General features: G+C 33.2%; 81 protein-coding genes, 1 tRNA gene and 1 pseudogene. 39 read left to right on the top strand and 44 right to left on the bottom strand.

What is annotated here, in order from left to right; translation table 11 throughout:
* From CHB81_RS20455 to htpG, 6 genes are all read right to left on the bottom strand, one after another.
* The coding region (locus CHB81_RS20455; RefSeq protein WP_141130432.1) for a transposase at positions 1-400 on the bottom strand (400 nt) is incomplete at its 3' end.
* 145 nt (positions 401-545) lie between these two features.
* Entirely contained in the window at positions 546-893 is a 348-nt protein-coding gene (locus tag CHB81_RS20450; RefSeq protein ID WP_089353693.1) for a transposase, read from the bottom strand.
* Between the two features lie 97 nt (positions 894-990).
* Entirely contained in the window at positions 991-1707 is a 717-nt protein-coding gene (locus tag CHB81_RS20445; RefSeq protein WP_089353699.1) for a DUF4369 domain-containing protein, read from the bottom strand.
* A 133-nt stretch (positions 1708-1840) separates the two neighbouring features.
* On the bottom strand, positions 1841-2668 hold the full coding sequence (locus CHB81_RS20440; protein WP_089353692.1) for a hypothetical protein: 828 nt from the start codon (positions 2666-2668) through the stop codon (positions 1841-1843).
* Positions 2669-2812: 144 nt separating this feature from the next.
* The gene (locus CHB81_RS20435; RefSeq protein WP_089353691.1) at positions 2813-4078 is read right to left on the bottom strand and encodes a patatin-like phospholipase family protein; all 1266 of its coding nucleotides are present in this window, start codon (positions 4076-4078) and stop codon (positions 2813-2815) included.
* A gap of 199 nt (positions 4079-4277) precedes the next feature.
* The gene (gene htpG / locus CHB81_RS20430) at positions 4278-6161 is read right to left on the bottom strand and encodes a molecular chaperone HtpG (protein ID WP_089353690.1); all 1884 of its coding nucleotides are present in this window, start codon (positions 6159-6161) and stop codon (positions 4278-4280) included.
* Positions 6162-6365: 204 nt separating this feature from the next.
* Here htpG and CHB81_RS20425 point away from each other — a divergent pair, with 204 nt between their 5' ends.
* The 3 genes from CHB81_RS20425 (at position 6366) to CHB81_RS20415 (ending at position 8640) form a co-directional block, all read left to right on the top strand.
* The gene (locus CHB81_RS20425; RefSeq protein ID WP_165902251.1) at positions 6366-6869 is read left to right on the top strand and encodes a lipocalin family protein; all 504 of its coding nucleotides are present in this window, start codon (positions 6366-6368) and stop codon (positions 6867-6869) included.
* Between the two features lie 18 nt (positions 6870-6887).
* Positions 6888-7583 (top strand): OmpA family protein, encoded by a 696-nt coding sequence (locus tag CHB81_RS20420; protein WP_089353688.1) that lies wholly within the window; start codon positions 6888-6890, stop codon positions 7581-7583.
* A 106-nt stretch (positions 7584-7689) separates the two neighbouring features.
* Complete coding sequence (locus CHB81_RS20415) at positions 7690-8640, top strand: ABC transporter ATP-binding protein (RefSeq protein ID WP_089353687.1); 951 nt, start codon at positions 7690-7692, stop codon at positions 8638-8640.
* 156 nt (positions 8641-8796) lie between these two features.
* Here the strand turns inward: CHB81_RS20415 and CHB81_RS20410 are convergent, their stop codons facing one another.
* Positions 8797-11208, bottom strand: coding sequence for a prolyl oligopeptidase family serine peptidase (locus CHB81_RS20410; protein ID WP_089353686.1), 2412 nt, complete (start codon positions 11206-11208; stop codon positions 8797-8799).
* Positions 11209-11473: 265 nt separating this feature from the next.
* Between CHB81_RS20410 and CHB81_RS20405 the strand changes: the two genes are divergently transcribed.
* Both CHB81_RS20405 and CHB81_RS20400 read left to right on the top strand, forming a co-directional pair.
* A complete protein-coding gene (locus CHB81_RS20405; protein WP_089353685.1) occupies positions 11474-12481 on the top strand; it encodes a 3-oxoacyl-ACP synthase III family protein in 1008 nt (335 codons plus the stop codon).
* Between the two features lie 263 nt (positions 12482-12744).
* Positions 12745-13416: a copper homeostasis protein CutC gene (locus tag CHB81_RS20400; RefSeq protein ID WP_089353684.1), complete on the top strand. Its 672-nt coding sequence runs from the start codon at positions 12745-12747 to the stop codon at positions 13414-13416.
* Between the two features lie 99 nt (positions 13417-13515).
* Here the strand turns inward: CHB81_RS20400 and CHB81_RS20395 are convergent, their stop codons facing one another.
* Entirely contained in the window at positions 13516-15936 is a 2421-nt protein-coding gene (locus CHB81_RS20395) for a TonB-dependent receptor (protein WP_089353683.1), read from the bottom strand.
* Positions 15937-16256: 320 nt separating this feature from the next.
* Between CHB81_RS20395 and argS the strand changes: the two genes are divergently transcribed.
* The 3 genes from argS to CHB81_RS20380 all read left to right on the top strand — a co-directional run bounded on the left by argS (position 16257) and on the right by CHB81_RS20380 (position 23326).
* Positions 16257-18035 carry an arginine--tRNA ligase gene (gene argS / locus CHB81_RS20390; protein ID WP_089353682.1) on the top strand — a complete coding sequence of 593 codons (1779 nt, stop codon included), beginning with the start codon at positions 16257-16259 and terminating at the stop codon, positions 18033-18035.
* 545 nt (positions 18036-18580) lie between these two features.
* Positions 18581-21805 carry a SusC/RagA family TonB-linked outer membrane protein gene (locus CHB81_RS20385; RefSeq protein ID WP_089353681.1) on the top strand — a complete coding sequence of 1075 codons (3225 nt, stop codon included), beginning with the start codon at positions 18581-18583 and terminating at the stop codon, positions 21803-21805.
* A gap of 12 nt (positions 21806-21817) precedes the next feature.
* Positions 21818-23326, top strand: a complete 1509-nt coding sequence (locus CHB81_RS20380; protein ID WP_089353680.1) for a SusD/RagB family nutrient-binding outer membrane lipoprotein — start codon at positions 21818-21820, stop codon at positions 23324-23326.
* A 192-nt stretch (positions 23327-23518) separates the two neighbouring features.
* Here CHB81_RS20380 and CHB81_RS20375 read toward each other — a convergent pair whose 3' ends face one another.
* On the bottom strand, positions 23519-24421 hold the full coding sequence (locus CHB81_RS20375; RefSeq protein ID WP_089353698.1) for a DUF6607 family protein: 903 nt from the start codon (positions 24419-24421) through the stop codon (positions 23519-23521).
* A gap of 106 nt (positions 24422-24527) precedes the next feature.
* Here CHB81_RS20375 and CHB81_RS20370 point away from each other — a divergent pair, with 106 nt between their 5' ends.
* The 11 genes from CHB81_RS20370 to CHB81_RS20320 all read left to right on the top strand — a co-directional run bounded on the left by CHB81_RS20370 (position 24528) and on the right by CHB81_RS20320 (position 39321).
* Entirely contained in the window at positions 24528-26642 is a 2115-nt protein-coding gene (locus CHB81_RS20370) for a TonB-dependent siderophore receptor (protein ID WP_089353679.1), read from the top strand.
* A 17-nt stretch (positions 26643-26659) separates the two neighbouring features.
* The gene (locus CHB81_RS20365; protein WP_089353678.1) at positions 26660-27742 is read left to right on the top strand and encodes an HmuY family protein; all 1083 of its coding nucleotides are present in this window, start codon (positions 26660-26662) and stop codon (positions 27740-27742) included.
* Positions 27743-28021: 279 nt separating this feature from the next.
* Positions 28022-29506 (top strand): SGNH/GDSL hydrolase family protein, encoded by a 1485-nt coding sequence (locus tag CHB81_RS20360; RefSeq protein ID WP_089353677.1) that lies wholly within the window; start codon positions 28022-28024, stop codon positions 29504-29506.
* An 82-nt stretch (positions 29507-29588) separates the two neighbouring features.
* Positions 29589-30920 carry a GDSL-type esterase/lipase family protein gene (locus tag CHB81_RS20355; RefSeq protein ID WP_254921195.1) on the top strand — a complete coding sequence of 444 codons (1332 nt, stop codon included), beginning with the start codon at positions 29589-29591 and terminating at the stop codon, positions 30918-30920.
* A gap of 1 nt (position 30921) precedes the next feature.
* Positions 30922-32607 carry an MBOAT family protein gene (locus CHB81_RS20350; protein ID WP_089353675.1) on the top strand — a complete coding sequence of 562 codons (1686 nt, stop codon included), beginning with the start codon at positions 30922-30924 and terminating at the stop codon, positions 32605-32607.
* A 324-nt stretch (positions 32608-32931) separates the two neighbouring features.
* Positions 32932-34284, top strand: coding sequence for a signal recognition particle protein (gene ffh, locus CHB81_RS20345; protein ID WP_089353674.1), 1353 nt, complete (start codon positions 32932-32934; stop codon positions 34282-34284).
* Between the two features lie 138 nt (positions 34285-34422).
* The gene (locus CHB81_RS20340; protein WP_089353673.1) at positions 34423-35307 is read left to right on the top strand and encodes a bifunctional 5,10-methylenetetrahydrofolate dehydrogenase/5,10-methenyltetrahydrofolate cyclohydrolase; all 885 of its coding nucleotides are present in this window, start codon (positions 34423-34425) and stop codon (positions 35305-35307) included.
* A 431-nt stretch (positions 35308-35738) separates the two neighbouring features.
* Positions 35739-36353: a hypothetical protein gene (locus CHB81_RS20335; RefSeq protein WP_089353672.1), complete on the top strand. Its 615-nt coding sequence runs from the start codon at positions 35739-35741 to the stop codon at positions 36351-36353.
* 8 nt (positions 36354-36361) lie between these two features.
* Positions 36362-36652 carry a transcriptional regulator gene (locus tag CHB81_RS20330; protein WP_065450961.1) on the top strand — a complete coding sequence of 97 codons (291 nt, stop codon included), beginning with the start codon at positions 36362-36364 and terminating at the stop codon, positions 36650-36652.
* A 140-nt stretch (positions 36653-36792) separates the two neighbouring features.
* The gene (locus tag CHB81_RS20325; RefSeq protein ID WP_089353671.1) at positions 36793-38187 is read left to right on the top strand and encodes a DUF4173 domain-containing protein; all 1395 of its coding nucleotides are present in this window, start codon (positions 36793-36795) and stop codon (positions 38185-38187) included.
* Between the two features lie 207 nt (positions 38188-38394).
* Complete coding sequence (locus CHB81_RS20320) at positions 38395-39321, top strand: magnesium transporter CorA family protein (protein WP_089353670.1); 927 nt, start codon at positions 38395-38397, stop codon at positions 39319-39321.
* 350 nt (positions 39322-39671) lie between these two features.
* Here the strand turns inward: CHB81_RS20320 and rluF are convergent, their stop codons facing one another.
* From rluF to CHB81_RS20305, 3 genes are all read right to left on the bottom strand, one after another.
* Complete coding sequence (rluF, locus tag CHB81_RS20315; protein WP_089353669.1) at positions 39672-40499, bottom strand: 23S rRNA pseudouridine(2604) synthase RluF; 828 nt, start codon at positions 40497-40499, stop codon at positions 39672-39674.
* Positions 40500-40728: 229 nt separating this feature from the next.
* On the bottom strand, positions 40729-41073 hold the full coding sequence (locus tag CHB81_RS20310; RefSeq protein WP_089353697.1) for an antibiotic biosynthesis monooxygenase: 345 nt from the start codon (positions 41071-41073) through the stop codon (positions 40729-40731).
* 16 nt (positions 41074-41089) lie between these two features.
* Positions 41090-42253, bottom strand: coding sequence for a cytochrome P450 (locus CHB81_RS20305; RefSeq protein WP_089353668.1), 1164 nt, complete (start codon positions 42251-42253; stop codon positions 41090-41092).
* A 74-nt stretch (positions 42254-42327) separates the two neighbouring features.
* Here CHB81_RS20305 and CHB81_RS20300 point away from each other — a divergent pair, with 74 nt between their 5' ends.
* The gene (locus CHB81_RS20300) at positions 42328-43008 is read left to right on the top strand and encodes a helix-turn-helix transcriptional regulator (protein ID WP_089353667.1); all 681 of its coding nucleotides are present in this window, start codon (positions 42328-42330) and stop codon (positions 43006-43008) included.
* A gap of 41 nt (positions 43009-43049) precedes the next feature.
* Here the strand turns inward: CHB81_RS20300 and CHB81_RS20295 are convergent, their stop codons facing one another.
* The 3 genes from CHB81_RS20295 to CHB81_RS20285 form a co-directional block, all read right to left on the bottom strand.
* Positions 43050-43901 carry an alpha/beta fold hydrolase gene (locus CHB81_RS20295; RefSeq protein ID WP_089353666.1) on the bottom strand — a complete coding sequence of 284 codons (852 nt, stop codon included), beginning with the start codon at positions 43899-43901 and terminating at the stop codon, positions 43050-43052.
* A 182-nt stretch (positions 43902-44083) separates the two neighbouring features.
* The gene (locus CHB81_RS20290; protein WP_089353665.1) at positions 44084-44863 is read right to left on the bottom strand and encodes a zinc ribbon domain-containing protein; all 780 of its coding nucleotides are present in this window, start codon (positions 44861-44863) and stop codon (positions 44084-44086) included.
* A gap of 3 nt (positions 44864-44866) precedes the next feature.
* Positions 44867-45961 carry a Nif3-like dinuclear metal center hexameric protein gene (locus CHB81_RS20285; protein ID WP_089353664.1) on the bottom strand — a complete coding sequence of 365 codons (1095 nt, stop codon included), beginning with the start codon at positions 45959-45961 and terminating at the stop codon, positions 44867-44869.
* A 110-nt stretch (positions 45962-46071) separates the two neighbouring features.
* Here CHB81_RS20285 and lpxK point away from each other — a divergent pair, with 110 nt between their 5' ends.
* Positions 46072-47094, top strand: coding sequence for a tetraacyldisaccharide 4'-kinase (gene lpxK / locus CHB81_RS20280; protein ID WP_089353663.1), 1023 nt, complete (start codon positions 46072-46074; stop codon positions 47092-47094).
* Between the two features lie 4 nt (positions 47095-47098).
* On the opposite strand, the gene CHB81_RS20275 is transcribed toward lpxK, so the two are convergent.
* The 3 genes from CHB81_RS20275 to lipA all read right to left on the bottom strand — a co-directional run bounded on the left by CHB81_RS20275 (position 47099) and on the right by lipA (position 51228).
* Positions 47099-49270 (bottom strand): ATP-binding protein, encoded by a 2172-nt coding sequence (locus CHB81_RS20275; RefSeq protein ID WP_089353662.1) that lies wholly within the window; start codon positions 49268-49270, stop codon positions 47099-47101.
* Positions 49271-49296: 26 nt separating this feature from the next.
* A complete protein-coding gene (gene gap, locus CHB81_RS20270) occupies positions 49297-50295 on the bottom strand; it encodes a type I glyceraldehyde-3-phosphate dehydrogenase (protein ID WP_089353661.1) in 999 nt (332 codons plus the stop codon).
* 66 nt (positions 50296-50361) lie between these two features.
* Complete coding sequence (gene lipA, locus CHB81_RS20265) at positions 50362-51228, bottom strand: lipoyl synthase (protein WP_089353660.1); 867 nt, start codon at positions 51226-51228, stop codon at positions 50362-50364.
* A 330-nt stretch (positions 51229-51558) separates the two neighbouring features.
* On the opposite strand from lipA, the gene CHB81_RS20260 reads away from it, so the two are divergent.
* The gene (locus tag CHB81_RS20260) at positions 51559-52434 is read left to right on the top strand and encodes a M48 family metalloprotease (protein ID WP_089353659.1); all 876 of its coding nucleotides are present in this window, start codon (positions 51559-51561) and stop codon (positions 52432-52434) included.
* A gap of 64 nt (positions 52435-52498) precedes the next feature.
* On the opposite strand, the gene CHB81_RS20255 is transcribed toward CHB81_RS20260, so the two are convergent.
* From CHB81_RS20255 to murB, 9 genes and pseudogenes are all read right to left on the bottom strand, one after another.
* Positions 52499-52879 (bottom strand): PH domain-containing protein, encoded by a 381-nt coding sequence (locus CHB81_RS20255; protein WP_089353658.1) that lies wholly within the window; start codon positions 52877-52879, stop codon positions 52499-52501.
* Between the two features lie 65 nt (positions 52880-52944).
* Positions 52945-53682: pseudogene (locus CHB81_RS20250) on the bottom strand (DUF4184 family protein).
* 136 nt (positions 53683-53818) lie between these two features.
* Positions 53819-54652 (bottom strand): energy transducer TonB, encoded by an 834-nt coding sequence (locus tag CHB81_RS20245; RefSeq protein WP_089353657.1) that lies wholly within the window; start codon positions 54650-54652, stop codon positions 53819-53821.
* A 155-nt stretch (positions 54653-54807) separates the two neighbouring features.
* Positions 54808-55359 carry an RNA polymerase sigma factor gene (locus CHB81_RS20240; RefSeq protein ID WP_089353656.1) on the bottom strand — a complete coding sequence of 184 codons (552 nt, stop codon included), beginning with the start codon at positions 55357-55359 and terminating at the stop codon, positions 54808-54810.
* Positions 55350-56456: a glycosyltransferase gene (locus CHB81_RS20235; RefSeq protein WP_089353655.1), complete on the bottom strand. Its 1107-nt coding sequence runs from the start codon at positions 56454-56456 to the stop codon at positions 55350-55352. Before CHB81_RS20235 ends, CHB81_RS20240 begins: the two co-directional genes overlap by 10 nt.
* Positions 56457-56539: 83 nt before the next feature.
* Positions 56540-57154: an FMN-binding negative transcriptional regulator gene (locus tag CHB81_RS20230; RefSeq protein WP_089353654.1), complete on the bottom strand. Its 615-nt coding sequence runs from the start codon at positions 57152-57154 to the stop codon at positions 56540-56542.
* 11 nt (positions 57155-57165) lie between these two features.
* Complete coding sequence (locus CHB81_RS20225) at positions 57166-57624, bottom strand: GNAT family N-acetyltransferase (RefSeq protein ID WP_089353653.1); 459 nt, start codon at positions 57622-57624, stop codon at positions 57166-57168.
* A gap of 3 nt (positions 57625-57627) precedes the next feature.
* Positions 57628-58137 (bottom strand): hypothetical protein, encoded by a 510-nt coding sequence (locus CHB81_RS20220; RefSeq protein WP_089353652.1) that lies wholly within the window; start codon positions 58135-58137, stop codon positions 57628-57630.
* Between the two features lie 29 nt (positions 58138-58166).
* The gene (gene murB / locus CHB81_RS20215; protein ID WP_089353651.1) at positions 58167-59180 is read right to left on the bottom strand and encodes a UDP-N-acetylmuramate dehydrogenase; all 1014 of its coding nucleotides are present in this window, start codon (positions 59178-59180) and stop codon (positions 58167-58169) included.
* A gap of 247 nt (positions 59181-59427) precedes the next feature.
* Here murB and CHB81_RS20210 point away from each other — a divergent pair, with 247 nt between their 5' ends.
* Positions 59428-60258, top strand: a complete 831-nt coding sequence (locus CHB81_RS20210) for a hypothetical protein (RefSeq protein WP_089353650.1) — start codon at positions 59428-59430, stop codon at positions 60256-60258.
* A 183-nt stretch (positions 60259-60441) separates the two neighbouring features.
* Here CHB81_RS20210 and CHB81_RS27275 read toward each other — a convergent pair whose 3' ends face one another.
* From CHB81_RS27275 to CHB81_RS20185, 5 genes are all read right to left on the bottom strand, one after another.
* Positions 60442-62067 (bottom strand): glycosyltransferase, encoded by a 1626-nt coding sequence (locus CHB81_RS27275; protein WP_369597383.1) that lies wholly within the window; start codon positions 62065-62067, stop codon positions 60442-60444.
* A 132-nt stretch (positions 62068-62199) separates the two neighbouring features.
* On the bottom strand, positions 62200-62877 hold the full coding sequence (locus tag CHB81_RS20200) for a DUF2461 domain-containing protein (RefSeq protein ID WP_089353649.1): 678 nt from the start codon (positions 62875-62877) through the stop codon (positions 62200-62202).
* 10 nt (positions 62878-62887) lie between these two features.
* Positions 62888-63586 carry a thioredoxin domain-containing protein gene (locus tag CHB81_RS20195; RefSeq protein WP_089353648.1) on the bottom strand — a complete coding sequence of 233 codons (699 nt, stop codon included), beginning with the start codon at positions 63584-63586 and terminating at the stop codon, positions 62888-62890.
* A gap of 380 nt (positions 63587-63966) precedes the next feature.
* Positions 63967-65046 (bottom strand): DNA replication/repair protein RecF, encoded by a 1080-nt coding sequence (locus CHB81_RS20190; protein WP_089353647.1) that lies wholly within the window; start codon positions 65044-65046, stop codon positions 63967-63969.
* A 64-nt stretch (positions 65047-65110) separates the two neighbouring features.
* Positions 65111-65668 (bottom strand): hypothetical protein, encoded by a 558-nt coding sequence (locus CHB81_RS20185; protein WP_089353646.1) that lies wholly within the window; start codon positions 65666-65668, stop codon positions 65111-65113.
* Positions 65669-65895: 227 nt separating this feature from the next.
* Between CHB81_RS20185 and CHB81_RS20180 the strand changes: the two genes are divergently transcribed.
* From CHB81_RS20180 to CHB81_RS20155, 6 genes are all read left to right on the top strand, one after another.
* Positions 65896-66678, top strand: coding sequence for a tetratricopeptide repeat protein (locus CHB81_RS20180; RefSeq protein ID WP_089353645.1), 783 nt, complete (start codon positions 65896-65898; stop codon positions 66676-66678).
* Between the two features lie 96 nt (positions 66679-66774).
* Positions 66775-67347 carry a 6,7-dimethyl-8-ribityllumazine synthase gene (ribH, locus tag CHB81_RS20175; RefSeq protein WP_089353644.1) on the top strand — a complete coding sequence of 191 codons (573 nt, stop codon included), beginning with the start codon at positions 66775-66777 and terminating at the stop codon, positions 67345-67347.
* A 220-nt stretch (positions 67348-67567) separates the two neighbouring features.
* Positions 67568-69481, top strand: coding sequence for a DNA mismatch repair endonuclease MutL (gene mutL, locus CHB81_RS20170; RefSeq protein WP_089353643.1), 1914 nt, complete (start codon positions 67568-67570; stop codon positions 69479-69481).
* Positions 69478-70227: a rhomboid family intramembrane serine protease gene (locus CHB81_RS20165; RefSeq protein ID WP_089353642.1), complete on the top strand. Its 750-nt coding sequence runs from the start codon at positions 69478-69480 to the stop codon at positions 70225-70227. Before mutL ends, CHB81_RS20165 begins: the two co-directional genes overlap by 4 nt.
* 45 nt (positions 70228-70272) lie before the next feature.
* The gene (locus CHB81_RS20160) at positions 70273-71136 is read left to right on the top strand and encodes a rhomboid family intramembrane serine protease (RefSeq protein WP_089353641.1); all 864 of its coding nucleotides are present in this window, start codon (positions 70273-70275) and stop codon (positions 71134-71136) included.
* A gap of 18 nt (positions 71137-71154) precedes the next feature.
* Entirely contained in the window at positions 71155-72201 is a 1047-nt protein-coding gene (locus CHB81_RS20155; RefSeq protein ID WP_165902249.1) for an endonuclease/exonuclease/phosphatase family protein, read from the top strand.
* Between the two features lie 193 nt (positions 72202-72394).
* Here CHB81_RS20155 and CHB81_RS20150 read toward each other — a convergent pair whose 3' ends face one another.
* On the bottom strand, positions 72395-73240 hold the full coding sequence (locus CHB81_RS20150) for an AraC family transcriptional regulator (RefSeq protein ID WP_089353640.1): 846 nt from the start codon (positions 73238-73240) through the stop codon (positions 72395-72397).
* Between the two features lie 176 nt (positions 73241-73416).
* Between CHB81_RS20150 and CHB81_RS20145 the strand changes: the two genes are divergently transcribed.
* The 9 genes from CHB81_RS20145 to CHB81_RS20105 all read left to right on the top strand — a co-directional run bounded on the left by CHB81_RS20145 (position 73417) and on the right by CHB81_RS20105 (position 91079).
* The gene (locus CHB81_RS20145) at positions 73417-74331 is read left to right on the top strand and encodes a dihydrodipicolinate synthase family protein (protein ID WP_089353639.1); all 915 of its coding nucleotides are present in this window, start codon (positions 73417-73419) and stop codon (positions 74329-74331) included.
* Positions 74332-74410: 79 nt separating this feature from the next.
* The gene (locus CHB81_RS20140) at positions 74411-75994 is read left to right on the top strand and encodes an aldehyde dehydrogenase (NADP(+)) (protein WP_089353695.1); all 1584 of its coding nucleotides are present in this window, start codon (positions 74411-74413) and stop codon (positions 75992-75994) included.
* A 2-nt stretch (positions 75995-75996) separates the two neighbouring features.
* A complete protein-coding gene (locus tag CHB81_RS20135; protein WP_089353638.1) occupies positions 75997-77007 on the top strand; it encodes a 4-hydroxyproline epimerase in 1011 nt (336 codons plus the stop codon).
* Positions 77008-77233: 226 nt separating this feature from the next.
* On the top strand, positions 77234-78469 hold the full coding sequence (locus CHB81_RS20130) for an FAD-binding oxidoreductase (protein WP_089353637.1): 1236 nt from the start codon (positions 77234-77236) through the stop codon (positions 78467-78469).
* A gap of 3 nt (positions 78470-78472) precedes the next feature.
* The gene (locus CHB81_RS20125; RefSeq protein ID WP_089353636.1) at positions 78473-79768 is read left to right on the top strand and encodes an aminopeptidase P family protein; all 1296 of its coding nucleotides are present in this window, start codon (positions 78473-78475) and stop codon (positions 79766-79768) included.
* Positions 79769-79770: 2 nt separating this feature from the next.
* Positions 79771-81933, top strand: coding sequence for a DPP IV N-terminal domain-containing protein (locus CHB81_RS20120; RefSeq protein ID WP_089353635.1), 2163 nt, complete (start codon positions 79771-79773; stop codon positions 81931-81933).
* Positions 81934-82183: 250 nt separating this feature from the next.
* Entirely contained in the window at positions 82184-85390 is a 3207-nt protein-coding gene (locus tag CHB81_RS20115) for a SusC/RagA family TonB-linked outer membrane protein (RefSeq protein WP_089353634.1), read from the top strand.
* Positions 85391-85401: 11 nt separating this feature from the next.
* Complete coding sequence (locus tag CHB81_RS20110; RefSeq protein WP_089353633.1) at positions 85402-86859, top strand: SusD/RagB family nutrient-binding outer membrane lipoprotein; 1458 nt, start codon at positions 85402-85404, stop codon at positions 86857-86859.
* 368 nt (positions 86860-87227) lie between these two features.
* On the top strand, positions 87228-91079 hold the full coding sequence (locus CHB81_RS20105; RefSeq protein WP_089353632.1) for a M43 family zinc metalloprotease: 3852 nt from the start codon (positions 87228-87230) through the stop codon (positions 91077-91079).
* 73 nt (positions 91080-91152) lie between these two features.
* Here the strand turns inward: CHB81_RS20105 and CHB81_RS20100 are convergent, their stop codons facing one another.
* Entirely contained in the window at positions 91153-92373 is a 1221-nt protein-coding gene (locus tag CHB81_RS20100) for a Xaa-Pro peptidase family protein (RefSeq protein ID WP_089353631.1), read from the bottom strand.
* A 171-nt stretch (positions 92374-92544) separates the two neighbouring features.
* Here CHB81_RS20100 and CHB81_RS20095 point away from each other — a divergent pair, with 171 nt between their 5' ends.
* Positions 92545-93843, top strand: a complete 1299-nt coding sequence (locus CHB81_RS20095) for a S28 family serine protease (RefSeq protein WP_089353630.1) — start codon at positions 92545-92547, stop codon at positions 93841-93843.
* 189 nt (positions 93844-94032) lie between these two features.
* Here the strand turns inward: CHB81_RS20095 and CHB81_RS20090 are convergent, their stop codons facing one another.
* The 10 genes from CHB81_RS20090 to CHB81_RS20045 all read right to left on the bottom strand — a co-directional run bounded on the left by CHB81_RS20090 (position 94033) and on the right by CHB81_RS20045 (position 104589).
* Positions 94033-94650, bottom strand: coding sequence for a WbqC family protein (locus tag CHB81_RS20090; RefSeq protein ID WP_089353629.1), 618 nt, complete (start codon positions 94648-94650; stop codon positions 94033-94035).
* A gap of 90 nt (positions 94651-94740) precedes the next feature.
* Complete coding sequence (lepB, locus tag CHB81_RS20085) at positions 94741-96297, bottom strand: signal peptidase I (protein ID WP_089353628.1); 1557 nt, start codon at positions 96295-96297, stop codon at positions 94741-94743.
* A 69-nt stretch (positions 96298-96366) separates the two neighbouring features.
* The gene (gene dapB, locus CHB81_RS20080; protein ID WP_089353627.1) at positions 96367-97068 is read right to left on the bottom strand and encodes a 4-hydroxy-tetrahydrodipicolinate reductase; all 702 of its coding nucleotides are present in this window, start codon (positions 97066-97068) and stop codon (positions 96367-96369) included.
* A 37-nt stretch (positions 97069-97105) separates the two neighbouring features.
* Entirely contained in the window at positions 97106-97666 is a 561-nt protein-coding gene (locus CHB81_RS20075) for a DUF5683 domain-containing protein (RefSeq protein WP_089353626.1), read from the bottom strand.
* Entirely contained in the window at positions 97666-98568 is a 903-nt protein-coding gene (locus tag CHB81_RS20070) for a ParB/RepB/Spo0J family partition protein (RefSeq protein ID WP_089353625.1), read from the bottom strand. Before CHB81_RS20070 ends, CHB81_RS20075 begins: the two co-directional genes overlap by 1 nt.
* Before the next feature lie 5 nt (positions 98569-98573).
* Positions 98574-99341 (bottom strand): ParA family protein, encoded by a 768-nt coding sequence (locus CHB81_RS20065; protein ID WP_089353624.1) that lies wholly within the window; start codon positions 99339-99341, stop codon positions 98574-98576.
* Between the two features lie 243 nt (positions 99342-99584).
* Positions 99585-100811 (bottom strand): DUF3999 domain-containing protein, encoded by a 1227-nt coding sequence (locus CHB81_RS20060; RefSeq protein WP_141130431.1) that lies wholly within the window; start codon positions 100809-100811, stop codon positions 99585-99587.
* Positions 100798-103281: a DUF2339 domain-containing protein gene (locus CHB81_RS20055; RefSeq protein ID WP_089353622.1), complete on the bottom strand. Its 2484-nt coding sequence runs from the start codon at positions 103279-103281 to the stop codon at positions 100798-100800. Before CHB81_RS20055 ends, CHB81_RS20060 begins: the two co-directional genes overlap by 14 nt.
* 249 nt (positions 103282-103530) lie before the next feature.
* Positions 103531-103938 carry a septal ring lytic transglycosylase RlpA family protein gene (locus CHB81_RS20050; protein ID WP_089353621.1) on the bottom strand — a complete coding sequence of 136 codons (408 nt, stop codon included), beginning with the start codon at positions 103936-103938 and terminating at the stop codon, positions 103531-103533.
* A 576-nt stretch (positions 103939-104514) separates the two neighbouring features.
* A tRNA-Leu gene (locus CHB81_RS20045) sits at positions 104515-104589 on the bottom strand.
* Positions 104590-104635 lie beyond the last annotated feature (46 nt).

The raw sequence follows: 104635 nt of genomic DNA, 5'->3' as shown, positions 1-104635 counted from the left end.
GCAACAGCTCTGGGATGTATGGTTTGTTTTCTGATTTTGCTTGTAGTATTAATTGATTCTCAGAATCCATCGCTTCCCATCGATGCTTAATTCTAATTTCTTGTAATGCTTCCAAAGCTAATTTTTGGACATGGAATCTGTCAGTGACCTGTATTGCTTTAGGGAAGCATCTCTTTGAGATTAATTTCATAGAATTTGCCATGTCAAGTGTTATTTCTTTGACAAAAGACCTCTTCCTGTAATCGATCTTACAGAGGTGCTCTATTACCTGATCAGCTTTGGTTCCGGCAACAATAGCTACCAAAGATCCTTTTTTACCTTTGAATTTCTTATTGGTTAAAATAGTATAAAGTTCACCCTGGGACAATGCTACTTCGTCAATAGATAAATGGGTACCCATATTTTCAGGGTAAATAATCCATTGGTGTGCATGTTCGCGTGGAGCCCAGCTTATAAAGGAACTCAGGTATTTTTTGTACTGTCTTTGGAGTTTTTTACCGTTGACTCCAAAGAATCCTCCAATGGTATGACAATCTGTAGCGCTGTTATCGATTAATTTCTTTTAAAAAAGCCGCAAACTCTTGGGTCATGCGTGTTCCTTTAGCTACTAAAGTCCAGTCTCTTTTGATAATTTCTCCGGTGCTTTTATTAGTCCAACGACGCCTTTTGATATGTAAATACACAAATTTACCTCTTAGGGGAAAATCCTGAATAGTAATCTCATCCACAAAGCCCTTAGAAACAAGTTCGAAGGCATTAAACTCTTGTGGAGGTTTTATTTTTTCTTCAAAATAAAGATGTAATACTTCCTCTGTGTTAGTGGTAGAAACTACTTCAAAGTGTTCTACTAAAAAATCAGGAAGCATAAATTTTAAAAGATCTATAGGAGTCATATCAAATTCTTAGATTGCAAATTTCTAATTTTATTTCGACATTCCTCCCCAGGTTTTGTTCTTGATCCTTTTTTTGTTTTATCGTAATTATAAAAAATTATTTTTGCTCCTTTTTTATATCAGCAATATATTTGGTTAACTTTTTTCCGTAAAGTGATTGCGCTACTTTTGGAGTCATCGATTTTTGAATGGTATCAAGGAATTTGATATTGATATCATAAATCTCTGCTAAAGCAATATAAGGTGCAATTTCGTGATCTTTGTTGTTAATGGCAAAGTTTGTAGCGTATAGATATTTTCTTTTGATATTTGATTCTTGTTTAGCATTAAGACTATCAATCGCTTTTTGATCTTGTCTTTTTATTGCTTTAAATCTGGCTTCAACCATTGAGAGATTTTCATCAATAAAACGAGAATTTATTTTTTGATATTGCTCGTATAATTCCTGATTTTTAGATCCGGTGATTTTAGCATTATAGATAAAATTATCCAGATTGGTATCGATATTGATATTTCCAGGTTCTGCAAAAAATAAAATGTTATTGTCTAATGAATTGGTTACTCCGCGATCTAGAAACAAATACAACATCTCTGGAGATTCTAATTTAATGTTGCTTTCAAATGCTGAGTTTCCGTCTATTTTGATGCTGTCAATAGCAACAAGCGAAGTGTCAACAATTCTTTGAATATATAAAGTTCCGTTTTTTAATCCTTTAATATTTCCGGTAATATGTAAGTTGTCAGTAGTTGATTCTTTTTTGTTACAAGATGCTAATACTGCGAGCGTAACAAAGGCAATAATTGATTTTTTCATTGGGTTTTTAGATTTTGCTGCAAAATAAAGAAAATAGTTTGAATGTATAGAAGTAGTTGTTAAATTTTGCAAAAAAATAAATCCCAATCTAGAAATAGATTGGGATTTATGTTATTTATAGAAGAAAATTCTTTTACATTCCTAAATTAAATACGGTTCCATTTTCGTGAGTATAGGTGTATTTGCTGTCACAATCATTGTTTCCAAAATCAATAACTCCATTTAAGGCACCTCCCTGGACTTTTAGTTTTCCTTTAGAAACAAACGTACAAGAATATTTTTTTATCAATGTTTCCAGAACAGTCAAAGTTAATGTTCCTCCTTTTTCAGAAGTTACGGTGTGATTTCCATCGATCATTTCATATACATTATCGTCTAATAAAAAAGGAGTGTCAGCACCTGCGGTTTGTTTTACAGTATGTATACCTGAGTTTGTAAAAACTCTTCCTTGTGTATCAGTCAATTTTCCGTTTGTTACTTTTCTAGTCCATTGTGGTACTGTTGGAACTGTTGTAGTGTTTGTGTATTCTATAGTTCCTTCAAGTTTTAATCCATTGATAGAATAATCGATTCTTTCAATAGTCATTTTGCTTCCCGTGGTAGTTACAGGACCAGAAAGTGTAATTTTTAATTTTCCTTTTCGTGTAAGTTGGTTTGTCGTGCAACCAGTGGATCCAAAATCAACAATAAATACTTTTGGGTAAGTATCTGTAGTTGGTGTAACCGTAATAGTGGCGCAAATTCCTGATGTTGGAGTTTCAGTTGTTTTTCCTGTTGAAGCAGTTGGCTTTGTTACGAGCAACCCTGTATTAACGTCCATTTCGTTTGCTGCATCAATTGCAACAGATGCTCCTACTGTAGTTACATCAGTTTGTTCGGTAATATTGTCATTGTTAGAACATGAAATATGAGTTAGTGCTGTTGCACAAACAGTTAGAAATAATAACATTGTTTTTTTCATAGTAGTATTTGTTTAAGTTAGATAAAAGGCATTCAAATGTAGCAAAAAAAATGAATTGCAATAAAAAAATCCTATAAGCTAGACTTATAGGATTTTACAAACGTATTTTTATTGAAGGCTATTTTTTCGAGGTGACCTGTTTCTTTAAACAGACTTGTAGTATTGGCTTTTGGCTCTTCTGATTTCTTTATATTTCTCCCAGTCAAATTTATTTAAAAACTCTGCAGCTTTTTGGGCACCACGAATAAAGAGATCAATTTTTGCATCATCAGTAAGATTGAAGTTTAGCCAGTTGTGACTTCCTGTATCTATGTATCCAATCAGGTTTTTAAAATCCGGATTCTTTCTCAAAAATTCTGAATCATAACCGTATCTCGCTGTGTCAAACATGGAACTTACGACATTGGTTATTTTTTCATTTTTATTGATTTCGTTTTTATCATATCCCAGTTTAATACCAAAAGTAGGAGAGGCAGGAACGTTTAGGTTTTCGTGAAAAATATCAATGGGAAAATTTGAAATTATACCTCCATCCATAAACATTACTTCTGAAGGGACTGAGGTTCGTAATCCTGTAGCGTCATTCCATTTTTCCCAGGCATCAATTCCTCCTGGAATATTCTGGATTTTAAAAGGGGTAAAGAAAAGTGGGATTGACATCGAAGCGCGAACAAAATCAGCAGGATTTTGAACATCAGGATTGGAATAAAATAAGTCGATCATTTTAGGAAAAACAATTTTACTTTCGGTTGTAATATCTGCCGCTATTATTGCCATCTCGCTCCAATGATCAGGTCTGTCGTATGGCTCTTTGTCTCCTTGTTTTACTTTGTTGACTCTAAATAATTGATTTTGATCTGAAACCCCTTTTGCTCTCAATGCTTTAAGGTCTGCATAATTTTTTATTCCTTTTTGCGAAAGAAGATTTGACATCCATTGGTGAAAATTTCTTCCGGGATTTAAACCAAGATCGTCTTTAAAATTATCAACTACCTGAGATCCCTTTAATATTAATTTCAAATTACTGGAATCACTTAGCAGAGCATCGATAAATTCACGGGCATCATGATCTCCATCTACAAAATCATATAAGTTTTTGTTGCAAAGGCAATCTAATATCCATTCAGATTTTTCAATATCACAAGTACCGGCCGCAGCCATTAGCATGGTGTTGATACTTCCTGCTGAAGTTCCTGCCAGACTTAAAAACCGAATCCCCATTTGTTCCAGAACATAAACATAGCCAACTAATGCAATGCCTAAAACGCCACCGCCTTCTTGTACTAAATCCACATATTGACAATTATAAGCGTCTGTAATATCTGAGAATTTTTTATCCTTAATTTCTTCTTTTAATTCTTTTAGAATGGTTAAGATTTCTCCGTTTTCAGTAAATTTTCTTTTGTCCATGATTTTTAGAATTAAATATTGATAATCAGTTTATTATGTTTTATGGGGAATTAAAATTAGAGAAAGAATATTGGTTGTGAAAGGGGATAATCCCCCATTTTTTGAAGGGGTTTATTTAGATTTAATGCTTTTAGGTATAAGTATAAAAAAACCTACAAGTATAACTTGCAGGTTTTTAGAGATAGACTTTTATAAAATCTTATTTAATCATTTCAAAACTTCTTTTTACAAAAGCAGTTAAAGCTTCTCCTTTTAATAGGTTTTGCGATAATTTAGCTAAGTCTAAAGCTTGTTTTACTAAATGTTCCTGATGTGTTTTGTCTTCAGTATTCAAAATACTTGTAGCTAAATCAGAATTTGTATTTACAACCAAATTGTACATTTCCGGCATATTTCCCATTCCGAACATTCCACCACCACCAGACTGACTCATTTCTTTCATTCTACGCATAAATTCAGGTTGCGTAATAATGAATGGAGCAGCTTGACTGTCCATAGCTTCCAATTGTACAGAATATGCTTTTGGAATATATGCTTCTAATGAAGTTTTTAGTGTTTCTTTTTCTTCATCAGATAACTTAGAAATCGTGTTTTCGTCTTTTTTGATTAAGTTATCAATATGGTCAGAATCTACACGAACAAAAGTTACATCTTTATTGTCTCCTTCAATTTTTTGAATCAAGTGTGAGATAATTGGAGAGTCTAAAAGTAATACTTCGTATCCTTTTTCTTTTGCTGTTTCAATATAAGAGTGTTGAGCATCTTTATTTCCTGCATAAAGAACAACCAATTTACCGTCTTTATCCGTTTGGTTTTCTTTTAAATTCTCTTTTAATTCTTCAAGAGTAAAATATTTATCGTCAACTGTTGGATATAATACAAATGCACCAGCTTTTTCGTAGAATTTATCTTCTGATAACATTCCGTATTCTAAAACGATTTTAATATCGTTCCATTTTGCTTCAAAATCAGCACGGTTTTCGTTGAATAAAGCTTTCAGTTTATCAGCAACTTTACGAGTAATGTAGTTCGAAATTTTCTTAACTGCACCATCAGCTTGTAAGCCAGAACGAGAAACGTTCAAAGGAATATCCGGTGAATCAATAACACCTTTTAACATTGTCAAAAATTCAGGTACAATTCCTTCTACGTTATCTGTAACGTAAACTTGGTTTTGGTACAATTGAATTTTATCTTTTTGAATTTGCATGTCTGAGCCTAACTTAGGGAAATACAAAATTCCGGTTAAGTTAAACGGGTAATCCACATTTAAATGAATGTTGAACAACGGATCCTCAAATTGCATTGGATACAATTCTCTGTAGAAGTTTTTGTAATCTTCATCAGATAATTCGCTTGGTTGTTTAGTCCATGCCGGGTTTGGATTGTTGATGATATTATCAACTTCAATAGTCTCGTTGATATAATCTTCTGGAGCATCTTCCGGTTTTGGAAGTGTTTCTGTTCTTGTTCCAAATTTAATTGGAATAGGCATAAACTTGTTATACTTATTCAATAATCCGCTGATTTTAGAATCTTCTAAAAATTCTAAAGAATCCTCAGCAATGTGCAGGATGATTTCTGTACCACGTGAAGTTTTGTCAGCCGGCTCTAAAGTAAATTCAGGGCTTCCGTCACAAGTCCAGTGTGCAGCAGGTTCATCTTTGTATGATTTTGTAATAATTTCTACTTTCTCTGCAACCATAAATGCAGAATAGAAACCAAGACCAAAATGACCGATAATTCCAGAATCTTTAGCAGAATCTTTGTATTTGTCAAGGAATTCTTCGGCTCCAGAAAAAGCTACTTGGTTGATGTATTTTTCAACTTCATCAGCTGTCATACCTAAACCTTGGTCAATGATGTGGATTTTTCTCCCTTCCTTATCAACTTTGATTTCGATTACCGGATTTCCGTATTCTACTTTAGCTTCGCCAATACTAATTAGGTGTTTTAATTTTAAAGTAGCGTCTGTTCCGTTCGAAACCAGCTCACGTAAAAAGATTTCGTGATCGCTGTACAAGAATTTTTTGATTAAGGGAAAGATGTTTTCTACCGAAACATTAATTTTACCTGTTGTCATATTTATTTTAATTTTTAGTTTAATGTGATGATTCTCATTTCTTCAAATAGAATACCAATTGTTTTTTGGGTGACAAAATGGCGCAAGTGTTAATTTTGAAAGAAAATAATTAGATTTTGGAACTCAAGATATTCCTATGAATTGTATCTTTGTGGTATAATCACTGTTAAACGTGTCAGTATTAACTTAAAAAAAATGTACAAAATGAAGAAAGTTATTTTCATTTGCATGATCGCCACGATGTTTTTCGCGTGTAAATCTGCTTCGTCTACAACCGCTTCAACAGAAGCACCTACACTATCAACTAAACTTGACAGGCCTACTCAAGTAGCACTTAAAGGAAATTGGGTTTTAACCAATGTCTCTTACCCTGGTTCAGAGTATATTAAAGTAACTTCATTTGATCTTGCCGATTCTAAATGTTTTATTGGAAGTACATGGAACTTTATTTCTAATAATAATAAAGGAACTATGGCTCTAACTGCGCCAAGCTGTACAGCTTTTACTTCTCCAATTGTTTGGAGTATCAACAATCAAGGGCTTTTTGTGCTTAAAATTGTAGACCCGGGATTGAAATCAAAAAATGTTAAATCAGGATATTTGCTTAAAGTGGCCGGATTAAGTGATAATTCATTTCAGTTAATTGATAACATTAATGTTGGTGGACAAGTTAAGGATGTAACTTACCAATTTCAAAGAGCTAATTAATATAAAAAAAATAAAAATATGAGAAAGATAACCGTTTTAAGCCTGAGTAGTTTATTTGTATTAGTAAGTTTCTTCACAAGTTGTGATTCTGTAAAAAATGCAAATAACACACAAAAAGGTGCTGGAATTGGAGTAGTTGCCGGTGGAATTATTGGTGGTATTTTAGGAAATAATTTAGGTCACGGAGGTAACGCTGCTTTAGGTGCTGCAATTGGAGCTGCCGTAGGTGGTGGAACCGGAGCACTTATTGGAAACAAAATGGATAAACAAGCTCGTGAAATTGATCAGGCTTTACCAGGTGCAGATGTCGAAAGAGTAGGGGAAGGAATTCACTTAACTTTAAATGAAAACTCAGTTCGTTTTGATACTAACAAATCAACTTTGACTAGTCAGGCAAAAGCTAATTTAGATAAATTGATTCCTGTATTTACAGAGTATGGAGATACAGATATTCAAATTTTTGGTTATACTGATAATACAGGAAAACCAGAATATAACTTAACACTTTCAGGACAAAGAGCTGCATCTGTGCAAGCTTATTTAGTTTCAAAAGGATTAAAATCAAGCCGTTTCAAAACTTCTGGTTTAGGAATTGCTGATCCAATTGCAACAAATGATACTGCTGAAGGAAAAGCACAAAACCGTCGTGTAGAGTTTTCAATTACTGCAAATGACAAAATGGTAAATGATGCAAAAGCGCAATCTGGAAAATAAGTTTCAAACGCAATAAAATTTCTTAAAAGCTGTTTCGTAATTGAAGCAGCTTTTTTTTTGACTTTAGAAATTAAACATTGTAAATTTGGACTTTCAAATACAACCCATGCTCGACATTCAAAATATTTCTTTTTCGTATACCGAAAACCCTGTTATAAAAAACGTTTCTTTTACCATAAATAAAGGCGATAATATTGCTATTATAGGCGAAAGTGGCTGCGGAAAAAGTACACTTCTTAAATTAATGTACGGCTTATATGATTTAGATGAAGGCAAGATTTTTTATAATGAAAAGCCCATTTTAGGTCCAAAATATAATTTAATTCCCGGAATGCCTTATATGAAATATCTGGCTCAGGATTTTGATTTGTCTCCTTTTGAAACTGTAGCCGAAAATGTTGGGAAGTTTCTCTCGAATGGTTTTGCAAACATGAAAAAACTTCGTGTTCAGGAATTGTTAGAGATGGTCGAAATGGAATCATTTTCTAATGTAAAAGCAAAATTTTTAAGTGGAGGACAACAGCAAAGAGTTGCTTTGGTAAGAGTTTTGGCATTAGAGCCGGAAGTCATTTTGTTGGACGAACCTTTTAGCCAAATTGATGCTTTTAGAAAAAATGCTTTACGCCGAAATTTATTCCGATACTTAAAACAAAAAGGAATTACCTGTATCATTGCAACACATGATAGCACAGACGCTTTGTCGTTTGCAGATGAAGCGATTGTAATGCGTAACGGAGAAATCATCGTTAAGGATAATCCAACAAAAATCTACGAAGATCCGGAAACTAAATATGTAGCGTCTCTTTTTGGAGAAGTAAATGAAATTCCAACGCATTTATTAGTTCCGTACGAAGATCAAACGCACAAGACTTTGGTTTATCCGCATCAATTTAAAATGGTTACAGATTCTAGCTTGCCAGTAAAAATTAGAAGAACTTATTTTAGAGGAAACCATTATTTAATTGAAACAGTTTATAAAAGACAACTTGTGTTTTTTGAAAGTGAAATCGATTTGCCTCTTGAACAGGAAATTTTCTTAGGATTGAATTATCTTTAAATTAGGCAATGTGTCAATTAGATAATTCTTTTTAATGCTATAAAAATGAGAAACCCGATAGTTTTTAGACTATCGGGTTTCTTGTTTTTTGTTTTATTAAACCCGACAGGTTTTGAAAAACTGTCGGGTTTGCTTGTGAAATTTTTGTCTTATCGATTAGTTTTTTAAATACTTTTCTAAAAACTGATCTTGTTCCCAAAGTAAATGCAGAATGTTTTCTTTGGCTACATAACTGTGTGCTTCTTTAGGTAAAATCACCATTCTTGCCGGAGCTCCTAAACCTTTAAGAGCTTGAAAATAACGTTCAGTCTGCAAAGTAAAAGTTCCCGGATTATTATCGGCTTCACCATGAACTAATAAAATAGGAGTTTTCATTTTATCCGCATTCATAAAAGGCGACATTGCGTTGTAAACATCCGGAACTTCCCAGTAATTACGTTGCTCGCTTTGGAAACCAAACGGCGTTAATGTTCTATTGTAAGCACCACTTCTTGCAATTCCGCAGGCAAATAAATTAGAATGCGTTAGTAAATTAGCCGTCATAAAAGCACCATAAGAATGTCCGCCAATAGCAACTTTTTTGCGATTAATATAACCTAAAGCATCAACTGCATTAATAGCAGCTTCGGCATTGTCTACTAATTGCGAGATAAAGTTGTCGTTTGGTTCTGTAGTACCTTCACCAATAATTGGGAAAGCAGCATCATCCAAAACCACATAACCTTTAGTTACCCAATACACAAAAGATCCGTAATAAGGAAAAGTAAATTCGTTTGAGTTTTGAGTCGACTGTCCGGCACTGTTTCTGTCTTTGTACTCTGCTGGATAAGCCCAGATTAATAAAGGTAATTTCTTTTTTTTTGCTTTATCATAACCAGCCGGAAGATATAAAGTTCCCGAAAGTTCCAATCCGTCTTTACGTTTGTATTTGATAACTTCCTTGCTAACATCTTTAATACTTTCAAACGGATTTTTGAAAGTTGTAATAGGAGTTAGACTATTTGGCTTCTTTATATTTCTAAAGTAATAATTCGGATATTCACTCTTAGATTGAATCTGAACCAAAACTTTACCGGATCTGAAGTCTTCAATTTCCAACAAATCTTCTTTTTTGTCTTTGTAAGTCGAAGTATAAATACGTTTAGATTGTAAGGTCTTTAAATTGAATTCATCTATAAAAGGAAACTGGCCATTTTTAGTATATCCGTCACCAATTCTATAAGCATTATCTTTTTCGATCGCCAGAACATACTTATTGTATTCATTCTTTCTCGTCTCAAAAATACCCGGATCTGAGTAAACGTCTTGTTGGTTTCTGTCTGTAATTACTTTTGCTTGCTGGCTTGGATTTGAAGGATTGATCAAATACGTTTTGGTGTTACGGGTATCGTACCATTCGTCAGTAATAAAAGCAATATTGTCATTACCCCAAACTACATCAGAATAACGTTGAGGTGTTTTTACTAATGAAGTTGCATCAGATGTAAAAGGCGCGTCCCAAAGAAAAACTTCATCTCTAAAGTCAACTTTGTTTGCAGGATCTCCTCCGTCTAAGGCATCAACATAAGATAAAGTTGCAGGTTTGTCATTTCTCCAGGCCATTTCTCTTTTTCCTTTTCGAACTGCCATGAAACCTTTAGGTATAATTTCGTTTAGCGGAACTTCATTAACTGTTTTTATTTCTTTTCCTCTAATGTCATAAACAATTGACTTAGATGGAAATCTGCTCAAAGGAACAACATACGAAAATGGTTTCTGAATTGTAGTCAACATAATGTAGTTACCATCAGGAGAGATTTTTTCTCCTGCAAACATTGCAGCTTCTTTAAATAAAACCGCATTTCCGTTAAGGTTTACTTTGTATAATTCAGAGGTAATAATGTTTTCAAAATTAATTTCATCATTTTTGTTTTTCAACATATCAGGATACGTTCTGTTTTGAGATTTTTCTCCCGAAGTATTAGAAATAATTGGTCCAGTTGGTAAATCTTTTTTAGAATCTAAAAGAGGTTTTCTGTCTTTTGGAAGCATTTTTACTAAGATAGTTTCATTGTCAGAAAGCCAGTTAAATGGGTTTCCTAAATTGGCATTCACAGTCGCTTCTGTTAGTTTTATGGCTTGCGCCGATGCAACATCCAGAACCCAAAGTTCAACACCTGAAGCTGTAGTGTGTGAAAACAAGATTTTCTTGTCGTTTGGAGACCAAAGAATATTGCTTATTTTAGGATTGTTTGGTAAACCGGTAACCTGTATCTCTTCTTTACCGCTTATCTTTCTTAATTTAAGATTGATAACGTAAGTAACGGTACTTGAAATATTTGTAACAGGATTGATTCTTAAACCTCCTAATCGAAGTTCATCCTGATTTAAATCGTCTAATGTTTTGTATGTGCTTCTATACAATAAGAGCATATTTTCTTTTTTAGTATCCATTGATACTGTAGGAGCTCTTTCATAATCGGCTAAATCCAGAATAGATTTAGATGGTTTTTGATAGGTTAAGTTTTCTTGCGCAAAAGCAAAGAAACCAATATTTAAAAATAAGAATAATGTAACCTTTAATTTCATAATTTGAATTTTAGGGGTTGGAAAAACTGGTACTCATAAATGTTTGTCTAAGGTAGTTTACTCTTGTTACATTCTATGCGTTATTTTTCATACTTTTCATTGTTTTGGGCTATAAACTGGTTTTTTAGAAGAGAACATACTTTAATAGGCTATATAATTAAAGTATATTAAATTGCTAATTACGAAAAAAAGAGTAATTTGTACCCTTATGTTTTAAACAATACTTAAATTTGCAATCCAATTTTTTAACAAATAATAAAAGAATATGTATCATTCAAAAATAGCGGGCTTAGGATATTATGTTCCTTCAAATGTTGTGACCAACGATGATCTGTCTAAGATTATTGACACCAATGATGAGTGGATTCAGGAGCGAACTGGAATTCAGGAGCGCAGACATATCATTCGTGGAGAAGATACCACAACAACAATGGGAGTAAAAGCAGCTAAAATTGCTATAGAACGTTCTGGTATTGCCAAAGAAGATATTGATTTTGTAGTTTTTGCTACATTAAGTCCCGATTACTATTTTCCAGGGCCTGGAGTTTTGGTACAACGTGATTTAGGATTAAGAACTGTTGGAGCATTAGATGTTAGAAATCAATGTTCTGGTTTTGTTTATGCCATTTCTGTTGCTGATCAATATATTAAAACCGGAATGTACAAAAACATTTTGGTAATTGGTTCTGAGGTACATTCAACAGGATTAGACATGACAACTCGCGGACGTGGAGTTTCTGTAATTTTTGGAGATGGAGCAGGAGCAGCAGTTTTAAGTCGTGAAGAAGATTTGACAAAAGGGATTTTATCTACACATTTACATTCAGAAGGGCAACATGCTGAGGAATTAGCTTTGCAGGCACCAGGAATGGGAGCACGTTGGGTAACGGATATTTTAGCTGATAATGATCCGAATGACGAAAGTTATTATCCTTATATGAATGGACAATTTGTATTTAAAAATGCAGTAGTTCGTTTTGCTGAAGTAATCAATGAAGGTTTAGAAGCAAATGGTTTACAGGTTTCAGATATTGACATGTTGATTCCGCATCAGGCAAATTTGAGAATTTCGCAATTCATTCAGAATAAATTCAAATTGAGCGACGATCAGGTTCATAATAATATCCAGAAATACGGAAATACAACTGCGGCATCTATTCCAATTGCTTTAACAGAAGCTTGGGAACAAGGAAAAATCAAATCAGGAGATACAGTTGTTTTGGCTGCTTTTGGTAGTGGTTTTACATGGGCAAGTGCAATTATCAAATGGTAATTTAATTTCATCTTATATTATATTTTAAAACCTGCTCTTTTTGGAGCAGGTTTTTTTATATCCAATTGTCAGTCTGAGCGAAGTCGAAGACCGTGTTCCAATTGGCAAGCCTTCGACTTCGTTCGCGATGACACTTAGGGTAATTAGAAAAAAACTTGAAGCTTGTTGAGGTTGAGGGTTCAGATTTAATTAATATTTTTGTTTTGAAATACTATTATTAGTGTGGTTGCTTCGTTCCTCGCAATGACAAATATTTAATTAAAATGAAAAAAAATCAATTAGAAATAGCTTGTTTCAATTACGAATCGGCAATAATTGCACAAGAAAGTGGTGCTGATAGAATAGAGTTATGCGAGAATATGAAACTTGGAGGAACAACTCCTAATTATATTCTGGCGTTGAAAGTAAGAGAAAATATAGCGATAAAAATGCATGTCATCATAAGACCCAGAGGCGGTGATTTTGTTTATACTGATGAGGAGTTTACAGAAATGAAACAAGATATCAAGCAATTTAAGAAATTGGGAGTTGACGGTTTTGTTTTTGGAATTTTAAAAGCCGACGGAAGCGTTAATAAAAAGCGCAATAAAGAATTAGTCAATCTGGCAAGTCCGCTTTCATGTACTTTTCATCGTGCTTTTGATGTTGTAAAAGACGTTAAGGAATCTCTTAAAGATGTAATTGAATGTGGTTTTAATACCATTTTGACTTCGGGACAAGGTATAAATGTTGAAGAAGGAATTTTTAGTCTGGAGAAAATTCAAAAATGGTCAAAAGATAAAATCGAAATTATGCCTGGTGGAGGTTTACGATCTTCGAATATTAAATTATTACAGGATAAGCTGGAGCCAACTTTTTATCATTCATCGGCGATTACGGATAATACAGAAACTGCTAATCCGGAAGAAGTAAAAGAATTGAAGGATTTTCTATAACACATTAAATAAAAAAGCCTGGAGTTGGCAAACTCCAGGCTTTTCTTTTCTACAAGAAAATTATTCAAAAAATATTAAAATCTACTAATAAAAGTGGAATTAAAACATTCCACCACCACCTTTATTAGTGTTGTCTTCTCTTTGTTTACGTTGAAGGTTTTTGATTTTTGCACCTCCAAAGTTATAAGTCAATCCTAAATAAACTGTTTGACTTTCCCATGTAAATTGTCCTTCTTGAGGGTAAGGATAAATACCGTCAAAAGCATATTTCATTGTGTTGAAAACGTCGTTGAAACGTACACTTATGTTCATTTTATTGTCTAACAAGGTATAACGTGAACCAATGTCCATTTTGTACATTTCTTTTCTGTGTTGTTGAATTTCCTCAACCGGACCTCTGTAAAAACCAAATAATAAAAAGCTTAAACGTTTTGTAGGCTTGAAGTTTGAGTTCATACGAGCATTAAATGCCGATGTTGTTACAGTGCGTTCAAGCGGTGAACTTTTACCTGTGTTCGGATCAAATTCAAATACAACACCGTGTTGTTTTATGCTTGAAAAGTCAATCGATGGTTGGATATCCCACCATTTTGTAAGCTTATAATTTAATGAAGCTTCAAAGCCATAAGAGCTGCTATTGTCATAATTTGCAAAACCTAAAATTTGTTTATATCCGGAATCGTCATTTGGATCAGGACTTAAAGTTCTGCTTATTTGATCATTAATTCGTCTTACAAAAACCCCTGTAGTTATACTTCCCTTTTCAAGAGTTCTTGTGTAGTTTACTTCAACCGAATTGGTGAACTGAGGTCTTAAATTCTGATTTCCGTAAGAGGTTACCAGCGGGGTAGAAAACTCACGAATAGGCTTTGTCTGCTCTAAACTTGGACGGTCAACACGACGACTATAGCTTAATTGCAATACATTTTTCTCATTTAAGTTATAAGTAAAATAAGCTGATGGATACAAAGTGATATAATCATCATTAAAAGTTTTATAACCATAATTAAGATTAGACTTAACCTGGTAGCTTTCAAAACGAGTTCCTATCTGATAGCTGAATTTTTTGTATTTCTGACCAAAAGTTACATAAGCAGAGTAAATATCGGTATCATATGTATAGATAGAAGTTTGATCTTGAGGGTCAGTAACCGCTGGATTAGCTGTATGATAATCGTTATCTGTTCTTGTAATTCTGGCTTCAGCACCAGCTTCAAGAGTAGTTTTTTCGTTCAACGGGTTTACATAATCCACATTGAAAGTACCTAGTTTTCTTTTCTCACCTGTTGCGTCATTGTACACAATGTCTTTAGAGGTATTGTTAGGACTTGTTGTTTTAGTATCAAAACTAGCATCTTGAGTTTCTTTAGTATCACTATAGTTTCCTTCAAAATCTAAAGTATGACCTTCTTTTTTAAAGATGTGTTTGTAAGCTAAATTATAAGTACCGGTTTGATTAGGTCCTTGGTATCTTGCTTTTTGATAAATGTTTTTAATATCCGGGTCACCGTTATTATAATCAATATCAGTTAAGACAATTCCGGTTCCGGTAGATTTATTTTGATTCGTATAAAAAGATAAAGTATTATGATCATCGATTAAATAATCCATACCAACTTTATACAAATAATTGTCATTATCATTAGAGATTTTTAATTTTTGGTTAACATCCTGATCTAATCTTGCAATTCGGCCATTGTTAAAATAAGTTCCAAAATTTTCACCCACATTTCCAAAGAAATTTACTTTCCCGGTTTTATAATTCAAATCTAATGATTGATTGTATTTTGCCGTTTCTCCAAAAGTGATACCACCACTGTAACTTCCATTAAAACCAGTGTTAGCATTTTTGTGTAAAATAATATTGATGATTCCAGACATTCCTTCCGGATTATATTTGGCACTTGGATTTGTAATCAACTCAATTTTTTTGATTGAAGTTGAAGGAATCTGTTTTAATAATTGTGCAGGATCCAGATTGGTAGGTCTTCCGTCAATTAATACACGAACATTGTCATTTCCACGAAGTGAAAGTTTTCCATCCTGATCCACATTCACAGATGGAATGTTGCTCATAATATCAGAAGCAGAAGCTCCGGCAGTTGTCAAATCTTTCCCAACAGTAATTACTTTCCGGTCGATTTTTTGTTCCATTGTCGAGCGCTCCGCTACAATATTAACACCTTTTAGCTGAGTAGCTTCTTCCTCAAGAGATACATTAACTGTAGCAGCTTTTTTGTTATCACTTAAAATTATAGAACCAACATATTTTCTAAATCCAATGTATTGAATTTCTATTGTATAGTTTTTTAAGGCTAAATTTTTAATTGTAAAATCACCATTGTCGTCTGTGTTTACTCCGGTAACTACTTTTCCGTTGTCTTTAATAGAAACTGTAGCATAAGAAATTGGTGCATTATTTGATTTTTCGGTAATTTTTCCAGAGACCGTTCCGGCATTCTGGGCTTGTGCTGTTGCAAATACACCCAGTAATGCAAACAGAAAGAATTTTAGTTTCATATTGTAATAATTGATTTTTTTTGATTGATTGATGATGATGATGATTTTGTTTTTTTAGTTTTGTTCTTTAAATGAATTTAAAGTCCCTATTAAGACTCTTTTATTGTAGATATGTTACAGAAAAATCAAATAAAAAAAGAGATTTATTTATAGATGTTCTGTTTTATAGGAGATTAGCGTTTTGATTTTTTGATAATTTTAACATTCATAACAGTTTGCTTTTTAAGAAATTCTAATCGTTTTCTTGTATTTTATATGTTTTTCATTTTCTGTAATTGATGAATAAGCAGTATCTTTGCTCACTTTAAAAATAAGTTTACATGTCATTATCACAAATTCTTACTCCTTCTATACAAAAAGCAATACAAGCATTATTTGATGTTACTGTTGATAAAATCGAATTTCAAACTACCAGAAAAGAGTTTGAAGGCGATATTACAATGGTAATTTTTCCTTTATTGAAAGTGATCAAAAGCAATCCTGTTGAATTAGGAAATAAAATTGGAAACTATCTGGTTGAAAATCTTCCTGAAGTATCACGTTTTAACGTTGTTTCGGGTTTTTTAAATATTGTAATTGCAGATAGTTATTATTTGAATTTCTTTAATGAAATCAAAGACAATTCTAAATTTGGATATGTAACGCCAAATCCTGATGATAAAGCTATTATGATCGAATATTCTTCGCCAAATACCAATAAGCCTTTACACTTAGGTCACGTTCGTAATAATTTATTAGGATATTCAGTAGCTGAAATTATCAAAGCTTCGGGTAAAAAAGTTTATAAAACGCAAATCATCAACGATCGCGGAATTCATATTTGTAAATCGATGCTTGCGTGGGAAAAATTCGGAAACGGAGAAACTCCTGAAAGTTCAAATTTAAAAGGCGATAAATTGGTAGGTAAATATTATGTTGAATTTGATAAAGCTTACAAAGCAGAAATCAATCAACTGATAGAAGCCGGTAAAACAGAAGAAGAAGCTAAAAAGCAAGCGCCAATTATTGTTGAAGCGCAAGAAATGCTTCGTAAATGGGAAGCTGGTGATGAGCAGGTAATTGCGCTTTGGAAAAAAATGAACCAATGGGTTTATGATGGCTTTGCTACAACTTATACCAATCTTGGAGTTAATTTTGATAAATATTACTACGAAAGCAATACCTATTTGTTGGGGAAAGATGTTGTTCAGGTTGGACTTGATAAAGGTGTTTTCGAAAAAGATCCGGACGGTTCGGTTTGGATTGATTTGACAGATGAAGGTTTAGATCGTAAAATTGTATTGCGTTCAGACGGAACTGCCGTTTACATGACACAGGATATTGGAACTGCGATTCAGCGTGTAAAAGACATGCCGGATGTTGGCGGAATGGTTTACACAGTTGGTAACGAACAGGATCATCACTTTAAAGTTTTGTTTTTAATCTTGAAAAAACTTGGTTTTGACTGGGCTTCAAGTTTATATCATTTATCGTACGGAATGGTTGATTTACCTTCGGGAAAAATGAAAAGTCGTGAAGGAACTATTGTAGATGCTGATGATTTGATGCAGGATATGACTGATACAGCCAAACAAATTTCAGAAGATTTAGGAAAATTAGACAGTTATTCAGCAGAAGAGAAAGCTAAATTGTATAAAACAATTGGTTTAGGTGCGTTGAAATATTACATCTTAAAAGTAGATCCTAAAAAACGTATTTTGTTTAATCCGGAAGAATCTGTTGATTTTGCCGGAAATACTGGTCCTTTTATTCAATATACCTACGCGAGAATTCAATCTATTATTCGTAAATCTGATTTTGATTTTTCGGCTAAAACAAACACAGAAGAATTACACGAAAAAGAAAAAGAATTGGTAAAACAAATCGAGCTTTTTCCGGAAGTAATTCAAAATGCGGCTCAAAATCACAGTCCTGCTTTGATCGCAAATTATACTTACGATTTAGTAAAAGAATATAATTCATTCTATCAATCTGTTCATATTTTAGGGGAGGTTGATTTAACTAAAAAAATATTTAGAGTGCAGCTTTCTCAAAAAGTTGCCGAAGTTATAAAATCGGCTTTTACTTTACTAGGAATAGAAGTTCCGGAGAGAATGTAAGAATCTAAATAATTAACAATAAGAAAAGCCAATAGTTTCTCAACTATTGGCTTTTCTTATTGTTTTTAAAACTTATAATGTCAGATTACACTAATATTATATAATACTTTTGCTACAGGTTTGATCAGGTTAATAATTAGCAAAATATCTCCTTACATTTATTTTTAACTATTTTGAATTAGTAAGCTTTTAGAAGAAAGTAATAAAGGGATAAAACCATCTGGATTGAATTTCAGATGGTTTTTTTATTTAAAGTAGTATCATTTTTAAGCAGTTTACAATTCAAACCAATTGCTGAAAACTTAAAAAAATAACAGTTTTTATGTTTTTATTTAAGTTTTATCTTTTTGATTTTGTTCTTACAAAAAACAGCTTCTATTTGTAAGATAAGGCGCTTAAAGCCAATGACTTCCGTTTAAATTCCTCTCTTGAAACATTTAAATTGTAATATAAATATTATATTTTATAATGTTAAATAAAATAAAATTCTTGTTAAAATTGTATTTTTGTGATAAGTTGCACACTTAAATCAAAAACTCAAAATAATGAAACAAAAATTAAAAGGATTTGTAGTGCTGCTTTTTGTACTCGCTTTGCAATTGACATTTGCTCAAGGAAAAGTAATTACAGGAACGGTTTCCGACAATGCCGGAATACCTTTACCAGGGGTGAGCATTTTAGTTAAAGGAACTAAATCAGGAACACAAAGTGATTTTGATGGGAAGTATTCTATTAAAGCAGAAGGTAATCAAATTTTAATATTTAGTTACATCGGAATGAAGACTCAAGAAATAACAGCAAGCTCTTCAGTAATAAATGTAAAATTAAAAGATGATTCAGTCGAACTTGAAGGGGTTGTTGTTACAACAGCAATGGGAGTTAAAAGAGAAAAAAAATCTCTGGGATATGCAACACAGCAAATTTCTGGAAAAGATTTAGATGGAGGTGCAGGTAATACAAACGTAGCGAATCTTTTGGCGGGTAAAGCAGCTGGGGTTGAGGTTTCGAGAAATACCAATTTTGGTGGATCAACAAATGTTGTTATCCGTGGCAATAAATCTCTTACAGGAAATAATCAGGCTCTTTGGGTTATTGATGGTGTGCCTGTTGATAACACAAGTTCAAATAATTCAAGTCAGGAAACCGGTAGAGGTGGTTATGATTATGGTAATAATGTAGCAGATATTAATCAGGAAGATATTGAAAGTATTAATATTCTTAAAGGTGCCGCAGCAACTGCTTTGTATGGATCCAGAGCAGCAAACGGCGTTGTAATGGTTACTACGAAAAAAGGAAAAAAAGGAGATAATAAAGTTGGTTTTACTTTTTCCAGTAGTATGACAGTTGGAACAGTAGATAAGTCTACATTTCCTAAATATCAAAATAAATATGGCGGAGGTTATGGATTTGGGACATCATTTGTTGACAAAAATACTATACCTACAGTAGATACATCAAATGATGCTTCTTATGGAGATGCTTTTAATGGTAATCAGGTGTATCAATGGGATTCGGTAACACCATATTCAAAAAATTATGGTAAATCTACTGCTTGGAGTGCAGCTCAAAACGGACCTATTTCTTTTTTTAAGTCGGCAATAACAAATACAAATAGTCTTTCTCTTGAAAAAGCTACTGAAAGATCAAGTCTTTCAATGTCTTATGTTAATACGATTCAAACCGGAATATTGCCAAATAGTGAGTTGAAAAAAAATCAGATAAGTGCTCGATTTAGTCAAAAGATCACAGACAAACTTACTGCAAATGCTTATGCTGCGGTAACATTGCAAAATACCGTAGGTAGAAACTCTACAGGTTACAATGATAATATCATGTCGGCATTTAGACAATGGTGGCAAACGAATGTTGATGTAAAAGAATTGCAAAATGTATATAATGCATCCGGAGGTCAAAATATAACCTGGAACTGGGCCGATCCAACAAAGGATCAATTGCAGCCTGCTTATTGGGATAATCCGTATTTCACTCGTTATCAAAATTATTCTTCAGATAATAAAACACGTTTGTTTAGTTACGCCTCTCTTAATTATGAAATAACTCCTTGGTTAAGTGCATTAGGAAGAGTTTCTTTAGACACCTATAAGCAATTGCAAGAAGAGCGAAGAGCTGTAGGATCTACTGCAACAGGTTTTGGATTATCACCAGTTGATGAAAGATCAGGTTACCAGCGATATGATATTAATTTTCAGGAAATCAATTATGATTTTATGTTGAACTTTAATAAAAAATTTGGAGAACATCTAAGCTTAACCGGAGTTTTAGGATCAAACATAAGAAGAAACAATAGAGATAATGTACTTTCTTCTACAATTGGTGGTTTAGTTACTCCCGGTATATATGCTCTTTCTAATTCTAGATTTGAACTGCCTTTTCCTACTGAAGATAAAGCAAAATGGGGAGTTGACGGAGTTTATGCTCAGGCTTCTTTAGGGTATATGGATACTTATTTTATTGATGCTTCTGTTAGAAGAGACGCTTCGTCGACATTGCCAAAAGGAAATAACAGATATGTGTATCCAGCAATCTCAGGATCATTCTTGTTTTCTAATGTAGTAAAGGCAGACTGGCTAAACTTAGGGAAATTTAGATTAAACTACGCTGAAGTTGGTAATGATGCTTTACCATTAAGTTTAGTTAATACTTATGCAAGAAGTTCAAACTTTAACGGACAGCCTATGTATACTTTACCAAATGTTAACAAAAATAGTAATCTTAAACCTGAAAGAACGAAATCATTTGAAGTGGGTTTAGAAACAAGTACTTTGAACAGGCGTTTAGGATTTGATATTACTTATTATAAAACAAATACAGTAGATCAAATTGTATCAGCCGCTGTTCCAGCCGCGTCAGGATATACAAATGCGTGGATCAATGGTGGAAATATAGAAAATTCAGGGTTAGAAATTCAACTTACCGGAACTCCTGTAAAAACGGAAAGTTTCAGTTGGGATATTATTGTAAACTGGTCTAATAACAAAAGTAAAGTTATCTCTTTACCAGGAGGAATTGATAATCTTGAAATTGCTTCTTTCCAGGGAGGAGTTACCGTTAATGCTACTAAAGGGGAGCCATACGGAAGTTTGAAAGGAACTGATTATGTGTATACAAATGGTCAACGAACTGTAGATCAAAAAACGGGAAAGTATTTAATATCCGGTACCTCAGATAATACAATTGGAAATATAACGCCAGATTGGAATGGTGGAGTTAGAAACAGATTTACTTACAAAAATATTTCGATGAGTTTCTTAATCGACACTCAAAAAGGTGGAGATATCTTTTCATTAGATATGTATTACGGACTTGCAAATGGTTTATATCCGGAAACGGCAGCAGGAAATGTTAGAGAAAATGGTATTGTAAATATAGGTGTTGCGCCTAATGGCACTCCTAATACAGTTTCGACAGTAAATAATAATGATACAGCTGATAAAACAGGCCCGGGTGCTTATTCAAGTAATTACGGATACCTTGCTGAACCAACGAAAAATTTTATTTATGATGCTTCTTATGTTAAGTTAAGAGAAGTTTCTATTTCTTATAATTTTCCTAAAAGAGTCTTTGAAAAGACTTTTGTAAATGCAGCTACATTGAGTTTGATAGGTTCTAACTTATGGATCATAAGTAAAAACCTGCCTTATGCAGATCCGGAAAGCGGATTATCATCAGGAAACAAATCGAGAGGTTATTCAGTTGGATCATTGCCTACAACAAGAGATATAGGATTCAACTTAACATTCAAATTTTAATAAAGAAACAAAATGAAAAAAATAGTATATTTTTTAAGTATCGTATTTCTGGTAAGTTCTTGTAGTGATTTGACAGACTTAAATGTCGATGAAAAGAATCCGTCAAAAGTTCCGGCTTCCTCATTATTCACCAGTGCAGCAAAAGGAATCGCAGAACAGGTAGTAAATACAAGTGTTAATAAAAATATTTTTAGACTGGTAAATCAGCAATGGACAGAAACTACCTATATAGATGAATCTGTTTATCAATGGACAACCAGAAAGATTTCTGATAATCATTGGAATGCTTTTTATGCAGGTACTCCTGCTTCTGCCAAGGATGGTTCAATGGGGGATTTAATGCAAGCAAAAATGTTTCTAGAGAATGAAGTTATTGATCCTTCTGATCCACAGTTTGCGGTTAAAACCAGTATTAAAAAGAATCAACTTGCTATGATTGATATCCTGATTGTTTACTCTTATCAAATACTGGTAGATACTTTTGGAGATGTCCCATATTCTGAAGCATTCAAAGGATCTCAAAACTATTTGGGTAAATATGATAAAGCACTAGATATTTATAAAGACCTTATTGTACGTCTGGATAATGACATTGCCAATATCAATGTTTCAAATCCTGGTTTTGGGACAGCTGACATAATTTATGGAGATAAATTAGCTTTGTGGATAAAATTTGCAAATAGTATAAAATTGAAATTAGGAATTAACCTTAAAGCTTCAGGATTGGCAGATACTATTGCAGATGCTGCTATTATTTCGGCTTCAAAAGGTGTTTTTACTTCAAATGCAGATAATGCGAAGATATCTTATGAAAAAAATATTCCCAATACTAATCCCGTATATGTAGAACTAGTGTCGTCAGGAAGACATGATTTTGTACCTGCACAACCTTTTGTAGATGCACTAGTCGCAAAAAATGATCCTAGAACAAAAGTTTATTTTGCTCAAAATTTAGTAGATGATAATGAGGATCCTTTGCCTTATAAAGGCGGGGTAATAGGAGTTAAAAATAGTTTTGGAAAATTTACACATGTAAGCGATAAAATTCAAGCACCGGATTTTAAAGGAACTTATATGGATTATGCTGAGATTGAGTTTTTATTAGCCGAAGCTGTAGAGAGAGGAGTTGCAATAAGTGGTGATGCAGCTTCACATTATACAAAAGCAATTACAGCATCTATGGAAGATTGGGGAGTATTACAAACTGATATAGACACTTATTTGGCTCAATCGACTGTTGCCTATTCAAGCGCTACAGGAACGTGGCAGCAGAAAATAGGTGAACAAGCTTGGTATGCATTATTTAATAGAGGATTTGAAGGATGGACATCAACAAGAAGACTTAATTTTCCAGCTCTTGTTCCGCCATCAAATGCAGATGCTTCTGCCGAAGGTCAGATTCCGTCAAGAATGACTTATCCAATTAGAGAGCAAACTTTAAATGCAACAAATTACAATGCAGCAGCTTCTGCAATTGGAGGAGATAAATTAAAAACAAAATTATTCTGGGATAAAAATTAAATGCATTTTATTGCGTTTATAAGATATTAAAACAAATCCCTATATCGTTTTAAATTATATTGGATTAGTAAACATTTAGTAGAAAACATAAAAGGGTAGGCCGTCTGGAATTCAATTTCAGGCGGCTTTTTTGTATAAAAAAAACCGACAGTATCTAAACTATCGGCTTTTTTACAACTAACACAAACATTTTTATTTTACGAACTTGTTGATGATTGCGTCCGTTTCTGCTTTTGTTGCGTCTGGTTTTAAATCAAACAAAAGAGAATAAAGAGCTTTTCTATCAACTTTAGCTTCTAAGTTTAAGTCTTGGTGTCTATCAAATAGAGTTTGCCATTTGTCACGAACATTTTTCCAAAGTGCATTGTTGGCAACCCACCATTTTTGAGCAGCGATACATTTAACATCCGGAACTTTAGTGTAAACATCCATTCCTTTTTCTTGCGCTAACAAAACATCTTTTCCACTGTCATCTCTAACTAATTTTTCGTTGTCTTGCTCATGATTCCATCCTGTAGCAGTAATTTCGTGTATGTTTCTTCTTTTCAAAACATTATAGTCATTACGTATCGTTTGCTCTCTTCTTGGTAAAGGCGCATCAGCAACATTTGCCCAGTAATCTTGTCCATCAACGTGTACCCAAGTCGAAGAACCTTCGTATCTAGGACTATCATCTACTTGATATACTTTTTGAGTCCATTGTCCTTTAACAGCCTTCTTGTCTAATTTTTTGTATTTCCAAGAAGTTCCTTTGTCAAATGAATATAAATCAGTGTTTTCATACAACCAATCTTGTCTCCAGTGTTTGATGATCATATCATCGCTTACTATTAATAAGTGTTGCATTATAATTTTATTTGGAGTGTCTTCTAAAAGTTCTACCCATTCTAATGCAGATTCGTGTTTAGTTGGTGAAGACTTATATGTAATAGAATCTTTAGGGTATTTAAAAGTTTCTGTAAAATTAAATTTTACTTCATAACAACCACACATTGATTTGATTGACTTAATGTCTTGTTGTTTTTTGTCCTGACTGAAACCAAGGCTGCATGTCAAAGCCATTATGGCTGAAAAATAGAGGCTTTTTGAAATCATAACTTTATTTTTTTGTTTTAAAATTTTTCGCAAATATATGTTTTTTATTTAGAACAAATAAAAATAGTTTCTATATTTGCGCCATTATTAAGACTGAATAAAAATAATGAAAATAAATTTTACCCTTTTTGCTGCTTTTCTTTTTTGTCAAATATCTATTGCGCAGCAAAAAGATACCGTTGCATCTCGAGAAAAACTTTCTGAAGTAGTTGTTACTGGACAGTTTGAGCCACAATCAATTAAAAAGTCAGTTTTTAATGTTCGTGTTATTTCAAGTGCCGATATTCAAAATTTAGCAGCTACTAATTTAGCCGATGTTTTAAATCAATATTTAAATATTACCGTTAGACCAAGTGGCACAAGTGGTCGTTCTACAGTTTCTTTATTTGGTTTGGATGCTCAGTATTTTAAAATTTTGGTAGATAATGTTCCCCTGATTAATGAAGCTGGGTTGGGTAATAATATAGATTTATCTCAGATTAACCTAAATGATGTTGAGCGTATTGAAATTGTCGAAGGCTCGATGGGTGTTAGTTATGGTGCAAATGCTGTAAGTGGTGTTCTAAATATTATTACAAAGAAATCGTCAAAATACAAATGGGGAATTACAGCTTCAGTTCAAGAAGAAACTGTAAATAATGAATATTCTCTCTTTGATGAAGGACGTCATATTCAGTCACTAAGAGTTTCTCATACATTCAATAAAAATTGGTTTGTGTCATTTGGCGTTAATCGTAATGATTTTCAGGGATTTCTTGATGACAAAAATGGAGTTAACTATAGCGAAAATGATGGGTCAAGAGGTTATAGATGGTTACCAAAAGAACAGTTAAATGGTACGGCATTAATTGCTTATCAAAAAGATAATTTCCGCATTTTTTATAAGTTCGAATATTTAGATGAAAATGTAGATTACTACAATAGTACTGTGCAATCTGGATTTAATAGCACTTTGGGATCATATCGTTATGCTGAAGATAAGAGATATTTAACCGATAGATATTTTCATAATTTAAATGCTACCGGTAAGTTATTTTCGCAATTAAATTATAATGTTTCACTTTCACATCAAAAACAAGCACGTGATGTAGAAGATTTTAGATATTATTTGTCGACTAAAGCGGAAGGGAATAACGTTACTGTAAAAGATCAGTCGATGGAAGTTCTTTATTCTACAGGAACTCTAAATAACTTTTTCTCAAATAAAACAATTGACCTTCAATTAGGATACGAGTTTGTAAATAATAAAGGATATTCATTAGTTCAGGAAGCTAATAATATTCTGACACCAGTTCGAAAAACACTTGAAAACTATGATTTCTTTGCGTCTTCTGAAATTATGGCAACAGAAAAGTTCTCTATTCGACCAGGTTTAAGATTTTCTGCTCAGTCAAAATTTGATAATCAGTATGCTTCATCTCTTGGATTAAGATATCTATTTAATAAAGGAATTGAACTTCGCGGTTCTTACGGGAACTCTTTCAGAACACCAACTTTTGAGGAATTATACTCAAAACAAATTTTTGATGGGCATTTTTTTACAGGAAACGAAAACTTAATTCCTGAAACAAGTACTTCTTATGAAGCAAGTCTTAAAAAATCGACCTTATTTTCATCTGGAGAGCAGCTTTCAAACACATTTGCAGGAAGTTATTTGAGTGTTGACGACAGAATTAGTATGGCATTGGTGCGATTTAATCCAGACACCGGAAACCCGGAATATGAATATATCAATATTAGCAAATATAGAATGTGGAATTTCTCTACAATGAATCAGTTCAGAAAAGACAATCTAACATTCAATTTTGGTGCTGCATTTATTGGAATTTCTCAGGAAATAAAAAATCAAGTATTTGTCTCAGATGATAAATTTCTTTACTCATTTAATTTGAACGCCAGTGTTTCTTATATAATTCCAAAATGGAAGACTGTATTTTCAGGATATTATAAATACAATGGTAAAACCCAGCAATTTATTGAGGGTAGTTCATCTTATATTTTATCTAAAATAGATCCAAGCAATTGGCTTGATGCTACAATTAGACAAAATTTTTTCAAAGATCATTTTGAAGTAACAATTGGAGCCAGAAATATTTTTGATATAACAAATGTCACTCAAACGGGAACGGGTAGTGCTGCAGGCCATGCAGGAACTGGAGAAATTATGCTTGCCTATGGGCGTTCCTATTTCTTAAAATTAGCGTATAACCTTAATCTTTAATATAAATATATAATACAATGAAAAAACTTTTATTTTTATCAATCGCATTATTATCACTAGCATCTTGTTCAAGTGACGACGATACTCCTGTTGAAGTACCAACTGTTGGAGAAACATTAAAAGAAACTGTAGGTGGCCCAAATCAGCCAAATCAGGTTTATCTTGATTTAAGTGCTGCTGAATCTAAATCTGTAAATAGAGCCGCTTGGGACTTTGGATTTTCTTCAGGTTCAGAATTTAGAGTAATCCTTAATGGTTCTCTTAAAATGGCTGCTAAACAATTAGCAACTTCAGATATTACCTTACCACAAGTAGTTGATGCAAAAGTTTTGGCTATAGGAGGAGAAAATCTTTCGTCAAATGGATATGTTGATAATCCGACAGGAGTTTTGGTAGGAGCAGGGGCTGGAATTGGAACTGCAATTGCTGAAATTTCGGCTACAGATGCTGATAACAAAGTTTACTTAGTAAATTTAGGATTAGCAGTTTCTACCACAAAACCAGCGGTTGGTTCAGTAAGTGTGGACGGTGAAGCAAGAGGATGGAAAAAAGTTAGAATTTTAAGAAGTGGTAATGGTTATAAAATTCAATATGCTGATTTAGCTTCTGCAACTTTTACAGAAAAAACTATTTCTAAAGAAGCAGCATTTAATTTTTCATTTTTCAGTTTAACTTCAGGGAATACTGTTTTGGTTGAGCCAGAAAAAACTAAATGGGATTTGAATTTTACTACTTTCACAAATTATACTCAAGGTGAAAAAGGAGAAGTGACTTATGGATATTCTGACTTTATCACTTCTAATGTAAAAGGAGGGACACAAGTGTATCAAGTTTTAGTTGCTGCAGGTGGATCTTATGCTGATTTTACAAAAGCTAAAGTTGACGAAGCTAGTTTTGCTGTTTCTGCAAAAGATCAAAGAGTAATTGGTTCTAGCTGGAGAAACGGCGGTGGGCCAACTTCTTTACCAAGCATTAGAACAGATCGTTTTTATGTAGTTAAAGATGTAGCCGGTAACTACTACAAAGTTAAATTTCTTGCTATGACAAATGATGCAGGTGAAAGAGGAAATATAGCTTTAGAGTATGCCATCTTGAAATAATTCATAATGAAAAATCTAAAGAACATACAGATTATTTCATTCTACTATATGATGCTTTACATCAAAAATTTAGTTAATCATTAGCTTTGTTTTTTTTATTTTTTTTTGATAAAGAGGTTAGATTCGTCTAGCCTCTTTTTTTGCTTTTACTTCAAATAAAATGCGCCAAACATTCATTTTTAGTCCTATCTTTGCGCATATTTTTTTACAAGCAATTAACAGGGATTTAAAATATGGTTTAATTCTTGTGATGCTATTCTTCAAATTTATAATTAGTAGGTGAATACAAAATCTTATTTTTTTCAGTCTTTTGCAATCGTCGCTTTAGCGTTTGTAGCTTTCATTGGGTTTAAGCAAATCTTACCGGATAAAATCTTTTCTGATAGTAAAATCGATTCCAAAAATGTACTAATCGACAGTATGCTTTTAGAATCAGTAGCAAAAGATTCATTATCGCTAAAAGGCGATAGTATTGAGGAAAGTGAGCGAAAACTGGGTGAAGAAAAAATTATTTACGACGCTACAGAAGGAATTGAATTTCCGTCTGAGACTTTTGACAATTACAAAGGTTATCAATATTTGATTTCTTTTTACGAGAAATTATATCAGCTTGAAAAGAACTCTCAAGGTAATGTCAGAATCGCTTATTATGGAGATTCTATGACCGACGGAGATTTAATTGTACAAGATGTTCGTGCCAATTATCAGGAACGTTTTGGCGGAAACGGAGTTGGTTTTGTACCTATTACTTCAGAATCATCTGCTTCAAGAGGTTCTGTAAAATCATTGTATTCTAAGAACTGGAAAACACAATCATATTTGAATGTTAAAAGACCAATAAGCCCTTTTGGTGTAAACGGACATGTGTTTTTTGCAAATGATAAAACAAACCCAACATGGGTTCAATATGAAGCAGGATTAAATAAAAATTCAACTTCATTAGATAATCCAACATTATTCTACGGAAGAGCTTCTAAGAAAGGAAATGTCAATTTTGTGATTGGAAAAGATACTTTAAGAAAGAGTTTGATTCCGAATAATTTGGTAAATACCTTAAAAGTGACGTCAGGAAGTATAAAAGCTTTCAAGGCAAATTTCATTCATGCAGATTCAATTCCGATTTACGGATTTAATTTCGATAACGGAAACGGAGTTCACGTAGACAATTTTTCGCAAAGAGGAAATTCAGGATTGCCAATTTCGGCTTTTGATGCAAGTGTAATGCAAGCTTTCAATACTAATTTGAAATATGATTTGATTATTTTGCATTACGGAACCAATGTATTGAATTATGGAACCAAAAATTATTTCTGGTACGAAAGAGGAATGAAAAAAACGGTGAATAAAATCAAAGAATCTTTCCCGGGAGTTTCTATTCTGATTATTTCTACTGCTGATAAATCGACAAAGTATGAACAGGAAATGAAAACAGATTCTGCCGTTGTTCCTTTAATGAAAGCTCAAAAAAGATATGCTTTAGAAACCGAATCCGGATTTGTAAATTTATACACTTTAATGGGAGGTGACGGATCGATGGTAAAATGGGTTGATGAATCTCCGGCTAGAGCCAATAAAGATTACACGCATTTTAACCAACGAGGCGCAAAAGCAATTGGTAGATTATTATACGATCAGTTAAATAAAGGATACGAAGAATATAAAGCTCTTAGAGAGCATAGAGAAACTGTTACCGATAAACGGAAAACAGTCAGAAAAACAAATACAGACTCGGTTTCTGTAATAAAAGATAGCGTAAATGACTAGACTTCTAATTTTGTTTTGTTGTCTTTTTTTCTCAACAAACGAAAAACCAAAAAGGACAGATTCACATTCAATGGAAAAAAATATGATTCACAAAGTCGATTCAGCAGCGATTGAACCTTTTTCTGATGATGAAATTTATAATGCGAAAGCATTAGAGAGTTTTTTCAAGAAATTACAGGAAAATGAAAAGCATAACAATCAAAAGATAAACATCGTTCATATTGGAGATTCTCATATTCAGAGTGATCTAATGACCAATGAAATCAGAAAGAATCTACAACAAAAATTTGGAAATGCAGGTCGCGGTTTGGTTTTTCCATATCAATTAGCCAAAACGAATGGTTCGTATAATGAGCGTTTTCATTCAAACAGAATATGGGAAAGTTATCGAAACATTCATCCTTTTAAAAATGTTCCTATAGGTTTAAGCGGAATTGGACTTTGGAGAGATAGTGGTGGTTTCGCATTAGAATTGAATGTTAAAGATCCGGTTTATAAGTTTAATACAATTAAGATTATTACGCCTCAAAATCAGAATATGTTTGATTTGGCAACATCATCACAAACCAATATTATTCAGTCAACAGAACGAAAAGTAATTACACACAAAATCAAAAAAGGAGAAGCGATATCGACTATTGCCGGCAAATACAATGTTTCAGTTGCCGAAATTAAAAGAAACAATCACTTAAAATCTGATAATATTCGTGCCGGACGAGTATTGAAAATTCAGACCAACGAAACAAAACCCAAAGCTATCAAGAATTCGTCGTTTGTTTCTTTAGATTTAGAATCAGATTCATTTAGTCATTATTATAATTCAGATAAAGCCTTAGATAAAATTTATTTGGTTCCGAATAAAGAGGCGAAGAAATATGAGTTAAACGGAATTGTTCTCGAGAAAGATTCACCGGGATTAATTTACAGTAGTATTGGAGTAAACGGATCCAAGTTTTCAGATTACAATAAATATCCTTTGTTTTTTGAGCAGTTAAAAGCATTACATCCGGATATGTTGGTTCTTTCTTTAGGAACAAACGAAAGCTACGATCACATGGAAGCCTCGGCTTATATAGAGCAGTTGCGCCAGTTTATAAAGAAAGTAAAAGAACAAAATATAAATGTTCCAATAATTATTAGTACACCGGCGCCTTCATTGCTTAAAGCAAAAAGAACCAATACTTACATATTCGATTATGCGAGAAGTATAATTCAAATTGCAGAAACGGACAATGTTGCTGTTTGGGATTTATACGATGAATTTGGTGGGATGCATGGTATTAATCAATTAAGACTTCAAGGATTAATTGGTCCGGACTGGGTTCACTACTCTAAAAAAGGATACGAGAAACAAGGTAATTTGTTTACACAGGCATTTTTAAACGCATACAATAATTTTAAATTAAAGAATTAAGTTGATTACAATTGATAGCATAAATAATTGGTTTGTTCAAAATTTTGGTGCAATTACCTTAGAACAGGCTAAAAGTTGGTTTATATACAATCCCGAAGAAAAATTATTGTTTAATACAGGTTTATTCTTAGGGCTGTTTTTGGTTTTTTATTTTGTGTATGCTTTTTTACGCAAGACATTCTATTTGAGATTAACGTATGTTATTCTGTTCTCGCTTTTCTTTTATTATAAGTCAAGCGGAATTTACTTTCTATTATTGTTACTTTCATCTGTTGTCGATTATGGCTTGAGTCAGATCATTTTTAAAGCGACAAAAGACAGTACCAAGAAAATTTATCTGGTAATAAGTGTAATCCTGAATTTAGGATTATTAGGTTATTTCAAGTACATGAACTTTATGATTGTAACGTTCAATGATATGTTTCAGGGTAATTATCAGCTTCATGATGTTTTTCTTCCTGTGGGAATTTCGTTTTATACGTTTCAGTCGATGAGTTATATCATTGAGATTTATCGTGAAGAAATTAAACCGACAAAAAACTACATCGAATATTTATTTTTCGTTTCGTTTTTCCCGCAATTAGTTGCCGGTCCAATTGTTAGAGCAAAAGATTTCCTGCCACAGATATATCAAAAATTAAACCTGACAAAGCAAGATGTAAACAATGCATTGTTTCTTATTATTGGCGGATTAATTAAGAAAACAGTAATATCCAATTACATTTCTATAAACTTCGTTGACCGTGTTTTTGATACGCCAATGAATTATACGTCATTTGAAAACTTAATGGCATCGTATGGATATGCGATTCAAATTTATTGCGATTTCTCAGGATATTCAGATATGGCAATCGGTATCGCTTTGTTATTAGGATTTAAATTACCAACCAACTTTAGAACACCATACAAATCAACTTCGATAACAGATTTCTGGAGAAGATGGCACATTTCGCTTTCCACTTGGTTAAAGGATTTCTTGTATATTTCTATAGGAGGAAACAGAGAAGGAACATTCGCCGGATATTTATTCCCAAGTTTATTTTTCTTTGGATTATTGCTTTGGGGAATTTCAAACGTAAGCGTGAGTTATATTCCGTTGAGCATTGCAGTTGGAGCACTGGTTCTTTTTAGTTTGACATTTTTACTTTCTAAGAAAAAATATCAAACATTAGTAACCAATTTCAATTTGTTTACTACAATGCTTTTAGGAGGATTATGGCATGGAGCGGGAGCACAGTTTATAGTTTGGGGAGCACTACACGGATTAGCATTGGCGGTACATAAAATTTTCATGGAATTTTTCCCTTCTAAAAAAGAAGGTAAAGGATCTGGGTTTTTATGGAGATTCTTTTCAATCGTAATCACATTCCATTTTGTAGTTTTCTGTTGGATCTTTTTCCGAGCGCGAGATTTCGAAACAGCCTTACAGGTAATTAATAATATTGGTCAGTTAACATTTGAGCCAGAAAATTGGAAAGTTATAGTTTTAGGATATAAAAATGTGTTCTTATTGATGCTTTTCGGATATGTTTGGCACTTCTTACCAGAAGTTATCACAGACAAAATGAAATACGTTTTTGACAATACACCATTATTATTAAAAGCAGTAATTCTAGGTTTTGTGTACTGGATCGTATATGCAACAGCTGTCGCAGGATCACAGCCATTTATTTATTTCCAGTTTTAGAAAAGGTTCAAAGGGACAAAGTTACAAAGGCGCAAAGGTTTTTCTTTTGCGCTTTTTTTGTTTCCCGCAGATTTGCTTCGCCAGTTCGCTATCGCTCGGGTAGTATATATAGCTAATTTTTTCATATATAATCTAAAAAAAGATCTGCCCAATCCGCTAAATCTGCGAGAAATAATAAATTTTACGATTTTGTGACTTTGCGGGCAAAAAAACTTCGCGACCTTTGCGTATAACCTTGCGAACTTTGCGGTTAAATGCGCTCAAATAAAAATTGCCTGAAATATCTAATTAGATTATCTTTGCACTTCAAATAAAGAAAAAAGTATGTTTGATAATTTAAGTGATAAGTTAGATAAAGCGTTCCATATATTAAAAGGACACGGTAAAATTACAGAAGTAAACGTTGCCGAAACCTTAAAAGAAGTTCGTCGTGCCTTACTTGATGCCGATGTTAACTTTAAAATTGCTAAAGATTTTACTGCCAAAGTAAAAGAAAAAGCAATTGGTCAGGACGTTTTAACAACACTTCAGCCAGGGCAATTATTGGTGAAGTTAGTAAAAGACGAACTAACAGAATTGATGGGTGGAGATGTTGCGGGAATCAATCTTTCTGGAAATCCAAGCATTATCTTAATGTCAGGATTGCAAGGTTCTGGTAAAACAACTTTCTCAGGAAAACTTGCTAATTTTTTAAAGACTAAGAAAAACAAGAAACCACTTCTTGTAGCTTGTGATATTTACCGTCCTGCGGCGATCAATCAGTTGCATGTTGTTGGGGACCAAATAGGCGTTGAGGTTTACTCAGAGCCAGAAAATAAAAACCCTGTTGAGATTGCTCAAAACGCAATCAAACACGCAAAAGCAAATGGTTTCAATGTAGTTATTGTCGATACGGCTGGTCGTTTGGCAGTAGATCAGGAAATGATGGACGAAATTGCTCGTGTTCATAAAGCAATTCAGCCACAAGAAACTTTGTTTGTTGTTGATGCAATGACAGGACAAGATGCTGTTAATACAGCAAAAGCCTTCAATGATATATTGAATTTTGATGGAGTTATTTTAACAAAATTAGATGGAGATACACGCGGTGGAGCTGCAATTTCGATTAAATCGGTTGTAAACAAACCAATCAAATTTGTAGGTACGGGAGAAAAGATGGAAGCAATTGATGTTTTCTATCCGGATCGTATGGCTGAGCGTATCTTAGGTATGGGAGACGTTGTGTCGCTTGTAGAAAGAGCTCAGGAACAATTTGACGAAGAAGAAGCCAGAAAACTTCAAAAGAAAATTGCTAAAAACGAATTTGGTTTTGATGATTTCTTAACGCAAATTCAGCAAGTAAAGAAAATGGGTAATATGAAAGACCTGGTTGGAATGATACCAGGAGCTTCAAAAGCCATGAAAGATGTAGAAATCGAAGATGATGCTTTTAAACATATCGAAGCAATCATTCACTCGATGACGCCAATCGAAAGAAGTAAACCTGCCATAATCGACGTAAAAAGAAAAGCCAGAATCGCTAAAGGTTCCGGAACGAAAGTCGAGCAAGTAAATCAGTTAATGAAGCAATTTGACCAAATGAGCAAAATGATGAAAATGATGCAAGGTCCGGGCGGAAAAAACCTGATGAAAATGATGGGAGGCATGAAAGGAATGCCAGGCGGAATGCCGAAATAATAAAATAAGAAAAAAGTTTCAAGTTTCAAGTTTCAAGTTCAGAGACTAAAACTTGAAACTTTTTTGATTAAAATAAACACAAGTTTTAGCTTTTTAAAACTTGAAACTTTAAACCTGAAACATTTTAACTACAGAATAATGCAACTACTAGACGGTAAAAAAACAGCTGAAGACATTAAAAACGAAATCGCAGCCGAAGTTCAATCGATAAAAGCAGCCGGAGGAAAAGTACCTCATTTGGCAGCAGTAATCGTTGGGACAAACGGAGCAAGTTTAACTTACGTAGGAAGTAAAGTAAAATCTTGCCAGCAAATAGGCTTTGATTCAACTTTAGTAGCTTTACCGGAAGATATTACCGAAGCAGATTTATTAGCAAAAATCAAAGAATTAAACGAAGATGACGATCTTGATGGATATATCGTTCAGTTGCCTTTGCCAAAACATATCGACGAGCAAAAAATCTTATTAGCGATTGATCCAGATAAAGATGTTGATGGATTTCACCCAACAAACTTTGGTAGAATGGCACTTGAAATGGAAAGCTTCATTCCTGCAACACCATTTGGAATTATGGAATTGTTGGAGCGTTATAAAGTAGAAACTTCTGGAAAACATACTGTAGTAATTGGAAGAAGCCATATCGTAGGCCGACCAATGAGTATTTTAATGAGCCGCAAAGGAAACCCTGGAGACTCAACAGTAACACTTACTCACAGCCGAACTAAAAACTTAGCTGAATTTACTAAAAATGCTGATATTATTATTACAGCTTTAGGAGTTCCTGAATTCTTAAAAGGAGACATGGTTAAAGACGGAGTTGTAATTATAGATGTTGGAATCACTCGTGTAGACGATGCGTCAAACTCAAAAGGTTATGTTATAAAAGGTGATGTTGATTTTGACGAAGTAAGTAAAAAAGCATCTTATATTACACCAGTTCCTGGAGGAGTAGGACCTATGACAATTGCAATGTTGCTTAAAAACACACTTTTAGCAAGAAAAATGAGAAGTGCCAAAAAATAATTCTTTTCAAATAAATATAAAACAAAGCCTATTCAATCGAGTAGGCTTTGTTGCTTTTATATACTTTGGGCGTGACCGTATTTACAAAAGGCGCTATTTAACATGCCGCTTATGTGCGCCTTTCGCAAATACGGCCGGGCTATCCACGCTACTTCGGTAGCCAGCTCCTATCCCTCACGCAATATTAGATTAACAATCAAGTCCCAGAGCAACGAGATTTAACTCCGCTAGGAGTTACGGATTGGTAGAATAGGTTGGTAGAAAAATATTTGAAAAAAAATATGAAACAAATAAAAAATGTCCCGTAGGGACATATGTGTCCACAGAAAATTTTGCAATATCTTAGATTGAATTAAAAATCAAAAAAAAACAACTTTTATATTTGTCAATTCAAAATAAAACATAACTTTGCACTACAAAGTACTTTTATCATGAATCAGAAGCACCAAGAAGATTTAGCACATATTCGTTCCATGATGGAGCGCTCTTCAAGATTTATATCGTTAAGCGGACTCTCAGGAGTATTTGCGGGTCTGTCGGCATTGATTGGAGGATTATATGTTTGTCAATTATTTAAAGCCAATGGAATAGAATATTTTGGAGGAGAACAAATAGTTATTCCTGCTAGTTTGGTATCTCAATTGTTTTTTACTGGTTTAATCATTTTAGTTTTTGCTTTTATTTTTGGACTAACCTTTACAATCAGAAAAAGCAAAAAATACGATTTGCCTATTTGGACATCTGCGACAAAAAAGATGCTGTTTAATTTGGCGATTCCACTTTTGGCGGGAGGTATATTTTGTTTGGCGCTTTTGTATCATGGAATTTATGGTTTAGTGGCGCCGGCAACTTTAATTTTTTATGGTTTGGCACTTATAAATGCTGAAAAATATACTTTTTCGGATATTAAATATTTGGGATTCTGTGAGTTAGTTTTAGGAATTATTTCTCTTTTTTATATTGGATATGGTTTAGTTTTTTGGATCATAGGATTTGGTATTTTGCATATCTTGTACGGATTAATAATGTTCAAAAAATATAAATAATCCAGGCAATGGGAATTATTGATAAACTAAATAAAGATTTTGAAAGCCGTGTCAGATTGGGAATTATGTCCATACTGATGGTTAATGAATGGGTTGATTTCACTGAGATGAAAAACCTCCTGAACATCACCGATGGAAATTTAGCCAGTCATTCCTCGGCACTTGAAAAGTCTGAATATATCGAAGTCAAAAAAGAGTTTGTGGGTAAAAAGCCCAAAACATCATACCAGGTTACACCTAGAGGACGTGCGGCCTTTAAAGAACACTTGTCTTACCTTGAAAAATTAATGAAATCTTAATAACTATATTTTTTTACCTAAATACTTTGAAACGCAAAGTACTTTTAAAATTTGAAAACATGAAATCGCCACTAAAAAAATAAAACCTATAAAAAAAAGGCGATAACATATTTGACCTCTAATAAATAAATTCAACAAATATGAAAAAACACCAGATTATTCTAGCTTGCAGTTTGATTTTTACACTGCTATTTTACAACGAGTCAGTAGGAGTGAATCTCGCTATTTTTGGACTATTATTAACCTGCCTGATCTCGTATTCATTTCAGGATCGGTTTGTCGACAGGTCACATTTAATCTTAGTTGTGGCATCGGTTTTATCATGCTTAGCCTTTGCCTGGTACGGAGATTTTGCTTCTTTCCTGGCTTTAGCAATGTCTGTTCTATTTTTACAATTCAAGACGCAGGATTCACAACTTAAAATAATACAGATTTTTCCGCTTGTGTTTTTAAATGCATTCACCACTTTGGGTCGTGTTTTTATGTTTAGTCAATGGCTTCCGGAAAGAAAAATTCATAATAACTTTGCTAAAAAATTAGTCGCTTATTTTATTATTCCAACAATCTTTCTAATTGTATTTTTTGCAGCTTATTCATTCGGAAGCACCCATTTTTCTTCTTTACTAACAGATTATACTTTAGATCTTGATATTGTACAAGTTATTCTAATTGGAATTTTGGGATTTTACATCTCGTTCAGTTTTTGGAATTATTGGGTTCCGGAGATTTGTTATGAAAAAAACGAAATGTTAGACAATGAATTCAACAATATTGCCGAAGTGAAAAACCAACAAACATTTTCATTTCTTGATCTGGATTTCGAAAGAAAAAGCGGTGAGATAACTTTAGCGCTTCTAAATTTTATGCTTTTAATTTTTATTGTAACGTATAATTACGAGCAGTTTTTTGAAGTTGTCACAGCCCAAGCTTCTAAACTTAGTGCGGATACTCATGAAAGAGTAAATTCAGTTATTTTTTCAATCATTATGGCTGTTGGAGTGATCTTATTTTACTTTAAAGGAGGATTCAATTTTGATAAAAAAGCAACGAATCTTAAAGCGCTTGCTAAAATCTGGATCGTATTAAATGGTATTTTGATTGTAAGCACAATCATTAAAAACTCAGAATATGTTTCATTCTTCGGTTTAACTTACAAACGATTGGGAGTTTTTGCTTTTCTGATTTTAGCAATAATTGGTTTAGTATTTACATTCTTAAAAATTAGAAGACAAAAAACTAATGCTTATTTAGTCAATCAAATGGTTTGGTATTTCTACGGAACAATACTTTTATGCAGTTTTGTAAATTGGGGAAATCTAATTACAAACTACAACATTTCAGTAAACAAAGGAGTTAATCCAAGATTTTTAAGTAATTTGGATTTTAATGATGAAGCTCGAAGGGAGTATTTTTTGCAAAATAACATTAAAGAATCTTATGGAGAGTTAGATAAAGAAAATGATGTTTTTATACATCAGGAAAAAACGTTTTTATCTAAAGCTTTATACTATGAGTTTTTAAAGAAAGAATATTAATTTGTAGTAAAACCGTCTTGATTCAATATCATGACGGTTTTTTAACGTCTAATTATTACTGTAAAGTTTTTGGTTTTAAAAATAAAGGATACTTTTGCAACGCTTTAAAAAAAGACTTCTCCAATGGACGATTATTATTCGTTAGTATTTAATTAAAATAGCTTTTGATTTTTTTCAAATTGCTATGATAAAACCCGCAATTTTGAAATGAAAGCCTTTTACAATAACAACAACGGATTAATCGCAACACAAGAATGGAATCCAGATTGCTGGATCAACATTGAATCTCCTTCAGAAGCTGAGAAAAAATATTTACTCGAAGAACTTCAAATTCCAGAAGCATTTTATAATGATATTGAAGATATCGACGAAAGGCCGCGTATCGAGATAGAAGATGGCTGGACGCTAATTATTATGCGTGTTCCTATAAAAAGCAATGATGTTAAATTACCTTTTCAAACCATTCCGCTTGGTGTGATTTTTAAAAAGGATATTTGTGTTACCATTAGTTTTTATGAAACAGAAATAATCTCTGATTTTGTACAATATACCAAACGAAAAAACATACATATTAAGGATAATTTTGATCTTGTTTTAAGATTATTATTGTCATCAAGTGTTTGGTATTTAAAATACCTGAAACAAATCAATCAAAAGATAAAACTTGCAGAAGATAATTTAGAGAAATCTATCAAGAATGCAGAGTTGCAAGCACTTTTGCAAATCGAAAAATGTCTGGTATTTTTTATTACTTCCTTAAAAGGAAACGATGTTTTGTTTCACCGAATTAAAAATCTAAAAGCCCATAGAGAACATTTTGATCCGGATTTGTTGGAAGATGTCGACATCGAAATAAGTCAGGCACAAGATACAGCCAATATTTACAGTAATATTTTGACTGGAATGATGGATGCCTATGCTTCTGTGATTTCAAATAATATGAATAATATCATGAAGCAAATGACTTCGATTTCTATTATTCTGATGATTCCTACTTTGATTGCTAGTTTGTACGGAATGAATGTCCCAAATGGATTAGAAGAAAGTAAATACGGATTTTGGATTCTTCTTTTCATATCTGTTATTTTGTCTTCGTGCGGAGCATTTTTATTTAAAAGAAGAAGATGGTTTTGATAATACAGTTTTAATAATTCTTAGTATGTAATTCGGGAAATTTTATTTAACACATAGAAACATAGATTTTCGTTTCTGTGAAAAGGTAATAAAAAAGAAACTCATTTCTTAACACATAGCTAGCCATAGCTATATTAAATTTGTGAAATTTGTGGCAAAAAAAATCAACACATAGAAATATAGAATTTAAAATGAATAAAAAATAAATCTAGATTTGCACACATAGCTATGTGAATTTAAATAAGTGAAACGCCTTTTTTAAGAATAGAAAATCTATGTTACTATGCGTTAAAATAAAAAGAAATCCCATTCGTCAGCAACAAATGGGATTTCTTTATTTTATATTGAATTTAATAATCTCCTTTTTTCTTAAATCGGGGATCGTATTTTGAGATAAATTCAGTTCTTCTGCTTGGAGGAGGAGTTTTAGGAGTTTCTACTTTTGGTAAACTTGCTTCCTCGGTTTTGCTTGATGGTTCAATTAAATGATTTAATTCTTTAATCTCATCATCAGTCAAATCGCGATAACGACCCACCGGAATATCAAGCGATATATTGATAATTCGGATACGTTTAAGCGCTGTAACATCATAACCCAAGTATTCCGTCATTCTACGAATCTGACGGTTTAAACCCTGCGTTAAAATAATTTTAAACGTGTATTTACTTATTTGTTCAACTTTACATTTTCGGGTAACCGTATCTAAAATCGGAACACCATTTCCCATTCGTTCTATAAAGCGATCTGTAATAGGTTTATTAACCGTTACAGTATATTCTTTTTCGTGGTTGTTTCTGGCGCGCAAAATCTTGTTTACGATATCACCATCATTCGTCATGAAAATTAATCCTTCACTGGCTTTATCCAATCTTCCAATCGGAAAAATACGTTTAGGATAATTAATATAATCCACAATATTATTTCGAACTTCTAGATTAGTAGTACATTCAATTCCAACAGGTTTGTTGAAAGCCAAATACACCAATTTTTCGTGTTTCTCAACAATTAATTTTCCGTCAATACGTACTTCATCATTTGGCGAAACTTTAGTTCCCATTTCTGGTACAACACCATTTATCGTTACACGTCCTTCTTCAATAAGTTTATCGGCTTCACGACGAGAACAATACCCTGTTTCTCCAATAAATTTATTAAGACGTTTTAAATTCTCTTCCATACTGCAAAAGTAGTCAAAATTTAGACTTCTTATAATTTTAGATTTCAGAGTTTAGATTTTAGATTGGTGGACTTCTTAGAATTTTAGATTTTTTGCATTTCTTTGATTAAAAAAGAGGTTTCTTTTTTAATCAAAGAAAAAAAACTTAGAATCTTAGTGCATTAGGATCTTAGAACCACAAAAAGAAAAACCTTTGTCCCTTTGAACCTCTGCACCTTTGAACCTTTTTTCAAGAATGAAACTCAGAACTATCTTCAGGAGTTTCTTTTCTGTTAAACATTCCGTAATCACGAACTACTGTTGCAATTCTTAAATGATAATCCTTAAAAACTTCATTTCTTCCTTTTGATTGGGCATGGCGATGCATCTCGAGATTTCTCCATTGCAGAATACTTTCTTCATCTCTCCAAAAAGACAAAGACAATACTTTTTCAGGATTACTAAAACTTTGAAACCTTTCGATAGATATAAAACCATCTATATCGTCTAGCTTCGGTCGCAAACTCGCTGCGATATCAAGATATTCTCCTTTTTTTCCTTCGTTGGGAATTACTTCAAAAATTACTGCTATCATTTTTCTGTTTTTTAAATTATAATATCGAAATCCAAATACTCTTAGGTAATCTGGCATTAATCATAGATTCGTATTGAATGTTATTTTCTAAAATTGTTATCGTTTTATATTCATCAAATAAAAAACATAAAGCTTCAGTAGCTAATTGAATAGAGAAATATTTTGCCAGACATATATGGCCGCCAATCCCAAAAGTCAAATGCTCATTATTGTTATTTCTTTCAATATCAAAAGTCATGGCATCTTCGAACTTTTCAGAATCACGATTTGCCGAAGCCAGAACAATTAATAGTAAGTCATTCTTTTTAATAAGGCTTCCGCCGATAAAAAAATCTTCAGTTGCAATCCTTCTCGTGTTGTGAATTGGCGGATCAAATCGAAGTGTTTCTATTACTGATTTTTCTATTACTGATTTTTCTATTATTGTTTTATTAGAAAAAGTTTTATTCTGAACAATTTGCAACAGTGAATTACTCAAAATTCCGCGACCGGCATCATAACTCTGAATAAATAACCCGATTAAATTACTCGCGGCTATTTTTATAACCTGATCAGATGTTATATTATATTTTTTGGCAATGCTAAATAATAATGATTCAAAAGCAAGAGTTGATAAATGCTTTTTAATTCTCGAAAATAAATCCTCTGAAATTTCATCGATAGAATTTACTTCTTCAGCGTTTTTCTTCGGAAGCATTATTTTGACGATCGTTTCGATTTTCTTAGAAATAAAATCAGAATCGTTAGCGTTAAAACCGAAACTTTTCAGAAGAATTAAAACAGGTAATTTTTTACCTATAGAATTTACCCAATCTATTTTATTTTCGACTAAATCATTTTGAATTAATGCAGCAATAATTGGACGGATTTCAGCTGATTTCATTTTTGAAAAAAGCATTGTCGCAATTTCTCTCGCGATTTCATGATCAACACCATTTGACAATCGGGTCAAATTGTTCAGAATATCTAAAGCAGCTGTATTTAGTTTTTGTATATTATCAGGATTTATATTCGGAATGTGTGCTTTAGTATTTTTTAGAATTTCGACACAATGTTTATAAGAGTATATTGCCCATATTTTGTTGGTTTCATCCCAATAAACGGGATTTTGGTTCAACATATTTTCATATATTAAATAAGGATCAGAAACATCAGATTGCAAGAATAAAGAAGAGGTCATGTTTACTTTTTTTAGCAAAGTTATTTAACTTTACAAAAGGATACTTCATTCTGTACTTAACTATAAAAAACTAAATGGAAGATCAATTTATAAAAGCCGCAACTTTAATTGGAGATCCAACTCGTGCTGCAATTATGTGGGCATTGCTCGACGGAAGAGCATTTACAGCTACCGAATTGTCAGTTGCAGTAAATACGTCTCCACAAAATATGAGCATGCATCTCGCTAAACTTCTGGATGCTGATTTACTTAGTGTTGAAAAGCAAGGGCGCCATAAATATTACAGATTTTCGAATAAGGAAGTAGCTTATGTTGTTGAAGCAATGGCAAATCTTATTCCGAAACCTGAAATTCAATCCAAAAAAGAAACGGAGAAATATCCTCCAATAAAATATTGCCGAACTTGCTACGATCATTTAGCCGGGGAAATAGGTGTGGCTTTAGCTGATAGTTTATTAAAACAAAAGATAATAATCGAAAGTAAAAATACTTTTGAAATTAGCTCTGAAGGAGAGAAATGGTTTTCTGATTTTGGGATTAATATAAAAGAAGCCCAAAAGCAAAAACGGATATTTTTAAAACCTTGCCTGGATTGGAGCGAAAGAAGAAATCATATTGCAGGTTATATTGGTTCACTCTTATTCAATAAAATGATAAACGATGATTGGTTGAGAAGAACCAAAGATTCAAGAGCTATAATTATTACCGGAAAAGGCGAAAAAGAGTTGTTGCGATATTTTGAGATAGTAGTTTAAACAAATGGTTTGTCCCTTTGAACCTCTGTAACTTTGAACCTTTAAGAAGCAAACAAAAACTCAATCACTTTCTGATACAATTCGTCATCATGCATTCCGTGGCCTAAGCCTTTGGTTTCAATAAACTGACTGTTTTTCCAATTACTTGCAATTTTCTTTCCTTCTTCAAAAGCCACAACATTATCTGATGTATCATGTGCAATTAAACCTGGGATATTAAATTCTGCAGCGAATCTTTGTCCGGAGAAATCTTCCAGTTTAAAGTTGAAACGATTCATGAATTTGCCTTCTAAAAGTGAAAACATTCTGGTATTCAAACTTAACATCGAGACATAATTGTCAATTAAAGTTTTTAATTCTGATGGCGCTCCAAGAATCACCATTTTATTAATGCTGGTATTTGGGAATAAATATTGGTGATAAACACAGGCTATGCCGCCAATAGAATGCCCAATTATAATGTTAGGCTGATATTTCTCGACAGCTTTGTTGATGAACTCAGCATAAAGCGGAACATTAAATTCTTTACCGCTGCTTTGTCCGTGAGCTGGTGCATCAATGGCAATAATAGTGCTTCCTGATTTTTGAAGATGTGGCAAAGTCTTTTTCCAACGCGAAGAATTGCTTTCCCATCCGTGAACAAGAAGAATTTTGGTTTCGTTCCCTTTCCAGACATACGTCTGAAAGTGATGTTCGTTATGATGAAACGTTTCTGTTTCAGTATTTCTTAGGATTTTTGGCAAACTGTCTTTTTGTAATCTCCCAATTCTCGGCTGGCTAAAAAGGGCATACGAAAGTTCGACAGCTTTTTGCGGACGAACGTAACTCAAGAAGTTAATGTATGATCCAACTGATTTTAATGTAATGAAACGAATTCCTTTTTTAATTCCCAAAACAAGTAATTTAATGATAAAGGTATAATTATTCGAAAGCTGTTCTCAAAAAAATATCGCCACGAATTTCACAAATTTAGCACGAATTTTTATTCTTAGGATATAAAAATTAGTGAAATTGGTGAAATTCGTGGCGGAAAATTTTGTTTAAAAAAAAGTCCCGATTAGATCGGGACTCTTATTTAGAATTTAGAGAACAATTGTTCCATTTTTTCTTTTTCTTCTTCAGCTAATGCGCTGTCAACTAAAATTCTTCCAGAGTGCTCATCAGTAATGATTTTCTTTCTAGAAGCGATCTCTACCTGAGTTTGTGGCGGAATAGTGAAGAATGATCCTGCAGAAGCTCCTCTTTCGATAGATACAACCGCTAAACCATTACGAACACTAGTTCTGATTCTAGTATAAGCAGCTAATAATCTTTCTTCAATCTGAGCAGAAAACTCAGCTGATTTCTCAGACAAGAAGATCTCTTCTTTTTGAGTTTCAGCCATAATAGCATCTAATTCAGATTTTTTATGTTTTAAATGAGTGCTTTTAGCGTCAAGTTTTTCTTTTAAATTAGAAGTAACTTCTTTTTTATGTTCGATAGAAGCTTTCATTTCTTTGATTTGCTTTTCAGCCAATTGAATTTCTAATTCTTGAAATTCAACCTCTTTAGTCAAAGAATTAAATTCTCTGTTATTACGAACTGATTCTTGTTGTTTTGTGTATTTTTTGATAACCTCTTTGTGCTCATCAATAGCATTTTTCTTTGCTTTGATAAGATCTTCAATCACTTCAAGTTCACTTTTCAGTTTCTCTGAACGAGTGCTCAAACCTGCAACTTCATCTTCTAAATCTTCCACTTCTAAAGGAAGTTCTCCTCTTACGTTTCTGATTTCGTCAATTCTAGAGTCAATAAGCTGTAAATCGTATATTGCTCTTAACTTGTCCTCAACACTTAATTCTTTCGTATTCGCCATATTCTATAAGTACTTAACTGGATTTGTATTTTCTTCTGATAAAATGATTGCAAAATTAAGGATTTTTTTTCGAAGATAATCAACAATATAGTTTTTTGTATAGCGTTCGCTCTCAAAATGACCAATATCGGCTAAAAGTAGACGATTTTCAGCTTCATAAAACTGATGGTATTTTAAATCGGCAGTCAAAAAAGCATCGGCTCCAGCCATAATTGCATTTTTTATGGCAAAACTCCCAGAACCGCCCAAAACGGCTACTTTCTTTATTTTCTTTCCTAAAAATGCTGAATGGCGAATTCCATCAGCAATCATTTTGTCTTTTACGAAAAGTAAAAACTCTTTTTCATCCATTTCAGTTTCAAATTCCCCAATCATTCCCAACCCAATATTTTGATGTGAGTTTTGAAGATTATAGATTTCATAAGCCACTTCTTCATAAATATGATTTGCAAGAAGTGCTTTCAAAATTTTTGATTGTAAATGTTTTTCAAAAATAACTTCAATCTTTATTTCAGTTCCGGTATGTAATTTTCCTTTTTCTCCAATTACAGGATTGCTGTCTTCATTTCCTTTAAAGGTAAAAAAGCCTTCGGTATTAAAACTACAATTGTCATAATTTCCAATGGTTCCGGCCCCAGCTTCAAACATGGCATTGCGAACTCTATCGGAATTATCGGGAGTTGTATAAGTAACTAATTTTTGAATAAAATTCTGTTTCGGAATCAAAACTTTTGTATTGATTAAACCCAAAGCGTCACAAAATATTTTATTTACACCTTGCGAATGATTGTCAAGTGCGGTATGAACGGCATAAATGGCAATGTCATTTTTGATGGCTTTCAAGATCGCACGTTCGACATAGTTTTTACCGGTTATTTTTTTAATTCCAGAGAATAAAATCGGGTGGAAGCAAATAACCAAATTGCAATTTTTAGCAATAGCTTCGTCAATTACATTTTCTAAAGCATCATGACAAACTAAAGCTCCGGTACTTTCAGTGTCAGAATTTCCAACCAAAAGGCCAACATTGTCAAAATCTTCGGCGTAAGCCAAAGGTGCCATTTCTTCGAGAACTTCTATTATATTTTTGATTTTCATTTTTTGCTTTTAGTTTCAGGTTTTATTTGTTTCAGGTTTCATGTTGTGGGGAAAAAACTTGAAACTTGAAACCTGAAACAAATTAACGAAAAAAATTATACTTTCGTAAAATGAATATAATTCGAAAAATACTTTTTCCATTTGCCATTTTATACGGCTTCATTACTTCAATCAGAAATTTTCTTTTTGATAAAGGAATTCTGAAGTCAACTTCATTTGATATTCCGGTTATTGCTGTTGGAAATCTTAGCGTAGGCGGAACCGGTAAAACACCTCAAATTGAATATTTGATTCGCTTATTATCTGATCAATATAAAATTGCGACTTTAAGCAGAGGTTACAAACGTAAGTCTGAAGGTTTTGTGCTGGCAGATTCAACTTCAAATGCGGAAATTTTAGGAGATGAACCTTTTCAGTTTTATCAGAAATTTCCAAATATCCAGGTTGCAGTTGATGCCAATCGAACAAACGGAATTACACAATTACTTTCTCAAAAAGAAAAACCTCAAATAATTTTATTGGATGATGCTTATCAACATCGAAAAGTAAAAGCTGGTTTTTATATTTTATTGACTTCTTATGATGATTTGTATGCTGATGATTTTATGCTGCCAACCGGAAATTTACGTGAAAGCAGAAGCGGTGCAAATCGTGCGAATATTATTGTAGTAACAAAATGTCCAAAAGATTTATCAGCCCAAAAACAAGAAGAAATTAGATTGAAGTTGAAGTTAAGTTCTGCGCAGCAATCTTTTTTTAGCTACATAGATTATGATGATGCAATTTATAGTAAAGAAGAACAAATTGCTGTAAATGAAATCAAAAATGAATCGAAATTACTTTTGGCAGGAATTGCAAAACCAACACCATTTTTTGATTATTTAAAAAATGAAAAAGATGAATGTTTGACTTTTCCGGATCATCATCATTTTTTAGATTCAGATTTAGACACAATTCAGAATAAAGCGCAAAGCAAAAAGATTGTTACAACAGAGAAAGATTATGTACGACTGAAAGATTCTAAATTGGTTTCACAACTCTATTATTTACCAATAAAAAGCACCTTCATCAATAACAAACAAAACTTTGACAAAACGGTTCTGGAATATGTCAAAAATAGTTTAGAAGTTTAAAAATCTAATCAAAAAACTTAGCAATAGTGCTGTAAAATTCGTCTGGAACAAATGGTTTTGTAATCACATCATTCATTCCAAAAGATAAAAGCATATCTCTGTTTTCGTCAAGCGAAATGGCTGTCAATGCAATAATTGGAGTCGTTTTGTCAAAATCTCTGATTTGTTGTGTGGCTGTCGTTCCGTTGATTCCCGGTAAGTGAACATCCATTAAGATCATGTCGAAACGTTTGACTTTTAAAAGTTCTACAGCATCTTCGCCATTATCGAGGATTTCGCAACTAATGGCTTTGTTTTCAAGCATTTTTCGGGTAATCATTTGATTGATTTTGTTGTCTTCAATCAATAAAATCGATTTGTGTTTCAATTGCTTATCATTGTAAGGTTTTACTTCTTCGACGATTTCTAGAGGTTCGTTATTGATCTTGAAATTTAGTTTAAATGTAAAAGTAGATCCTTTGCCGACTTCACTTTTTAGTTTTATCTCACCACCCAAAAGTTCAATAAGTTTTTTTACAATGGTAAGACCTAACCCCGTTCCTCCATATTTTCTGTTAACTTCTATAGATCCTTGCGAGAAGCTTTCAAAAACGGTTTGTAGTTTATCTTCAGGAATTCCTATTCCCGTATCAACTATTTCAAAATAAACCGTAGCAATATCGTCCTCTTGCTCGTATAATTTTGCTATTACATTAACGTTTCCGTTTTGTGTAAATTTTAAAGCATTGTTTATTAAGTTTAATATGATTTGAGATAATTTGGTCGGGTCTCCAATTAAATTATTTGGAATAGTTTCATCAATTTCAAGATTGAAATAATTTTTGTTAGCAGTTGCTAATTCTTTGAGGGAACTTTGGATGTTGAATAGTAATTCTTTTAGATTGAAGCTAATGTTTTCTATTTCAACTTTAGTCGAATCAATTTTATTGATTTCAAGGATTTCATTAATAAAAGTAGTCAGGTAATTTCCGGAGAATTTTAAAGATTCGAGATATTTTAATTGTGTTTTTTTAGGATTGTCTTCAAGGAGTAAATGTGTGATTCCGTTAATTGCATTCAAAGGTGTCCGGAGCTCATGACTTACGGTGGAAAGAAATTCTGATCGGGCCTTTGATGCTTTTTCGGCTTTGTTTTTTGCCAGAATAAGTTCTTTGTTTTTTTCTCGTAAGAGTAAATTATTCTGATTTCGAATAATATTGTTTTTGTATAATGCTAAACTTAAGAGGGATAAAATCGAAATAAGGGCAATTGCCAAAATGCTCACAAGTTTTGAGTATCGATATGTTTTTAACTGGATTTTCTCTTCACTTTCGCGTTTAATTGTGTTGTTTACAGATTCATTTTTTTTGAATTTTTCAAATTCATTAAGATTAATCTTTACATTTTTTAACTTTAAAAGATAATTTTCTATTTGATAATGTTCGTCCAGATAAGAATAAGCAAGATCGTAGTTTTTGTTTTGTTTGTAATATTGGCTAATGCCCAGGATAATCTTGGATTTTTGAGACAGATTATTTGTTTTTGCATTATAATCTAAAGCATTGTTAAAATAAACTATTGCCGAATCGTTTCGTTTGAGTTTTGTTTCAATTAACCCAAGCTGGTAATAAGCGTCAATTTTTGTTTTTAAAAGAGATGGATTATCTGGTTTTTTAATTATGCTTTGAAAGGACTTTGCAGCCAAAGGTAAATTCTTATTTGCTTTTAGCGCCATTGCTTTCTGATAATTTAAAACCTCGGCCTGATCATTAATATTGAGCTCTTTTAAAAGATCATTTGCTTTTTTGTAGTAGATGTTAGCCGTTGCGTAATCGCCTTGTGCGGTATTGGTTAAGCCTATATAATGTAAAGCTAATACTTTGGTACAAGTTGGATTTACATTGTCAAAGAAAGAAATGCTTTTATGGAAGTTTTTTAAAGCTTCTTCGTATTTCTTTTGATTGTAATAGATTTTGCCAAGTTTAAAAGTCTGATTGGCTAAATTCTCTGTTTTGTGGTTGGTTTCGCAAAAATCGATTGATTTTTTAGTGTAAAAAACAGCCTGATTATACTCTTTTTTGTTAAGATTCTTGTTTGCTAGTTTATTGTAATAGGAAATGCTATCTGTATTCTGTTTAGTTTGAGAATACAAAAATGAATTAAAAAAACAAACAAGAATAAAAAGATGATATTTCATGTATGGCTATGCTTTTACAATGAATTCTATGTTTTCTTTATTAGTAAAATCAAATCTATTAATCTTGATGAATAGCCAATTTCATTATCGTACCAACCCACAACTTTTACCATTTTGTCTATAACAGAGGTTAGTTGTGCGTCAAACAAGCACGAATGTGTATTGCCAATTACATCAACAGAAACGATAGGATCTTCTGTGTAATCTAATATTCCTTTTAAATTTGTTTTTGAGGCTTTTTGAAATGCGTTATTAATTTCTTCAATAGTAACAGCGCGTTTTACATTAAACGTGATGTCTGTTAATGAACCATCTGGTACCGGAACGCGAATTCCGCAACCTCCGATTTTATGATGCAATTTAGGGAAAATTTTCGTTAATGCCTTAGCTGCACCCGTAGTTGTTGGAACAATTGACTGACTTGCGCCTCTTGCACGTCGCAAGTCCTTATGTGGTTGGTCGTGAAGGCTTTGGTCTGTTGTGTAGGAATGTATTGTTGTGATGTAAGCTTGCTCAATTCCACACAATTCATCGATGATTTTTATCATTGGAGCAGCATTATTTGTCGTGCAACTTGCATTTGAAACAATATTTTCGCTTCCGTCCAGGATATTTTCGTTTACACCAAGAACTACTGTTTTTATAGTATCAACTTCTGATGGAGCTGAAAGAATTACTTTTTTGGCTCCGGCTTCAATATGTGCATTTAATTCTTCATGCGTTTTATATTTTCCGGTAGACTCAATTACAAAATCAATATTGTGACTTTTCCAGTCTATATTGGAAATACTTTTTTCATGAAAAAACACAAAATGTTTTCCATTAACAATAATCCCCTCATCATCATAACTAACTTCAAAAGGTAAAACGCCATGGATACTGTCGTATTTTATCAAATGCGACATGGTTCTGTTATCTGCAATATCATTAATTGCAATGACTTCAATTTGGGGATGGTTTATAAGAAGGCGGAATAAATTTCTTCCAATTCTTCCAAAACCGTTTATAGCAATTCTAGTTTTCAATATTTTTGTTTATTCGGTTAATCGTTTGTCCGATTTAACAATTAAACGAACAAACGGTTAAACTTTTTAGAGAATGTGTTTTTGTGCTTTGTATGAAGAACGAACTAAAGGCCCGCTTTCTACATGGCGGAAACCTAATTCAAGACCAAATTTTTCGTATTTGGCAAATTGTTCCGGTGTGATAAACTCTTTTACCGGTAAATGTTTTTTACTTGGCTGCAAGTATTGACCAATTGTAACAACGTCAACATTTGCATTTCTTAGATCTGTCATCGTCTGAAAAACTTCCTCTTCAGTTTCGCCAAGACCTAACATGATTCCTGATTTAGTTCTGTTAATTCCTTTTTCTTTCAAATAACGTAAAACTTCTAAACTACGATCATATTTTGCCTGAATACGAACTTCGCGAGTCAAACGGCGAACCGTTTCAACATTATGAGAAACTACTTCAGGATTTGCTTCTACAATTCTATCAATATTTCTTTCGATTCCTTGAAAATCAGGAATTAAAGTTTCAAGAGTAGTGTTTGGGTTCATTCTGCGAATCGCTTTTACAGTTTCGATCCAGATAATAGAACCTCCATCTTTCAAATCATCTCTGTCAACGCTTGTAATTACGGCATGTTTGATGTTCATGATTTTTATAGAACGTGCTACTTTTTCAGGTTCGTCCCAATCTACCGTTTCAGGTCTGCCGGTTTTGACACCGCAAAATCCGCAAGAACGGGTACAAACATTTCCTAAAATCATAAACGTTGCTGTTCCTTCTCCCCAGCATTCTCCCATATTAGGGCAACTTCCTGAGGTACAAATGGTGTTTAAGCTGTATTTATCAACTAAACCACGAAGTTCAGTATATTTTTGTCCAATTGGAAGTTTTACTTTTAACCACTTAGGCTTTCCAGTTGGTATATTTTCAATGACTGTTTCCATATATCAAAATTCAAAGTACAAAGATAAGCAATGTAGTTTATTTGGAGATTCGTTTAAGATTTAATTTGGTATTGATCTATCTAAGATTTATGAAAAAATGTTTTGATGATACTTTTATCATGATGTTAAATTATTGTTTTTAAATCATGATGCTGATTGAAAAGCTTCTTTTTCTTTTGTTAATTTAGATAAGACTAATAATAATGATAGAAGTCTGATTTTTACTCATTTAAAATTTATATCTTTATTTGTTAAAAAAATAACCTTAGATGAAATAAAACAGGGTCAATGTTGTACTACATTTGTTGTTAAATTGTAATAATAAAAAACATGAAAAAGAAATTTATTGTATTGGGAGTTTTATTTGCCACTTTTGGTTTTACTAGAATGAATGCGCAAATTAATTTTGGAGATAAAGCTATTGGAGCTGTTCAAAAAGGGATTTCAGGTTTTACATTCAGTAATGCTGATGCGGCTGCGTTGTCTAAAGCTGCAGTTGATAAAATGGATACGGAGCATGAAGTTGCCGCTGCTACAGATGGTTATACTATAAGATTGAATAAAGTTTTTGGAAAATATACTGCCGGAGAAGGTTATACTTTAAATTATAAAGTTTACAAGTTAAAAGAAGTAAATGCTTTTGCAACCGCAGACGGAAGTGTTCGTGTATATTCAGGATTGATGGATATCATGGATGATAATGAATTGCTGGCTGTAATTGGTCACGAAATAGGTCACGTTGCCAATCATGATTCGCAAGATGCAATAAAAGCAGCTTATAAAAAAGAAGCTCTAATGGATGCGGCAGCTTCACAATCAACAACAATTGCAAGTGTTACAGATAGTCAGTTAGGGAAAATAGGAAGCGCGATTATTGATAGTAAATTTAGTCGTAAGCAAGAAGCTGAAGCTGATTTGTTCTCGTATAACTTTATGAAAAAGAATGGTTATAATGTAAATGCTGAGGAATCTGCTTTTAGAATTTTGGCTAAAATGAGCGAAGGAAGTGAAGCTTCGTTTATTGATCAAATGATGAGTTCTCATCCTGATTCAAAACAAAGAGCAGAAGATGCTAAAAAACGAGCAGAAAAAGATGGTTTGTATAAACCATATGTACAGCAAAAAATAGTAAATACTGTTCCGGCAAAAGCTACGACAACTAAAAAAGCTGCGACAAAAAAGACAACAACTAAAAAGAAAAAATAATTTCGATTAGAAAAATAAAAACCGACAAGTTTCAAAACTTTGTCGGTTTTTTTTATTTTGTAGATTAACCTAAAACGTGATAAGCTAATACTTTTTGCACATCATAAACATTTACAGATTTGTTGAATTGTTTTACAATACTAGGTTGCAATTCGCTGGCAACCCAGATTTTTAATTCAGCATCAAGATCAAAAGTTCCGGCAGTTTCTACACTAAATCTGGTAATGCTTTTGTAAGCAATTGATTTGTATTCGGTCTTGCTGCCAGTTATTCCTTGTACATCAACAAGAATTAATCTTTTGTTGGTGAAGATAAAAGTATCACGGATTAATTTAAAACCCATTTCAATTTCTTCATTGTCCGTTAAAAGTTGTCCGTATTTTTTAAGTAAATCATCTTGACTTACTGAACCAGCGTTGCCAAGAATAGCTGAAAATATTCCCATTTTTTAGTTTTTAATTTGATTACAATTTTTTTTCTTCTTAGGAAGTGTAAAAGTAATTCATTTTGTTAAATTTTCTCGCTGGGTCTAGATTTAATTAGTAGTGGAGTTAATATTAAAGAAATTAAAAAAGCTGAAATTATTGTAACAAAAATATTTCCGAAAGCTTCTATATTAAAATGGATAGAAAATCTAAGGATTGAAATCACTAAGGTGCAGATAATAATTGTAATCCAGTATTTTTTATAATTAGAAATTTTCTGGATTTCGCTTTTTGGCAGTTTTAATAATGCTATTACTATTGCAATTCCACCAATTAAAGTACTCAAATGCTGCGCTATTTTCCAAATTGGAATTTCATTTCCAAACACAAGAAAGTTATTTCTTAATATAGAAAGATGATCTGCAAAATAACCATGATTGTGTGTAAAACCATCCCAAAGCAGGTGAGAAGCGATACCAATTATTATCGAAATTAGAATAATAATCCAATTTTGTTTAAAATGAGTGTTCTAATCAAATGACATATAATCGATTACTCGTTGTTTTATAAAATAAGGTAAATTATAAAATAATGCATTACGAATAAAATAATGAAAAATAAAAGATAGTAAGATGGCTAATGGCAAATCAAACCAGAATATTCCATAAAATGTATGGCTATAATTGCCCTGAGCTTTCATTCTAATAAAATATTCAAAATCTGGAGTCATACTTCCAATTACTAAACCAGTTAAAGAAAACCATTTTTTGGGTAAATATCTGAGAGGCAGAATTATTGCTGGATGAGAAAAAGTAAATGGCATTAAGTTTAAATAAGATTTAGGTTCTGTGTGATGCTAAAATTAAACATTAATAAATTGATCAGAAAGCTTGATCTTTTAATATTAAAAACAAAAGCAAAAAAAAAGCAGAACCTAAGTTCTGCTTTTTCCTATTTATTTATTCTAGTTCTGTTTTTATTGTTATTGGGAGATTGTAGGCAGTTCTTACTGCTTTTCCGTTTAGCATTCCCGGACTCCATTTTGTTTTTAATGATTTTAATACTCTGATCGCTTCTTTTCCCATTCCGTAACCTGGATCTCTTTTTACTTCGATGTCAGTCATTGAACCGTCTTTTTCAATTACGAAAGAAACATATACTTTTAATGTTTTTTCTGCATCTAATTCAGGTCTGTTGAAATTATTTCCCACGAAAGTATAGAACTTATTGATTCCTCCAGGGAACTCTGGTAATTTGTCTAATGCATTTACAGTCAAAGGCTCAGTAGGGCTAACAGATGGCGTTGATATTGTTTCTGTACCGTTACCACCACTTCCTGGTAATGTATTATTACTAGGGATTCCAGTTCCCGGAGTAGCATTGTCAACAGCAGGAATGTTTTGTGTATTAGTTGCAATTTCCGGTATAGCCTCAGGCGCTGCAACAACCACAGGATGTATTAACTGAGCGACTTCAGGAGCTGGTACAGTTTGTTGTGGAGGCGCAATAGGTTTTGGAGGTTCCGGATTCACTACGTTCGGGAGAATGTCAACTTTTGTTGGGTGCAAAGGAATATCAGGAGCGGTTGGTGTTTCTATGACAGAGCCGCCTCTAAATTTATTAATCAACATCGATGTAGTTCCCAGACCAGCAAATAATAGCAGTCCCATAAATAGAGCTGTAATTGTTGTTTTGGAATTCTCTTGGCGTAATTGGTACGCGCCGTACTCTTTGTTTTTGTTTTCGAAAACAAGGTCGGTCCAAGTGGTTTCGTAGATGTTTGATTTAGACATGATTTTTGGATTTTAAGGTTAAGTAACTTTAAATCATAAGCAATTTGGTTTTAGTTTTAGCTAACAACGTAGGTGTTGTTGTTTTAGTGTGTGAATAGTTTATTTTTTTAAGAATAAATACATAGATATGTTATTCTTTTCTTAAAGATAATAAATTATCTATTACGTTCGATGATTTCTGCTAATAATTTTTTAGCACGAAGTAATTTTACTTTTATGTTGCTTAGAGGCTCGTCAATTTTCAAAGCGATTTCCTGATACGTCATTTCCTGAAAGTAACGTAACTGGATTACTTCCTGATAATGGGGTTTAAGTTCTTTGATGCAAAGAAGCAATCTGGAGAGGTTTTGCTCTTTAATTAAAGCATCTTCAGCAGATGGAGTAGGGTCAGCAATATTATAAGCCTGCTGATCGTCGGCATCAGTGATTTCTATAAAAAGATTGGTTTTCTTTTTTCGAAGTAAGTCAATGTAAACGTTTTTTGCAATTGCTATTAGCCAGGTGTTGAATTGAAATTCAGGGTTGTATGAGGCTATTTTATCAAAAGCTTTTGAGAAAGTCTCAATAGTAATATCTTCGGCTGTAGTTTCGTTTTCAGTACGCTTTAGCATGAAGCCGTATACCTCATTCCAGTAATAATCTAATAAAAAAGTAAAGGCAACTTGGTCGCCTTTTTTTGCTTTTTCTATTTTAGAGTTTATTTCCAATGTACCGGTTTTGAAAAGATATTAGTTATAAAGATATTAATTTGCGTGAATATAAGCACGATTTCTACAATAGGAAACCAAACTTTAAGATCATTTTCTTTTAATTTTCCCGCAGAAAATCCAATTACTGTCCATACAATTGTATAACGTGTTGCCAGAATTGCTAATACAGCAATCCATTGAAACTGGAATGATAATAAAAGGATAACTAATAAAAAGAATAATAATTGTGTGCTGAAGAACAGACCCAACTGCATTTTATCAAAAAACTTGTAATATTCTGCTGTAGATGTATGTCTTCTTTTTTGAGTAAACCATTCCTTATAAGTTTCCTTTGGTTTTGAATAAGTAAAACTCTCCGGAGTATAAGAAATAGCTGTGTTTGCTTTATTCGCAGCTTGATTAATGAATAGATCATCATCGCCGGAACGAACCTGAATGTGATCTATAAAGCCATTAACATTAAAGAACTCTTCTCTTTTATAAGCAAGATTTCGTCCAACTCCCATATAGGGAAGTCCGATTTTTGCCCAGGAAAAATATTGTACAGCTGTTAAAACAGTTTCAAAACGGATAACTTTATTTAATAACGAACGCTCTACTTTTTCGTAACCACCATAACCCAAAACAATAGTTTTGTTCATTGTAAATTGCGAAGTCATAGCGGTGATCCAATTTTTTGAAGTTGGGTAACAATCCGCATCGGTAAATAGCAAATAATCTTTTTTTGATGCTTTAATACCTAATGTGAGCGCATATTTTTTGTTTCCCCAAAAGGCTTCATTGTTTTGTACTTTAACCAAGCGAATGTTAGCGTATTGTTTTTCGAATTCTTCAAAAACCTCTAATGTTTCATCACTTGAAGCATCATCAATTAAAACAATTTCAAAATCAGGGTAATCTTGTTCTGCTAATAACGGAATGAATTTTTTTACATTTTCTTCTTCATTTTTAGCGCACACAATTACCGAAATGGGTAGTTTTTTTGATGTAATCTCTTGTGGTTTAGCAAAGGCAAATTTTCCAAAAACACCTAAGTAATAGAAAATTTGAATAACAACAATAGCAATAAAGAAGTAAAATAAAGTTATAAGCATCTGATTTTAATGTCTTTTAATTTCTGAATCTTGCGAGTGCAAATGTACTTATGAATTCCTAGATTTCAATGGCTAAAACCGATTTACTTTCGGCATTTCAACATTTCTTTCGCAACAGCAATAGCCTGAGGGTTTTCGCTTTTTTCTAATTCCGAAATTATATTTTTATAATTGTGATCGTCTCTGTTTTGTGATAGTTTTTTAGTGGCCTGAATCTCATTAATTTCAATTTCAAAACCAAAGATCCCTCTGGCTTCAAGCATTGTTTTTGCTGATAAATTCTCAACTCGAACCGGATTTATGGAATTGACTTCATATTTATCAACCAATTTTTTAAGTTGTTCTATAGTGGCAACTTCGTCAACAATTTTAATTCGACCATAAACATGTACGGCTATATAATTCCAGGTTGGAACATTTTCATGATCATACCACGACGAAGAAATATAACTATGTGGGCCTGTAAAAACAGCCAGGACCTGATCGTTTTCGGCAAAACCTTCTGCTTGCGGATTAAGTTTAGAAAGATGCCCTTGCAGGATTTCTTTTCCGTCAGCATTTACTTCGAGCTCAATTGGAATATGTGTAGCACACAATTTGCCATGAGTTTGATTAATCAGAATTCCAAAACTATTTTCTTTCAAAAAAGTTCTGATCGATTCCGGATCTTCGTCTTTGTATAAGTTTGGAGTATACATTTTATAAATGTTTATTTTAAAGATTTCCCCAGACAAATGGCTTCCGGTCGATCTTTGTATTTTCCATAATTCGGAATTATTTTATATCCTTGCTTTAAATAAAACTGAATTGCTTCTTTATTTTTTACTCTGGTTTCTAAAACCAAATTAATATATCCGATTGTTTTGGCATTTTCTTCCAGAAAAGCTAGAATTGTTTGTCCAATTTTCTTCCCCGGAAATTTAGAATACATTCTTTTTACTTCTCCAATATTGTCATTAATTGGTCTGATAGCGCCACAACCTACGATTTCTTTGTCAATTTCGGCTACAGCAAAGACAAATTTTGAATTGTTGTATTGCCAGTCTGTAAAAGAATTCTTTCCATCACTTCCAAAACGAAGATAAAGATTTGTAGACAATTCTTCGATAATTGCCGCGACTTTTTCATCACTTGGATTTGCCGTTTTTATGGAAATTGTCTGAGTCATTTTTTAATGAGAAATGAAGTCTTTTTTAGTGCTAAATAAACTTGGATGAACACTTAGCCATAAAATTGTAATTCCTAGTAAAGTAAAAATAATCCCGCTCATGATAAATTGCACGGTAATATCATCCGAAAATAAAGATATAAACGACTCGAATAAACGGGCGAATACTCCTCTTCTAAAAAACTTAAGTCTTATAATAATGTACATTACTATTGCAACTATAAGGGTATTTAGCGATGAAAATCTGTGCTTCCAATTCAGGAAAGAAACTATGAGAATTCCAATTAATAAGCCAAGGAATATCCAGATATAAATACTAGGCCAAAAATTAAAGATAATCTCTTTTGTGGGGAATAATTTATTCCAGCATTCTGAATTTTGATCTTGAAAATGTTCTATAGCACAAATATACTCTTCGGCTACGGTGTAAAATCTTAATTGCAGTACGCCATGAATCAGGGAAATCATTCCAGACAACTGCATTAAAATTACCAGAATATTAATTTTTTTCATTTAGAAACTAAAACGGTAATACTTGTTTTTTAAATTACATTAACTTCAGCTTCAATATGAATCCCAAAGGTTTCAAAAACTGTTTTTTGAACCTCTTTTGAAACTGCTAGAATCTCCTGTCCGGTTGCGTTTCCGTAATTTACCAAAACCAAAGCTTGATTTTTATGAACTCCGGCATCACCAAAACGTTTTCCTTTAAAGCCCGCTTGTTCTATCAACCAACCAGCTGGAACTTTTACTTCAGTTTCTGAAACTTCATAGTATTTCATTTCTGGGAATTTCTGATGGATTTTATTGAAATCAGATTTCAATAAAATCGGATTTTTAAAGAAACTTCCGCTATTTCCTAATTCTTTAGGATCTGGTAATTTGCTTTGTCTGATTGTGATTACAGCATTACTCACATCTTTTAAAGTTGGATTTGTAATGTTGTTTTTGGCTAATTCTGCTGTAATATCTCCGTAAGAAGTATTGATTTTATGATTGCGTTTGGTCAATTTATAAATTACAGATGTAATGATGTATTGATCTTTTACTTCATTTTTAAAGATGCTTTCTCTATAACCAAAATTACATTCGGCATTTGTGTAAGTTTTTATTTCCTGAGATTCAATATTCATTGCTTCACACGAAATAAAAGTATCTTTTATTTCTGTTCCGTAAGCGCCAATATTCTGAACCGGAGTTGTACCAACATTTCCAGGAATTAGAGACATATTTTCTAAACCTCCAAAATTGTTGTCGATTGTCCACAATACGAAATCGTGCCAGGTTTCGCCAGCCTGACTTTCTACCCAAACAGAATCGTCATCTTCTTTGATGATTTTTTTACCTTTTAAATCTATGTGAATCACTAAAGCATCAATATCTTTAGTTAAAAGCATATTGCTTCCGCCTCCTAAAATAAATTTTTTCTCGTTTTTGTGTTCTTCTAAAATAGTTTTTAATTCAGTAACCGAATGTACAGCGATAAATTGCCTGGCGCTGGCTTCGATACCAAAAGTATTGTAGTTTTTTAAAGAAAAATTGGATTGGATTTCCATAAATAAAAGGCTTTTTTGAATCCCGAAACGTTGGGATAATTCTGAGTTCAAAAGTAAGGATTATAATTTATTTGGGTTAGATTTTGGTAAAATATCGAATTGAAATTTTAATCCCTGCTTGCAATGCTTTTAATAGGTTTAATTAATGAGAAAATTTCAATTTCATAATTCAATTTTTACATTCACCTTGAACTATTGAAATTTTCTTTTGTATGTTTGATTCCCCTTAATTAGCAATACCAAATAAATGAAAGTAACCTGCAAAACATTTTTTCTAATAATTGTAATTTGTCAATTCTTTAGTTGTAATAAAACCAAAACAGAAACAGCAATAAAAATCAGCGCAAATAAAGATTTTAATACAGAGTCTAAACTTGCAGAAAATCACCTTGTAGGAGATGAATTTTCTTTTCCTGTTGATAGTGCATTACCAGTGAAAATTCTTCGGTTAGAAATATTTCATTATGATGAAGTGGAGGAGAATTATGATAAGAAAGTTTGGTTTGGACTTTTTAAAAACAATAATGATTATTCGCTTTCTGAAACTAAAGTGTCTTTCAAACGTGTAAATGATCCTATAGTTGATGAAAATGAAGAAGACAAAACAGGTTGGGAAGTTAGCGCTTCTGTAAAAGATTCCTGTGTGATTTTAATTGAAAAACTGCCTTATTTTGTTGACGGAAGTATATCAAGCGTCAAAATACCAGAAAGTATTTATCCTGAAGAAAGTTTCAAATTTAATTTCAAAGGCATTGAATACACTTTATTTGCGACCGGAAAAAAGAAAAAAGAAGAACAGGATTCCGATTGGATTGTAGTTTCAAATTATAAACTGTACTTAACAGCCGTTATTGACGGAAAGAAAACGACGGAACTTTTGGTTGCAAAGAAAAATTTTGACGATCAAATGATCAAAATAATTTTTGGCGGAGATCTAGATGACGACAATAAATTAGATTTGATTATTGATACTGCCAGTCATTATAATGTTACGAGTCCAACGTTGTATTTGTCTAAACCAGGCGAAAAAGGAAAAGTAATTAAGCCTATTGGAGTTTTTACCACAGTAGGTTGTTAATTACGATGCCAAAAGTATTGTAAACTTTATTTTATAGCTTCAATAAATCGTTGCATTTCTTTCATTGTGCCAATTTCATTTCTGTTTTAGATTAAATTAAACAATTCTGTTAACAGTATGTCGCCGAGAAGTAAGAAAAGTTACGAAGTGATTTCCCTTTTAAAGGTATTGACGAAGATTTGTTTATTCTACATCATGTCCAATCTCAATAAAAAAATGCTTTAATAAATCGTAAGTGATAGAATCGCCTTCAATTTGCTTAAACATTTCAGTTTCCATGTGTTGGCAACTAAGGCAGATATTTAATGATGATAGTACTCTATTATTGTTGTCATAAAAAACGAGTGCATCTCGATATTTAGGAGAGCACATCCAACTTGGAACATTTTTAATTTCAGTTCTAAAAATACTTTTTAAATCAAGAATTTTCTGATCTGTTGATTTGAAAGTGTTTGTTTTTTTACTTGAAGGATGAAATTCTCCTTTATCGTTAATTATATATTGAGTATAATTTACAAGCTCTTTTAATTCATTAAGTCTTAATTCTTGAAAATTGCTCAAGTCATTTTTTTTAAGCTTTCTCTGTTTTAATTTATCGAATTCAGTTCTATTTAGTGCATAGTTTTTTTCGAATTCTTCTCCACGTTGAAATGAATAAGTTTCAACATATTCGAAAGTTAAATCATTAATGAAGTCAATAGAAGATTTAGAAGTGTAAGAATTATATGTTGGAGATTTGCTCTTTTTTGGGTAGTAATTTAAATCCAATAACTCATGATATTTATCTGCAATAACCTTCATATTGATATCATAATTAGCTTTCTCTTCCATAAATTTTCTGTTTTGCAGAATAGCATTATTTCGAGACTCAGCATTTTCAAAAGACCAGATTAATTCTTCAGCAAGCATTTCGATATTATCGATTTCAATCAATTGTCCGTTCTCACGATGTTTGATCCAGCTTTGATTTCCGGGAATGTCCGAAACTACCGGATAACAATTACAAGCCATTGCCTCAAATAACGATGCCGAAACACCTTCGGTAATTGGCATGCTGATATAGATGTTAGATTGTTGTAATAATTTAGGAAGTTCAGTGTTTGGAATTCTTCCTGTAAAAATTACTTTGCTTTCGATTTGTAATTCTCTGGCTAAATCTTTTAAAAATTGTAATCGTGTTCCGTCACCAACAATCGTTAACGAAAAGTCAATTCCTTTTTGGTTAAGAATTGCAAAAGCTTTCAAAATAGAATCGTGACGATATTCCGGTTGCAAAGAACGAGTTACAATGGCCTCAATTTTATCGAAATTATTTATGGAAGGAGAAAAAAGCGATAAGTCAATTCCCTTTGGGATAACCAAAACTTTACTCATATCAACGCCAATTTCTTTCATAGAAATCGTCATAACCGGACCCCAGGCATGAATTAAATCGGCTTTTTTGAAAGCGTGTTTTTGGATGATTTTTTTAAAAGGAAGTAAAACAGAACCATCCGGCCATAAATCAGTTCGGCCTTGTTGGGCAATTGCAATTGGATGCATTCCTGAAATCGCAGCCAGAAAACCGTAGCTTGTAGTTCTTTCTGCAATAATCATATCCGGTTTTTCTCGTCGGATTGTTTTTCGAATAGAAATAGGAGAGAAGGCGTATTCTAAAATTCGTTTGAAACGATTGAGTTTCGAATTATTTGGAGTTTGAAGTTCCCAAGTGCAGATTTCAAAATCACCAAATTCTTTCAAACCTTTCATCCACGTAATAGCATCAGCGCGATAAGATTCTCCCAGAAAAAGTATTTTTCTTTTTTTCATTCGGCAAACATAATTTTTTTGCCACGAATTTCACGAATTTCCACTAATTTTTATTGTTTGGCTTTGACAAAGTTTTAAACTTTGTCAAAGCTTTTAATTAGTGGAAATTCGTGAAATTCGTGTCAAACTTTTTTAAAATTCGTCAGTATCTAAAGCGCGATTAATGAATTCGTTTAGTGGTTTTAAAGCGATTAATTTCTTGCTTATTTTAGCAACGAAATCTTTTTGAGTCACTTCAGAAATATCATATTTTTGAGTTGCAGTAAAACTTTTCAATTTTAAAAACTCAATTGCAGGATGTTCTTTCTCGTAACCTCTTGGCGGATTTTTAAGCGAATTGGTTTCGTTTACATCTAAACTTCCGAATTCTTTTTTGAAATTTTTATCGGCTAAAATAGCTTCCAGATCATCATGGAAAAAAGCAATTTCTTTACGGACTTTTTTCAAATCTTCCGCTTCAGGCGAATAAAAACCACCGGCTATAAAACTTGCGCCTTTTTCGATATGAACATAATATCCGGCACGATTTAAACCTTTAGTTCCGCAAGACATCCAAACTCCTAAATGCGCTTTATAAGGAGATTTGTCTTTAGAAAACCTAATGTCACGATTGATTCTGAAAGTACAGTTTTTAACTTCCAATAATTCTAAAGATGGATCCAAAGGTTTCATCACATCAAGAAAATCACTCACCAATTGATGGTAATCTTTTTTGAAAACCTCGTATCGTTTTTTATTATCCTGAAACCAATCTCTGTTGTTGTTTCTTTTTAAATCGTCTAAAAATTGCAATGATTCTTTCGTTAGCATATTTGATATATTATTGCAGTTGTTTTTTTAAATCTTCTTCGCTGATGTAACCAATTAGTTTTTTTTGCACCGCTTTATTCTCGTATAAAACCATAGTAGGAAGCTGGTCAATTTTCATTTGAGTTGCCAGAGTTTTGTTTTTGTCAACATCAATTCTAATGATTACCACTTTATCGGTCATTTCTTTTTGCATTTTCAAAAGAAACGGTTCCATTTGTTTGCACGGACCACACCATTCTGCATAGAAGTCAACCAGAACTTTTTTGTCTGAATTTAATAAATCATTAAAATCATTCATTGTCATTCCAACTTGAGCAGTCGACGGATTTGATAAACCTTCGGCGTTCCATTTCATGATTCCGCCTTCTAATTCATAAACAGTAGTAAAACCTAATTCATTTAGTTTTGCAGCTGCTTTTTTGCTTCTTCCACCACTTAAGCAATACACAAAAACAGGTTTCGATTTATCGTAAGTTGCTACTTTACCGGCAAAATCTTCACCGTTCCAGTTTACATTTGCAGCATTGTCAATATGTTCTGATTCGAATTCTTCAGGAGTTCGAACATCAAGTATTTGAGGATTTTCGGTCGTTTTAATTTTCTCTGCAAAATCTTTTGGAGCAATTTCCTTAAAAGAATTGTCTTTCTTTTCGTTACAGGAAATTAATACAACAGAAACTATTAGTAGTAATATTTTAGGAAACTTCATAAAGCTGAATTTTAAAAATAGAATTGCTAAAGTAGTGATTTTTCAATTTTTGAATTCATAATAGAAAGTGAAAAAAAGGGGTTTGCCACGAATTTCTTATTTAAAGCGAATACTCGCATTTTTGTCATTCCTTGTACCTCGGAATGAAGATTGGATTTGGATTGCGAATGATGGATTAAAATCCATCTCTACAATATATTTTGTTCCTGCGGAACTGCTGAAAAAAGATTTGATTATATAATCGCAATGACAATATTGTGGTTACTTTGCTTCAAAGCATTCTGAAAGCTTTTAATCCGTGTAATCCGTGAAATCTGTGGCTAAATTATTTTAGACAAAGTAAATTCGGGAAAATTCGCGAAATTAGTGGCTAAAAAAAATCACAAGTTAAATATCTTATAACTCTGATGTGTTGACTTGACAATCGTTTCGGTACGTTCTGGATGTGTGTCTGAAATAAAAAGCTGACCAAAGGTTTCGCTATTTACCATTTCGATTATTTTGGCAACGCGGCTTTCGTCTAATTTATCAAAAATATCATCAAATAATAATAAAGGTTTTACGCCGCTTTGTTTCTTCAAAAACTCAAATTGAGCAAGTTTCAAAGCAATCAAAAAAGATTTCTGCTGACCTTGAGATCCAAATTTCTTTATTGGATGTGAATCAATCTCAAATGATAAATCGTCTTTATGGATTCCGACACTTGTATATTGCAATGCACGATCTTTATTTACGTTCTCTTTTAAAAGTGTCAATAAATCTTTTTCGAACAAATTACTTTCATAAACTAATTGTACTGTTTCCTCAGATCCGGTTATGGCTTGATGGTGTATATTAAATATAGGTATAAATTGCTCGAGGAAATCTTTTCGTTTCTCAAAAATAGATTGCCCAAAACTATTGAGCTGTTCATTATATATGGATAAAGTATCATTGTCAAAAGTATGATTCAGAGCGAAATATTTTAATAATGCATTTCGCTGCACGATTACTTTTTGATATTGAATAAGCTGATGTAAATAAGTAGAGTCTAATTGCGAAATCACACTGTCCATAAATTTACGGCGTGTTTCACTTCCTTCAACAATTAAATCACGATCTGCGGGAGAAATAATCACAAGCGGAATAAACCCAATATGATCTGAAAATTTATCGTAAGCTTTTCCGTTTCTCTTTAAAACCTTCTTTTGTCCTTTTTTTAAACTGCAGACAATTTGTTCTGTTCTGTCGTTTTTTTCTAATTCGGCATCAATTACAAAAAACTCTTCTCCGTGTTTGATATTCTGAACCGCCAACGGATTAAAATAACTTTTTCCGTAAGCCAAATGATAGATTGCATCAAGCACATTGGTTTTTCCAATTCCGTTTTTGCCCACAAAGCAATTGATCTTGCGGTCAAAATCAAAACTGACTTCGGAGAAATTTTTATAATTGAATAAAGAAATTTTGTTTAAATGCATTTTTGATTAGTAGTAATGATAAAATTTAAAAAAAGAAAGTTTACAAATTTATGATTTTGAAGCACTACTTGTTTTTTGTGAGGTCACTTTTTGTTTTTATTATCAAATCAAAAACAGATTTTACTTTTGGAATATTATACATTACATTTTTATCTTCAAAAAAATTGATTCCACTACGAAATATAAATGAATCAGTGGGGTTTCCTGCTATTGATTCTGGTTCTCCAATAATAATATACCCGTAATCATTTGCTTTTTCTCTATAATTTAAAATTAAGTTTTTTAATTCAAAACTTTCATTGATTATTTTAGAATTTGAGTCGCAAAAAATTATTCTTTGATTTGTTAAGAAGAATTTTGTTGCTCTGGTTTTAAGCCATCTAATTAGGATTCTTCCTAACGTTAAAAGAAAATAAAAGAATGTGAGAATTGGTATGATAAAATAGTAATATAATTCTTGATAGTTATTGATTTGGATATCTTTTGAAGGTTTTATTAGAATTATTAATACCAAGGTTATAAAAGTAAAAATTGGTATTGTGACTAAATCCTCAAGTCTAAAAGGTATTTTTTTAGTATGTTCAATCTCCTGAATTAATACTTCCTCTCTTTTTAAAATCATTTATATATATTCGACTCTATTATTTGTTATAAAGTTTAAGGGTGCAAATTATTGAAAATTATCGAAACAATAGACTTTTTGGGCATTGCGAGATGAATTATCTTCCCTGAAATACTAAAGAAGTTACTGTTTAGTGAATTATTTTTTTAAAATAGATATAAATTTACTTTTTTTTGCTTTAGTTTCAATAAAAATTTTATTTTTGCCGTTCACTAAATTAATTTGAAATGGCTACTTATAATAAAAGAGGATATAAAACACCAAAAGAAAAAGAAGTTAAAGATGTTGTTACAGAAGAACAACAAGTAATCATTGACGAAAAGGATAGTACAACGGCTGGTGTGTTCTCAAAATTAGATGAAACCGCTTCAAAAACTGAGGATTGGGTTGCTAAAAATCAAAAAATCATTATTGGTTTAGTTGCTGGTATTGCAGTTGCTACAATTGGATATTTGGCTTACCAAAAATTTATTGAAGCTCCTAAACAAAATGAAGCTGCAAGCGAAATGTTTGTTGCGCAACAAAATTTTGAAAAAGCAACAAATGGTGTAGCAAGCGATTCATTATACAAATTGGCTTTGAATGGTTCTGAAGGTAAATTCGGATTCGTTAAAATTGCTGACGAATATTCAGGAACTGATGCAGGAAACTTAGCAAACTATTATGCTGGTATCGCATCTTTGAACATTGGTAAATATGATGACGCTATTAAGTACTTAGGTAACTTTAAATCAAAAGAAGCTATCGTTGGTGCTTTGGCAATTGGTGCTATTGGAGATGCTTATTCTCAAAAGAACCAACAAAAAGAAGCTTTAGACTATTATGTAAAAGCTGCTGAATCTAATAAAAATGATTTCACAACACCACGTTTCTTATTAAAAGCAGGTAAAACAGCTTTGGCTTTAGGTCAGAAAGAAGACGCTATCAAATACTTAACTGATATTAAAGAAAACTACGATGCAGCTCCAGAAGCAGCTTCTGTTGATGTATTGATTGGATTAGCACAATAAAATTATTGTAGAGCTTAGATTTTAGATTTTAGATTCGTATTTTAGCAATCTGAAATCAAATCCCAAAACATAGGGATTAAAATCTAAAATATACAGATGGCTACTGAAAATAAAAATTTATCCGAATACGATAAAAACACGATCCCAAATGCGAAAGACTTTCGATTTGGGATTGTTGTTTCTGAGTGGAACGAAACCATAACAGAAGGACTTTATAATGGCGCTTTTAGTGCCTTAGTTGATTGTGATGTACCACAACAGCAAATTATTCGTTGGAATGTTCCGGGAAGTTTTGAGCTGATTTATGGTGCGAAGAAAATGTTGCAAACGCAAAACGTAGATGCGGTTATTGTAATTGGATGTGTAATTCAAGGCGAAACCAAACATTTTGATTTTGTGTGCGAAGGAGTAACGCAAGGAATTAAAGATTTGAATGTTCAGACTGATATTCCGGTTATTTTTTGTGTTTTAACAGACAACAACATGCAGCAATCTATTGACAGAAGTGGAGGAATTCACGGAAACAAAGGAACCGAAGCAGCAATTGCAGCAATAAAAATGGCTTATATTCGTCAGCAAGCTTCAATGTCACATCCGTTTCATCAACCATTATTGTCTTCGGGTGCGCTTCAAATAGAAGATAAACCAAGAAAAATTGAAAACGAATAAAACACAATTGTTTTAAAAATACTAAAACCTATACTGTGTAAAAAGAGTATAGGTTTTTTGTTTTTTTTATGATAGCTGTTATTCTAAAACCCAACAGAAATTCATTAAATTTGTACACCTTGGTTTTTAAAAACCATAAATGAATTAATAATATTATCCTGAGATTTTTACAGACCATGTTTGTTCAAGTTAGGGAACAACCTTTAACCCAAATTTTTTAATGTCGAGTATTATTCAATTACTTCCTGATCACGTTGCTAATCAAATTGCTGCCGGAGAAGTGGTTCAAAGACCAGCTTCTGTAGTAAAAGAGTTGTTAGAAAATGCTGTGGATGCAAAAGCAACTGATATTAAATTGATCATTAAAGACGCTGGAAAATCGTTGGTTCAGGTGATCGATAATGGTATGGGAATGAATGTTACCGATGCTCGTTTGTGTTTTGAGCGTCACGCAACTTCAAAAATACGTCAGGCAGAAGATTTATTCTCACTTCATACCAAAGGTTTCCGTGGAGAAGCGCTGGCTTCTATTGCCGCAATTGCGCACATGGAAATGAAAACCAAACAAGATCAGGACGAATTAGGGACTCATATTATAATTGAAGGAAGTAAATTTGTTTCGCAGGAAGTAGCCGTTTTACCAAAAGGAACTTCATTTGCGGTTAAAAACTTATTTTTTAATATTCCGGCACGTCGTAATTTCTTAAAATCAGACACTGTTGAATTCCGTCATGTTATGGATGAATTTCAGCGTGTAGCTTTGGCACATCCAAATATTCATTTTACATTTTACCATAACGGAAGCGAGATGTATAATTTGCCGGCGGCAGGTTATCGTCAGCGAATTGTGGGGATCATGTCTGGTAAAACTAATGAAAAATTAGTTCCTGTTAATGAAGATACCGAAATTATAAATGTTCAGGGATTTGTTTGTAAACCAGAGTTTGCCAAGAAAAGCAGAGGCGAGCAGTTCTTTTTTGTAAACGATCGTTTTATTAAAAGCGGTTATTTGCATCATGCAGTAATGGCGGCTTACGACGGACTTTTGAAAGACGGTTCGCAGCCAAGTTATTTCTTGTATCTGCAAGTTCCGCCAAATACTATCGATATCAATATTCATCCCACCAAAACTGAAATTAAGTTTGATGATGAACAGGCATTATATGCAATTTTAAGAGCCTCTATAAAACATAGTTTAGGACAATTTAATGTTGCTCCGGTATTGGATTTTGACCGCGATGCAAATTTAGATACACCATATCATTATAAAGATTTAGAAGCGGAAACACCAACGATTCAGGTCGATGGAACTTTTAATCCGTTTACGGATGATAAAACCAATCAGCATTATTCGAAATCAAGTTCGGGATCTGGTTCAGGATCAAGTTCAGGTTATAGCTCCGGATCAAATTCATATTCAGGAGGATATTCTAAAAGAGTTGAACCTACCGCAAGCTGGGAAAGTTTGTACGTAGGTCTGAATACAGAAAGTATTGAAAGTTCGCCTTTTACATTCGAAAACGAAGAAGTTACTTCGTCATTATTTAATGATGATGAGGTAGAGCAAGCGAGTCAGGGAACGTATCAAATTCATAAAAAATACATAGTTTCGCCAATAAAATCAGGAATGGTTATTGTTGATCAGCAGCGTGCACATCAACGAATTTTGTATGAACAATTTTTGTTGAATATGACCGTTAATCAAGCGTCAAGTCAGCAGTTATTGTTTCCGTTGAATTTATTTTATTCGTCAGGCGAAATGGAATTAATCGAGGAATTGAAACCTTCATTAGAAACAACAGGTTTTGTTTTTGAAGAAGCCCAAACAGATCATATTGTAATTTCCGGAATTCCGGTAAATATTACAGAAAGTGAAGTTTCTCTTGTAATAGAACAATTGTTGAGTGATTTGCAAGACGGAATTCCAGCCAATAGTTACAGTCAGAATGATACGATTGCAAAATCTATGGCCAAAAGTTTAGCGGTTAAAACCGGATCTTATTTAACCGAAAAAGAACAGGATAATCTGGTAAATGGATTATTTGCCTGTAAAGATCCAAATATTTCACCTTTTCAAAAACCTACATTCATCACGATGCGTGTTGAAGATATAGATAAAAAGTTTGCCTTATGATGAAAATGACACCCGTAGTAAAACAATTATTGATAATTAATATCATATTTTTTATTGGCTGCAATTTAGTTCCTGCTGCAGAGGCATATTTTGCTCTTTTCTTTCCCGAAAATCCAGGATTTAGATTTTGGCAACCTATCACACACATGTTTATGCATGGAAGCGTGATGCATATTGCTTTTAATATGTTTGCTTTATATTCTTTTGGTTCGACATTGGAACATTTTTGGGGCGGTAAGAAATTCTTGTTTTTTTATATCTCTTGCGGATTAGGAGCGGCTTTGATAAATTATGCTGTAAACTATTATTTTTATCAAGATGCATTAAATACATTATTAGCTAATGGCTACAATAAAGTTCAAGTTTTGCAATTATTAGATGAAGGAAAAATAGATACGAGATGGCAACAAATATTGTCTGTTTCTGAATTTAAACATTTTACTGAGGCTTATTTCGGGACTGTTGTTGGAGCTTCTGGAGCTATTTACGGATTGCTTGTTGCTTTTACTTTTATGTTTCCTAATGCGGAACTTGGAATTATGTTTATTCCAATTCCAATTAAAGCGAAATATTTTGTACCGGTTTATATGCTTTTATATGATGGTTTCTTTGGGATTTTAGGAAATTCATTCTTAGGCGTAGCAGATGGAGTGGCTCATTACGCACATATTGGCGGTGCACTCTTTGGATTTTTAATTATGTGGTATTGGAAAAAAAATCAGTTTAATCAAAATCGTTGGAATTAATTTTTAACTTTAATATAAAAAAATAAAAACTAAAGAAAAGCTTTTATGAATATTCTGGACGATTTAAAACTACAATATAAATTAGGTGGAATTGCAATGCGTGTCATTTATTGGAACATTGCCTGTTTTCTGGTTTCATTAGTCTTTTTCTATCAATATTCTATTGGTCAATTTGCTTTTCCGAGCTGGTTGGCATTGTCGTCAGATCCTGAAGTTTTCATGTTTAGACCCTGGACATTTTTAACGTATGCATTCTTTCATGACGGATTTTTGCATTTGTTATTTAATATGATGGTTTTAAACTTTGCCAGTAATTTATTTCTAACCTTTTTTACTCAAAAGCAATATCTGGGATTATACATTTTAAGTGCTATTTTTTCTGGAGTTGTCTTTGCGTTAAGTTTTTACTTTTTAAATTTTGCAGCTTCTATTGTTGGTGCATCTGCTGCTATTATGGCAATTTTGGTCGCAACCACAACATATCAACCCTTAATGAATGTGCGTTTGTTGCTTATCGGAAACGTTAAATTATGGCATATTACGGCTGTAATTTTGGTTTTGGACCTAATGCAGTTTCGTTTAGATAATACCGGCGGGCATATCTCGCATTTGGCCGGAGCAATTTTTGGATTTATTTACATTAAGCTGCTTCAAAACGGAACAGATTTGAGTATCATTATTTCTAAAACTCTTGATTTCTTTACCAATCTATTTAGAAAATCCCCATCGACCCCATTCACAAAAGTTCATAAAAATTACAAAAAACCTACAGAAAAAGTGACGTCCCGAATTGTTACGAAAGACAAAACGCAACAGCAAATCGACGAAATTTTAGACAAGATTAGCCAGTCCGGTTATGATTGTCTGACAAAAGAAGAAAAAGAGTTTTTATTTAAAGCTGGAAAATAATCCTTTTAGCAAACAAATATGAAAAACCTTTCGTGGTTTAATAAAATAATGTTCTTTTTGAATATAGTTCTGACTGTATTAACATTTAGCATCTATATTTTACCGTTTTTAGCACCTAAAAGTTTTCCGCTTTTATCGGTGCTGACGCTGTTTATGCCAGCTTTTTTTGTGCTTAATGGATTGTTCTTTGTTTATTGGGCAATTCAGTTTAAAAAGCGCCTTATTCTGTCGGGTTTGGTATTATTGACCGGAATTACATTTATCAGTAAATTTTATAAATTCTCGACGAAAGAATATGTAGCCGATGAAAGGGATTTTTCTGTAATGAGTTATAATGTGCGTCTTTTTAATGTTTTTAAATGGTTGGATCGTGATGATATTCCGTCAAATATTAAAACTTTTATAGATGAGAAAGATCCAGATATTCTATGTATTCAGGAATATTCAAATTCTGCGCATTTAGATTTAAAAGTGTATCCGCATCGTTATATTTTTATTGAAGGAAATAAGATTAAAACCGGCCAGGCTATTTTTTCAAAATTCCCTATCATAAATGAAGGTAATATTATTTTTCCTAAGTCAGATAATAATGTCATTTATGCCGATATAAAACGAGGTAAAGATGTGATTCGAGTCTATAATATGCACTTGCAATCTATTAAGATTTCGCCGGATGTAGCCGATATTTCAAATAATATAGACAACGTAAATCAGGAAAAATCGCAGCTTATTTATACCAGAATCAGTAAAGGATTCAGGCAACAGCAAGAACAGGCGGAGATGTTCAAAGAAAATATCAAGCAATGTGAAAACCCGATTATCATTTGTGGAGATATGAATAATAGTCCGTTTTCATACGTATATCGTAGTATAAAAGGAAAACTAAAAGATGCTTTTGAAGAAGCGGGAGAAGGTTTTGGAGCTACCTATAAATTCAAATATTATCCCGCCCGAATTGATTATATTTTTACAGACAGTAAAATGAAAGTCAAACAATTCGAAAGCTTCCCGGATTTTGAAAACTCAGATCACTATCCAATTATGACGAGACTATCTATTGAATAGTTTTTACTGCAAAGATTTTTTTACCGCAAAGTTCGCCAAGTTTTTTATGTAAGCTTATCATAAAAAGACAAAGTTCGCAAAGCTATGTATTGATCTAGCTTTGCGAACTTTGTGTTTTCTACGCGCAATGTAAAATTAAATCTTTGCGAACTTTGCGGTAAAAAAATCTCTGCGGTAAAAATTATACGGTAGTTTACAAGTTTAGCTTTCTATATTGTAAAGGGGAGGTTTGTTTTAACTCCTTAAATTTTCTGTTGAAATTTGAGATGTTGTTAAAGCCACATAATTCGGCAATTTCTAAAACAGAAAGTTCACTGTTGTTTGCCAGTAGCTTAGACGCATGCTCAATTCTCACTTCTATTAAAAACTGAAAAAAGGACTTGTTCGTCCGGACTTTAAAATACCGGCAAAAGGCATTTTTAGTCATATTGGCAATCGAAGCAATTTCATCTAAATTTATATTCTTGCTAAAGTTTGTCATTACATGTTCAAATACCGTTTGCATACGTTTTCCTTCATTATCAGTTATTTTTTTATCGTATAAATGATTAGACAAAAGTTCTTTGTCGTTGTTTGACAGCCATTTTAGGATTTCAAGAAATAGAATAAAACGCTGGTAATTATCTACTTTTTTTAGTTTCTTGAAAGACTTGGTGATTTTTTTAGGAGCATTATGGATTATAAAGCCATTTTTGCTGCTTTCTAAAAAAGGATGAATGTTTTTGAATGTATTTAGAGTGAAAAAATCTCTTCCAAATGAGTTTGTGGTAAAAAATAAGGTAAGCATAATAGATGGTTCATTTTCGCGTACTTCACTTCTAAAAACATGAGGTAAATTGCTGCCAATCACCAATATGTCGCCTTCATTGTAATGCGAAATAGTGTCACCTGCAAAAATTGCGCCTTCGCCTTTTTCGATAAAACTAATTTGAATTTCTTCATGCTGATGAAGTTTGTCATAGAAAACAACTTCTCTATCTTCTTGATATATAAGGGGATCTTCTCCTGATTTAGGGATTTTAAACGGAAAAACTTTCATGGTTGGGTTAGTTAGTTACTTCAAATATATTTTATTTTGTAAAAAAAATAGCAATATATTAGTTGGTTTTTTACTTAAATGGGATATATACGGTAATATAGTATTATTTTAAGGTAATTTTTAAGTCTCCTGCTTTGTTCAATATAAATAATTTTGGCTTAATTAAAATCAATATTATGAGTATTCAATGGAAAGGCGTTATGCCAGCGGTAACTACAAAATTTACTGCAGATGATAAATTAGACTTCAGAATGTTTGAAGTTAACTTAAAAGCACAATTAGACGCAGGAGTAGAAGGAATAATTCTTGGTGGAACTTTAGGAGAAGCAAGTACGCTTTTAGAAGAAGAAAAAAGAGAATTAGTAAAAGGTACTGTTAGCATGGTTAACAATCAAGTACCAGTAATCATGAATATTGCCGAACAAACTACACGCGGAGCAATTTTGGCTGCTAATAAAGCAGAACAAGATGGAGCAAAAGGATTGATGATGTTGCCTCCAATGCGTTATAAAGCTTCTGATTTTGAAACAGTAACGTTTTTCTCTGAAGTGGCTAGAAATACGACACTTCCAATAATGGTTTATAATAATCCAGTCGATTATAAAATTGAAGTTACATTGGATATGTTCGAGGAAATCTTGAAATTCGATAATATTCAGGCTGTAAAAGAATCAACAAGAGATATCTCTAATGTAACAAGAATGATCAACCGTTTTGGAGATCGTTTAAAAATATTATCAGGAGTTGATACTTTGGCTTTAGAAAGTTTATTAATGGGATCTCACGGATGGGTTTCTGGTTTAGTAGATGCTTTCCCAAGAGAAACTGTGGCGATTTACAAATTGGCTAAAGCTGGCCGAATTGACGAAGCGCTAAAAATATACAGATGGTTTTTACCTTTATTAGAATTAGATATTAATTCTTTTTTAGTTCAAAATATCAAGCTTGCTGAAGTAGCAACAGGAATTGGAACAGAAAATGTTCGTGCACCAAGATTGCCGCTTCGTGGAGCTGAGAGAGAACACGTTTTAGGAATTATTGCCAGATCATTAGAATCAAGACCAGAATTACCGGATTATAAAAATTTATAATCATAGGCTAATACAATTGGTTTTACAAGTTTCTTCTTTTAAGAATTGTAAAGTATTTATTCAAAAAACAAAAAGAGATATGATTACAGGAAAAAATTACGTGGGAAATACACTTAAAGCTGCCGGAGAAAAAACATTTAAAACATTTAATCCGCAGTTAGATAAGGAAAATCCTTGGGTTTTTACAGAAGCAACTCAAGAAGAAATAGAAGAAGCTGTTACGTTGGCCAATCAGGCTTTTGGGACTTATAAGAATTGTTCCGGTCTTGAAAAAGCCGTTTTTTTAAATGCTATTGCAGACGAAGTTTTAGCTTTAGGAGATAATTTGTTAATGCAGTATTGCAGTGAATCCGGTTTTCCAATGGGTCGGGCAGAGGGGGAACGAGGCAGGATGGTCGGACAATTACGTTCGTTTGCTCAAATGCTTGCCGAAGGGAGCTGGGTTCAGGCTGCAATTGACACTGCAATAACAGACAGGGTTCCTGCTCCAAAAGAAGATTTGCGCAAAATGATGGTGCCATTAGGTCCCGTTGTAGTATTTGGATCTAGTAATTTTCCGTTTGCATTTTCAACGGCTGGTGGTGATACCGCTTCAGCTTTAGCGGCGGGTTGTCCTGTAATTGTAAAAAGTCACTCGATGCATGTTGGTACTGGCGAAATGGTCGCTTCGGCAATTCTTAAAGCTGCAGAAAAAACAAATATGCCAAATGGAGTTTTCTCTAATCTTGTTGGAGGCGGAACAACTCTTGGCGCTAGTTTGGTAAAACATCCTTTGGTAAAAGCAGTTGGTTTTACAGGAAGTATTCGTGCCGGAAGAGCTTTGTTTGATCTTGCTGCACAGCGTCCGGAACCAATTCCGGTTTTTGCCGAAATGGGAAGTGTGAATCCGGTAGTTTTTCTGCCAAAAGCATTAGAAGTAAACAGTCAAAAATGGGCAACGGCTTATGCAGGATCGATTACACTTGGTGCAGGTCAGTTTTGTACCAATCCGGGATTATTGTTTGGAATTAAGGGAGCTGAATTAAATGAGTTTTCAGAAGAATTAGCAAAAGCCATTGAAAAAATTGAACCATTCTGTATGTTGCATCCATCAATGAAAAATAGCTTTGAAGAAGGTGCAGCAACAATGGTTGCTCAAAACGGAGTGTCGAAAATTGCTGAATATAAAGGCGAGGCTGCCCCTAATTATGGGGTTCAGAAGGTTTTGACAGTAGATGGTAAAACATTCTTAGAGAATAAAACATTAAGTCACGAGGTTTTTGGACCTGTTTCAATACTGGTACAATGTGATAATGAAGAACAGTTACTGAAAATTGTCAGCCAATTAGACGGGCAATTGACAGGAACAATTATCGGAGAGCCAGACGAATTGAAAGAATACAATAAATTGATCGCGGCAATGCAAAACCGAGTAGGGCGTTTGATTTTTAATGGCGTTCCTACAGGAGTTGAAGTTTGTCCGGCAATGATTCACGGAGGGCCTTATCCAGCTTCTTCTGATTCTAGATTTACAGCAGTTGGAATTCATTCTGTATACCGTTGGGTACGACCATTTAGTTATCAAAACTGGCCAAATGAGTTATTACCGACAGAATTGCAAAACGAAAATCCATTGCAAATCTTAAGAACGCTAAATAATATTCAAACAAAATCTCAGGTATAATAATGGCAAAGAAAATTTTTTTTTGTGTAGATGCGCACACTTGCGGAAATCCTGTGAGAGTTGTGGCTGGCGGAGGACCAAATTTGGTTGGCGCTAATATGAGCGAAAAACGTCAGCATTTTTTAAAAGAATTTGATTGGATTCGTAAAGGATTGATGTTTGAGCCTCGCGGTCATGATATGATGAGCGGGAGTATTTTATATCCGCCAAGTAATCCTGATAACGATTTTGGAATTTTGTTTATCGAAACTTCCGGTTGTCTGCCAATGTGCGGCCACGGAACAATTGGTACCATTACAATTGCCATTGAAGAAGGTTTAATTACGCCAAAAATACCGGGAAAAATAAAAATGGAAGCCCCTGCAGGTTTGGTGAATATCGAATACCAACAAACCGCAGGAAAAGTAGACTGGGTACGTTTGACCAATGTAAAATCATATTTGGCAGCTGAGGGTTTAACGATTGATTGTCCTGAACTGGGCGAGATAACTTTTGATGTTGCTTACGGCGGGAACTATTATGCAATTGTAGATCCACAGAAAAATTTCTCAGGAATTCAGGATTTTACGGCCAGCAAAATTATTCAGTTTAGTCAGGAAGTCCGCAAACGAATCAACGAGAAATATCCGGATTATTTTATCCATCCACAAAATGATACCATCCGCGATGTGAGCCACATGTTATGGACGGGCAAACCTCTTGATCCAAGTTCGTCCGGAAGAAATGCCGTTTTTTATGGAGATAAAGCTATAGATCGTTCGCCTTGCGGAACCGGAACTTCGGCAAGAATTGCTCAGTTACATGCCAAAGGAAAACTTAAAAAGGGTGAAGATTTTATTCACGAAAGTTATATAGGTAGTAAATTTATTGGTAGAGTTGAAGAAGAAACTTCTATTGGTGAAATTGCTGCAATTGTACCAAGCATTCAGGGCTGGGCAAAAGTATATGGTTACAATACAATTATGATCGATGAATCAGATGATCCGTATGCGCATGGTTTTCAGGTGATTTAAAAACTAATAAAAAATTTGATTCATTGAAGGAAGCTACAATAGCAATATCATTAAGTTAAGGGAAAATTGAGAGAATTTTAGATTTTTGATTAATGATTTTAGATTTAAGATGTTTGAATAAGCATAAAATCAACAATCAACAATCGTCAATCTTCATTCTAAAATCTCTTAACTTAATGACATCGGCTGCATTACTTCCTTCAATGAATTTTTTAATTCTGTATAAATGAAAAAAGTAAGTATAATTGGAGGAGGAATAATTGGTCTGTGTTCAGCCTATTATCTTGCTAAAGAAGGTTTTGAGGTAACCATTTTTGATCAATCTGCGATGGATGACGGTTGTTCTTATGGAAACGCAGGAATGATAGTTCCGTCGCATATAATTCCGTTGGCGCAACCCGGTATGATTGCGCAAGGCATGAAATGGATGTTTAATAGTCAAAGTCCATTTTATGTAAAACCAAGATTAGATGCTGATTTAATCAAATGGGGATTACAATTCTACAAACATGCAAATGCAAAACATGTAGAAAAAGCAATGCCTGCATTACGAGATTTATCTTTATTGAGTAAAGAGTTATATCAGGATTTTGCTAAAAAGAATAATTCTTTTTTCTATGAAGAAAAAGGACTTTTAATGTTGTACAAAACCGAAAAAGTAGGACACGAAATGTTTCTTGAAGGAAGAGAAGCAGAAAAAATGGGGTTGAAAGTTGATTATCTTTCGGCGGAAGCCGTTGCAAAATTAGAAAAGGGAACAAAAACTGATGTTCAGGGAGGCGTTCATTATACAGGAGATGCGCATTTATATCCTCAAAAATTTATGCAATTTATAAAGCAGGAATTAGAACAATTGAAGGTCGAAATACATCCGGCAACAATGGTGCAGGATTTTGTTTTTGATAAAAATAAAATCACCAAAATTGTAACCAGCAAAGGCACATTTGCAACAGACGAAGTAGTTTTGGCAGCAGGTTCATGGAGTCCTTTATTGGCGAAAAAAACAGGGATTTCGATTTCAATTCTTCCAGGAAAAGGCTACAGTTTTACTTTAAAAGATAAAAGCCATAAGCCATCAATTCCTTCTATTTTATGTGAAGGAAAAGTCGCGGTAACGCCAATGAATAATGACATCCGTTTTGGAGGTACAATGGAAATCACACACACCGGAGATGCTAAAATCAATAAAAACAGACTACAGGGAATTGTAAACAGTATAAACGAGTTTTACCCTGAAATGAAAATAGGAATGCCTGAAGAGCAAGAAACCTGGTTTGGATTCAGACCTTGCACACCTTCTGGAATGCCAATTATTTCGCGAGCAGAAAAAGTTGTAAATTTGACTTTCGCAACCGGACACGCCATGATGGGTTTAAGTCTTGCGCCGGCAACAGGAAAAGTAATTACCGAGATTATTTCTGGTAAAACAACTTCTGTTGATACAAAAATGTTTCAATTATAAAAGATGAGATACGATTCAATTCCAGTTTCTTTGTTTGAGAATAACCGAAAAAGGTTTATCGAAAAGATGCAAAATAATAGTTTGGCAATTTTAACATCAAATGATGTAATGCCCAATAACGCAGATGATGTAATGGGTTTTGCGCAAAATAATGATTTGTTTTATTTGTCGGGAATTGAGCAGGACGAAACTATTTTAGTACTTTATCCTTATGCTTTTAAAGAAGAAAACCGAGCAATTTTATTTGTAAAAGAAGTTAGTGAGCACACTTTAATCTGGGAAGGAGATTTCCTGACGAAAGAAAAAGTTTCGGTTATTTCGGGAATTAAAAATGTGAAATGGATTCATGAATTCGAAAAGACAATTCAGCTTTTTGCTTTTGAAGCAGATGTAATTTATTTAGGGCATAACGAGCATATTAAAAGGGTAACTTCAGAAATGAATACACGTCAGGATCGAATGATTCAGTGGTGTAAACAAAAATACCCTTTGCATCAATACGAGCGTGTTGCTAAAATTACCAGAGAATTGCGACCAGTAAAATCTGATGAAGAAATCGATTTGATTCGGAAAGCAATCTCCATAAGTGTCAAAGGATTTAAAGGACTTTTAAAAGCTGTGAAACCAGATGTAAAAGAATACGAATTAGAAGCTGAACTAGCTTATCAATATATTAAAAATGGAGGAAATCGTCATGCATTCAAGCCTATTATAGCTTCTGGTAAAAATGCCTGTGCACTTCATTATAATACCAATGATTCTGTTTGTAAAGATGGCGAAATGATTTTGGTAGATTTTGGCGTTTGTTATGCTAATTATAATTCAGATACTACACGCTGTCTTCCGGTAAATGGAAAATTTTCACCACGTCAGAAAGAAGTTTACGAGTCTGTTTTATATTGTTTAAAAGAAGGTTCAAAATTCTTGAAACCCGGAGTTTTGTCAAAAGATTATGAATTGCAAATGGCAAGTCTGATCGAAGCAGAATTGGTTAAACTGAAGTTGATTACTAAAGAAGAAATCGCGGCTCAGGATCCACAAAATCCGGCTTATAAAAAATATTTCATGCACGGAACGGCACATTTTTTAGGACTTGATGTTCATGATGTCGGGCTATATTCTAAACCGTTCGAAAAAGGAATGGTCCTAACTTGCGAGCCCGGAATTTATATTAGGGAAGAAGGAATTGGCTGCCGACTAGAAAATGATTATTTATTGACAGAAAACGGAAACATCAATTTATCTGAGGAACTGCCAATTGAAATTATAGAAATAGAATCACTAATTAACATCAAATAAACATGATTAAAAAACACTTTTTACTACTACTTTTTGTTTGCTCAGGTATTTTTGCTCAGACTGGCATTGATATCAATGAGCTAAAATGGCTTCCCAATTCGCATTCTTTCTGGGTAAGTTCTGATCAGAATGTTTTGGTTTACGATGTAGATAAGTTAAATCAAAGTACGACTGTTTTAACAGGTGAACAATTAAAAAATGCAGGTTTCAATAGCGAAGTTGAAGATTTGGTTTGGAATCAAAACAAGACAAAAGTATTAGTTTACACGAACTCAAAAACTGTTTGGAGAGCAAAAACTAAAGGAGATTATTGGTTTTTTGATTTGACAACCGGAAAAGGAAGAAAGTTGGGAGTAAATTTAGAAGAATCATCTTTGATGTTTGCTAAATTCTCAAATGACAACGAGAATGTTGCTTATGTTTCTAAGCATAATATTTATCTGGAAAATCTGGCTTCGGGGAAAATAACTCCTTTAACAACCGATGGAACGGATAAGGTAATCAACGGAACTTTTGACTGGGTTTACGAAGAAGAACTTGCGGCACGCGATGGATTTCGTTGGAGTCCTGACGGAAAAAGTATTGCTTTTTGGCGCGTTGATGCTTCAGAAACAAAATTCCATTTAATGATTAATAACACAGATGCGCTATATCCATTTGTGGTTCCGGTAGAATATCCTAAAGCGGGAGAAAAACCTTCTTCAGTAAAAATTGGTGTTATTGATATCACTTCTTTAAAAACTAATTGGCTTGATATTCCGGGTGAACCTGATAATAATTATTTGGTTCGTATGGAATGGGTTGCTAAAGATGCTGTAATGGTGATTCAGTTAAACAGACTCCAAAATCAGGCTTCAATCTATAATTGCAATGCACAAACGGGTAAAGCAAATTTAATCTATCAGGAAAAATCACCGGAGTGGATTGATGTTTTTGATATTTCTTCGGGAGTTTATGATGGTTTTCCGTGTCAGTTTGTAGATAATGGAAAATCTTTTTTATGGAGTTCTGATGCTGATGGCTGGATGCATGTTTATAAAATTAGTGCTGACGGAAAGAAAAAAACATTAGTTACAACCGGAAATTATGATGCTTATTATAAAGCTTATAATGACAAAACAAAATCGATCTACTATATCTCAAGCCCTAAAGATGCGACGCAAAGATATTTGTATGAAACGAATTTGAACTCAGGGAAAACAAAAAGAATTACTCCTGAAGAATTTGAAGGAACAAACGAATATCAATTTTCTACTGATGGATCATATGCAAAACATACGAATTCTAATATCAATCGCGATTATAATATTCGCTTGGTTTCGTTATCAGATCATAAAAAAATATTGCCAAAGGAGGCAGATGTTTTTGCAAAGCCAAATCGTAATTTTTCACTTGAAAAGTTTAAAGTAACAACTGCTGATGGTGTCGAAATGGATGGAATTATGGCAAAACCATTAAATTTTGATCCATTAAAAAAATACCCATTATTCTTTTATGTTTATGGTGAACCAATGGCTTCGGTAGCAAATGATACGCCTTATTTTAATGAATTTATAGATTTGCTAATTCCAAAAGGATACATCGGAATTGCGATGGACAACAGGGGAACTCCAGTATTAAAAGGAACAAAATGGAGAAAATCTATTTATAAAAATATCGGAATTATAAATACTCGCGATCAGGCAATGGCGGCGAAAGAAGTTTTGAAATGGAATTTTATTGATGCTGATAGAGTTGCTGTTCATGGATGGAGTGGCGGTGGAGCAGTAACATTGAATTTGATGTTTCAATATCCTGATATATATAAAACAGGTGTAGCAATTTCGGCAGTTACAGATCAGCATTTTTATGATAATATTTATACTGAGCGTTATATGGGATTACCAAGTGAGAACGAAGCAACTTATGTTCAGGCTTCGCCGGTTACGTATGCAAAGAATCTGAAAGGTAATTTGCTTTACATTCACGGAACGGGAGATGATAATGTACACTACAAAAATGCAGAGGTTTTGATTAATGAATTGATCAAATATGACAGAATGTTTAATTTAATGATTTATCCAAATCGTTCACATTCTATATATGAAGGTGAAGGAACTACAAGACATTTGGTAGACACTTTTATGAAATTTATATATGAAAAATGTCCTCCGGGAACAAAATAAGATTTACTAATTAGGTTAAAAAAGGAGAACTTCTGTAAAAAGAGGTTCTCCTTTTTTTGTTTTGGAATAGATGAAAAATTCAGAAAATTTAAATGAAGAATTAAGTTAGATTTTTAAAGGTAAGATAATACATATGTAAATAATAAATGTGTAATTAAAGGGTAATATAATAGGTTTTTGTGGTAATATATTGTCATAAAAATTATGGAAAAAGCAAAATATTTGCCAATACTAATTATAAAACCTATTTATGAAATTTAAGTTTTTTCAAAGAAAAACGGTGGTACTTTTTTTTGTACTGCTAGCACAATTTGCGCTCGCACAAGAGCGGGTTGTATCGGGAATTGTTTCAGATAATGCAGGAATCCCTTTGCCGGGTGCGAGTGTATTGATTAAGGGAACAAAAACAGGAACTCAAACAGATTTTGACGGAAAATATTCTATTAAAGCAAGTTCAAATTCTGTACTGGTCTTTAATTATATTGGAATGAAAACTCAGGAAATAACAGCTTCAAATGCTGTTGTGAATGTAGTTTTAGCCGGAGGTTCAGAACAGCTTCAGGAAATCGTGGTTACCGCTTTGGGCGTTAAGAGAGAAAAGAAATCTCTTGGATATGCCACTCAGGAAATAAAAGGCGAAGATCTGACAAAGGTAAATACAGGAAACGTTGCGAACTCAATTTCGGGTAAAATTGCCGGAGTACAAATTAGACGTAACAATAATATTGGAGGTTCTACCAATGTTATTATTCGTGGTACAACTTCGCTAACAGGAAACAATCAGGCATTATGGATCGTAGACGGAATTCCGTTAAATAATGATAACACGAACAGTGCTGACCAAAAAAGCGGTGGTAATACTGGTGGATACGATTACGGAAATGCTGCTTCAGACATTAATCCGGATGATATCGAAACAATGAACGTTTTGAAAGGTTCTGCGGCTTCGGCATTATATGGTTCAAGAGCTTCAAACGGAGTTATTTTGGTTACCCTAAAAAAAGGAAGTAAATCTAAAGGTGGTCTGGGAGTGACTTTTAGTTCTGGGATTACTGTTGGTGTAGTTGATAAAAAGACATTGCCGGAATATCAAAATCAATATGGCGGGGGTTATGGAGATTTTTATGGTACAGTAAATTTAGGCAGTGGTGAACATCCTTATGCTGCAACCGATGATGCTTCCTGGGGACCAAAGTTTGATCCTAATTTATTAGTTTACAATTGGAAATCATTTTATCCTCAGTTGCCAGGTTACGGAAAAGCAACTCCTTGGACAGCAGTACAGGAAAACCCAAATAGTTTTTATCAAAAGAGTGTAACATATGTTAATAATGTTGCATTTGCCGGATCTAATGAAAATGGTGACTTCAGATTTGGATATACAAATTACAATCAGGATCAGGGAATTTTACCGAATAGTGATAATCGCAAGGATAATTTTAATTTCTCAGCAAGTTATAACTTAAAGCCTAAGACTAAAATATCAGCTTCTGCCAATTATTTAAAAGCGAATGCGAAAGGAATGAATGAAACAGGTTATGGTGATGGTGGAAACAATTATTTGAGTAGTATTAGACAATGGTATTCAACAAGTGTAGATTTTAAAGATTTAAGAGATGCTTATAATCTAACAGGTGGAAACACAACATGGAACGTGACCGGACCGAATGATTTAACAGTTCAGTTTCATGACAATCCTTATTTCCAGAGATATAATAATTACAATACTATGGATCGTGATCGTTTCTTTGGAAACGTTAATTTGACTACACAAGTAAACGACTGGTTTGATATTACCGGTAAAGGTGCTGTAGATTATTACCATCAATTACAAGAAGAGCGTATTGCTGTAGGGTCAAAAAGAACGCCAAACGGACAAGGACAATATTCTAGGTACGATAAAGATTTTAGAGAGGTCAATTTTGATTTAATCCTGAGTTTTAAGACTGGTATTACTGAAGGTATAAAGTTCAATGGAATGATTGGTGGAAATACAAGACGTTCTATTAGTACTTCGATTTATGCCAGAACTAACGGAGGTTTAGTCGTGCCGGGAATGTATGCTTTAAGTAATTCGGTTGATAAAATAAATAATCCTACAGAGTATCAGACAACTTTGGGAACAAATAGTGTTTATGCTAATGCAAGTTTTAATTTTTTAGACACTTATTTCTTAGAGGGAACATATCGTGTAGATCAGTCTTCGACATTGCCAAAGGAAAATAATACTTATACATACCCGTCTATTACAGGAACTTATATTTTTAGTAATCACCTTAAAACAGATTGGTTGTCTTTTGGAAAAGTACGCCTGAATTATGCAGAAACAGGAAATGATGCCCCTTTTGGAAAGACTGTAGCGACTTATTCTAAGAATGATAATTTTGGTCCTGGCGGAATTCGTTTTTCTACAGAAAACGAAAAAAGTAACGCTAATTTAAAAAGTGAGCTGACTAAAGGTTTTGAAGCAGGTTTTGAATTTAAATTGTTTAAAAACAGAGTAGGTTTTGATTTTTCATACTATAAAACAAACACAACAAATCAAATTCTTTCTATTGAAACTCCATCGCAAACAGGGTATACAAGAGCTTGGATAAATGCAGGAGATGTTCAAAATAAAGGATATGAAGTGACGTTGAATGTAATTCCGGTTAAAACTGCAAATTTCTCTTGGGAAGCAAAAATAAACTGGTCTACTAACAAAAATGAAGTGATCTCATTAGGAGGAGCAGACAGGATTTCATTAGGATCTTTTCAGGGTATAGGATATGTTGCTGAGGTTGGAAAACCGGTTGGACAATTTATAGGTTCAGGATTTACCTATTTAAACGGACAAAAAGTAATTCGTGCAAACGGAAGATACCAGCAAACTGCAGGAGCAATTATTGGTGATGTGAATCCGGACTGGATTGGTGGTATTAATAACGTTTTGACTTATAAAAATTTCACATTTAACTTTTTAATTGATGTGAAAAAAGGTGGAGATGTGTATTCATTAGATCAACGTTTTGGACACACAACAGGAATCTATGAAAGCACGGTAACGAATAATCATTTAGGACATCCACAAAGAGATCCCCTTGCAGATGGCGGAGGAATTTTGTTACCGGGTGTAAAAGCTGACGGAACTCCCAATGATAAGATTGTAAGTGTAGAAGGAGCAGACGGTTATTCTTTTTATAACTCAATGCCGGAGCAACAATATGTTTACGATGCATCTTATGTAAAGTTACGTGAGGTAGGATTGAGCTATAGATTACCTTCTAAATTTCTTGCAAAGACTTTTATAAGTAATATAATTTTTGCCTTCAATGGATCTAACTTATGGATCATAAGTAAAAATTTACCCTATGCAGATCCGGAAGCAGGAATGTCTTCAGGAAATCTTCAAGGTTTTCAAACCGGAGTTTTGCCTACATCAAAGGAGTATAACTTTAATATGAAAGTTCAATTCTAAAAATAAACAAGATGAAAATAATAAAAACAATATTTTTTGCAGGAGCCATTTTACTTTCGATTGCTTCATGTGATAGTGTCGATGAATTAAATCTGGACAAAAAAGCATATACAACTGCTTTACCCAGTGCTTTAATGACAAGCGCACAGGTTAATTATGCTTATTTCCTAACTAATGCTTCTGTAAATGATAATAATTTTAGAGGGTACGCACAATATTGGACAAGTACTACCTATACAGATGAGGTAAATTACAATCAGGAAAGAAGAAACTTAGGAAATTCTCATTCTATTTTATTGTACAGAGATGTTTTGCAGGATTTGATAAACGCTCAAAAACAAATTAAGAACATAGAGGCGTTAGGTCCGGTTGATATAGCAATTAAGAAAAACAAAATTTCGATACTTGAAGTTCAGATTGTTATGGTGTATCAAACGCTTGTCGATTTGTTTGGAAATGTTCCTTATACTGAAGCGTTGAATATTGCAGCATATCCGCTTCCTAAATATGACGATGCAAAAACTGTTTATTTAGATTTAGCAACAAGATTAGATGCTGCAATAGCTGATATGGATAGTAGTAACGGAAGTTTTGCTAATGGAGATTTAATCTATCAGGGTAGAGTGGCCAGCTGGAAAATATTAGCCAATAGTGTGAAGCTGAAATTAGGTTTGCATCTTGCCGATGTGGATGCGGTAAAAGCTAAGAGCATGATTGAAAGTGCCTATAATTCCGGAGTAATGACAAATGAGAGCCAAACTGCATTGTTTCAGTATTTCTCGTCAATTATCGATATGAATCCTCTATATGATACTTTGGTAAACGAAAAACAGACTGTACCAACAGAGTTTTTTGTCAATGAATTGAATGCAAAAAATGATCCAAGACGCGATGTTTTCTTCAATCCGGAATCTAAAAAAGAGGGTAATTATAAAGGAGCGCCTTATGCAAAACAAGTGACTTATGGAGATTTCTCTAATGTAGGGCCAAGATTAAAACTGAAAACAAATCCAGGAGTTATTTTTGACTATACAGAAACTTGTTTTTTACTTGCAGATGCTGCTAATAGAGGATTTTCTGTAGGTGGAACTGCAGAGGAATATTATAAAAAAGGAATTTTGGCAAGTATGAATTTCTGGGGAGTAGCAAATGCCGACGCACAAACATATGTTGGCAGAGCCGATGTTGCTTTTGCAACTGCTACTGGAACACCTAAAGAAAAGATTGCGTACCAGCTTTGGATCGCCTACTACAATAGAGGATTTGAAGCATGGACAGAATACAGAAGATTAGATTTTCCTGTTTTACAAGCGCCTTCGACTGCAGTTGAAGCAGCAGATGGAAAAGTACCGGTTCGTAATATTTATTCGCTTTTTGATAAAACGCTGAATAAAAATAATTATGAAGCAGCAGCTACCGCAATTGGTGGAGATTTAATGACAACAAAAATATTTTGGGACAGATTTTAATTTGAGTTAGTTTTCTGTTTTTGACCGGGGATCTTTAGATAGATTCCTGGTTTTTTTTGTTTTTATTTTAACCGTAAAGTTCACGCAAAGTTCGCAAAGTTTATAATAAATAGCTTTGCGAACTTTGCGTTTTGTTGCATTGTGTTCTCTGCGGTTAAATGGTAATAATTTATACGCGTGATTGGTGTATATGTAATAAATTGATTGTTTTAGTTTTAAATACTTATAATTATTAGTTTATTTTTTTATAGTGTGTTTTTTTAAAGTTAAAAAGGTGTTAATTATGTATTGTTTTTAATTAACATAGTATCAGTAAAATAGTACGTATGTTGGTAATTTTGGTGGCAACAATTTAACCTAAACATATTATGAAAATAAAATTACTAATGTTATTGCTGGTTTTTTCGGTAGGAAAGATTAGCGCGCAAGGACTTCCTTGCCGGACGACGGAAGAAAACGCAAAAATGTATCGGGCGAACCCAAATTCGCTTAAAGAGAAAAAAGATTTCGATACTTTTTCTAAGAGTTTTGCCCTTCTACGCAAAAGTAAAACTGCAAAAACAGCAGCTGTTACTTATACGATTCCTGTAGTTTTTCACATTTACGGAGATGTGCAAAGCGGTAAAACAATTACATATGAAAAAATTGTTAATCATTTGGCACAATTAAATGATGACTTCAATGGAAGAAATGCAGATTACCAAACCGTTGAACCCTTTTTTCAGGCAAGAAGAGGAACAATCAACATCGAATTTAAACTCGCCAAAAAAGACCCAAATGGCGGTTGCACAACCGGTGTCGTTTTTCATAGTGCAAAAAACGGTTATGGAAATGGCGGTGGTTATGACGACCAGATTGCTGCAGATGCCTGGGATAATAAAAAATATATGAATGTTTATATTCAGAATGATTTGTATAACGACGGAGCTTTAAACAATTCCGGAGTTGCCTGGTATCCTGATTCCGGAATGACAGCAAGCAATACAGCACGTGTTGTTTTTAACGGAGCTTATCTTTACGACAACTCATATAGTAAAGAATTTTCGGCAACGTTAACGCATGAGTTTGGTCACTTTCTAAATTTAATTCACACTTTTGAAGGAGGCTGCACCGGAACCGATGAAGTTGCTGATACTCCTGCGGAAGACGGTTTGCATACTTTGGCTTGTACACCCGGAACCAATTGTAGCGGAGACAAAGTAAACTTCGAAAACTACATGGGGTATAATGGTGCGCAAGGTTGTTATAAAATGTATACCCAAGGACAAATCGACAGAATGTTGGCAGCATTGCAGCATCCTGCGAGAATAACACTTTGGCAACCACAAAATTTAATAGACACGGGAGTTAACTCAATAGAAAGTAATTTGGTTGCAAGTGTGACTACATTAAAAGAAACTGTTGTAAACGATGGAGCATTCAATACGCCATCAGTAGTAACACTTAGTGCGGGCAAAACATTTGCTTTAAGCTCAGGAACAATGACTACCGGAACACATTATACTCACACTTTTCCAGCGGGTCTTACACCAGTAGTTACTGTAAATTCAAACGGACAAGTAACGGTAACTCTTACAGGAAAAGCTGTTAATCATGCCGCAGCACAAAATACAACAGCCAGAATTACCTTTTTACCAGCTGCATTTACCGGAGGGACAACAGGGCTATCTTGTACATCTTTATTTTTTAATTTGAAATTTACAGATCCGTACGGGATATTTTTTGTTGATATGCCGAATATAAATATCTCTTCAAGTCAAACTTGGAAAGCTTTTGATATCGCAAAAGGAGACGATACTTCATATGGAGGTTGGCGTTATGTTGCCAATGCATTAAAAATTGAAACTTATGGTAAAAAGTTAGTTTGCGAAACCGGTACCAGAAACATTACTTTATTAGGACAAAATGTAGCAGTTGGACCAACAAGTAATATGACAGCTCCGGGCGCATATCCGAATCAATTAGATTTAAGAGCACCAAGTTATACAGCTTGGGATGGAAAATCAGGATATGTAGGTTTTGAATATTTAATTGACGGACAAACTTGTTACGGATGGTTCAAAGTTGATGTTGCGGCAGGCGGAGATGCTTTTACCATTTCTGAATATGCGTATAACACACAACCAAATGCACCAATCTACACCGGAATGTCTAATAAAACTGCCGTAACATTATCAGATAGCGTTTTATATGAAGCAGAAGCAAATGATGGTGGTGTAACAGCAACCAGTACAATTACATTATCTACTAATAATGCAACATTTACAAAAAGTACCGGAACATTTACTGCAGGAACAGATTATACGGTAACCGGAGTTCCTTCTGGATTAACGGCGGTATTAACGCTTCAGGCAAATAATAAAGTTGCGGTATCTTTTACAGGAAAAGCAACTGCACATCTTCCTGCAAATGACGCTTCTGTGGTTATTACCTTTAAAGATGCTGCCATTACCGGCGGAATCTCTACTCTTGATAATGCTGCAAAAACAATCAATTTGAAATTTGATTCACCTTACGGAGTTTTCTATGTTAATAATTCTGATTATGTTGCTTCGGCGGCACAAACATGGCAATATTTTAATTTAGGACTTGGGGATAATACAGAGTATGGAGCGTGGCAATTTGCAGCTGCAGCTTTAAAAATCGAAACGTATGGTAAAAGATTAGTTTGCCAAACCGGAACAAGAAATATTACTTTGATCAATCAAGGAACATCTATTGGTGCATCAAGTAGTTTTGTAGCTCCGGGAGCTGCATATCCTGATCAGTTAGATTTGAGAACAGCGACTTATACTGCTTGGGACAATCAAACCGGATATGTTGGTTTTGAATATATGAGCAGAGGGCGTACTTGCTACGGTTGGATGCATGTTAAAGTAGAAGCGGGTGGAGTTGGTTATACTGTTTTGGATTATGCTTATAATACAAAACCAAATGAATCAATTTTAGCAGGAACACAAACTCAGGTCACTGTTTTGGCTCCAACAAGTTTAACGGCAGTTCCAGACAATACTAGCTTGCAAGTGCAATTGACTTGGATAAATAATGCTACAAATGCTACAAACGTTGTAGTTGAAAGAGCAGGAACTGATAATGTTTTTGCCGAAATTGTAACATTGCCAAGTGCGACGTTAACGTACACTAATACTGGTTTAACAGCTGGAAATACATACAAATACAGAGTTCGTGCAAAGGCAAATACAATTTATTCTTCGTACTCTAATGAAGTTTCGGCAACAATTACAGCTAATTCAGCTTATTGTACGACCCAATCAGATAATAAATATGAATACATTAATTCTGTAACTATCGGAAGTTTTAATAATGCTTCAGGAAAAGATGCAGGTGGTTATGCTGATTATACTGCTAAAGTGGTAACCGTAGCGCCAAACGCACTTACAAACGTAAGTCTGGCGCCAGGTTTCTCAGGTGATGCGTATTTGGAATTTTGGGGAATCTGGATTGATTACAATAAGAACAATGTTTTTGAAGCTTCGGAAAAAGTGATCGACGGAATTTCTTCAAACGGAACTGCTACCGGAAGTTTTACTGCGGTTGCGTTTACAGGAACTACAAGAATGCGTATCGTAATGAAATACTACTCAAATCCATCTGCTTGTGGTAATATTACCGATGGTGAAGTGGAAGATTATACGGTAGTTTCAGGAACGGTGACGAATCCAAATCCGATAACATTGGCAACACCTATTACGGGGAATTCTGGAGTTTATTCATCGGGATTCTATAGTTCATGGGGAACAGTTTCTAATGCTACGAGTTACGAAGTGCAATTAAATAATGCAACTACAGGCTGGACAACATTTGGAACTTCAACAACTTATTATTTATGGATTCCGAAACAAGGAACGCAAACCGTTTACCAATTTAGAGTGAGAGCAAAAAATGCGACAGAATTTAGCGATTGGAGCAATCCTTTGACGATAGATTTACAAAACGGAAGCGCAGGACCGGATCAAATCGATTTTACAAAATCGTTTTCAATGTATCCCAATCCAGCTTCAGATGTAGTTAATTTTACTTTCAAAAATCTAAATTCTCAAAGTATAAAAATATCGATTTATGATAGTACGGGAGATTTGATAGATGTTTTACAAAACAATGTAACTTCTTATCCTGTTAATCATCTTAGAAAAGGAATTTACATAGTAGTGGCTACAGACGGAAGCTTCACGGAGAATAAAAAATTGTTAATTAAGTAATTGTAATTTGGTTATAAGAAGAAAGGGGAAGCGATTTATCGTTTCCCCTTTTGGTTTTATTTAAAATAAAAAATTAATTTACATCAATCCCAAAAGGATTGTCAATGCTGTGCATAGGAGTTGTAAACCATTTTGGACCTTCAGAAGTCATATAAAAGTGATCCTCATGACGAATTCCAAATTGTCCCGGAATACAAATCATAGGCTCATTACTCACCACCATTCCTTCTTGTAAAACTGTAGCATTACCTCTTACCAGATATGGATATTCGTGAATGTCTAATCCTGTTCCATGACCAACGCGATGAGGTAATCCCGGAAGTTCATAATCAGGACTTAAACCTGCTTCTGCAATTACTTTTCGGGCTGCATCATCTACAGAACCACAAGTTGCTCCTAATTGTGCTGCATCAAAAGCTGCTTTTTGAGCTGCTTTCTCTAGGTTCCAGATTTTTATATGCGCTTCAGTTGGAGTTCCGTATATATAAGTTCGGGTAATATCAGATAAATAACCTTCTAAGCGACAACCCGTATCAATCAATACAACATCATTATCTTTTAAATCCTGAGGAACAGTAACGCCATGCGGATATTGAGAATCATCGGCAAATAAAACAATACAGAAATAAGAACCACTCGGAATTCCTGCTTTAATATGCGCCTGATTTATAAAATCAACAACCGTTTCGACTTTTATTCCCGGATGCAAAATACGAGCAGCAGCACGCTGTACAACCATTGTGATTTCTTTTGCCTGCTGAATAATAGCAATTTCATTTTCTGATTTGTGCATGCGACATCCCGCTGTAATAGCTTGCGCGTTCTCAAATTCATAAGCAGGATTTGCCTTAACGATAGCATCAATTAAAAAATAACCAGCAGATTCGTCCAGAGCAATTTTACCTGCGCTGATGTTTTTGTTTTGAAGGGTTTTTCCAAATAAGACAGATGGAGATTCATGTTCTTCCCAACAATTAATTTTACCGTCGATTTGTTTGTATTTATTAAAAGTACCTTCTTCAAATTTTGGAACAATATATTCTAAACTTCCGTCTTCGAATAATATTCCACCAACCATTCTTTCAGAAGGATTCCATTTAGTTCCTGTAAAATAATATAAATTGGTTCCGGCATTTAGGTATAAAGCTTTAAAGCCTGCCGTTTTTATTAGAGACACTGCTTTTTGAATACGTTTTTTGTATTCTTCCGGCTGAATGGTTTTTACATTCAGTGTCATATTTTGTATTTTTTCCAGTTCCGTATTTACGTTAGATCCGCCAACTCCAATAGTCATCTTTTATGTTTTAAGGTTATTGATTCAAGTCAATTTCAAAATTAAGATATTATTTTTGGATAGTGGTATTTTAACTTAAAGAAGATAAAATAGAATAATTTACGGGTAATATAATATCATATTTAGATTTACATTGCCTGTATTTTTAGAAATTCAATTAAACGTCAAAAAATGAAAAAATTACAAAGTTTAGTATTGTTATGTTTTGTTCTGATCTCACATTTTGGATTGGCACAAGCAACATTAAATTTACATCAAAAGCTTATAGAATTGTTTCCAAAAGCTGAAATTACGGTTATAGAAAACTTAGAAGGTTATTCAGAATCGTATCAATTAATTTTGGATGAACCATTAGATCATAAAAATCCTCAAAAAGGAACATTCAAACATTATATTTATCTTTCTCATCTTGATTTTAATAAACCTATGGTTATCGAAACACATGGTTATAATACGAATAATATCAAAAGTGAAGTAAGTAAATTATTAAACGCTAATCAAATTGCAGTTGAATATCGCTTTTATGGAAAATCCCGTCCGGAACCACTTCCGTGGGAATATTTGACGAACGATCAGGCAATTGAAGATTATCATGATATCGTGATGAAGCTTAAACAAATATATTCAGGTAAATGGATTTCAACCGGAATCAGTAAAGGAGGGGAAACTTCTTTGATTTATAAGTCAAAATATCCAAACGATGTCGATGTAGCGATGCCTTATGTAGCCCCGTTGATAAATACTCAGGAAGATCCTAGAACAATAAATCACGACAGAACTGTTGGAACAGTAGAATGCAGGGCTAAGATCACCGCATTTCAAAGAGCTGTTTTGGAGAATAGAGAAGCTGTTTTAAAAGAGTTTACGCAATATGCTGAAGAAAAAAAAATGACATTTACTGAAGTGTCGTTTAATGAATCTTTAGAATATGCTGTTTTAGAATTCCCTTTTTCATTTTGGCAATGGGGAGGAAAATGTGATGCAATTCCATCAGTAACAGCTACTCCAAAAGAACTATTTGATTATCTGAATGATATAGTAGGAGTGGGAACTTACAATGATAAAAATTACTTTAAGTATCTGCCGTCTTATTATCAGCATTTAAGCGAGCTAGGATATTATGGTTTTGATTTAACTCCGGTAGCCGATTTGCTTCAAGCTGTAAAAAGTTCTTCAAATGATAGATTTGCACCAAAAGATGTTACTATAAAGTATAATCCAAAATACATTAATAAAGTTCGAAAATATGTTGAAAACAAAGGAGATAAAATCTTGTATATCTACGGAGGTTATGATACTTGGTTTTCTTGTTCTCCAACACCAAATCCAAAGTTAGATGCATTAAAAATGGTTCTCCCAACCGGAAGCCATTCCACAAGAGTTAAAGATTTTCCTGAAAAAGATAAAGAATTAATTATGGAAACACTTTCGAGATGGTTAGAGATAAAAGATCCTGCAGAAAAAAAATAAGACAGAATAAAAAGGTTATCCGCCACGAATTTCACGAATCAACACAAATTAATTTGTGGAAATTTGTGTGATTCGCGGCAAAAAATAACCGCAAAGTTCGCAAAGCTTTTGTTGATCTAGCTTTGCGAACTTTGTGTTTTCTATGTATAAAGTAAGATTAAACCTTTGCGAACTTTGCGGTTAAATAATTTAAACCAATAGTTTTTGTGTTTTTAGATAATCCACAGCAAATTTACCTTCATTAAAAAGTAAATCCAAAACACTTAGATTGTTTATAAAACCGTGTTTGTCATCAAAAACCTGAGTATATTTTTCGAATGAATTAAGATCTTTTTTTCCGTTTGCCAAAACTCTGAAATCAGAGATATTTTCTACTTCATGAAAGTATTCTGTGGTTTTGTTAAACTCCAGTTTCATGCGCAAACATTTGATGGTAATATCTAAAACTTCCAAATTTAAGTCCATCAGGAAAGTATGTTGTTTTTCGAAAATCGGACGAATATCATCTTCAAAAAATTCAAAAAAAGGAGAGCTTCTGTAAGATGCTTCCAATGATTTGAAATGTTGTTTTTGCCAGTCAAATTCATTTTCAATCAATACATCTTTTGTTTTCTGATGTAATGTTTTGGAATGTTTAATAGGAATATTTAATAATTGAATTCCATTCGGACTATAGATGTAAGTACGGTTTCTATTTGTCTGTTTCTGAAAATTATCTTCCATTTCAAAAGTAATATTTTCAGATTGAGCCATAACTGCAAAGTGGCTTATCGAAGGAAAATAGGTAGGAAGTAATAACGAGTTCATTATATTCTTTGTTTAAAAGTTTCAGGTTTCATGTTTCAGGTTCTTTGCGAACTTGAAACATGAAACCTGAAACAAAAATAACTATTTTTTTTATGCTTTGTTTTCTTTTCTTTTTCTCCAGAAATAATCTCCAACAAAATATGCTGCAAGAATAAATAAGAAATATTTAAAGTAAGATTGTGGTTGTCCTTCACCGTCAACGGTTGTGAAAACTCTGTTCCAACGAACTTTATTGATTCCTTTTCCGTTTGTATCCCAGCTCATCCAGATGAAAACCGGTTTCCCTACGATATGATCTTCAGGAACGTAACCCCAATAACGGCTATCTTCAGAGTTGTGACGGTTATCTCCCATCATCCAATAATAGTTTTGTTTGAAAGTGTAAGTTGTTGTTGGTTTTCCGTTTATGATAAATTTAGAACCATCCAATTGCAATGTGTTTCCTTCGTAATTCGTAATGATTTCTTTGTAGAAAGGCAAAGATTCATTGTTTAAAGCAACAGTTTTTCCAGCTTCCGGAATGTAAATCGGACCAAAATTATCCTGATTCCATTTGTTGATATGAGGGAAAATTGAATTATCATTTCCTCTTTGAATTTGTCTTATTACACCAGTTACACCAGGGGTATTTTTAAATCTCTCTGCACTTGCTTCTGTTAAAGCTCTGAAGTAAAGAGTATCTCTTTTTTGTTCATCTTTAAAGTAAGCTCCATCCGTAACGTCTAATTCTTTTAATAAAGTTTCAAAATCGATAGGTGTTTTTCCGTCTAAGGCAATTGCATAAGAGTATTGTGGTTTAGCACGTTCCGGTAAAACTAATTTTTTTCCGTTGATAAAAACAAAACCATCTTTAATAGATAAGCTGTCTCCAGGAATACCAACGCATCTTTTTACGTAGTTTGATCTTTTGTCAATTGGTTTTATAACACCGGGTCTTCCTTTTGGTTCGTAAAAATAATGTACAGTGTCAACCGGCCAGTTAAAAACAACGATATCGGTTCTTTTGATTTTTTCTAAAGCAGGTAATCTGAAATATGGTAATTGTGGCCAGCTTAAATATGATTTACGTTTAGTTAACGGTATAGAATCGTGAACCATTGGCAATGCAATAGTTGTCATAGGTACTCTCGGTCCGTAGTTTACTTTACTAACAAATAAAAAGTCTCCAATTAACAAAGATTTTTCTAATGAGGAAGTAGGAATTGTATAAGGCTGAACCACATAAGTATGTACTAATGTTGCTACGATAATAGCAAAAAGTAATGAACTCACAGTATCAGCGGCTTTATTTTCAGAAGTTAATTTGCGATTCGCATTATGCTCTAATTTTTGAGTATAGCTAACATAATAGATATAAAAACCAAGAGTGAAAATTCCTAAAATGGTATCTAAAGTAGATTTTTTTCCAAACGTTCTTAAAGTTTCAACCCAAACAACCGGAAACATAATCAAGTTAATAATCGGGATGAAAAGTAAAATGGTCCACCAGGTTGGTCGGCCAATTATTTTCATCAAAACAATCGAATTATAAACCGGAATTGCAGCTTCCCAGGCTTTTCTTCCTGCTGCTACATACATTTTCCAAGTTCCGATGAAGTGAATAACCTGAACCGCTAAGAAAAAAACAAACCAAAAATATAGAGTCATGATATTGTGTTTAAAGTTTTAGGATCAAGACATTTTATCTGAAGTTTTTGTCTTAACCTTTAAATCTGTTTATTTTAAGTTTAATACGTCTTTCATGTTATAAATACCAGTTTTACCGGCAAGCCATTCTGCAGCAATAACAGCACCAAGAGCAAAACCTTCACGATTGTGAGCAGTATGTTTTAATTCGATACTATCTACAACTGAATCGTAAGTTACCGTGTGAGTTCCCGGAACATCTCCAATTCTTTTAGCTTCAATATGGATTTCGTTGTTTTTTGCCTGATCTAAAGTCCAATTAGCGTAATTGCTGTTTTCAATAACACCTTTAGCAAGAGAAATAGCTGTTCCGCTTGGAGCATCTAGTTTTTGCGTATGGTGAATTTCTTCCATCGTCACTTTGTATGAGTCAAATTGTGACATTATTTTGGCTAAATATTCATTTAACTCGAAGAAGATATTTACTCCTAAACTAAAGTTTGAACTTGAGATAAAACCTCCTTGTTTTTCATTACAAAGCGCTACCATTTCGTCAAAATGTTCTAACCAGCCAGTTGTACCTGAAACTACAGGAACATTTGCGTGAAAACAATTCGAAATATTGTCAACGGCAGCAGTAGGAACACTAAAATCGATAGCAACATCAGCTGTCGAAAGTCCGTCGTATGTATTGAATTCGTCTTTCTTTAAAACAATTTCATGACCTCTTTCTAAAGCAATTCGTTCAATTACTTTACCCATTTTTCCGTATCCTAAAAGCGCAATTTTCATTTTGTATATTTTTTGATCTTTAAATAACAGTAGCTATTTAAAATTGGTAATTAAAAGTTAGTCCAACATTTGGTCTGAAAGTTACATCGTTGGGGTAAACTTCCGGGCGTAGTGATAATCTCTCGTTTACATTGAATTGGATTAAAGCCGCATCAACGTTGGCGTCAATAATGTTTAAAACATAGAAAGCAACAACAAATAGAGCAGATAAATCTCGGTTTCGTTGATAGAATTTTTGTCCGGCAATAAGTCGGCTGTCATCTAAAAACTTGTAATTATCGTCATTATAGCCTTCCAATCTTCGTTTGTAGGCATCGCGATAATCGTGGTATTTTTTATTGTTATCAATATAAAAGTATAAACTGGTACCGATTGCTCCATAAACAAGCGGAATTTTCCAGTATTTTTTATTGTATGCTTGACCTAAACCGGGTAAAATTGCCGAGTAAAAAGCGGCTTTTGCTGGAGTAAGCGGGTCTATTTCTTGTAGCTTGGTAGTGTCTTTAGCGACCAAAACCGTTTCTTCTTTTGCCTGAGCAAAAAGAGAGACGGTTCCTATGAGAAAGAACAATAGACTTATGGGGACAATCTTATTCACTATCCGTTTATTAATTTTATAATTCTATTAAAGTCAGCTTCAGAATTAAAAGGAATTGTGATTTTTCCTTTTCCGTTACCTGCGACCTTTACATCAACTTTTGCACCAAAATAATCGTTGAAAGTATTTTTTTGTGTTTCCTTAACTACAAATGAAGAGTCTGGTTTTGCTTTTCCTTCTGCTTTTGGTTGTAAGCTTTCATGATAGTTTTTTACCAATGTTTCTGTTTCACGAACAGAAAGATTTTGACTTACAATTTTTTGGTAGATATCAGTCTGAACGTCTAAATCCTCAATATTAATAATCGCTCTACCGTGACCCATGCTGATAAAGCCATCACGAATACCAGTCTGAATGATCGGATCTAATTTTAAAAGACGTAAATAATTGGCAATTGTAGAACGTTTTTTTCCAACGCGCTCGCTCATTTGCTCCTGTGTTAATTGAATTTCGTCAATTAAACGTTGGTATGAAAGTGCGATCTCAATTGGATCTAAATCATGACGTTGGATATTTTCAACCAAAGCCATAACCAAAGACTCATTGTCATTGGCAATACGAATATATGCAGGAACATGAGTTAAGCCAACTAAAGTTGAAGCACGCAAACGGCGCTCTCCAGAAATTAATTGGTATTTGTTGAAGTCTAATTTTCGAACAGTTATAGGTTGAATTACGCCAAGTTCTTTAATAGAAGTAGCTAATTCACGTAATGATTCTTCATTAAAATTGCTTCTAGGCTGAAATGGATTTATTTCGATAGCACTTATTTCAAGCTCTATGATATTTCCAACAACTTTGTCAGCATTTTTATCTTCTACTGATGTAATGTCGTTTTCCGGATCTTTTAATAATGCTGATAATCCTCTTCCTAAGGCTTGTTTTTTAATTGCTTTTGTCATAAAAACTATTTACTGTTTTTCTTTATAATTTCTTGAGCTAAATTAATGTAATTAACTGCTCCTTTGCTGGTTGCGTCATAGTTAATGATGCTTTCACCAAAACTTGGAGCTTCGCTTAATTTTACATTACGCTGAATTACGGTATCAAAAACCATATCGTTAAAGTGTTTTTGAACTTCTTCAACAACCTGATTTGATAAACGTAATCTTGAATCGTACATCGTTAGTAATAAGCCTTCGATATCAAGATCCGGATTGTGTATTTTTTGGATACTTTTTATAGTATTCAATAGTTTTCCAAGACCTTCAAGTGCGAAATATTCACATTGAATAGGAATAACTACAGAATCAGCTGCAGTTAATGCATTCAAGGTTAATAAACCTAACGAAGGTGCACAATCGATAATGATATAATCATATTCGTCTTTCACACTTTCTAATGCTTTTTTAAGCATATACTCTCTGTTTTCTTTGTCAACCAATTCGATTTCGATGGCAACAAGGTCAATGTGAGCAGGGATTACATCAACATTTACAGCTGAACATTTTATAATGGTTTCTTTCGGCGTGTGGCTGTGTTCAAGTATTTGGTAAGTACCAATTTCAACAGATTCTACATCAATCCCAAGACCAGATGTAGCATTTGCTTGAGGATCAGCGTCTATCAGTAATACTTTCTTTTCTAAAACACCTAATGAGGCCGCAAGATTTACAGATGTAGTAGTCTTTCCAACGCCTCCTTTTTGATTAGCAATCGCAATGATTTTGCCCATTTATTTTCTAAATTTTGAACCGTAAAAATACAATTATTTATGGTTTCTGAAAATCTATTTTGTTAACATTTGCTAAACTTTGGGAAGCCTTTGTTTTGTGCGTGTTTTACCGAATTTATTTTTTGATATTAATGAAGTTATTGTTGAAATCTCTTTCTGTTAAAATCACTTTTTAAGGTAAAAAGGAACAGATTCAAAGTTTGAATCTGAAAAAACTATTTAAATGTTAATTCTAATTTTTGTTTAGTTCTTTCTTTTTAAATCTTTTACTAAACTCGCTGTAAAAAAGAAGATTGTAAGTCCTCCAAGTATAATACAAAGCCACATAAACCATGATTGCTGCCAAAAAGATTTGTTTTCGATCTGATTTTTATCAGAGGTTTTTTGCTGAATATCATAAATAGATATTTGTGGTAAATTAACAGCAATATTATTCTTGAAGCTTGAAAGATCATAATCAGGTTCGGTCAAAGTTTTGTTTCCGGTTTTAAGAATGTAACTTTCATTAGCACTTAAGTCCGCAACTATAGAAATTGGTTTTTGACTGTATTTTATTGCCGAAACAGATAAAGGCTGATTATCGTGATTTTCTATTTTGATATAAATTTCTTTTTCGAATATTTCAGGAATAGTAAAGGTATTTTTTACGTTTGAGTTTAATTCAAAAGAAGCAATTTCTTCCTCAATTACTGAAGATTTTCTTTTCGTTTCTTGTTTTACTTTTATAAATAAAATAGCGCGACGATTGTAATAAGTTGGTTTTGAAATTTCAAACGAAATCTCATTAATAACTTGTGGAGCAGCAAAAAGAACATGAATTTGTGTTTCTTTTTTTGAATGATCTTCTGTTGTAAATGATTTCTTTGGAACAATTGCCTGTAAAGCACTTTTTTGCAATTGAGTATTGAAATTTCCAACTCTCAGAACATTAACAGGGAGTGTTTTGCGATCGTCAAAATCTATTTTTAAATAATGATATGTACTTAAAGGATATGAAATTGTCTTGATAACACTGGTTTCTGATGCACTATTTAAATCAGAAAGTATTTGCGAATCTGATATTCCAAACCATTCTTTTTGATCATCACTTCCGGAAACAGAATACTTTTTTTCGACATTAGAATTCGCAATAAAAAGCGAAAGCTGATTGTTTTTATTATTTGATGGAATCTCAATAATAATCGAAGTAGTTTTCTTCGGAGAAACCGTTTTAGAAATAATACTGTATTCTACAAATGAATTTGATGAAACGTCTTTACTGTTTTGAATAAAATAAGGAATCTCATTTCCTCTAGAATCAAATATTCGAACGTCACTTAAATCTTGTTTTGAAAAAGATCTGATCTCAGGCGATAAAACAATTTCATGCATGCCGTTTTCTGCCGCCTTTTTTAGTTTTGCAGTTGTATTATATTGTCCAAACGAAAGGTTGGAAAGAAATAGTACTAAGATAAATTTATTCAATTTCATTGTTTTCTTTTGGCTTGTTTTCATCAATAACTAAGACTTTAATTTTTTGATATACAAAAGAGATAATCAAAATTAAAATTCCTAAAAGGATAAATGATATGATTTTTCCAGTTTCAGAAATGTTGCTGATGTCGTATATAAATAATTTTAAAATAGTTAATCCAAGTAAGGATAAAGCAATAATTCTTAAAGATTTGTATTGTTTTTTTATTCCAACAATTAAAAACACAAAAGCCAGAATTCCCCATAGAACCGGAAATCCTGTTTTGATTATTTTAGTTCTCGCCAATCCAATATTATCATCGGCTATAAAATTACGTAAATGCGGCAAATTAGATTTATAGCTTGCATACAACGTACTTGTTTGCAAATCATGAATTGTAACTGGGGAATTCATTATAATAAGACCATGAAGCATAACTTCTGAACTGGCAATATATATGATTAAAAAAGCCGCAATCCACATAAAATAACGATGTTCGAAAAGATCAAAATCAGCTTTTTTATAGATTAAGAACAATTGATAGGCAAAATAAATCGTGATAATTAATGAAACATAATGAAGATAAAAAGCAATAGATTCCCCGATTCCGGAACTTATAATGTCTTTGTGTTCTAAGAATGGATAGTTGGAGAACCAAAAAGCAAACAAAATAATATTAGAAGCTGCGATCAATAAAACTCCCTGATATCCTGTTTCTGTTTTTCTTTTTATTAAAAAAGAAGTAAATATTGCAGAGAATACTAAGTGATACAAAATAGGTAATGAAATTGCACTGTATAAGTTTTCTATATAATGATTCGATTGAAAAATTACTTCGAATAAACCCGTTAAATAAGTTAGTACGAAGCCGACTTCCAGAACAAGTTTTTTATAGTTTTCAGGATTAAATGTAATATCGAAAACAATTAGTTTTTCAGTTTCATTTTTTAATAAGTACCAAATTGCGAACAACGAAGCTGTGGCAAAAACACCTGTTATAAATATTGGATTGATGATAATATTTAAAGGTAAATTACCATAATAATATTTATTCCAATCCATAATCAGGCTAAAAATCATTAAAACATGAACGATAATAGAACCAAAACGATAACTGATTATTTTAGATTTTTGAGAAAGCCATAATAGTAAAACAGCTTCGGCAGCCCAGAATAAAGTAATATAATTACCTTCAAACTGAATAGGAATTGCTAAGGTTATAAAAGTCAATGTTAAGCCAATTAACAAATATGCAGCTTTCTCGTCGAGTTCGAATTTCTTGTATAAAAACCAGGCATAAATCAAATTTAATAACGCAAGAACAGTCGTAAATAAACCTTTTAATTCCGGATGGTAATTAGTTAAAATCGCCATTCCTGCACCATAAAATAAAAAGGTATTGCTAGCAAGAATAGTGAGTTGAGTTTTAGAAAATTCTCCTTTTGATCTGATGTTATTAATGATATTCATTAAAATGAAAATAAAATAAAAAGCAAAACCAAAAATAAGCGCTCCCAAATAATGTGGCTTGCCCGAAGTTAAGTCTTTAGACAGCCATGCTCCATATAAAAGTACCGTAAATATATAGGCGAGAATATTAACCAGATTCCATTTTTTATAATAGGCTAAAGCCAAAATTCCAACGTTCAAAATGATGATGTAAGTAAAGAGAACTACATAATTGCCTTCGCCGGTACTAACCATAAACGGAACTGCAAAACCACCAATTAATGAAAGAACGGCTAGTTCAATTCTGTCATAAGATAAAGATATCAAAGCGCTAAAAGCAGTAATAATAACCATTATACTAAAAGCGACAGTTTGATTGAATAAGTGATAATCATGAAAAGCGATCCCGATTGTGAAATAGAAAATGGCAATAGCTCCGGCGACAATAACGGAACTAAATGCCGCATAATTTTTACGCAATTTATGCGCAATTCCCATAACTAATGCGCCACATAAAACACCAATTCCAACACGTGCAGGTTCGTTGATCCAATCTTTGTCGATTGCATATTTTACAAAATAACTTATTCCTAAAACCAGAATTAATACTCCAATTTTATTGATTAAGTTTTCTCCAATGAACTTTTCTAAATCCGGATTTTTTTCTTTGAAGTTTTCCCAAAATGATTTTTCAGGTTCAACAGGAATAATCGGTTTAGGGATTGGTTTTGGTTCAATCGGTTTTGATTCAATTGGCTTAGGTGAATTATCGATTTTAGATGATAATGCAATTTTTTCTTGAGATACTTCTGGTTTAGCAGGTTCAAAAGTAGCCTTGTTGGATTCCTCGGGCGCTATTTTGAATTCTTCTTTCTTTATTACCGGAATAGTTTCGGATGGTTTTTCGACTGTTTTTAAAAGATCTATCTTTTTATTAAGTCTCTGAATATCGTCTTCGAGATTGTTAAATCGACCTTGGATCGTATTAAGAATGTAAATTAGAAAACAAAATAACGCAACTAAAAGAAAACTTTCCATAAAGAAATTAGGTATGATGTTATGATTGGTAAATATAATAACATTTTGATACGAAGGCGGTTTATTTAGTTTTTTCGTGTTAATTAAAACCTAAAAGCGAAAAAAGCGCACTCTAAAATATGAAAGGATTTTTGTAGAATAGTAAAATATGAATGTGTAATTTGTTAATTTTAAGGACACAACGTCCTCTGTTGTAGATGTGGCAGATTTTGATGTTTAAGAATGTTGCTTAAAATGAGAAGAAAGGGTTTAATCTGTCAGAATCTCAATTTTCACAAACATTAATCCGCTATTTTTGTTTGCAGTAATATCCATAAAGGCTTTTTTGCTTAAATCAATTTCTCGACCTTTAATAAAAGGGCCCCTGTCAATAACTTCTACAATGACAGATTTATTATTTCTTTCATTGGTGATTTTTAGTTTTGTGCCAAAAGGGAATTTTTTATGAGCAGCGGTTAATTTAGTGTTATCGAATCTTTTGCCGCTTGCTGTTTTTCTTCCATTAAATTTATCGTGGTAATAAGAAGCATGAGCATTTGTTTTGAATAATTCGAAGTTTTCAGTTTTTGTGTTTTCTTCTATAATAGGCTCGGAGTTTTCTTGTGCATTAGCTATTGTTGAAACTACAAAAAGAAGATAGAATATTATTTTTTTCATTTTTAAAATTTCTAAATTTTGGCAAATCAAGTTTATTTTAAAAAGGATGATATATAGTATAGGGTTTATTTATGCTATGAAAAGACTTTTGTTAGGTTTGAAAAAATCTAATCTTTGATTTTTCCGATTTTCTATCATGAGAAAGCAATTACCGGATTACTAACATTGCCAACGGTTTGAACTGTTGGAGCGCGATATTATGTTGCAATCAGTGTCTCACGGTTGAAACTCGAGCTATAATTGAAAAACGGTAAAATTTTAGATCAACGCTAAATGTTGTGGAAAAACATAAAATATACTCACTAATTATTTTTTACCGCAGAGAACGCTAAGTTTTTTTACTCTTAGCTTTGTAAAAGGCATCCCGAAGGCTCGGGACGCAAAGCTTTGTATTGATTTAGCTTTGCGAACTCTATGCTTTCTAAGGCATTCTTAGATAAAAAACTTAGCGTTCTCTGCGGTATTTTTTTTTTTTTTTTTCTCCACAGGTTTTCGTGTTGATCCAATATAAGTGTAATACATATTAGTGAGTTAAAAGCAAAAAAAAAGTCTTCTCAAAAAATGAAAAGACTTTTGTCGGGGTGGCAGGATTCGAACCTGCGGCCTTCCCGCCTTAAGCGGGACGCGATACCCGGGCTACGCTATATCACATATTCAAATTTTATGCCGTCAAGATATCGCTTGGCACCGCGTTTTT

Source organism: Flavobacterium sp. ov086 (assembly GCF_900187965.1).
Classification (GTDB): domain Bacteria; phylum Bacteroidota; class Bacteroidia; order Flavobacteriales; family Flavobacteriaceae; genus Flavobacterium.
The sequence above is the reverse complement of the archived record's forward strand: the minus strand, read 5'-3'. Positions and strand labels throughout refer to the sequence as shown.

Coding starts and splice junctions, on each gene's coding strand:
- CHB81_RS20450 (WP_089353693.1), bottom strand. CDS start 893: ATGACTCCTATAGATCTTTTAAAATTTATGCTTCCTGATTTTTTAGTA.
- CHB81_RS20445 (WP_089353699.1), bottom strand. CDS start 1,707: ATGAAAAAATCAATTATTGCCTTTGTTACGCTCGCAGTATTAGCATCT.
- CHB81_RS20440 (WP_089353692.1), bottom strand. CDS start 2,668: ATGAAAAAAACAATGTTATTATTTCTAACTGTTTGTGCAACAGCACTA.
- CHB81_RS20435 (WP_089353691.1), bottom strand. CDS start 4,078: ATGGACAAAAGAAAATTTACTGAAAACGGAGAAATCTTAACCATTCTA.
- htpG (WP_089353690.1), bottom strand. CDS start 6,161: ATGACAACAGGTAAAATTAATGTTTCGGTAGAAAACATCTTTCCCTTA.
- CHB81_RS20425 (WP_165902251.1), top strand. CDS start 6,366: ATGAAGAAAGTTATTTTCATTTGCATGATCGCCACGATGTTTTTCGCG.
- CHB81_RS20420 (WP_089353688.1), top strand. CDS start 6,888: ATGAGAAAGATAACCGTTTTAAGCCTGAGTAGTTTATTTGTATTAGTA.
- CHB81_RS20415 (WP_089353687.1), top strand. CDS start 7,690: ATGCTCGACATTCAAAATATTTCTTTTTCGTATACCGAAAACCCTGTT.
- CHB81_RS20410 (WP_089353686.1), bottom strand. CDS start 11,208: ATGAAATTAAAGGTTACATTATTCTTATTTTTAAATATTGGTTTCTTT.
- CHB81_RS20405 (WP_089353685.1), top strand. CDS start 11,474: ATGTATCATTCAAAAATAGCGGGCTTAGGATATTATGTTCCTTCAAAT.
- CHB81_RS20400 (WP_089353684.1), top strand. CDS start 12,745: ATGAAAAAAAATCAATTAGAAATAGCTTGTTTCAATTACGAATCGGCA.
- CHB81_RS20395 (WP_089353683.1), bottom strand. CDS start 15,936: ATGAAACTAAAATTCTTTCTGTTTGCATTACTGGGTGTATTTGCAACA.
- argS (WP_089353682.1), top strand. CDS start 16,257: ATGTCATTATCACAAATTCTTACTCCTTCTATACAAAAAGCAATACAA.
- CHB81_RS20385 (WP_089353681.1), top strand. CDS start 18,581: ATGAAACAAAAATTAAAAGGATTTGTAGTGCTGCTTTTTGTACTCGCT.
- CHB81_RS20380 (WP_089353680.1), top strand. CDS start 21,818: ATGAAAAAAATAGTATATTTTTTAAGTATCGTATTTCTGGTAAGTTCT.
- CHB81_RS20375 (WP_089353698.1), bottom strand. CDS start 24,421: ATGATTTCAAAAAGCCTCTATTTTTCAGCCATAATGGCTTTGACATGC.
- CHB81_RS20370 (WP_089353679.1), top strand. CDS start 24,528: ATGAAAATAAATTTTACCCTTTTTGCTGCTTTTCTTTTTTGTCAAATA.
- CHB81_RS20365 (WP_089353678.1), top strand. CDS start 26,660: ATGAAAAAACTTTTATTTTTATCAATCGCATTATTATCACTAGCATCT.
- CHB81_RS20355 (WP_254921195.1), top strand. CDS start 29,589: ATGATTCACAAAGTCGATTCAGCAGCGATTGAACCTTTTTCTGATGAT.
- ffh (WP_089353674.1), top strand. CDS start 32,932: ATGTTTGATAATTTAAGTGATAAGTTAGATAAAGCGTTCCATATATTA.
- CHB81_RS20340 (WP_089353673.1), top strand. CDS start 34,423: ATGCAACTACTAGACGGTAAAAAAACAGCTGAAGACATTAAAAACGAA.
- CHB81_RS20335 (WP_089353672.1), top strand. CDS start 35,739: ATGAATCAGAAGCACCAAGAAGATTTAGCACATATTCGTTCCATGATG.
- CHB81_RS20330 (WP_065450961.1), top strand. CDS start 36,362: ATGGGAATTATTGATAAACTAAATAAAGATTTTGAAAGCCGTGTCAGA.
- CHB81_RS20325 (WP_089353671.1), top strand. CDS start 36,793: ATGAAAAAACACCAGATTATTCTAGCTTGCAGTTTGATTTTTACACTG.
- CHB81_RS20320 (WP_089353670.1), top strand. CDS start 38,395: ATGAAAGCCTTTTACAATAACAACAACGGATTAATCGCAACACAAGAA.
- rluF (WP_089353669.1), bottom strand. CDS start 40,499: ATGGAAGAGAATTTAAAACGTCTTAATAAATTTATTGGAGAAACAGGG.
- CHB81_RS20310 (WP_089353697.1), bottom strand. CDS start 41,073: ATGATAGCAGTAATTTTTGAAGTAATTCCCAACGAAGGAAAAAAAGGA.
- CHB81_RS20305 (WP_089353668.1), bottom strand. CDS start 42,253: ATGACCTCTTCTTTATTCTTGCAATCTGATGTTTCTGATCCTTATTTA.
- CHB81_RS20300 (WP_089353667.1), top strand. CDS start 42,328: ATGGAAGATCAATTTATAAAAGCCGCAACTTTAATTGGAGATCCAACT.
- CHB81_RS20290 (WP_089353665.1), bottom strand. CDS start 44,863: ATGGCGAATACGAAAGAATTAAGTGTTGAGGACAAGTTAAGAGCAATA.
- CHB81_RS20285 (WP_089353664.1), bottom strand. CDS start 45,961: ATGAAAATCAAAAATATAATAGAAGTTCTCGAAGAAATGGCACCTTTG.
- lpxK (WP_089353663.1), top strand. CDS start 46,072: ATGAATATAATTCGAAAAATACTTTTTCCATTTGCCATTTTATACGGC.
- CHB81_RS20275 (WP_089353662.1), bottom strand. CDS start 49,270: ATGAAATATCATCTTTTTATTCTTGTTTGTTTTTTTAATTCATTTTTG.
- lipA (WP_089353660.1), bottom strand. CDS start 51,228: ATGGAAACAGTCATTGAAAATATACCAACTGGAAAGCCTAAGTGGTTA.
- CHB81_RS20260 (WP_089353659.1), top strand. CDS start 51,559: ATGAAAAAGAAATTTATTGTATTGGGAGTTTTATTTGCCACTTTTGGT.
- CHB81_RS20255 (WP_089353658.1), bottom strand. CDS start 52,879: ATGGGAATATTTTCAGCTATTCTTGGCAACGCTGGTTCAGTAAGTCAA.
- CHB81_RS20245 (WP_089353657.1), bottom strand. CDS start 54,652: ATGTCTAAATCAAACATCTACGAAACCACTTGGACCGACCTTGTTTTC.
- CHB81_RS20235 (WP_089353655.1), bottom strand. CDS start 56,456: ATGCTTATAACTTTATTTTACTTCTTTATTGCTATTGTTGTTATTCAA.
- CHB81_RS20230 (WP_089353654.1), bottom strand. CDS start 57,154: ATGTATACTCCAAACTTATACAAAGACGAAGATCCGGAATCGATCAGA.
- CHB81_RS20225 (WP_089353653.1), bottom strand. CDS start 57,624: ATGACTCAGACAATTTCCATAAAAACGGCAAATCCAAGTGATGAAAAA.
- CHB81_RS20220 (WP_089353652.1), bottom strand. CDS start 58,137: ATGAAAAAAATTAATATTCTGGTAATTTTAATGCAGTTGTCTGGAATG.
- murB (WP_089353651.1), bottom strand. CDS start 59,180: ATGGAAATCCAATCCAATTTTTCTTTAAAAAACTACAATACTTTTGGT.
- CHB81_RS20210 (WP_089353650.1), top strand. CDS start 59,428: ATGAAAGTAACCTGCAAAACATTTTTTCTAATAATTGTAATTTGTCAA.
- CHB81_RS27275 (WP_369597383.1), bottom strand. CDS start 62,067: ATGAAAAAAAGAAAAATACTTTTTCTGGGAGAATCTTATCGCGCTGAT.
- CHB81_RS20200 (WP_089353649.1), bottom strand. CDS start 62,877: ATGCTAACGAAAGAATCATTGCAATTTTTAGACGATTTAAAAAGAAAC.
- CHB81_RS20195 (WP_089353648.1), bottom strand. CDS start 63,586: ATGAAGTTTCCTAAAATATTACTACTAATAGTTTCTGTTGTATTAATT.
- CHB81_RS20190 (WP_089353647.1), bottom strand. CDS start 65,046: ATGCATTTAAACAAAATTTCTTTATTCAATTATAAAAATTTCTCCGAA.
- CHB81_RS20185 (WP_089353646.1), bottom strand. CDS start 65,668: ATGATTTTAAAAAGAGAGGAAGTATTAATTCAGGAGATTGAACATACT.
- CHB81_RS20180 (WP_089353645.1), top strand. CDS start 65,896: ATGGCTACTTATAATAAAAGAGGATATAAAACACCAAAAGAAAAAGAA.
- ribH (WP_089353644.1), top strand. CDS start 66,775: ATGGCTACTGAAAATAAAAATTTATCCGAATACGATAAAAACACGATC.
- mutL (WP_089353643.1), top strand. CDS start 67,568: ATGTCGAGTATTATTCAATTACTTCCTGATCACGTTGCTAATCAAATT.
- CHB81_RS20165 (WP_089353642.1), top strand. CDS start 69,478: ATGATGAAAATGACACCCGTAGTAAAACAATTATTGATAATTAATATC.
- CHB81_RS20160 (WP_089353641.1), top strand. CDS start 70,273: ATGAATATTCTGGACGATTTAAAACTACAATATAAATTAGGTGGAATT.
- CHB81_RS20155 (WP_165902249.1), top strand. CDS start 71,155: ATGAAAAACCTTTCGTGGTTTAATAAAATAATGTTCTTTTTGAATATA.
- CHB81_RS20150 (WP_089353640.1), bottom strand. CDS start 73,240: ATGAAAGTTTTTCCGTTTAAAATCCCTAAATCAGGAGAAGATCCCCTT.
- CHB81_RS20145 (WP_089353639.1), top strand. CDS start 73,417: ATGAGTATTCAATGGAAAGGCGTTATGCCAGCGGTAACTACAAAATTT.
- CHB81_RS20140 (WP_089353695.1), top strand. CDS start 74,411: ATGATTACAGGAAAAAATTACGTGGGAAATACACTTAAAGCTGCCGGA.
- CHB81_RS20135 (WP_089353638.1), top strand. CDS start 75,997: ATGGCAAAGAAAATTTTTTTTTGTGTAGATGCGCACACTTGCGGAAAT.
- CHB81_RS20130 (WP_089353637.1), top strand. CDS start 77,234: ATGAAAAAAGTAAGTATAATTGGAGGAGGAATAATTGGTCTGTGTTCA.
- CHB81_RS20125 (WP_089353636.1), top strand. CDS start 78,473: ATGAGATACGATTCAATTCCAGTTTCTTTGTTTGAGAATAACCGAAAA.
- CHB81_RS20120 (WP_089353635.1), top strand. CDS start 79,771: ATGATTAAAAAACACTTTTTACTACTACTTTTTGTTTGCTCAGGTATT.
- CHB81_RS20115 (WP_089353634.1), top strand. CDS start 82,184: ATGAAATTTAAGTTTTTTCAAAGAAAAACGGTGGTACTTTTTTTTGTA.
- CHB81_RS20110 (WP_089353633.1), top strand. CDS start 85,402: ATGAAAATAATAAAAACAATATTTTTTGCAGGAGCCATTTTACTTTCG.
- CHB81_RS20105 (WP_089353632.1), top strand. CDS start 87,228: ATGAAAATAAAATTACTAATGTTATTGCTGGTTTTTTCGGTAGGAAAG.
- CHB81_RS20100 (WP_089353631.1), bottom strand. CDS start 92,373: ATGACTATTGGAGTTGGCGGATCTAACGTAAATACGGAACTGGAAAAA.
- CHB81_RS20095 (WP_089353630.1), top strand. CDS start 92,545: ATGAAAAAATTACAAAGTTTAGTATTGTTATGTTTTGTTCTGATCTCA.
- CHB81_RS20090 (WP_089353629.1), bottom strand. CDS start 94,650: ATGAACTCGTTATTACTTCCTACCTATTTTCCTTCGATAAGCCACTTT.
- lepB (WP_089353628.1), bottom strand. CDS start 96,297: ATGACTCTATATTTTTGGTTTGTTTTTTTCTTAGCGGTTCAGGTTATT.
- dapB (WP_089353627.1), bottom strand. CDS start 97,068: ATGAAAATTGCGCTTTTAGGATACGGAAAAATGGGTAAAGTAATTGAA.
- CHB81_RS20070 (WP_089353625.1), bottom strand. CDS start 98,568: ATGACAAAAGCAATTAAAAAACAAGCCTTAGGAAGAGGATTATCAGCA.
- CHB81_RS20065 (WP_089353624.1), bottom strand. CDS start 99,341: ATGGGCAAAATCATTGCGATTGCTAATCAAAAAGGAGGCGTTGGAAAG.
- CHB81_RS20060 (WP_141130431.1), bottom strand. CDS start 100,811: ATGAAATTGAATAAATTTATCTTAGTACTATTTCTTTCCAACCTTTCG.
- CHB81_RS20055 (WP_089353622.1), bottom strand. CDS start 103,281: ATGGAAAGTTTTCTTTTAGTTGCGTTATTTTGTTTTCTAATTTACATT.
- CHB81_RS20050 (WP_089353621.1), bottom strand. CDS start 103,938: ATGAAAAAAATAATATTCTATCTTCTTTTTGTAGTTTCAACAATAGCT.